Annotated in this window: 92 protein-coding genes, 1 tRNA gene, 2 rRNA genes and 3 pseudogenes (1 of these 98 only partly in view); 56 read left to right on the top strand and 42 right to left on the bottom strand. The window is 48.5% G+C overall.

Going from position 1 to position 115,343, the window contains the following annotated elements:
• Both O3276_RS05905 and rrf read left to right on the top strand, forming a co-directional pair.
• A 23S ribosomal RNA gene (locus O3276_RS05905) occupies positions 1-875 on the top strand (it extends 2,247 nt beyond the left edge of the window).
• 165 nt (positions 876-1,040) lie between these two features.
• Positions 1,041-1,156: ribosomal RNA gene (rrf, locus tag O3276_RS05900) — 5S ribosomal RNA — on the top strand.
• A gap of 95 nt (positions 1,157-1,251) precedes the next feature.
• On the opposite strand, the gene O3276_RS05895 is transcribed toward rrf, so the two are convergent.
• Complete coding sequence (locus O3276_RS05895) at positions 1,252-3,855, bottom strand: hypothetical protein (protein ID WP_269674805.1); 2,604 nt, start codon at positions 3,853-3,855, stop codon at positions 1,252-1,254.
• Positions 3,856-4,080: 225 nt separating this feature from the next.
• Here O3276_RS05895 and putP point away from each other — a divergent pair.
• Positions 4,081-5,603: pseudogene (gene putP / locus O3276_RS05890) on the top strand (sodium/proline symporter PutP).
• Here putP and O3276_RS05885 read toward each other — a convergent pair.
• Positions 5,604-6,152 carry a hypothetical protein gene (locus O3276_RS05885; RefSeq protein WP_269674804.1) on the bottom strand — a complete coding sequence of 183 codons (549 nt, stop codon included), beginning with the start codon at positions 6,150-6,152 and terminating at the stop codon, positions 5,604-5,606. It abuts the pseudogene before it with no gap.
• Between the two features lie 150 nt (positions 6,153-6,302).
• Here O3276_RS05885 and O3276_RS05880 point away from each other — a divergent pair, with 150 nt between their 5' ends.
• Positions 6,303-6,527 (top strand): hypothetical protein, encoded by a 225-nt coding sequence (locus O3276_RS05880; RefSeq protein WP_101749297.1) that lies wholly within the window; start codon positions 6,303-6,305, stop codon positions 6,525-6,527.
• Between the two features lie 53 nt (positions 6,528-6,580).
• Here the strand turns inward: O3276_RS05880 and O3276_RS05875 are convergent, their stop codons facing one another.
• Positions 6,581-6,925 (bottom strand): hypothetical protein, encoded by a 345-nt coding sequence (locus O3276_RS05875; RefSeq protein WP_269674803.1) that lies wholly within the window; start codon positions 6,923-6,925, stop codon positions 6,581-6,583.
• A gap of 255 nt (positions 6,926-7,180) precedes the next feature.
• On the opposite strand from O3276_RS05875, the gene O3276_RS05870 reads away from it, so the two are divergent.
• Entirely contained in the window at positions 7,181-8,632 is a 1,452-nt protein-coding gene (locus tag O3276_RS05870) for an isochorismate synthase (protein ID WP_269674802.1), read from the top strand.
• 72 nt (positions 8,633-8,704) lie between these two features.
• Here the strand turns inward: O3276_RS05870 and O3276_RS05865 are convergent, their stop codons facing one another.
• A complete protein-coding gene (locus O3276_RS05865; protein ID WP_269674801.1) occupies positions 8,705-9,940 on the bottom strand; it encodes a hypothetical protein in 1,236 nt (411 codons plus the stop codon).
• Positions 9,941-10,179: 239 nt separating this feature from the next.
• Between O3276_RS05865 and menD the strand changes: the two genes are divergently transcribed.
• The 8 genes from menD to O3276_RS05825 all read left to right on the top strand — a co-directional run bounded on the left by menD (position 10,180) and on the right by O3276_RS05825 (position 18,967).
• Positions 10,180-11,931 (top strand): 2-succinyl-5-enolpyruvyl-6-hydroxy-3-cyclohexene-1-carboxylic-acid synthase, encoded by a 1,752-nt coding sequence (menD, locus tag O3276_RS05860; RefSeq protein ID WP_269674800.1) that lies wholly within the window; start codon positions 10,180-10,182, stop codon positions 11,929-11,931.
• Entirely contained in the window at positions 11,928-12,749 is an 822-nt protein-coding gene (menH, locus tag O3276_RS05855; protein WP_269674799.1) for a 2-succinyl-6-hydroxy-2,4-cyclohexadiene-1-carboxylate synthase, read from the top strand. Before menD ends, menH begins: the two co-directional genes overlap by 4 nt.
• A 20-nt stretch (positions 12,750-12,769) precedes the next feature.
• Positions 12,770-13,609: a 1,4-dihydroxy-2-naphthoyl-CoA synthase gene (menB, locus tag O3276_RS05850; RefSeq protein WP_101747640.1), complete on the top strand. Its 840-nt coding sequence runs from the start codon at positions 12,770-12,772 to the stop codon at positions 13,607-13,609.
• A gap of 21 nt (positions 13,610-13,630) precedes the next feature.
• Entirely contained in the window at positions 13,631-14,638 is a 1,008-nt protein-coding gene (gene menC, locus O3276_RS05845) for an o-succinylbenzoate synthase (RefSeq protein ID WP_269674798.1), read from the top strand.
• Between the two features lie 25 nt (positions 14,639-14,663).
• On the top strand, positions 14,664-16,064 hold the full coding sequence (gene menE, locus O3276_RS05840; protein ID WP_269674797.1) for an o-succinylbenzoate--CoA ligase: 1,401 nt from the start codon (positions 14,664-14,666) through the stop codon (positions 16,062-16,064).
• A gap of 123 nt (positions 16,065-16,187) precedes the next feature.
• On the top strand, positions 16,188-16,829 hold the full coding sequence (gene thpR / locus O3276_RS05835) for an RNA 2',3'-cyclic phosphodiesterase (protein WP_269674796.1): 642 nt from the start codon (positions 16,188-16,190) through the stop codon (positions 16,827-16,829).
• A gap of 125 nt (positions 16,830-16,954) precedes the next feature.
• A complete protein-coding gene (ubiU, locus tag O3276_RS05830; RefSeq protein WP_269674795.1) occupies positions 16,955-17,962 on the top strand; it encodes a ubiquinone anaerobic biosynthesis protein UbiU in 1,008 nt (335 codons plus the stop codon).
• Between the two features lie 132 nt (positions 17,963-18,094).
• Positions 18,095-18,967: a U32 family peptidase gene (locus O3276_RS05825; RefSeq protein ID WP_269674794.1), complete on the top strand. Its 873-nt coding sequence runs from the start codon at positions 18,095-18,097 to the stop codon at positions 18,965-18,967.
• A 229-nt stretch (positions 18,968-19,196) separates the two neighbouring features.
• On the opposite strand, the gene O3276_RS05820 is transcribed toward O3276_RS05825, so the two are convergent.
• Together O3276_RS05820 and O3276_RS05815 are read right to left on the bottom strand one after the other, a co-directional pair.
• Positions 19,197-19,580: a type II toxin-antitoxin system VapC family toxin gene (locus tag O3276_RS05820; protein ID WP_269674793.1), complete on the bottom strand. Its 384-nt coding sequence runs from the start codon at positions 19,578-19,580 to the stop codon at positions 19,197-19,199.
• The gene (locus tag O3276_RS05815) at positions 19,567-19,848 is read right to left on the bottom strand and encodes a type II toxin-antitoxin system Phd/YefM family antitoxin (RefSeq protein ID WP_269674792.1); all 282 of its coding nucleotides are present in this window, start codon (positions 19,846-19,848) and stop codon (positions 19,567-19,569) included. Before O3276_RS05815 ends, O3276_RS05820 begins: the two co-directional genes overlap by 14 nt.
• A 245-nt stretch (positions 19,849-20,093) precedes the next feature.
• On the opposite strand from O3276_RS05815, the gene O3276_RS05810 reads away from it, so the two are divergent.
• A complete protein-coding gene (locus O3276_RS05810) occupies positions 20,094-20,384 on the top strand; it encodes a type II toxin-antitoxin system RelB family anti-toxin (protein WP_269674791.1) in 291 nt (96 codons plus the stop codon).
• 169 nt (positions 20,385-20,553) lie between these two features.
• On the opposite strand, the gene O3276_RS05805 is transcribed toward O3276_RS05810, so the two are convergent.
• On the bottom strand, positions 20,554-26,808 hold the full coding sequence (locus tag O3276_RS05805) for an autotransporter domain-containing protein (RefSeq protein WP_269674790.1): 6,255 nt from the start codon (positions 26,806-26,808) through the stop codon (positions 20,554-20,556).
• Positions 26,809-27,389: 581 nt separating this feature from the next.
• Positions 27,390-29,042, bottom strand: coding sequence for an IS1634 family transposase (locus tag O3276_RS05800; protein WP_269674593.1), 1,653 nt, complete (start codon positions 29,040-29,042; stop codon positions 27,390-27,392).
• Between the two features lie 176 nt (positions 29,043-29,218).
• Between O3276_RS05800 and O3276_RS05795 the strand changes: the two genes are divergently transcribed.
• Positions 29,219-29,644, top strand: coding sequence for a helix-turn-helix domain-containing protein (locus O3276_RS05795; protein ID WP_269674789.1), 426 nt, complete (start codon positions 29,219-29,221; stop codon positions 29,642-29,644).
• 484 nt (positions 29,645-30,128) lie between these two features.
• On the opposite strand, the gene ubiT is transcribed toward O3276_RS05795, so the two are convergent.
• A complete protein-coding gene (gene ubiT / locus O3276_RS05790) occupies positions 30,129-30,635 on the bottom strand; it encodes a ubiquinone anaerobic biosynthesis accessory factor UbiT (RefSeq protein WP_269674788.1) in 507 nt (168 codons plus the stop codon).
• On the bottom strand, positions 30,632-31,429 hold the full coding sequence (gene thiM, locus O3276_RS05785) for a hydroxyethylthiazole kinase (RefSeq protein ID WP_269674787.1): 798 nt from the start codon (positions 31,427-31,429) through the stop codon (positions 30,632-30,634). The genes ubiT and thiM overlap by 4 nt, the downstream gene beginning before the upstream one ends.
• A 473-nt stretch (positions 31,430-31,902) precedes the next feature.
• On the opposite strand from thiM, the gene alaE reads away from it, so the two are divergent.
• The 8 genes and pseudogenes from alaE to msrA all read left to right on the top strand — a co-directional run bounded on the left by alaE (position 31,903) and on the right by msrA (position 41,482).
• Positions 31,903-32,331 (top strand): L-alanine exporter AlaE, encoded by a 429-nt coding sequence (gene alaE, locus O3276_RS05780; protein WP_269674786.1) that lies wholly within the window; start codon positions 31,903-31,905, stop codon positions 32,329-32,331.
• A gap of 395 nt (positions 32,332-32,726) precedes the next feature.
• Positions 32,727-34,475, top strand: coding sequence for a dipeptide ABC transporter ATP-binding protein (locus tag O3276_RS05775; RefSeq protein WP_269674785.1), 1,749 nt, complete (start codon positions 32,727-32,729; stop codon positions 34,473-34,475).
• Positions 34,476-34,582: 107 nt separating this feature from the next.
• A pseudogene (locus tag O3276_RS05770) lies at positions 34,583-36,152 on the top strand (ABC transporter substrate-binding protein).
• A 132-nt stretch (positions 36,153-36,284) separates the two neighbouring features.
• Complete coding sequence (locus O3276_RS05765) at positions 36,285-37,265, top strand: ABC transporter permease (protein WP_269674784.1); 981 nt, start codon at positions 36,285-36,287, stop codon at positions 37,263-37,265.
• Positions 37,262-38,239, top strand: a complete 978-nt coding sequence (locus O3276_RS05760; protein WP_269674783.1) for an ABC transporter permease — start codon at positions 37,262-37,264, stop codon at positions 38,237-38,239. Before O3276_RS05765 ends, O3276_RS05760 begins: the two co-directional genes overlap by 4 nt.
• Before the next feature lie 187 nt (positions 38,240-38,426).
• Positions 38,427-39,218: a menaquinone-dependent protoporphyrinogen IX dehydrogenase gene (gene hemG, locus O3276_RS05755; protein ID WP_269674782.1), complete on the top strand. Its 792-nt coding sequence runs from the start codon at positions 38,427-38,429 to the stop codon at positions 39,216-39,218.
• A gap of 770 nt (positions 39,219-39,988) precedes the next feature.
• A complete protein-coding gene (locus tag O3276_RS05750; RefSeq protein WP_269674781.1) occupies positions 39,989-40,789 on the top strand; it encodes a M23 family metallopeptidase in 801 nt (266 codons plus the stop codon).
• A gap of 51 nt (positions 40,790-40,840) precedes the next feature.
• Positions 40,841-41,482 carry a peptide-methionine (S)-S-oxide reductase MsrA gene (gene msrA, locus O3276_RS05745; protein ID WP_269674780.1) on the top strand — a complete coding sequence of 214 codons (642 nt, stop codon included), beginning with the start codon at positions 40,841-40,843 and terminating at the stop codon, positions 41,480-41,482.
• 274 nt (positions 41,483-41,756) lie between these two features.
• On the opposite strand, the gene mnmC is transcribed toward msrA, so the two are convergent.
• Both mnmC and O3276_RS05735 read right to left on the bottom strand, forming a co-directional pair.
• The gene (gene mnmC / locus O3276_RS05740) at positions 41,757-43,769 is read right to left on the bottom strand and encodes a bifunctional tRNA (5-methylaminomethyl-2-thiouridine)(34)-methyltransferase MnmC2/FAD-dependent 5-carboxymethylaminomethyl-2-thiouridine(34) oxidoreductase MnmC1 (RefSeq protein WP_269674779.1); all 2,013 of its coding nucleotides are present in this window, start codon (positions 43,767-43,769) and stop codon (positions 41,757-41,759) included.
• A 347-nt stretch (positions 43,770-44,116) separates the two neighbouring features.
• Entirely contained in the window at positions 44,117-45,367 is a 1,251-nt protein-coding gene (locus O3276_RS05735) for a hypothetical protein (protein WP_269674778.1), read from the bottom strand.
• Positions 45,368-45,628: 261 nt separating this feature from the next.
• On the opposite strand from O3276_RS05735, the gene O3276_RS05730 reads away from it, so the two are divergent.
• The 5 genes and pseudogenes from O3276_RS05730 (at position 45,629) to O3276_RS05710 (ending at position 51,166) form a co-directional block, all read left to right on the top strand.
• A complete protein-coding gene (locus tag O3276_RS05730; protein ID WP_269674777.1) occupies positions 45,629-46,573 on the top strand; it encodes a tRNA-dihydrouridine synthase in 945 nt (314 codons plus the stop codon).
• Positions 46,574-46,899: 326 nt separating this feature from the next.
• Entirely contained in the window at positions 46,900-47,178 is a 279-nt protein-coding gene (locus O3276_RS05725) for an OadG family protein (protein WP_269674776.1), read from the top strand.
• A gap of 20 nt (positions 47,179-47,198) precedes the next feature.
• A pseudogene (gene oadA / locus O3276_RS05720) lies at positions 47,199-49,017 on the top strand (sodium-extruding oxaloacetate decarboxylase subunit alpha).
• A gap of 79 nt (positions 49,018-49,096) precedes the next feature.
• Complete coding sequence (locus O3276_RS05715) at positions 49,097-50,395, top strand: sodium ion-translocating decarboxylase subunit beta (RefSeq protein WP_269674775.1); 1,299 nt, start codon at positions 49,097-49,099, stop codon at positions 50,393-50,395.
• Positions 50,396-50,707: 312 nt separating this feature from the next.
• A complete protein-coding gene (locus tag O3276_RS05710; RefSeq protein WP_269674774.1) occupies positions 50,708-51,166 on the top strand; it encodes a methylglyoxal synthase in 459 nt (152 codons plus the stop codon).
• A 156-nt stretch (positions 51,167-51,322) separates the two neighbouring features.
• On the opposite strand, the gene O3276_RS05705 is transcribed toward O3276_RS05710, so the two are convergent.
• Entirely contained in the window at positions 51,323-51,781 is a 459-nt protein-coding gene (locus O3276_RS05705; RefSeq protein ID WP_269674773.1) for a hypothetical protein, read from the bottom strand.
• 663 nt (positions 51,782-52,444) lie between these two features.
• Here O3276_RS05705 and pflB point away from each other — a divergent pair.
• The 3 genes from pflB to O3276_RS05690 all read left to right on the top strand — a co-directional run bounded on the left by pflB (position 52,445) and on the right by O3276_RS05690 (position 56,216).
• On the top strand, positions 52,445-54,727 hold the full coding sequence (pflB, locus tag O3276_RS05700; protein ID WP_269674772.1) for a formate C-acetyltransferase: 2,283 nt from the start codon (positions 52,445-52,447) through the stop codon (positions 54,725-54,727).
• Positions 54,728-54,864: 137 nt separating this feature from the next.
• Positions 54,865-55,596: a pyruvate formate-lyase-activating protein gene (gene pflA / locus O3276_RS05695; RefSeq protein WP_269674771.1), complete on the top strand. Its 732-nt coding sequence runs from the start codon at positions 54,865-54,867 to the stop codon at positions 55,594-55,596.
• 77 nt (positions 55,597-55,673) lie between these two features.
• Complete coding sequence (locus O3276_RS05690; protein WP_269674770.1) at positions 55,674-56,216, top strand: hypothetical protein; 543 nt, start codon at positions 55,674-55,676, stop codon at positions 56,214-56,216.
• Positions 56,217-56,291: 75 nt separating this feature from the next.
• On the opposite strand, the gene O3276_RS25435 is transcribed toward O3276_RS05690, so the two are convergent.
• Positions 56,292-56,867 (bottom strand): IMP dehydrogenase, encoded by a 576-nt coding sequence (locus tag O3276_RS25435; protein WP_332328189.1) that lies wholly within the window; start codon positions 56,865-56,867, stop codon positions 56,292-56,294.
• Positions 56,800-57,330, bottom strand: coding sequence for an IMP dehydrogenase (locus O3276_RS25430; protein WP_332328188.1), 531 nt, complete (start codon positions 57,328-57,330; stop codon positions 56,800-56,802). Before O3276_RS25430 ends, O3276_RS25435 begins: the two co-directional genes overlap by 68 nt.
• Before the next feature lie 732 nt (positions 57,331-58,062).
• Between O3276_RS25430 and ltrA the strand changes: the two genes are divergently transcribed.
• Positions 58,063-59,448, top strand: coding sequence for a group II intron reverse transcriptase/maturase (ltrA, locus tag O3276_RS05680; RefSeq protein ID WP_269673230.1), 1,386 nt, complete (start codon positions 58,063-58,065; stop codon positions 59,446-59,448).
• Between the two features lie 140 nt (positions 59,449-59,588).
• Here the strand turns inward: ltrA and udk are convergent, their stop codons facing one another.
• Both udk and yciA read right to left on the bottom strand, forming a co-directional pair.
• Complete coding sequence (udk, locus tag O3276_RS05675; RefSeq protein WP_269674769.1) at positions 59,589-60,209, bottom strand: uridine kinase; 621 nt, start codon at positions 60,207-60,209, stop codon at positions 59,589-59,591.
• An 18-nt stretch (positions 60,210-60,227) separates the two neighbouring features.
• Positions 60,228-60,611, bottom strand: a complete 384-nt coding sequence (yciA, locus tag O3276_RS05670) for an acyl-CoA thioester hydrolase YciA (protein WP_269674768.1) — start codon at positions 60,609-60,611, stop codon at positions 60,228-60,230.
• Between the two features lie 168 nt (positions 60,612-60,779).
• Here yciA and O3276_RS05665 point away from each other — a divergent pair, with 168 nt between their 5' ends.
• Both O3276_RS05665 and O3276_RS05660 read left to right on the top strand, forming a co-directional pair.
• Positions 60,780-61,859, top strand: a complete 1,080-nt coding sequence (locus O3276_RS05665) for a methyltransferase (protein ID WP_269674767.1) — start codon at positions 60,780-60,782, stop codon at positions 61,857-61,859.
• Positions 61,860-61,979: 120 nt separating this feature from the next.
• Complete coding sequence (locus O3276_RS05660; RefSeq protein ID WP_269674766.1) at positions 61,980-62,198, top strand: hypothetical protein; 219 nt, start codon at positions 61,980-61,982, stop codon at positions 62,196-62,198.
• A gap of 142 nt (positions 62,199-62,340) precedes the next feature.
• Here the strand turns inward: O3276_RS05660 and O3276_RS05655 are convergent, their stop codons facing one another.
• The 3 genes from O3276_RS05655 to O3276_RS05645 form a co-directional block, all read right to left on the bottom strand.
• Positions 62,341-63,087 (bottom strand): tRNA1(Val) (adenine(37)-N6)-methyltransferase, encoded by a 747-nt coding sequence (locus tag O3276_RS05655; protein ID WP_269674765.1) that lies wholly within the window; start codon positions 63,085-63,087, stop codon positions 62,341-62,343.
• A 5-nt stretch (positions 63,088-63,092) separates the two neighbouring features.
• Positions 63,093-63,974: a DMT family transporter gene (locus tag O3276_RS05650; protein WP_269674764.1), complete on the bottom strand. Its 882-nt coding sequence runs from the start codon at positions 63,972-63,974 to the stop codon at positions 63,093-63,095.
• 221 nt (positions 63,975-64,195) lie between these two features.
• Entirely contained in the window at positions 64,196-65,125 is a 930-nt protein-coding gene (locus O3276_RS05645) for an OmpA family protein (RefSeq protein ID WP_269674763.1), read from the bottom strand.
• 296 nt (positions 65,126-65,421) lie between these two features.
• On the opposite strand from O3276_RS05645, the gene O3276_RS05640 reads away from it, so the two are divergent.
• The 14 genes from O3276_RS05640 (at position 65,422) to O3276_RS05575 (ending at position 80,989) form a co-directional block, all read left to right on the top strand.
• The gene (locus O3276_RS05640; RefSeq protein ID WP_269674762.1) at positions 65,422-66,141 is read left to right on the top strand and encodes an ATP-binding cassette domain-containing protein; all 720 of its coding nucleotides are present in this window, start codon (positions 65,422-65,424) and stop codon (positions 66,139-66,141) included.
• Positions 66,142-66,146: 5 nt separating this feature from the next.
• Positions 66,147-67,289, top strand: coding sequence for an ABC transporter permease (locus O3276_RS05635; protein ID WP_269674761.1), 1,143 nt, complete (start codon positions 66,147-66,149; stop codon positions 67,287-67,289).
• A 313-nt stretch (positions 67,290-67,602) separates the two neighbouring features.
• Positions 67,603-68,154 (top strand): prolipoprotein diacylglyceryl transferase, encoded by a 552-nt coding sequence (locus O3276_RS05630; RefSeq protein ID WP_269674760.1) that lies wholly within the window; start codon positions 67,603-67,605, stop codon positions 68,152-68,154.
• A gap of 438 nt (positions 68,155-68,592) precedes the next feature.
• Positions 68,593-68,805, top strand: coding sequence for a flagellar biosynthesis anti-sigma factor FlgM (locus tag O3276_RS05625; RefSeq protein WP_101747596.1), 213 nt, complete (start codon positions 68,593-68,595; stop codon positions 68,803-68,805).
• A 120-nt stretch (positions 68,806-68,925) separates the two neighbouring features.
• Positions 68,926-69,002, top strand: a tRNA-Arg gene (locus O3276_RS05620).
• A gap of 101 nt (positions 69,003-69,103) precedes the next feature.
• Complete coding sequence (locus O3276_RS05615; protein WP_269674759.1) at positions 69,104-69,835, top strand: hypothetical protein; 732 nt, start codon at positions 69,104-69,106, stop codon at positions 69,833-69,835.
• Positions 69,802-70,008 carry a hypothetical protein gene (locus O3276_RS05610; protein ID WP_269674758.1) on the top strand — a complete coding sequence of 69 codons (207 nt, stop codon included), beginning with the start codon at positions 69,802-69,804 and terminating at the stop codon, positions 70,006-70,008. The genes O3276_RS05615 and O3276_RS05610 overlap by 34 nt, the downstream gene beginning before the upstream one ends.
• A 364-nt stretch (positions 70,009-70,372) precedes the next feature.
• A complete protein-coding gene (locus tag O3276_RS05605; protein ID WP_269674757.1) occupies positions 70,373-72,616 on the top strand; it encodes a type I restriction-modification system subunit M in 2,244 nt (747 codons plus the stop codon).
• The gene (locus O3276_RS05600) at positions 72,613-73,671 is read left to right on the top strand and encodes a PDDEXK nuclease domain-containing protein (RefSeq protein ID WP_269674756.1); all 1,059 of its coding nucleotides are present in this window, start codon (positions 72,613-72,615) and stop codon (positions 73,669-73,671) included. Before O3276_RS05605 ends, O3276_RS05600 begins: the two co-directional genes overlap by 4 nt.
• Positions 73,668-75,017, top strand: a complete 1,350-nt coding sequence (locus O3276_RS05595; protein ID WP_269674755.1) for a restriction endonuclease subunit S — start codon at positions 73,668-73,670, stop codon at positions 75,015-75,017. Before O3276_RS05600 ends, O3276_RS05595 begins: the two co-directional genes overlap by 4 nt.
• Positions 75,001-76,047, top strand: coding sequence for a PDDEXK nuclease domain-containing protein (locus O3276_RS05590; protein WP_269674754.1), 1,047 nt, complete (start codon positions 75,001-75,003; stop codon positions 76,045-76,047). Before O3276_RS05595 ends, O3276_RS05590 begins: the two co-directional genes overlap by 17 nt.
• A 3-nt stretch (positions 76,048-76,050) precedes the next feature.
• The gene (locus O3276_RS05585; protein WP_269674753.1) at positions 76,051-77,463 is read left to right on the top strand and encodes a type I restriction endonuclease; all 1,413 of its coding nucleotides are present in this window, start codon (positions 76,051-76,053) and stop codon (positions 77,461-77,463) included.
• Between the two features lie 40 nt (positions 77,464-77,503).
• Positions 77,504-78,907, top strand: coding sequence for a hypothetical protein (locus O3276_RS05580; RefSeq protein WP_269674752.1), 1,404 nt, complete (start codon positions 77,504-77,506; stop codon positions 78,905-78,907).
• Between the two features lie 240 nt (positions 78,908-79,147).
• A complete protein-coding gene (locus tag O3276_RS05575) occupies positions 79,148-80,989 on the top strand; it encodes a type I restriction enzyme subunit R domain-containing protein (protein ID WP_269674751.1) in 1,842 nt (613 codons plus the stop codon).
• 194 nt (positions 80,990-81,183) lie between these two features.
• Here the strand turns inward: O3276_RS05575 and O3276_RS05570 are convergent, their stop codons facing one another.
• On the bottom strand, positions 81,184-81,900 hold the full coding sequence (locus O3276_RS05570; RefSeq protein WP_269674750.1) for a hypothetical protein: 717 nt from the start codon (positions 81,898-81,900) through the stop codon (positions 81,184-81,186).
• The gene (locus O3276_RS05565) at positions 81,887-82,894 is read right to left on the bottom strand and encodes a HipA domain-containing protein (protein ID WP_269674749.1); all 1,008 of its coding nucleotides are present in this window, start codon (positions 82,892-82,894) and stop codon (positions 81,887-81,889) included. Before O3276_RS05565 ends, O3276_RS05570 begins: the two co-directional genes overlap by 14 nt.
• 247 nt (positions 82,895-83,141) lie before the next feature.
• On the opposite strand from O3276_RS05565, the gene O3276_RS05560 reads away from it, so the two are divergent.
• The 3 genes from O3276_RS05560 (at position 83,142) to O3276_RS25650 (ending at position 85,368) form a co-directional block, all read left to right on the top strand.
• The gene (locus O3276_RS05560) at positions 83,142-83,525 is read left to right on the top strand and encodes a recombinase family protein (protein ID WP_269674748.1); all 384 of its coding nucleotides are present in this window, start codon (positions 83,142-83,144) and stop codon (positions 83,523-83,525) included.
• Between the two features lie 114 nt (positions 83,526-83,639).
• Positions 83,640-85,043, top strand: coding sequence for a hypothetical protein (locus tag O3276_RS05555; RefSeq protein ID WP_269673235.1), 1,404 nt, complete (start codon positions 83,640-83,642; stop codon positions 85,041-85,043).
• Between the two features lie 130 nt (positions 85,044-85,173).
• Entirely contained in the window at positions 85,174-85,368 is a 195-nt protein-coding gene (locus tag O3276_RS25650; protein ID WP_442876563.1) for a helix-turn-helix domain-containing protein, read from the top strand.
• 76 nt (positions 85,369-85,444) lie between these two features.
• Here the strand turns inward: O3276_RS25650 and O3276_RS05550 are convergent, their stop codons facing one another.
• The 3 genes from O3276_RS05550 to O3276_RS05540 form a co-directional block, all read right to left on the bottom strand.
• Positions 85,445-86,041: a hypothetical protein gene (locus O3276_RS05550; RefSeq protein ID WP_269674747.1), complete on the bottom strand. Its 597-nt coding sequence runs from the start codon at positions 86,039-86,041 to the stop codon at positions 85,445-85,447.
• 535 nt (positions 86,042-86,576) lie between these two features.
• Positions 86,577-87,428, bottom strand: coding sequence for an IS4 family transposase (locus O3276_RS05545; protein ID WP_269674746.1), 852 nt, complete (start codon positions 87,426-87,428; stop codon positions 86,577-86,579).
• Entirely contained in the window at positions 87,425-87,955 is a 531-nt protein-coding gene (locus O3276_RS05540; protein WP_269674745.1) for a hypothetical protein, read from the bottom strand. Before O3276_RS05540 ends, O3276_RS05545 begins: the two co-directional genes overlap by 4 nt.
• 119 nt (positions 87,956-88,074) lie before the next feature.
• On the opposite strand from O3276_RS05540, the gene O3276_RS05535 reads away from it, so the two are divergent.
• Positions 88,075-89,516 (top strand): ISNCY family transposase gene (locus O3276_RS05535; RefSeq protein ID WP_442876562.1). Its coding sequence is split into 2 segments (ribosomal slippage): positions 88,075-88,510 and positions 88,510-89,516, totalling 1,443 coding nucleotides; the frame shifts between segments, so codons are not numbered across the junction.
• Between the two features lie 256 nt (positions 89,517-89,772).
• Here O3276_RS05535 and O3276_RS05530 read toward each other — a convergent pair.
• From O3276_RS05530 to O3276_RS05480, 11 genes are all read right to left on the bottom strand, one after another.
• Entirely contained in the window at positions 89,773-90,033 is a 261-nt protein-coding gene (locus O3276_RS05530; protein WP_269674744.1) for a hypothetical protein, read from the bottom strand.
• Positions 90,030-91,631 carry an AICE element replication initiation protein gene (locus O3276_RS05525; protein ID WP_269674743.1) on the bottom strand — a complete coding sequence of 534 codons (1,602 nt, stop codon included), beginning with the start codon at positions 91,629-91,631 and terminating at the stop codon, positions 90,030-90,032. The genes O3276_RS05530 and O3276_RS05525 overlap by 4 nt, the downstream gene beginning before the upstream one ends.
• 3 nt (positions 91,632-91,634) lie before the next feature.
• The gene (locus O3276_RS05520; RefSeq protein ID WP_269674742.1) at positions 91,635-92,369 is read right to left on the bottom strand and encodes a toprim domain-containing protein; all 735 of its coding nucleotides are present in this window, start codon (positions 92,367-92,369) and stop codon (positions 91,635-91,637) included.
• The gene (locus O3276_RS05515; RefSeq protein WP_269674741.1) at positions 92,351-92,533 is read right to left on the bottom strand and encodes a hypothetical protein; all 183 of its coding nucleotides are present in this window, start codon (positions 92,531-92,533) and stop codon (positions 92,351-92,353) included. Before O3276_RS05515 ends, O3276_RS05520 begins: the two co-directional genes overlap by 19 nt.
• Positions 92,534-92,990: 457 nt before the next feature.
• A complete protein-coding gene (locus O3276_RS05510) occupies positions 92,991-93,437 on the bottom strand; it encodes a hypothetical protein (RefSeq protein WP_269674740.1) in 447 nt (148 codons plus the stop codon).
• Positions 93,438-93,577: 140 nt separating this feature from the next.
• Entirely contained in the window at positions 93,578-94,147 is a 570-nt protein-coding gene (locus tag O3276_RS05505) for a hypothetical protein (protein WP_269674739.1), read from the bottom strand.
• A 114-nt stretch (positions 94,148-94,261) separates the two neighbouring features.
• The gene (locus O3276_RS05500) at positions 94,262-95,038 is read right to left on the bottom strand and encodes an IS5 family transposase (RefSeq protein WP_269671653.1); all 777 of its coding nucleotides are present in this window, start codon (positions 95,036-95,038) and stop codon (positions 94,262-94,264) included.
• A 64-nt stretch (positions 95,039-95,102) separates the two neighbouring features.
• On the bottom strand, positions 95,103-95,822 hold the full coding sequence (locus O3276_RS05495) for a hypothetical protein (protein ID WP_269674738.1): 720 nt from the start codon (positions 95,820-95,822) through the stop codon (positions 95,103-95,105).
• 71 nt (positions 95,823-95,893) lie between these two features.
• Complete coding sequence (gene hsdR / locus O3276_RS05490; protein WP_269674737.1) at positions 95,894-97,678, bottom strand: type I restriction-modification system endonuclease; 1,785 nt, start codon at positions 97,676-97,678, stop codon at positions 95,894-95,896.
• The gene (locus tag O3276_RS05485) at positions 97,615-98,409 is read right to left on the bottom strand and encodes a hypothetical protein (protein WP_269674736.1); all 795 of its coding nucleotides are present in this window, start codon (positions 98,407-98,409) and stop codon (positions 97,615-97,617) included. The genes hsdR and O3276_RS05485 overlap by 64 nt, the downstream gene beginning before the upstream one ends.
• The gene (locus O3276_RS05480) at positions 98,342-98,584 is read right to left on the bottom strand and encodes a hypothetical protein (RefSeq protein WP_269674735.1); all 243 of its coding nucleotides are present in this window, start codon (positions 98,582-98,584) and stop codon (positions 98,342-98,344) included. The genes O3276_RS05485 and O3276_RS05480 overlap by 68 nt, the downstream gene beginning before the upstream one ends.
• A 396-nt stretch (positions 98,585-98,980) precedes the next feature.
• On the opposite strand from O3276_RS05480, the gene O3276_RS05475 reads away from it, so the two are divergent.
• From O3276_RS05475 to sstT, 4 genes are all read left to right on the top strand, one after another.
• A complete protein-coding gene (locus O3276_RS05475) occupies positions 98,981-99,532 on the top strand; it encodes a hypothetical protein (protein WP_269674734.1) in 552 nt (183 codons plus the stop codon).
• Between the two features lie 13 nt (positions 99,533-99,545).
• Positions 99,546-100,082: a hypothetical protein gene (locus tag O3276_RS05470; RefSeq protein ID WP_269674733.1), complete on the top strand. Its 537-nt coding sequence runs from the start codon at positions 99,546-99,548 to the stop codon at positions 100,080-100,082.
• Positions 100,083-100,217: 135 nt separating this feature from the next.
• The gene (locus tag O3276_RS05465) at positions 100,218-101,531 is read left to right on the top strand and encodes a protein kinase family protein (RefSeq protein ID WP_269674732.1); all 1,314 of its coding nucleotides are present in this window, start codon (positions 100,218-100,220) and stop codon (positions 101,529-101,531) included.
• 454 nt (positions 101,532-101,985) lie between these two features.
• A complete protein-coding gene (gene sstT / locus O3276_RS05460; protein ID WP_269674731.1) occupies positions 101,986-103,236 on the top strand; it encodes a serine/threonine transporter SstT in 1,251 nt (416 codons plus the stop codon).
• Between the two features lie 230 nt (positions 103,237-103,466).
• On the opposite strand, the gene O3276_RS05455 is transcribed toward sstT, so the two are convergent.
• The 6 genes from O3276_RS05455 to O3276_RS05430 form a co-directional block, all read right to left on the bottom strand.
• Positions 103,467-105,944: a hypothetical protein gene (locus O3276_RS05455; protein ID WP_269674730.1), complete on the bottom strand. Its 2,478-nt coding sequence runs from the start codon at positions 105,942-105,944 to the stop codon at positions 103,467-103,469.
• Between the two features lie 4 nt (positions 105,945-105,948).
• Positions 105,949-108,039 carry a hypothetical protein gene (locus O3276_RS05450; protein ID WP_269674729.1) on the bottom strand — a complete coding sequence of 697 codons (2,091 nt, stop codon included), beginning with the start codon at positions 108,037-108,039 and terminating at the stop codon, positions 105,949-105,951.
• Between the two features lie 63 nt (positions 108,040-108,102).
• The gene (gene tnpA, locus O3276_RS05445) at positions 108,103-108,342 is read right to left on the bottom strand and encodes an IS66 family insertion sequence element accessory protein TnpA (RefSeq protein ID WP_269674728.1); all 240 of its coding nucleotides are present in this window, start codon (positions 108,340-108,342) and stop codon (positions 108,103-108,105) included.
• Positions 108,343-108,607: 265 nt separating this feature from the next.
• Positions 108,608-112,093, bottom strand: a complete 3,486-nt coding sequence (locus O3276_RS05440) for an ankyrin repeat domain-containing protein (RefSeq protein ID WP_269674727.1) — start codon at positions 112,091-112,093, stop codon at positions 108,608-108,610.
• Between the two features lies 1 nt (position 112,094).
• On the bottom strand, positions 112,095-112,577 hold the full coding sequence (locus O3276_RS05435; RefSeq protein WP_269674726.1) for a hypothetical protein: 483 nt from the start codon (positions 112,575-112,577) through the stop codon (positions 112,095-112,097).
• A 186-nt stretch (positions 112,578-112,763) separates the two neighbouring features.
• Positions 112,764-114,941: an ankyrin repeat domain-containing protein gene (locus O3276_RS05430; RefSeq protein ID WP_269674725.1), complete on the bottom strand. Its 2,178-nt coding sequence runs from the start codon at positions 114,939-114,941 to the stop codon at positions 112,764-112,766.
• Between the last annotated feature and the right edge of the window lie 402 nt (positions 114,942-115,343).

The raw sequence follows: 115,343 nt of genomic DNA, 5'->3' as shown, positions 1-115,343 counted from the left end.
AAGATGCAGCGTATCCGCGGCTAGACGGAAAGACCCCGTGAACCTTTACTACAGCTTCACAGTGGATCTTGATGTTGCTTGTGTAGGATAGGTGGGAGGCTTTGAAGCGGTGACGCCAGTCATCGTGGAGCCATCCTTGAAATACCACCCTGGCAATATTGAGGTTCTAACCCGGGTCCCGAAACGGGATCGGGGACATTGTGTGGTGGGTAGTTTGACTGGGGCGGTCTCCTCCCAAAGAGTAACGGAGGAGCACGAAGGTGTGCTAAGTACGGTCGGACATCGTACGGTTAGTGTAAAGGCACAAGCACGCTTGACTGCGAGAGGTACATCTCGAGCAGGTACGAAAGTAGGTCTTAGTGATCCGGTGGTTCTGCATGGAAGGGCCATCGCTCAACGGATAAAAGGTACTCCGGGGATAACAGGCTGATACCGCCCAAGAGTTCACATCGACGGCGGTGTTTGGCACCTCGATGTCGGCTCATCACATCCTGGGGCTGAAGCCGGTCCCAAGGGTATGGCTGTTCGCCATTTAAAGTGGTACGCGAGCTGGGTTTAGAACGTCGTGAGACAGTTCGGTCCCTATCTGCCGTGGACGTTGGAAGTTTGAGAAGAGCTGCTCCTAGTACGAGAGGACCGGAGTGGACGGACCACTGGTGTTCGGGTTGTGTCGCCAGACGCATTGCCCGGTAGCTATGTTCGGACGGGATAACCGCTGAAAGCATCTAAGCGGGAAGCCCCCTTCAAGATGAGACTTCCCTGACTCCCAGAGAGTCCTGAAGAGCCGTTAAAGACTATGACGTTGATAGGTTGGGTGTGTAAGTGCTGTGAGGCATTGAGCTAACCAATACTAATGACTCGTGCGGCTTGACCATATAACGCCAAAGCGATTTAAAAGACAGTGGGCAGTCGGCAGTAACCAGTCGGCAGCCAACAGCCATACGCAAAGAGTGTTTAGCAAGAACAGCTTGATTAAAAACGGATTCCAGAGTGAGTAGAAGACACTGGCGACTGCCAACTGCCCACTCAAACCAGTTAAGCCTGGCGACCATAGAAGGTTAGAACCACCTGATCCCATCCCGAACTCAGCAGTGAAATGACCGATCGCCGATGGTAGTGTGGGGTCTCCCCATGTGAGAGTAGGTCATCGCCAGGCACCAAATAGAAAATCCCGGTTGACTAATCAACCGGGATTTTTTTATGAAGTCTTACATGAGAGCTACTTCTACGAATTTTGTAGGGTTCGTTGTATCACTCATCATCAGGCTTAAAGCGCTCTCTTCTTTTCTCTAAGGCTTCTGTCAAGAAGCCTTTATCTTTGAAGACTTTTTTCAAGGCACCAGTAATGTCGACTCCCTTGCTCTCTTCATCAGGTTGTGTAGAGCTTGCAGCGGAAATATTACCCTTTTCAAGTCCAGATGCTTTATCTTGATTGCGACCTTCAACATCATTGAATTTCACTGCTGATCTATCATTTTTTAGATTCTCTGGTAATTTCTTTAAATTTGCTCCAGAACGAATATCACTTAAAAGTGCATTTCTGCGCTCTTGAGCTTTAACGTCACTACTGCCTTTCTTGGTTTGGCCTCCTGCTGACGGCACCGGTGGTGCTGGAGGTGGTGGCGGCGGTGTTGCTGGTTTCTGTCCACCATCGGTTTGGTCTTTATTTTTGTTATAAGCTTTTGGTAGTGGCGGTTGTGGTGGTTTACTTCTACCCACTGGCGGCGGTGGCGGTGGTGTCGGTACTGATTTACTACCATCGGTTTGGCCTTTAGCTCCACCACTTGTTCTGTTTTCAGAAGATGGTGGTTTTGGTGCTGGCCAGGTTGGGCGATTTGATGTTGGTAGTTTTGGGCGTTCTGGTGGTGTTTGTTCTTCGGGTCGTGGAGGTATTGGTGGTAGTTTATTTCCATTGGGTTGTATTTTAGCGTCACTGTTCTCTGTAGTGCTGCCTTTACCGTTTATCGGTGGTAATACTTTTTTGGCTTGTAAGGTCTGTGGCTTTTCAGTAGCTGATTCTTGATGCAGGCCTGAGGTAATGTTTGCGTCAATACTGTCTTGAGGTACTTCAGCATCACTTACTGCTGGAGCTTTGTTACTTGAGTCAGCAGAACTGCTACTCAAAGAGTGATTATTGCTTTCATCCATTTCAGCGTCGGGCTTGGCATCAACACTGATGTGGTCAGTTTTATTGGTTACTGGCTTTGCATGCAACATTCTCAGTTGTTTTGCTGTGTCAAGCTGTTGCGAAGTAACAGTGCCTTGCACTATTTGGGCTTGTCGACGATACCTCTTGGCACTTTTTGTCTCATCCTTCGTGGCTTTTTGATATGCATTACTGGCCAGCTCGCAGGCGGTGTGCACAACAACCAATTGATCATAGGCTTCTTTCTGATCAGAATTTTCTGTTACTGATCCCTGAACATTATTTTTGAGTTTTTTTATTTCCTTTTCAGGTAACCAGCCCTGTTCCTCAGACATAAGTTCTTTAAAGTGACTATCAATGCAAGCATGATTAAAGGATTGTAAAGCCAAATTCGAATTGGTATCTGTTGGATCCAGGCTTTGTAGGCTTTCCCATGGTTTGGTTAATTCTACTCCTCTATAAGCAGTCAGGAATGCTTCAGGATGTGTGAGGGCTTCTGGTGTCAGATTCTGTTGGTCTTTAAAATATATTTCGACACTGGAATCAAATTGTTTCAGTCTGGAATTCAATGTTTCATACAGGCTTTTATATTCATTTTGTAGTCTTTTAAATTCATTAAATTTATTAACTTCTCTTTCTTCAATTTTTTGGATTGTAGATTTTGTTGGTTTTCTTTTACCATCTAATAAATTTTCATTAACTGCCGTTGCTTTCGCCTCATTTTTTATGATTTGAGAGGCAGTTGTTAGTTTTTGATTAAGCCTTGTAATTATTTTGGGTATTATTTCACGTTGTTCTTCTAAATCTTTTATTTGTATATCTGTGCTTTTTTTGACTTTATTAACATACTTGTTATATTTTGTATCAGCTTCTTCCAAGAATGGATATATTATTGAATTTCTTACTTCTATAATTTGATCTGATAAATATTTATTCTCTTTCAGGTTGTTTCTTGCCTTGCACAAAGTCGCTACTTTTTCAACATCTTCGGTAAATATGTCGACCATCATATCTCTTAGTGCTTTTCTATGCTTTTTACATAAGTCGTAATCAATCTTTTTGGCAGCCTTGTACAGACCTTTTACCACTTCACACTTTTGCTTGGTCAATTCAAGGGTGTGAGTATCTTCTATACCAGGGTCAATGCTTCTGAGGTGATTTGGCATTTCCTCAACAAGTATTGCCATTTGATCTTTAATTTTTTTAATTAGCGGATCTGTTATTTTGGGTGGCAGGCGATGGTGATCTCCGAGTCTCTGTACTTCCTCGTATAATTTAAGAAGCTTTTCTCCCGAGTTGCAGGATTTGATTTCGTAAGAGAGATATCTCTTAACATCTGATTGAACAAGCTTCTGGAATTTTTTCTGGCTGATAAATTCGCAGTCATTTGGAATTTCGTTAGGAAGCATCAAAATACTATCAATATGATCCGATGTATTTTGAACTTCTTGTGTTAAAAGTTTGACCCGTCTGCTGGTCATAGATTCTTGGAATTTATGCATTTTTTGACTGCGAGCATATTTTTCTGGATTAATTCGCTCTATTTTAAGGTAATTCTCAATCTTTCGTCCCCACTTGGAAACCAGCTTCCCATGACTATCCAATATTTTACTGTCCTTGCCTGATTCAATTCCAACGTACCTTGCTGGTTTTTGGTCAGGTAATTTTATCTGGTTATAGGAGGGGGGTGATATGCGTTGACTGTCCATGTCTGTATCCACAAATTACAAGTTCATTTGTGAATAATAGCGCACCTTAACTGGATCAATATAAGGGCAGCTTTAAATCAAAATAATTTATGATCGAAAGGCTAAGAGTCATATTTTTGGCAGACTTTGTTTGATAAATAACTAATTAAATCAGCAGGTATTTCAATTGAATTGAACAAATAAATGTGGGCTAACGTTGAAGATATATATACCAAGAGTTTAGCCATCATGGAAAACCAAATACAAATAACCATAACCTTCCTGATCTATTTTATTGCCATGCTGGGGGTTGGTTATATTGCCTGGCAGAGAACCCAAAACTCCTCTGACTATTTTCTTGGCGGACGCTCACTGGGGCCGTGGTCGGCGGCATTAAGCGCCGGTGCTTCTGATATGAGTGGGTGGCTATTATTGGGCCTGCCAGGGTATGCGTTTGCGGCTGGTTTTGAGGCGATCTGGCTGGGGCTGGGGCTACTGGGAGGCACCTGGTTGAACTGGCTTCTGGTGGCCCGTCGTTTAAGAATATACAGTGCGGTTGCGAATGACTCTTTGACGCTTCCCGAATTTTTTTCCAACCGTTTCTCCGATCTTAAGTATATCCTGCAACCGGTCAGTGCGGGTTTTATCCTGATTTTTTTTCTTTTTTACACCAGTTCAGGTTTGGTAGCCGGTGGCAAACTCTTTGAATCTGTTTTTGGCTTCGACTACCAGCTGGCAGTGATTCTTGGCATGTTGAGTGTGGTCTCTTACACCCTGTTTGGTGGTTTCCTGGCGGTCTGCTGGACCGACCTGGTGCAAGGCCTGCTGATGTCGGCAGCACTGCTGATCGTTCCGGTGACCGTGCTGGAAGTCACCGGAGGTGCCGGGCAGGTGATGACCGACATTAACCAACTGAACCCCCATCTGACCAGCATGTTCACTGATGTTCGGGGGAAGCGCTTTCTGTGATTACGGTTTTGTCATTATTGGGCTGGGGGCTGGGGTACTTTGGCCAGCCACACATTATGGCGCGTTTTAAAGCGGTGCAGTCCAGTCATCAGCTAACCTTGGCACGGCGTATTGCGGTTTCATGGACTGGAATCTGTATGCTGGGTGCTTTGCTGGTTGGTTTAACCGGAATCATATATACCCAGCGGCAGGGATTGGTATTAGACGACCCCGAAGCTATTTTTATGCTGATGGTGAATACCCTCTTTCACCCGGTCATAGCCGGTATTCTTCTGGCCGCGATTCTGGCCGCCATTATGAGTACCGCAGATTCTCAGTTGCTGGTTTGTTCTACTGCGGTAGCAGAGGATTTTTATCGCAATATGCTGCGTCCCAATGCTACTCAGGCTGAGATGCTGTTGGTTGGCCGTATTGCCGTTGTCGCTATTGCGGTGCTGGCCACGGTGCTGGCACTCAACCCGGACAGTTCGGTGCTGGAGATGGTGTCTTATGCCTGGGCAGGGTTCGGTGCCGCCTTTGGTCCTGCGCTGCTGTTTTCCCTTTACTGGAAGCGGATGAATGGGTTGGGAGCCCTTGCCGGTATTGTTGTGGGAGGCGTAACTGTGGTGGTATGGCGTTCGCTCAGTGGGGGAATTTTTGAAGTTTACGAGATTATTCCCGGTTTTATCGCGGCGTCAGTGGCAATAGTGGTGTTTAGCCTGTTGGGAAAAGCACCTTCTGATGCGGAGTCCGAAACCTTTCAGGAGGTGCAGGCGCTTGTGAAATCACCATCCCCTGACAATAGACAAGCCGGTTGTTGATTAATTATGGCGCGGATAACGCCAGAAGTTAGGGCTGAAAGGCAGTGTCAGGGTGGTATCCACACCGGCAAGAGAAGCTTCCGGATGATATTTGCTCAGATGGTAGCGCACCCGCTGCTCCTGTTGTCTGGATACATCTACCATAATCAGATGTTTGCCTTTTACCAGATCATCATGGAATCGGGCCGTTTTGTAATTCTCGCGGGTGATACCTGCCAATCCACCACTCCAGGCACCAAACATGGTAAAGACGCCAGCGACCACCAGAAGGGCGGGTAGCGGGATATCTATCCCGATTGGGTTCCACCACTCAATCACTGTGACCGCCAGCAGGCCGACAACACCGCCAATGAGGGCTCCCAGTTCTCCGGAGTGAATGACATCGTTTTCCTGCAGCATATTGGCACTGTGAACCTGCCTGTGATACAGGCCAGCTTCGTTTCGGCTTAAAACATGGAGATGCCAGTTGGTGATGCCATCCCGGTGCAGGTCTTCAGTAATTTTGGTGACGCTGTCCAGAGAGCCGGTCAGGTAGTAAAGACGTTTCATGGTAAACTCCTGCTTTACTGCGCGCAGAATCTAAGAATAGAGTATAGATTATCCGGGAGGCTGCCTGAGAAGAGATCACCTCGCTGCTATTCTTGCCGGGGTGTTATTCCAGGCCTGCCAGAGGCCCACGTTGTTTTAGGTGAGTTGACGATGAAGCAAATAAAAGTTGCAGTCAGAAAGAAAGGATCCCGAAGCGCTCAGGAATTCAGTGAAGCAGACAATGAGCTGAAGCAGACTCTGGAGCGACTGGCAAAAAAGGGACTGAACCCTATGCAGATGTGCCAGAAGCTGATTGAACACGAGGTGAAGCATCCCGGCGGCGGGGACTGGACCTACGACCGGGTCGTTGAGGAGTGTGAGCGGTTGAAAGTGTGATGCCCCGGCAGCCGGTTGGCGAGGTTGCCTGAGCGCAACCTCACCATTTGCCGTTATTTTTTTGTGTCCTTCAGCAGGTTCTGGAAGCGGCGCAGCTTCTCTTCCTGAGTCAGCTGAGGGACTGTTTCCGACGGCTCCTGAATAAGCGGGCTGTAATCCAGCGTTGAAGCTTCCGCTGCTGTTTCCGGAGGTGTTGCGCGTTCCTGAAGCCAGGCATCCATCACATCAAGGGCCTCCAGCAACCCCTGATGTTCATCCGATGCAGTCAGGTCCTCAGCATCCGCCAACTGATTTATTTTTTTTACCAGGTTACTGCGAATCTGGAGAATTCGTTCCTCCGAGATCTGCTCCCTGTTCTGTTCCAGCCATTGTCTGGCTGACTCTCCATTGGTGGCCATGGTGAATAGTTACCCGTGCTGATGAAACTGATCAAGGGTTCAGTTCTGCTGAAAGTCATGAATTTCAGCGTTGAAAAAAATGCAATGATAGAAAGTTACGTTGAAAAATTCATCTACTATTACCAACAGTCGGTTATACCCTTAGGGATGCTATGGCTTTTCTCGGTAAATACGATCCAGATACCGGTGGCCAATCTACGTACAATTTCGTTATCTTACGATGTCTTTTTTTAACGATCTTATTGGCAGGATGTCTTGACCAGTGTAATTCAGACTCAGTTGGCATTGATGGTGCAACAGTTGGAAAAGCTGTTATCTCAACCTGTGCCTGAAAAGCAGCTGGTCAGAATTGAGCTCCCTTTCCCGGCCATTCACCTGCAGGGCTTTCTGGCGGCACAGGATGGCTGTGAAAAAGCGTTCTGGAGAGACCGGGAAGGCGATCATGCTATCGCGGCGCTCGGTTACAGCTGGTCAGAAACATTATCCTGCCGACAGGACCTGGCTTGTGCATTTGCCAGTGCTCAGAAAATCCTGAGTCATTTGCCGACGCATAGGAGCAGTCACTGCCTCTGCTACCTCTCTTTTGCCGATGATGAAGCGTCAATCTGGCCTGCTTTTGGTTATGGCAGGGTCATCCTGCCACTGCTGGAACTGGTTCAGACTCGCAAGGGAACGGTGTTGGGTGTGAACCTCAGGTCTGACGATACTTCGGAATACCATGGCAGTATTCGCAAGGCTCTGGAGATTATCGCAGCACTCAACTATTGCCAGCAGTTACCCGAGGCTGACTTTACCTTTCAGCTCGCAGGTTATCAGCCTGATGCCAATGTCTGGAACCAACTGGTGGACAAGGCCCGGCAGGCGTTTGCATCGGGCGCGCTGGATAAGGTGGTGCTATCCCGGGAAACGTGTCTGAAACTTGAGGGGCATCTCTCTCCATTCTCATTACTTTACGCATGGCAGCAGGCGAACCCGCATTCCTATCAGTTTCTGTTTCAGGGGCAGGAGCAAACGTTTTTTGGCTGCTCTCCGGAGCGACTGGTGAAGCGACTGGAAAATATTATTTCTACCGAGGCCCTGGCAGGTACTATTGTCCGCGGTCAGAACCTGCTTGAAGATGCTCAGCTGGAAAGCCTGCTGATGAGCGATGGTAAAAATATCCATGAAAACCGTCTGGTTCTGGATGATATCTGCCATAGGCTGCAACCCCTCTGCCAGTCCCTGGAAGCGGATCGCAGCCACTCGATTGTTAAACTGCGCCATATTCAGCATTTGCGTTATCAGATTCGTGGCGTACTGAACCACGACGTGAGTGATCAACAGTTACTGGACGTACTTCATCCGACCCCCGCAGTGGGGGGCGCTCCAAGAGAGGACGCATTCTCCTTTATTGCCGCCAACGAACCCTACGCTCGTGGCTTGTATACCGGTGTGTGTGGGATTGTTGGTGTGCAAAAGAGTGATTTCAGTGTGGCTATTCGCAGCGCCCGTCTGGCTGATAATGCCCTGATGCTCTACTCCGGTGCGGGTATTGTGAAGGACTCGGTGGCCGATGAAGAGTGGTCCGAGCTGGGCAATAAAATTGCCACGGTACTGGATATTCTTGATCATCAACAGACCGGTGATATCGCTGTATTGTCGGGTCAGGCAGAGCAACGTGTAGACAGTAACCATGATTATGCAGTGCTCTCTTCACGTACCTGCTGACAACCCTGAAAAGTTCAGAAGCGATGAAAGCAGTGTAATACTTTCATTTGTTCTGGTTAGTCGGATACGATATTAGAGATTATCAACCCCCAATTTCATGATCCGATCAATTAATTCTTGTGTTAAACAACCTGATGCAATTAATCCTGTAATAATTTTGTTTAGTGGTATTCCTTTGGTACGACAAACTTCAAAACTAAGTCCCAGCAGATTGTCATCATCCAGAACGACTTCAGGGAAGTTCAACGATAAGCTGAGGATATCAGCATTTGATCGGAAGGCATTCTTAACTTTTTTTTGAGGACAGCTGTTTGCTAATAGATCTTCGATTTGTGAAATAATAAATTCACTATTGTTATCTTCCCTGGCAGCATAATAAGCTTGTTCAACGCTATCATCTCTCTTGTACAGAGCGGATCGCCAGGATTCCCACTCTTCTTTAATAAATGTTGTTGGGTTGTTGCTGGAAGTTTCAGAAGATTCGCAAAGTTCAGGGTTGGTTTCGTACAACCCTACCTCACACTGATAGTCAGTGTTTAACACAGAGATAAACTGACTCATAAGTTTGTTGTTGTTGTCAGCCCGGTTTTCGTGGGCTACAGATAATCTGGAGAACTCTGTTGCAAGCTGTGAGGCAGCCTGATTCTGGAGTGCATTAAAGGGATCATGGCGACTCGTTGGCCTGGTGGCGGATGCACTGCGTGAAGCTGATTTCCCAGTCTCAGGGATACCTTCGTTGTATATTCTATTGATAAGAGTTTCCTGCACAAGTCCTCTTTTGATCGCAGCCTCAATAAAGGACTTTGCTTTCACAAGACGGGTTTCAAGTATTGCTCTTAATTGAGAAGGGGTGTCATCTTTAAATACCATTGCAATGAGATGATCATTGAAATATTGTGGATCAATGGCTTGTAAAAAATCTGTCAAAAGTTCAGTTCTATGATCAAAAGGTATATCTTCAACGATATCTTCAATAGCATCATATTGTTGGCTATCAACTAAATTGTTTTGCCATTCATTCCAGTCCCAGCACTTTGGATCAGTAGGATTTGCCAGGTGATAAAGTCCGGGAGTTAACGTGAAGCGTGTTGACGATAACTCGTTCAACCGACTAATGGTTCTGGCAAATAATGATTTTCTGATATCACTGATATTAACGGTATTAGTTTGCCGTTGTTCATTGATTTCTGTAGATTTTTTAATAAAATTTTCGGCCAGTTTATTGATGTCATCAGTTTTCTTTAGTGAATTGCCCATTGATCCTTGATAAGTTAATGGTCTACCGGTAGCAGAAAAAGTTGTGTCCACAATAATACACCTCAAAAAATGTTTGACAGAACCTGCCTGTAGAGAATATAAGCAGCTGTTAAAGTAATGGTTTGACAAATAACCCTGTGGAATTAGAGTCTCAAATTGAGGAAAAGTTCATAACCACATCAACAGCCCATGACTACCGGGCTGGAATCATCTTCGGCAGTTCAGGCCTTTTCTGATGAAAGGTCTGGAAATTCCCACCATCACTGGCTGCTCATGCGGTGAGTTAGTTCATGACAGTTAAAACCAACGACACAAATATCAACGGCATCTGGTCTGCAGTGCTGATCGAAGAACTGTGGCGACTGGGTATCCGGCATTGCTGTATTGCCCCGGGATCCCGCTCAGCACCATTGACCTTTGCCGTAGCAGATCATCATGGTATGACCCGCCATATTCATTTCGATGAACGGGGGCTTGGTTTCTTCGCCCTGGGTCTGGCCAGGGCCACGGGAGAACCGGTGGCTTTGATCACTACTTCAGGCACTGCGGTTGCTAATCTCTACCCGGCGATTATCGAAGCTCACCAGTCGGGTATACCGCTGGTGGTTCTGACGGCTGATCGTCCTCCCGAGTTGATTGACTGCGGTGCCAATCAGGCCATTGATCAGCTGAATATCTTTGGTAACTACACCGGCGCGACGCTGGACTTGCCAACGCCGGACAGGTCCATCTCCCTCCGTTGGCTGCTGGGCAGTATTGATCAGGCGTATGCCCGATCATCAGCGCTGGGGCTGCCTCTGCATATCAACTGCATGTTTCGTGAGCCGCTCTACCCCCATCAGGTGGAAGCAACGGTTTCTATTGAAAATGACGTCTATCTTGCCAGTATCCAGCCATGGATGACCTCATTAATGCCTTATACTGAGTACTTTGTACCAGAGTTAACCCGGCTGCCTGATAGTGGTCGCTGGCAGCATTTTGCCGATGGTAAAGGCCTGATTGTGGTGGGACGGGTGATGCCTGAGACTGACGTTAATATCATTGTGCAGTTATCCGAACGCCTGGGCTGGCCATTAATTGCCGATGTTCAATCACAGCTGCACGGTCACCGGAAAACCATCAGGCACGCTGACCTGTTACTGGCCAGTTCTGCCAGCGAAAGCCTATTCAATAAGGTCGACCGTGTGCTACAGATTGGCGGTTATCTGACGTCGAAACGATTGGATCAGTTTATTGCCCGGCACCATTGGCAGGAATTCTGGATGCTTGACCCCGCTCCCAGAAGAGTCGATACAGGACAGCGGCAGAGTGTGCGCCTGGTGGGTGATATTGATTCAGTTTGTCGTCAACTGTTGCTCAACAGCGAAGCAATAAAGGCTGACAGGGAATGGAGCACACCATTTACAGCCCAGGCAGAAAAGCTTGGTGAATTGCTGAAAAGTCAACGACCAGAGGAGCTTAATGAGCAATGGCTCGGTGCTTCTCTGGGGGAACTGTTACCACCCGGAAGCCACTTATTTCTGGGGAACAGCCTGCCCATTCGCATGGTGGATATCTTCTCAGCACACCATTTGCCCGGGGTTTATGCCAGCCGTGGCGTCAGTGGCATTGATGGGCTGATTGCTACTGCGGCAGGATGTGCTGCCGGACATCAGGGGCCAATGGTGTTATTGATTGGGGACATCTCTTTCCTCCATGACCTTAACTCCCTGCAATTGGCTGCACGGAGCAAAACGCCTCTGGTTATTGTGCTGATCAATAACGACGGTGGTGGTATTTTCTATGTGACCACCAAAGGGTGTAGCAATGAGGTTGCCCATGTGACTAATGATTATTTTGTTACACCCCACGGTCTTACCGCAGAGCATGCGGCTGAGATGTTCAGAATTGATTACTCGGCACCGCACTCCATTGATGACTTTACCGCGAAGTTTCATAGAGCCTGCAGTCAGGCTGGCTGCTCCATTATTGAAGTCTTTACCGAATCCGGCCTTGGGGCAAAAAGTATTGAACAGGCCGTCGCTTTGGCGAAAACACTGTGAGCCTGTCTTACTACTGCGCTGGTGATGTTCATGCGCCAGTCCTGGTGTTACTGCATGGGTTTCTGGGCAGAGCAAACGACTGGGACTCCTTGCTGGCAGCGCTGAAAGACGACTATTGCCTTATTGCTGTTGACCTGCCGGGCCACGGCTCAAGTCAATGGCTGGAGGAAGATACGCAGGGCGCGGACTACTTCTGCTATCGCCTGGAGCAGACGGTTCAAACCATTGAACAGGTGGAAGGCATCAGCCTGAAACGGTTCAACCTGCTGGGCTATTCACTGGGAGGGCGTCTGGCCATGGCGTATACCACTGCTTTCCCCCAGCGAGTGGCGCAGCTGTTACTGGAAGGAGCGCATCCCGGGCTGGTCAGTGAGCAGGAAAGAAGCGAGCGTTATTGGTCAGATCTGCAATGGGCCAGACGCTTTACTGAAGAATCAGTGGCTGATGTGCTTTTGGACTGGTATAAACAGCCGGTTTTTTCTGACCTGGATGATAGCCAGATTGGCTCTTTGATTGCTGAGCGATCAAAAGGCAGTGGTTTGATTCTGGCTAATGCCTTGATGGCATTCAGTCTATCGAAGCAGCCAGACTATCGCCGGGCACTTTCCCGGCTCAAGGCTGATTGTCAGCTCAGCGCCGGTTCACCACTGTCCGTTCATTATTTTTATGGTGAAAATGATCACAAGTTCGGGCAGCTTGGACAGCATTTGCTGACAGAGCATGTGATACACAGTGTCCACCCGGTGACCGGGTGTGGACACAATGTTCATCGGGAGCAACCAGAGGTTATGGCCCGGTTGCTCAGAGAGCTCTTCTGAAGAGCTATAAGGAGTTGGATATGAGCAAGCAGCTGGATTCAGGTGTGATCTGGGAAAACCTCAGCGGTGATTATGAGGACATTCTCTATCACCGGGCAGAGGGGATGGCCAAAATTACCATTAACCGCCCGGAAAAGCGTAACGCCTTTCGCCCACAAACCATTGTAGAAATCCAGAAAGCCCTGGAGTCGGCACGTTTTGATGAGTCGGTGGGTGTGGTGATTCTGACCGGTGCCGGTGATCTGGCTTTCTGTTCCGGTGGTGACCAGAGCGTTCGTGGCGATTCGGGCTACAAGGATGATAAAGGAACTCATCATCTGAATGTTCTCGATCTGCAACGTCAGATCAGAACCTGTCCAAAGCCGGTGATTGCCATGGTGGCCGGTTATGCCATCGGTGGTGGTCATGTCCTGCACCTGGTTTGTGATCTGACGATTGCGGCGGATAATGCCCGCTTTGGTCAGACCGGCCCGAAAGTGGGGTCATTTGATGGTGGTTTTGGTGCCAGCTATCTGGCACGTATCGTTGGTCAGAAAAAAGCCCGGGAAATCTGGTTCCTCTGTCGTCAGTACGATGCCAGACAGGCGGAAGATATGGGGCTGGTCAATACCGTTGTACCTCTGGCAGAGCTGGAGCGGACAACCGTAGAATGGTGTCGTGAGATTTTGCAGCACTCTCCTCTGGCGCTTCGCTGTCTGAAATCCGCCATGAATGCCGACTGCGATGGTCAAACCGGTCTTCAGGAACTGGCGGGTAATGCGACCCTGCTGTTCTATATGAGCGCAGAGGCACAGGAAGGACGGGATGCTTTCCTGGAAAAACGTCAGCCGGATTTCAGTCGCTTTGGCCGTAATTCTTGAAGCCACTTTCTTAATAGATCCATGAAAGACTGTAAGGCCGATATCCTGAGGTATCGGCTGCCTTTAAAGCAGCCGTTATGGCTGAAGCACGCCTGCCTGAATAAGCGCGAAGGGCTGATTTTGCGTTTGCGTATCGGTGACCGGTGGGGTTATGGCGACATAGCGCCACTGCCCGGGTTTAGCCGTGAGAGTCTTGCAGACGCGGAAGAACAACTTCAGGCTTTCTGTTGGGCCGTTAATGGTGGCAGGCCGTTATCTCTCAACAGTGCTTTTCTCACTGATGTTCTGCATTTGCAGCCAGTACCGTCAGTGCTGTTTGGTATTGAATCGGCTCTGTGGTGGTTGCAACAGGACCATTGGTTTGACCCGCCAGCAACCGGACCACTTTTGCTGGGTAGCACCGAAGATATCCTTCGCCGACTTGCACTGTGGCAGGGAAACTGGCCGACAGAGTTCAAGTTGAAGATAGGCAGAGACTCAATAGAAGACGACTGTGTGAGAATTAACCAGGTTCTGCAGGCTTTGCCAACGTCCGTCAGCATCAAGCTGGATGCCAATCAGCAATGGACATTGGATCAAGCCCTCAGGGTCGCTGCCTCTATTGATGTCGAGCGAATTGCTTATGTTGAAGAGCCGACTGCTCATGTGGCCGAATTCTCACAAATCTACCAGCAGACCGGGCTTCGCTTTGCCCTGGATGAAACGGTCCAGCACCCGGAATACCTTCTACACCCCATGCAGGGTCTGGCGGCCGTTGTGATCAAACCGACGCTGGTGGGTGGTTTGGCCCATTGCCGACAGCTGGTGACAACCGGCAGAAGCGTTGGTGTCAGGACTGTTTTCAGCTCTTCTTATGAGTCGTCTATTGGATTGCACATACTGGAGCAGCTCAGCGCTCAGTGGACACCGGAAGAACGACCGGGTCTGGACACCTTATCGGCTTTTACCGACAGCCTGACCTCAGCAAGGATTATTGCCGGTCAGCCGGTTGCCATTAACCCCGCTTTTTTTTCAGTAATACAGAGCTGAACAGAAGCATAGCAGAACGCCGTTGATGAAAACGATCTTCCCCGAATTGCAACACTGTCCCTTGCATTATCGAGCCATTCATCAGTCCTCCTGTACAGCGATTCAGCTGGAGGAGGGCAGAGTTACGTTTCGCCAGCTGGATGCATGGGTGGATGAGTGTTGTCGTATATATCGGGATAAGGGCATGAGAGCGGGCCGCCGTCTTCTGTTTGTCACCCATAAACCATTGGACACTGTGGTGGTTGCCCTGGCCTGCCTTCGTTCCCAATGGGTTTTCTGCCCGGTAAACCCGGCGTTTCCGGAAGCGCAAATGTCGGGATATCGTGATCGTATTGGAGCTGCGCTGTTGGCAGACAGCGCGGGTATCGATTTTCATCAACGGATTGCTCATGCACGGCCACGGCCGGAGAGCAGACTTCAGCCCATTAAGATCGATGCTGAAGCCGTTTACGACCTGATCGCCACCTCTGGAACGACGGGCATCCCAAAGGCGGTAGCGCACAGTTATAAAAATCATTATTTTAGTGCCCTGGGCTCCATGCATACCTTGCCATTAACCTATGGTGATACCTGGCTGTTATCCTTGCCGCTGTTTCATGTGGGCGGATTGGCCATTGTTATGCGTTGCCTGCTGGCTGGTATCACAATGGTGCTGTTTGAGCGTCGGTTGTCGTTGGATGACATGCTGATCAGACAGCGGTTGACCCATCTTTCCCTGGTGAATACCCAATTGTTCAGGCTGCTGCAGTCTGGGTTATCACTCTATGATTTGGGCGTACGTTATATTCTGCTGGGTGGCGGCGTTGCTTCCCCGAGGCTGGTGGAGGCGGTAAAAGCACAGGGGATCACTGTTCTGACCACCTATGGTCTGACCGAGATGGCCTCCCAGGTGTGTACCGGAGAGCCTCTGTTTACCGGTAGTGGTGTTACTTCCGGAGCGGTATTGCCATGGCGTGAGGTTCGTTTAACAGAGGAAGGCGAGATTCAGGTGCGTGGCGACACACTGGCCAAAGGGTATTTTCAACAGGGCGAGGTGACGCCATTTGCGGGTACCCGTGGCTGGTTTAATACCGGTGACCAAGGACGTTGGCACGGTGACCAGTTACAGGTCTGTGGTCGTATGGATAATATGTTGATCTCAGGGGGGGAGAATATTCATCCTGAAGAGATTGAGCAGGCTTTGCTGACCTTCCCGGAGATTGTCCAGGCGGTGGTCGTTGCCATGACGGATCCTGAATATGGTCAGCGCCCTGTGGCTTATGTTCAGACGGTGGACGGTACCCTGAATGAACCATTTACAAAAGAGAGGCTGGCAGGCAAGATAGCTAAATTCAAAGTGCCGGTACATATTCGTTTATTTCCTGAGCAGGTAGCGGAATCAGGGATCAAGATTAATCGCCGCTTTTTTCAGGCACTTTTGGAATAATACGACGATACAGGCAGATTTCTGCCAACAATGTACTAGACTAGGTTCAACAAACTTAGCCAAACCAAATTGCAGGGTGCAATTGGTTTGAATTTAGCAGTCAGACGTTGAAGTTAGAATAATATGAAAAATAACCCCGTTAGCTACAACGCTTCCAGCGCCCCGACCTCTTTTGAAGAGGCGCTGTCCCACAATTCCCCGGTCAGGGCTTTTCTTGCCGTAAAAATTCCTCTTGAACTTGCTGCAACGCTGCATAAGAAAGCCATCCATCGAGCCGGTGAAGGACATGTTCACGACTTGCGTTGGGTAGCTCCCCAGCAGCAGCACATTACCCTTAAATTTCTGGGCAATAGCTCCCCCCAACAGTTACAGCAGTTAATTAACAACCTTGAAAATGATCTGGCGGACTACCATACCTTTGACAGTATGACCGGTTGTTTTCGTTTCTTTCCAAATGGGCGAAACCCCCGGGTGCTGGCCCTGGAGATGCATTCAGGGCAGGAGTTAAAACGGCTTGCCGATATCTGTGAGCGGGCAGCTGTGCAGTCGGGTTTCAGTGCTGAAACCCGGAATTTTCGCCCCCACGTAACCCTGGGGCGGTTTAAACGACCAAGGTATGTCACTCATAGTCAGTATTTTAACCTTCCCAGTTTCCGGATGACGGTGGGTGAGGTGGTATTACTGGAAAGTGAGAGCACTGCAATGGGAACGCGATATAAATCTATCCATGCTTTTCCGTTGTTGCCTCTTGCTATTAGCGCATGAAAACACTGATGAGTAGATGGTTGTCTAGGTGTTGATACTTATTTTTCCGGCTATTTCTTGATAAGTATCAAGTCGGTTTTTTGTTCAGCGTGCTATGCTGCACAAAAACTACTGGATAATTCTCTATGGAACTGGTGTGTCCTGCCGGTAACCTTCCTTCCCTGAAAGCCGCTGTCGATAATGGTGCTGATGCCGTATACATCGGCTTTCGTGATGAAACCAATGCCCGCCATTTTGCCGGTCTTAACTTTTCTGATCAGAGGGCCATAAAGGCACTGGATTACGTTCATAAAAATCCCCGTGGAAAAAAGGTGCGGCTTTTTGTTGCGGTAAACACCTATGCCCAGGCGACCAACTGGCAGCGCTGGAAAAAAGCAGTGGATATGTGCGCCGACTTCGGTGTCGATGCCCTGATTGCTGCCGATATCAGCGTGCTGGACTATGCCAGCAAGCGATACCCCGATCTTAATCTTCATCTTTCCGTTCAGGCCTCTGCCACTAACCAGGCCAGCCTGTCTTTTTATCATGATCATTTTGGTATCAAACGCGCAGTACTGCCCAGGGTGCTGTCGTTAAAACAGGTTGAGCGACTGGCTCAGAAAAGCCCGGTGGAACTGGAAGTATTTGCCTTTGGCAGTCTTTGTATTATGGCTGAAGGGCGCTGCATTCTCTCTTCTTATGTGACAGGGGAATCGCCCAATACCGCCGGTGCCTGTTCTCCGGCATCCGCTGTGCGCTGGCAGACGACGGCCAATGGGATGGAAACCCGACTGGGAGGTTTGTTGATCGACCGTTTTGATCACCACGAGCAGGCCGGTTATCCAACCCTCTGCAAGGGGCGCTTTACGGTGAATGATCAGGTCAGTCATGCCATTGAGGAGCCTACCAGCCTCAATACATTGGATCTGATCCCTCAGCTTTATCAGTCTGGTATCAGTGCGGTGAAAATTGAGGGCCGCCAGCGAAGCCCGGCCTATGTTGCCGAAGTGGTGAGAATCTGGCGGGAAGCGCTGGACCATTACCGGGCGAATCCAGATCGTTTTACCACTAATGAACGCTGGATGGCTGGCCTTTCCCGTTTGTCTGAAGGTAGCCAGACTACACTGGGTGCCTATAACCGACCCTGGCAGTGATGTTGGCTGTTTGACACTCTCTTTTGATTTAAACCACAAAGACATGAGCCATAAAGGTTTACATGCCTTACTTTCTTTGTGGCTGGCAGATCGCGTTTTCGGGTAATGCCCGGCGCAGACAGGGAATAAACTATGCAAATTACCCTTGGCCCACTACTGTTCTTCTGGCCTAAACAAGACGTTATGGCGTTTTACGAGAAAGTCGCCGAGTCCGCCTTTGAACGAGTCTACCTGGGAGAAGTCGTCTGCTCGAAAAGACGCGAGCTGAAGCTGGATGACTGGTTAGCCATTGCCAGGTTATTGCAGTCTAAAGGCAAAGAAGTCGTTCTATCGACACTGACGCTGATTGAAGCTGAGTCTGAGCTGGCTCAGGTGAGCAAGGTCTGTGAGAACGAAGACTTTACTGTAGAAGCCAATGATATGGCTGCTGTCCACTATCTATCAAAAGCGGGCATCCCTTTTATTACCGGTCCTTCGGTGAACCTGTACAGTGCTGAAGCATTGCAGGTTCTGCATGGTACCGGTTTAAAACGCTGGGTTTTGCCGGTTGAACTCTCTTATGAGCACCTTAAGTTGATTATGGGGCGTTTGCCAGAGCTGGGCATTGATGATCTGGAAACCGAGGTATTCAGCTATGGCTATCTACCACTGGCCTACTCGGCCCGCTGTTTTACCGCCCGAACCCATGAGCTGAGCAAAGACAGCTGCGAGTTCAGCTGTATTAAGTCATCAGCAGGTATTCCCCTGGCGACCCAGGAAGGTGATGCGCTGTTTACCATCAACGGTATTCAGACACTGTCTGGTAGTTGTCATAATATTCTGGATCAGTGGCAGGTGATGGCCAGTGCCGGAGTGAAGGCCATGCGTCTTTCCGGGCATTCAGAGGATATTTTAAAAGTGGCTGATGAACTGGCGCAGGCAATGCCGTTGGGGAGTAAGGTCATTACTTCTGACATTCAACATTGTAATGGCTATTGGTCAGGGAAGCCTGGCATAACCCATTGAGTAACAGGGAGCAATTATAGAATCATGTTTTTGTGGCAGTACTTGTATGTGAACCTGTAAATTAAAGTGTTCTCTTAAAATCCGCCTGTTCCCGATAAATTGGCTTACGGTTTTCCTCATAACATCACATGGTACAGCCAGTCTGTACCAGTGCTGTTACCGGCAGAGCATGGTATGGGAACGCACCCTCGAAACTTGCCGACCATGCAAAATACCCATCAAAATCTACTCAACAGCGGGCACTGAACGCCTGCGGCAAATGGTCAATGATACGCTGATCACGGGTAATCAACGGGCAATCGCAAAAAATGGCATCAGCGGCAATCAGCCGGTCAAAAACGTCCCGAGTCCAGTGAATTCCGAGAGCCGATTGCACCAGTCCTGCGGTGGGCGTTTTTGAACAAACCATGCCCACATCACCATACAAGTCCGCCACTATCTCGGCAGGGGTATAGGCAATCCGGCCAATCTCATGCAAATACTGAAGCTCCAGCCTGGCCAGTTCCGGCAAAACAATATCATGATGTTCAAGCTGCTCCTGAGCCTGCGGGGAAACCTTGCCCAAATCACCACTGTGCAGAAAGACCGCAATATGCGTATCAATCAAAACCATTATCTGGCTCCCACTGGTGGGTGATTGCTTCCTCAAGACTATCTGCCGTATCAGGACCAGCAGGCAGCAAGGTGTTGCGGACCTTAAGATTTCCAAGTTTTGATGAAGCTCTGGTGACAACATCCAGTTTTAACAGAGTTCCCCCCCGTTCAATGGTTAATGGCTTACCACTGGCGATCACTTCATCGACAAGCTGATAGATATTCTTGCGAAGCTGAGTCAGGGTTACGCTCTGGCTAGTCTGTTCTGGTTCCTGCTGCGTAGACATAACACAAAATCCTGAAGGTGTGTACGCTAATAAATATAGGACGTACATCTCATAACCGCAAGATGACAGTTTTTTGGGCTTGCCTGAGCTGCATAGGGCATTTTCGGGCGGCCTCCCGGAACCATCCCGACATCACCGCATTGATAAAAGTTAACAATATTGCTAACTTGTGTTTATGAAACAAACGACTAAGACTCCAAAAAGAGAGTTAGAGCTTGGCTACCAGCGAATGAGGGAGGTACAGCATGGCAAACTCAAGTTATAAAGCGTTTCGGGATAACATGCTTGAACGTGATGATGTCCAAACCGCCATGGCCGAAAAGGCAGAGTTCTTCGCGCTTCGTCGCGAACTGATCCGCATGCGGCAGGAGGCAGGGATGACCCAGGAAGAAATTGCCCAGATAATAGGCACCCAGAAAACCAGCATCTGCCGTCTCGAAAGTGCCAACAGTAAAACCTTGCCCAGCCTGGGCATGTTGAAAAAATACGCTGAAGCGACCGGGCACAAACTGAACATCACCTTCTCACCCGCCTGAAACTATAGCCGACAGAATAAATGACCGGCAGGTGTCAAGAATCAGGGCTTGACTCCGGTTTTCTCGGTTTTCTCTCAAAAAAAAGCCTCCCGAAAAGGGAGGCAACTCTGTACACACTCTATAAGCACTAAGCACACATAACCGTTAGCCTGAAATATTACTCCTCCTGCTAAAAGTCATACCGCAGGCGGGCGATAAACCCATCGGACTTGAAGTTATCCATCCAGTCATGGCTGTAGTTAAAAGACAGCGTCATATTATCGTGCAGATCCATATCCACAGAGGCAGCAAACTGGTAGCGGGTGGTGTCACGTTTGGCACCGTGCACCACAAAGCTGTCGCCACCGGCGGCATAGTGAGCGGTCATGGTGACCGGGTCGTCTTTAAAGTCGTGCAATACCATCAGTTTGAAGGCCGGGCGGAAGGCCAGTTCATCCATCTGTATATCGCCCATCAGTCGCACACCGGCACCCAGTTCCATAATGGTGTAATTGTCGTTTTTCACCTGATCAAAGGCGAGATGGCTCAACGGGGCAGACTCGCGGTAGTCGTCGGTGGTGATGCGGTAGTAATTAAAGGCCACCAGGGGTTGCCAGCTCCACTCTTCACTGGTGGGTAGGGTCATGCCGCCACTCAGGCCGATACCCCAGCTCTTGCTGTCGTAGCTGGATTGTACCCGGTTGCCGCTGACGTTACGGTGGCCTTTGTTATCCCCGGAGGCATAGCTGATCATGCCGTCCATAAACATATCATCCTGGTCATAAGAGCCGTACAGGGTGAAGATATGGTTTTTGCTGTCCATGGTGCTGCCGGAACCGACACCTTCACCGCTGATATCCGACTTGGCGTAGGTGTAGGCCACCCCGGCATCAAACATCGGGTCCAGCTCCCAGTCTGCCCCCAGGGTAAAGCCATTGGTTTTGTCCTTGTAGCCAGACACGCCGTCTTTCTCATCCTGTTTGGCGTTGTTGTAGGCGTATTGAATCCAGACACCACCGGACTCCATCATATCGCCAGTGTTCATGCCGGTGCGCCGATTGGTATTGCGGGTATCAATGGCTTTACTGGACATCTGTTGTGCATCGCGGCTGGCGGTAATGTTGCTGCCGGTATTGTTGGGTGTGAGTTGTTTGGCCAGTTTGGCGGCACTGGTTGGGTTGTTTGACCGTTGGACCACAAACGCATTGAGCGGATCTTTAACTGTGGCGCGGGACTGGGCGGCGGCAGCATCTGATTCTTTTTTTGGTTTAACGGCAACGTCCACCGCCCGGACCGCAGAAGCAGGGGCACCACCGGCAGACGCCATATCGCAAACGAAGGCTTGCATAGGCTGGGTGGCAAGTACCATCAGTCGCTTATTGCTGGATTTCTTATCGCTGGAAGTCAGCATGGCATAATAGTGATCGTATTGCTCGTTGGTAGCCGCGACTTTAACGGGTTGGTTGATGTCACTCTTAGCTTTCATTAATACATACTGACCCGCACTGTCTTTTGAAGGGTCAAAAACAACCTGTTCCCTACTGACTTTTGAACTGTCAAAAACAACCTTGGCATCAGGCCCGATGGTAATGGAGCTAACATCGACAGATGGCAAAACAACACTCTGTCTGGCGCTGGCATCAAGGACTGGCTCTAAATCAATTTCACCATTTTGCTGATAACCTGCTTTAAAAGAAATAGGACTATTAATAATCAGCGTACCCCCAGAGGCAATATCCAGAGCAGGATGAGGGGTTTCACCAAAAGCCGCTCTGCTGGCAGGAGCCGACCTGCTGACAGTCAATGATGCCTCATCACTGGCTGACTGCATGGCATTTAACTTGCCGGTTACCTTAACAGAGTCAGCTTCAATGGTTCCGTTAAATTTACTGTCACCACTGAAGACAACGTTGTTGACCCCTTTAATATCACCCTTCAAGGAGCCGCCAGCCTCTTCTAAATTGACGGTTGTTCCTTTTGGAAGGCCACTGAAATTAAGGTCGCCCATGATGCTACCACTGGTGGTAACAGCCAGAGTTTGGGTTGCAGCACCTGTTGGGGGTGTGATGGTCAGGTCCAAAGGTTGAGGACCTGTTGTGGCATTTGCGCTGGTCTGTGCTTTGGAGACTGTAATCCCTTTAACTACAACATCTGCCCCAATATTAACGGTGGCCGTATCTTTGTCATCCGGCGTCATGGGAATCGTACCAGCGGACCAGTCACTACCGGTAATGACCAGATTATTCACGCCACCGCTGGTTGCCCCAAGTTTCGCCCCACTGCCCAATGTCAGCGTGCCGATACCATTGGTGGTCAGGTTTACGGCTTTTTTGGGCGTATTCAGAACCAGGTTTTGACCGCTGGTTGAGCCGGTTTTTGCGCCAGCCGGTAAGCCACTGCCCACCTGCACCTGCTCAAAAGCCAGACTGCTGGCAGTGACCGTTCCAGCGTTGGTGATCGGCCCCAGGGTGGTGGCCACACCATTAATATTCACCGTTGAGGCATTGGTAATTGCTCCCAGGCTGGCACCGTCGGCAATAGTCACTTTTTGTGCCCCAACAACGTCGCCCAGGGTGGTGCCTTTATCGGCTTTGAGTTCTTCCAGAGTGCCGCCTTCGACAACTTTAATGGCTCCCAGTGTGGACTCTGTGGCAGTAAGTCTTGAGAGTGTGCCGCCGTCGGCAATGGTAATGTCTCCCAGAGTGGCCCCTTTGGCAATGAGTGTTGGGAGTTCGCCGCCGCTGGCAACCTTAATGGCACCGAAGCTGGATCCTGGCTCGGCATTCAGCTCTGAGAGTACTCCGCCAACATCAATCGCGCCCAGGCTGGTGCCTTTTCTGGCAATGATGGTTCCGAGTGTGCCGCCAACGTCAATCGCTCCAAGGTTGGCCCCATCACTGGCATGAAGCTCATCGAGTTTGCCGCCGCTGGCAATGGTAACGGGCAGTTGCTGGGCGCTGGTGGTCAGGACGTTCAGAGTTGCGCCCGAAGGTTTAGATAATGGTTGACCGGCAACATTCAGAGCTGCCACCACACCTTTTGATGTGATATCAAGGCTGTTCAGATTGCTGAAAGTGCCTGGTGCATTCCAGCCAGAACCATTGATACTCAGGGTGCTCATGCTGTCTATATCAACGTTTGGTAAATCACCACCCGTGATAATCAGCTGGTCATTCAAAGCAGCGACGTTCTTAAGTTCAGTGACCTTACCATCGGCAATTTCAAAAGTGGTTGTGGGGCGATTAGCAGGGCTGAAGTCAATTGAGTAAGATCCTGTTCCAGCGGTTTTCAGATAGAAAGCGCTGGGCATTCCGGATGTGGTGAAGGGGATTGATATTGTTGGTTTACTGTTATTTCCATTTTCACCATTTTCGCTTGGTGAGACAACAAGATCAGCAACAGGTTCTGTTGTGATGATAGTGTCATTGACAATCCCACCCAATCCCAGTCGTTTTAAATTGCGGTCGATTTTGGCAGGAGGCGACGGATATTCAATACCTGTGAAGCCCTTTGGAAGCCCGGTTGTAGTCACGTTGCCAGTCAACACAAGGGTATCTGCTTTGGCCAGGTTACCTTCTATGTTGCCAATATTGTCTTGAGTGATGCTAGTTGAGGGTGTGTACATCAGACTTGGTCGGTTGACTACGGTGGAGAAATCAATATCACTGATAGTGCCATCGCCGCCAATGTTAAGATAACCGTTCACATCAGCCAGTTGATCGAATGCCACATTCAAAGTTTCTTTGGGGGTAGCTACTGTAGTTCCACTGGGTACACTGTTAATAGCGTCAACCGTTAAACCTGTAGCAACATCAATGGTTTCTGGATTTGTAACTAATTCCTCAAACTCCCAACCACTGCCGGTGATGTTAATAGTTTTCGCGTTGGTGATAGAGTCAACAAATGCATTACTACCTACATTCACCGTTGCTATCAAACCGGGCTCTGTGGCGGTGATTTTAATAGGGTTTTTGCTCCCAGATGGCGAGTTGATGTTTAGCGAGCCATCAGGGCTTGGTGCCACTGCACCAGAACCTGTCACGGTAATGGCTTTTATCACAGGCTCTGTACTGGCTGGTGTTGGGTTTTTGGCATTGACACTGTTAACACCGTTTAATGGTGCAGCCAGTTGCCAGCATTCATTTTCTGAGCATGAGCTATTGACCGTAATATTGTTTACTGTAATCCCTGATCCCGATAGCTGCGGATTACCCGATATATTCAGGTTTTCGATTACACCCTTGTCCGGACTAGTTGTAACTACCAGAGTCTGTGAGTTTACATTCAAGGCACTACCTTCGGCTTTCGGTAGATCTGATAATTCTGCTGCGCTGTTGACGTAGACATTTTTGATTGGCGAAGAGGTCGTCAATGCGGTCACCCCGGTTACCCAATTATTAAGAGCCAAACTTGAGTTACTATTGACCTCAATCTTTCCTACGGTAATAGGGGCTGCTGCTGTCAGTTTTGGCGTACCCGTGATATTCAGGTTAGTGATAGAACCTGCTGCACCATTGTCGTTATCCTTGATAGTTGTAACTGCCAGAGTCGGGGAGACTACATTTAAGGCGTTGGCCATAGCGTTGCCTGACGCTGGCTTAAACGATGCTATGTTGTTGACATTAAGACTGGTGATTGCCGACGATGTCGTCATTGATTCCACACCGGTTGCCCAATTATTAAGAGCAAAACTTGAGGCGCTATTAACCACAATATTTTCTACGGTAATGGGGGCTGCTGCTGTCAGCGTTTGCGTATCTGATATATTCAGGTTTTTAATAGCACCCGTTGCACCTTCTGCCGTAATAGTTGTCACTGCCAGGGAATTAGAATCTGGTACTACATACAAGGTGTCTGGCTGAACGATGGGAACCTTTGGCGGAGTTGGTGATTGGCTGTTGACGTAAAGATTGTTGATTGCCGACGAGGTCGTCAAATTGTTCACTTTGGATGCCAAACCCTTGACTCTCCAGCCAGTAGTGCCGCCAACAGTGATTGTGTCAACCGTGGCTGGGCCAGGCTGGTTTTCACCGTCGCTTAAATTAATCTGAGTAGCATCAAGTATATGCAGGTGGTTGATTTTCCCGGTTTCGCCAGGGGTGACAACCTCCAGTTCGCTAGTCCTTACCTTCAGCGTTCCTTTCTCCTGACTATTTTCAATATTACTTGGTGCATAGTTCTGGCCATAAACATAAAGGTTGTTAACGGTACCGACAGTGGTGAGTGTGTTTACTCCGCTGGCAAAGCCGTCAACTTGCCAGCCAGGGGCAGCGATGTTGTAAACAGAAATCGAGTCAACTGAGGCAAAGCCGGGCTTATAATCTTTTTCGTCGTCGCTTAATGTGAGCTTTGTTTTATCGCCGTATATATGCAGGTTACTGATTTTACCGCTTTTATTGGTGGCGATGGTCAGATTTTCATCTTCCTTGGAATTAACCCACAAATCACCAGGATTGCTCGATATGAGCTTATTACCGTTGATATAGAGATTGTTAATGGTGCCAGTGGTGTTGACTACGCTTACATCTTCACCGACACCATCGGCTGACCAGCGGGTACCTTCAATATCAATGATTTCAAAGCCACTGATATCCTTGATCATGACTTCCGATGTGGCAGTAATGTTTATTGTGTCACTTTCGCTATTACCACCTTTTATTTCACCAGTAAATGTACCACCCTGAATGTCTACAGTGACGGGTACATTTGCAGCTGATGCATCCAGTGCTGGTGCCGGGGAGGTACCTAAGCCGGTGATAGCAGAATTACCTTGAAAATTGAGGATAATATTTCCAGTTGCTGCAGCGGGTACTTCAATGGCAGCTTTGGAACCTGCGATTGCACTGCCATTTATTGTTAGTGTTCCCCCGGTAACAGATACTCCAGTTGTATTGCTCACATCTTTTGTTGCATCGCTTGTATCTTTAGCTGCCGTGATAGATCCCGCTCCACTAATGGTTAATGATTGACCAACAACCTTCACACCGGTAGCGCCAGCCGCAACTTCAACGCTTGCTTGCTTATCAGTCAAAGTCAGGGTATTAGCACCAGACTGACCGACGATGCTTGCGCCATCGACTGTCCCGGTTACTTTGATGGTAACATCTGTCGGAATTGTCAGTTTGCCGTTTTCTAATAAAATGTTTTTTTCTGGTGTTTTTATTTCAATGCCGGGAATGGCTTCCGCAGGCCCATTTCCTGCTGTAATGGTTGCTTTTGCTTGCTCCGGCCAGCTTTCAAGCTTTGACCAATCGGGCGGTGCATCATTATCATTACCTGCACTATTGTCAAGCGATACAACAGGAGCTTCTTGCTTGTCCTGATTAGCTGGTGTGGAACTGTCCTCTTCAGCACATAAGCCATCACTCGCAGCCCACCCGCCCAGCACAGAACTGATACCCAGAACCAGAGCTTTCTTTCTCAATATAACTACTGAACGACTCATTAAATATACCTTAAACGACGCTAAGCGCCTGAAGATGGTTGTAGATGCCTTGAAGGGTGTTGAATCAAACCAGAAATAAACGTCAGATAAGTTTTAAAAAAAACGGTGTACGTCTAATAACAGAGAACAGAATAACTGAACTTTAAGTTAGTCCAGTAATTACCAAATTTAAATATTGTTTATTATTTAAAAAAACTTTATTAAGAAAATTTATTTATAATATGCCCCAATGGGAATGCAGGTCATCCACCGCCAGCGGTCGAGTTACCCGAAGGAATCATCCACTGTGGCAAGAAAAGCCAGAGCTACTGAATAGCTTCCTCTTTTGCCACGGAGGAAAAGATTTGTTCTGTTTTCCGTGGCAAAATCGAAGCCTTCCATGGGGTTATCAAACGGATCATCTATAAAGCGTGCGGTTACAATGACCTTGATTACTTATAATCTGACACTAAGGCAACGATGTCAGAGGCGGTATTATTCGCCTGGCCAACCCTGTGTTGTGACTTGAAAAGTGGTGGATTATTGATATTGGTGGTAATAACCTGCGACTCATTGCCTTTATCCGCCTTTCACCACCCCAATCAGGAATATACCGACTCATATAAAATGCCTAAAACTTGAATGATCGTCCATTGTCTTTCCTTCAAACCGACCACACGTTGTTCCTGATTATTGACCGTTAATACACTAACCCCTTGAAAACAGAAAAACACCCATCTCGCCGTTGGATTCTGGCAGGGCTTTTTTTTCTGGTTTAAGAATACACGGCTCTGCTTCTTCAATTCATACCTTATTCTGTGTTGGATAGCAGCATAGACCATCAGACACAGTGTCATCACCATTAACAGGGCCTCAATTCGTTCCGCTTTCTTCAGGTAGAGTGAGGAAACCAGAAAGTCCGGGCTCTTCAGGAATCGAAAGCCACCTTCAACCTTCTGTTGTGACTTGTAGGTAGACAACAGCTCAGCGGCATTTATGCCCTTGTGGGTATTCAAACCCTTTTGGTCCAAATCATTGGTGCCCAAGATAAAGCAACCCAGTGAGGCCAGCGAATTCTCTCTTTTCTCGCAGGAAACAAAGCATGTGCTCTGTACAAAATATTCGAAGTGATCAGGCTTACTATCTGACGATGGACGCCCTTTGCCCGGATAGCAGGGTTTACAGATAACCTCAGGTTCCGTTTCACTTTGACAGAGTTTCGATTGTTTCTGCCACAAGGCAAAAGCCTCCAATGCATCGTCCCGGCACAGAAAAGCCTTTTTACCCAACTTTTCCAGATCGCGGGCTTCTTTCAGTGACTGTTTCTGCATCTTTCTGGTTAGCGTTTTCTGTTCACTGAGCCTTCGCTTTTTATTGAGAAACAAGAACCATCGTTGTCGAACATCACCATAACAGGCAGGTACTTCAGTAAAAGAATAATCCTCATAGCCTTCAACAGGCTCCAGTGCCATCGCAGGCGCTTTGCCGACCAGCTCCTTGGCATCCTTGATATTCAGCGGCACCCGGGAGATAAACAGCTGTTTTTGCTTATCAAGCAACTGGAGGGTTTCAGCAACGTACATGGCTGCATCTGCGACCAGATAACGGTTATTCAAAGCTGCCTTAAAACACGACAAATGATTTTTGATAATTTCCTGAAAGCAAGTTTTGTCGTTTACATTACCACTCGCAGGTGCCATAAACACAGGGATACCCGCCTCATTTTCGGTGATTAACTGCAAGACAACCTGATTCAGGTCAGGCCGGTGATCACGGCTATAGCCGCGGCAGATATGGATGCAGTTCAAGTCATCAGGGTTTTCATTACTGTTATAGACACCGTCTGTATGAAGGCTGGTGCCGTCCAGGTTTAATGCCTTGCAGGGCAGCTTTAGATGGTTGACGACCTTAATGGCAAGATTCAGGTATAAGTCACTGACGCCAACTTCATAAAGACTGTCGAGAGCCCGGCCAAGTATTTTGTCGTTTAAGTGTTCTGCCTGGATGCCTTCCCCAATGAGGCGATCAATCGGCTTGTCCTCAAAAAACTCAGGGACCAGATAGAGGGTCTGCCCTGTAAAGCCCAGCCCATTGATGATCATTGCGACCACAGCCTGTCCAATGGTGACATTGCGTGCATCAGAGTCATTGGTTATGCGTGCATCGAAATATTCGGCTATCTTTAGCTCCCGGCACATGGCGGCAACCAGGCCAAGGTGATTAAGGTTCTTAGACTGGTATTGAACTGGCGGCATATCGGTGCTCCTGAAGATCTGATCAGTCCTTTGACATCAGGTTTCAGGAAAATATCAATCGGGGTGGTGAAAGGCAGCTTTATCGAATTTAGAGATAACCGAATGTACGTGAAACATATTGTCCCTCATTCAGAGTACGACAAGTTATGCAAAAAGTACCTAAAGGAGGCCGGTTCATGAGATACGCCAATTTAAAAGAAAAGGCAGTGAACTTTTTTGCAGAGGCTCGTTTCATCAGTCGCATCCACAATGAGTCTGAGTATGAGCAAGCTCTGGAATTAATGGATGAACTGGTTGAAGATTATGACCGATACCTGCCATTGATTGAGGTGCTTTCTATCGCTATTGAAAAATGGGAAAAAGAATCCGCAGAGTTTTCTGAGTTTAACCGACACATCGAAGCACTTGATGATGGTGTCGCTATTCTTCGGACTTTGATGGATCAGTACCACTTAAAGGCAGATGATCTTAAAACCGAATTAGGCAGTAAAAGCCTGGTATCGATGATCTTAAACGGCTCAAGAAACCTGACCAGAGATCATATTCAGGCTCTGTCCGAGCGATTCAAGATTTCACCGTCTGTGTTCTTTCACAAAACCTGAGCGGTTTCCACAAGGCGTTGCATCAAAGTACGTCTTAAATTGTTTCTGGCTCCGAGTGCTGTAATATCATTTTTGCCTCCTTCTCGCGATCTTTGAGGACAAGATTGCTCAAATAAATGGATTGAGCACTTAAGCCCCTCCATATCTACTATAAAAACGCACCAAGATATACTACGTAGACACTTCGACAAGGCAGAGGCTCCCCGGCAAACACTAACATTGCCGGAAAGCAAAGCTTTTATTGTGCTTTTTGGACAGTGGATTTTAATAGACGCTCTTAGGGTAGACATTAAGCGTCTACTCCCCTCTTCGGGAAGTTAAAGATGGAACCACGAAGGACACAAAGAGCACAAAGAAGAGATTTTCTTTTCCTTTGTGCTCTTTGTGTCCTTCGTGGTTCCATTCAAAAGCAATTGAAAATGGAGGGGTAAGCTTAATGTCCACCCTAAGAATAGACGCTGCCAACTGCCAACTGCGTCAGACTTTATTTTCTCTGCAACCGCTGCCCCACCCGCGCCAATCGCTGCACAGGAATCGGCAACTGTTCCAGCTCCAGGCTATCCAGCAGGTTTTTTACTCCAAGCCCCAGCTCAGTGTCACCCTCAATCATCAGGCTGCGTTGAAAGAACAGGGTATCCGGGTCTTCCTGTCGGCCGGCCAGTTTCAGGAAAGATTTGCTGTCTCCCCGGAATTCAACATCAAAGTGTCGTGGGCCGGTAGCGGTCAGCTGACTGCCATCGAAACTGATAAAGAAGCTGATGTCGAGATCGGTCATATGGATTTTCAGGCAGCGATTTTCCAGAAAATCAAAATCGCCTTCTTCTATTGGCGTATGGAAGATGTGGTTGATGGCTTTGGTCAGCGGCTTGTTCACCATGGCTGATGGCAACAGCCTGACCGGCAGGCCCAGTAACTCAATACCTGGTTTTTTGAATCTCTCCCGCAGGTTAATACCGGGCAGAGGAGGTCTAATAGATGACAGCAGACTCAATGACAGCTCCTTCTCATATTGCTCACTTTTTCAAATTTCTCAATGGTGGCCCGGTCCAGCAAGTACAGCTCATCCAGTATGCGCAGTTGCAGGGAGCCAGGGCCGGGGCAATCCATACTGGCCAGTTCGCCGGCAATGCCAAGACAGGTAAGGCCGGATACGGCAGCAATCAGTGGTGTATCGCAGACCGCAAGAAATGCGCCGATGATGGCAGTTGCCGTACAACCGGTGCCGGTTACTCTGGCCATCATCGGGTGGCCATTATTGATTTTGTAGACGTCGTAGCCATCGGTCACATAATCGGTAGCACCGGTTACCGCGATAATCAGGTGATGTTCACGGGCCTTTTCCTGAATAAATTCCAGGGTAGACTCACTGCTACTGCTGCTGTCGACGCCTTTGCCCTCATTGGCACCGGTAAACAGGGCTTTGATCTCGGAGGCGTTGCCCCGTACGACGGATGGCTTGTTGGCCAGCAACTGTTTATTGCCTGTCAGCCGGAAGGGTGTTGCCCCGACACCGACCGGGTCGAGAATCCAGGGCTTTTCAAGTTGTAATGCCGTTTCTGTGGCCAGAAGCATACTTTGCAGACTGGAGCCGGTCAGCGTTCCAGTATTGATCAGCAGGCTGCCGGTAATGCTCACCATATCAGCGACTTCTTCAATGGCATGGGCCATGATCGGCGATGCACCAATGGCCAGCAGGGCATTGGCTGTGGTGTTGGTGACCACATCGTTGGTGATGTTGTGAACCAGCGGCTGCTTTTCTCTCACTTCTTTGAGTGAATGAATCATTTGTTCTTGCATAGGAAAGGCCTTTTTATCCATGTTCAATAATAATGATGTCTGGCGGACAGTGAATTGACACGTGTCACGGTCTTGTCTCCTGACAAATGATTTCAAGAGTAGATCATTTGTTATCAGGCTGGTTGTTGTTAGCAATAATTCCTGTTTAAAATAATTATCTTGAAATTATATTCTGCAAATTATCTAAATATGGATTTATTAGCTATTGTTTTTTGTCGTATCTAGCTATATTTTTCACCGCCTGAATACTGCTGTTTCAGTCCAGTTTTCTGCTTTTCAGTTATCCCGTCAGATCTCAGTTTTTACCTATGGAAGGGGCTTCAGAACCTTCTCCTGAACAGACTGGCGGATTCTATGTACTTTCAAAAGAATTGACCGGTTCTTCCTTTACAGAATCGGTGCAGGGATTTTTTTGCGCTTTTTTTGCCCGATCAGGGCTTTTTGTTTCAGGAGCGAGGGAGATGGTTTTTAATCGGGATATGTTGGCGGATACTTTTGCCATGATTACCTTTGGTATTGTGGTTGGCATGAGTGTTGAACTGCTGGCAGGGCTGAGTTTTGAACAGTCACTGCAATCCCGTCTGATGAGTATTCCCGTTAACCTGTTAACGGCAAGAGCTTATGGACTGTACCGTGACTGGCTGATTCGTCGTGGCCGGTTTATCGGCAATGGCTTTATGCAAATGACGTTGCTGGATGCCCTGGCGTTTCTGTCGTTTCAGATTCCGCTGTATGCCTTGCTGTTATTGTCGACGGGGGTCAATCTGGAGCAGTTGCTGGTTGCCTGTGCAGGGCAGATAGGAGCGATGCTGATTATGGGGCGGCCATACGGAATCTATTTGCAGCTCTGTCGCAACTGGTTCAAGCCTGTCACAATTCCTGTCGTATAAAAATTCTTCAGTTTTGCATGAATAAAGCCCTGATTCGTAAGCGATTTTCGAATCAGGGCTTTTTCTTTTCCTGTCCTGCCGGTATAGTTACTTTCCGAAATGAGTCGACATGGTTTTATGTATTTGTCGACGCACTCTGGCATTAATAACATAACCTCCATGCACTCATGTCACCCATGAGTCCGGCCTGAACTTCTATTCAATTTGTGACGGCTGTTAGGGGGATAAGCTGTATCACGTATCGTCTGTATCTGTCGTAAGCCAAACTGCGCTGCCCTCTGTGGGGGGACCATTGTTATCCTATATACGGCAGCGTATTTGCATCATGGCTTGCGAGTTTCAGAAGCTGAGGTTCACCTTCTGACGTTCGGGACTGAGCATTACAAGGGGGAAGCATGTCCTTACTGGAAGTAGAAGGGCTGCGCATTGAGTTTCCATCTCGTTATGGCACTGCTGTAGCTGTTAAAGGGGTTTCATTTACCCTCGAAAAGGGGGAGATACTGGGCCTGGTCGGTGAGTCCGGTGCCGGTAAATCCACCGTTGGCAATGCGGTCATTGACTTGCTGAGCCCTCCCGGTGTGGTGGCTGGTGGTAATATCAAGCTGGATGGCCAGGCCATCAGTGGTCTCAGTGGCGAAGCCATTCGTCGGATCCGTGGTCGTCGTATCGGGTTTATTTTTCAGGACCCAATGACGTCTCTTAACCCGCTTCTGACCATCGAAACCCAGATGGTGGAAACCATCATGGTCAACCTGGGGCTTGATAAAGCTGCGGCCTATAAAAAGTCAATTGAACTGCTGGCCTCGGTGGGCATTGCAGAGCCAGAAGTCCGTATCAGGCAGTACCCTCACCAGTTTTCCGGCGGTATGCGACAGCGTGTTGTTATTGCCATTGCCCTGTCCGGCGACCCTGAGTTGATTATTGCCGATGAACCCACCACGGCGCTCGATGTCTCGATTCAGAATCAGATTCTCGAATTGATCCGCAAACTCTGCAAAGAGCGGGACGTTGGCTGCCTGCTGGTCACCCACGATATGGGGGTTATTGCCAATGTGACGGACCGTGTCGCTGTTATGTATATGGGTGACCTGGTGGAACTCGGTTCTACCGAACAGATTCTATGTCGCCCGGAACACCCTTATACCCAAAGCCTGATCAGTGCCGTGCCCAGAACCGACATTAAACTGCACCGCTTTCCCAGGGTTGAGTACATCGAAAAAGAGCAGGGTCGTCATATTGATGTGAAGAATCACTGGCTGGGGCAGAAAGAGCAACTTTCTGAATTGCATGCAGAGATGAGCGACCATGCCCTGCTGACCGTGAAAGACGTTAACCTTCGTTTTGAAACCCAGTCTGCGTTCCTGAAAAAAAATCGCCGTTATGTTCAGGCATCCAACCAGGTGTTCTTTGAGGTGCGCTCCGGTGAAACCTTTGGTCTGGTGGGGGAGTCCGGTTCCGGTAAGTCAACGATTGCCCGGATTATTGCCGGTCTTTATCCACCAGACTCGGGATTGATTGAGTTTGCCGGTCAGGATATTACCCGGCTGACTGAAAAGCAGCGTAAGCCATTTCGTCGTCAGATCCAGATGGTGTTTCAAAACCCCTATTCCAGCATGAATGCCCGAATGACGGTGCAGGACATCATTGCCGAGCCCATTCATTTTCATCAACTGGCCGAATCTGAACGTCAGATCAATAGTATTGTGGCGGATCTGCTGGATCACGTTGGCCTTGGTCGTGGGGCCGGGGTCAAGTACCCCCATGAATTTTCCGGCGGCCAGCGTCAGCGCATCTCCATTGCCCGGGCATTGGCAACCCGCCCCAGATTCCTGATCTGTGACGAGCCGACCTCGGCGTTGGATGTCTCGGTACAGGCTCAGATTCTCAACCTGTTAAAAGACCTTCAGGAAGAGCTTGGCCTGACCATGCTCTTTATCAGCCACGATCTGCCGGTTATTCTGCAGATGTGTGACCGCATCGGTGTGATGAAGATGGGAACACTGGTTGAAGTGGGGGACACCGACCGGATTTTCAGTGATCCTCACCATGAATACACCCGACATCTGATCAATATGATGCCAAGGGTTGAGAATTTGTCTCGCAGTGGATTGGATATTGAAGCCAGTGTTGCTGCGCATTCTTAAGAGCATGGACTGTTATTGACATGGAGTGTGCGTCGCCTGTCTGTCTGCAAGGTGACAATAATTTTAAACAGTGAAACACCTGTAATGGGGGAACGATGAAAAAAAACATGAAGCTCTCTATAAAGAGACCTATAAAGAAACTGGCCGGAGCAATTCTGGCAGCATCATTGGCGGTAGGGGCCCAGGCCGCTACTTTAAAAATGGCCTACGATTCCGATCCGGTATCTCTGGACCCGCATGAGCAGCTGTCCGGTGCCACGCTGCAGTTGTCGCATCTGGTATTTGATCCACTGGTTCGCTGGGATGACAACCTTCAGTTTGAGCCTCGTCTGGCGGAAAAGTGGCAGCGTATTGATGACAGGACCATGCGCTTTACCCTTCGTAAAGGCGTTAAATTCCACAGCGGTAATGCACTGACGTCTGCCGACGTTCAATGGACTTTTCAGCGACTGGCCAGCAGTCCGGACTTCAAAGCGGTGTTCGAAGCCTTTTGCCGCCGTGAAGGTCATTGACGACCATACCTTTGACCTGGTGACCAAAGAGGCGTTCCCCCTGGTACTGAACTCTGCCACCTATATCTTCCCGATGGACAGCAAGTTCTATGCAGGTCTGGATAGCACAGGTCAGGAGAAGTCGCTGTTGAAAAAGCACAGCGATACCTATGCCTCTAAAAATGCTTCTGGTACCGGGCCGTTTATTGTGACCGAGCGTGAGCAGGGCGTGCGTGTCGATTTCCAACGGTTTGCTGGTTACTGGGATAAGCAATCGCCGGGTAACGTGGATGAAATTGTGCTTACTCCCATTAAAGAAGGTCCAACCCGTGTAGCCGCTCTGCTGTCCGGTGATGTGGACTTTATCTTCCCGGTGCCGCCTAACGATCATGAGCGTATCAAGCGGTCGGGCAATACGGATCTGGTGACCCTTGGTGGCACCCGTATCATCAGTTTCCAGTTGAATCAGGAGCGGGTTCCTGCGTTCAAAGACCAGCGTGTTCGTCAGGCCATTAACTATGCCATCAACAATGACGGCATCGTTAAGAAAATCATGAAAGGCTTTGCGACACCTGCCGGTCAGCAGGGGCCAAAAGGCTACGCCGGGTATGTTGATGATCTGCAGCCACGCTATGACCTGAAAAAGGCCAGGCAGCTGATGAAAGACGCCGGTTATGAAGATGGTTTCGCCATCACCATGATGGCTCCCAATAACCGTTATGTGAACGATGCCCGGATCGCTCAGGCGGTGGCTTCCATGCTGTCAAAAATCAACATTAAAGTGGATCTGAAAACCCTGCCAAAAGCGCAGTACTGGCCAGAGTTCGATGAGCGTTCTGCGGATATGATGATGATTGGCTGGCACTCCGATACGGAAGATTCCGCCAACTTTACCGAGTACCTCACAGCCTGTGCCGATTCGGTTTCCGGCTGGGGACAGTACAACTCCGGCAATTACTGCAATGAGGCAGTAGACGCGCTGGTTAAGAAGGCAGGTTCTGAAACCGATCCAACCGTACGGGCACAGATTCTGCAGGACGTTGAGCGTACCCTCTATGAGGAAGCAGCCTTTGTTCCCCTGCACTGGCAGAACCTTGCCTGGGGTGCCAGCAAGAATGTGGCCGCCAAAGACGTTGTTAACGTGATGAACTTCCCTTACCTGGGCGACCTGGTGATTAAGGAGTAATCACCTTGATCACCTTTATCTGAAGGACGACAGCAGTCATTTTACTTCCTGTGAAGTGACTGCGGTCAGCACCGGTTATTAGTTATCCGGTGCATCGACTATTGGCATCGCAGGCTATGGGCATCGATATTTATGCTGTTATTTTTAATGCGTAGGCTTATGCAGGGGCTGATAGTGATGTTTGTCATCAGTATTATCAGCTTTTCCATACAGGACAATCTTGGGGATCCACTCCGGGAGCTGGTAGGGCAATCGGTGTCAGAAGCCGAACGTGAAAAGTTGCGTGACGAGATGGGGCTAAACGACCCGTTTCTCACTCAATACACAAGATTTATGGGCAACGCGTTACAGGGCGACCTGGGGGATTCTTATTTTTTTAAAGCACCAGCGCTGGACGTTATCCTGGCCAAAATGCCCGCCACCCTTGAGCTGGTGTTTGCCGCGAGTTTGATCATTATTCTGGTGTCTATTCCCGCTGGTGTGTATTGCGCCATCCGACCCAACAGCTGGGTTACCCGGTTAATTCTCGGGTTCAGTATTCTCGGTATTTCTGTTCCTGTTTTTCTGACCGCTATTTTCAGTATTTACCTGTTCTCTATTGAGCTGGGCTGGCTGCCATCTTATGGCCGTGGTGAGCTGGTGCCGGTTATCGGTGGCTGGGAGAGTGGCCTGTTTACTCAAGATGGCCTGTTGCATCTGATTCTGCCTGCCATCTCGCTGGCCAGCATTATGCTGCCACTGTTTATCCGGCTGATTCGCTCTGAAATGTCAGAAGTGTTGCATACCGAGTACGTCAAGTTTGCCAGAGCGAAAGGGTTGAAAAAGGCGCGTATCTACTTCCTCCACGCCCTGAAGAACACCATGCTGCCGGTGATTACCGTTGGTGGTGTGCAGATAGGAACCATGGTCGCTTATACCATTCTTACGGAGACTGTCTTCCAGTGGCCGGGCATGGGCTTTCTGTTTCTGGAAGCGGTCAACCGGGTGGATACGCCGCTGATTGTTGCTTACCTGATCGTTGTGGGTGCCATTTTTGTGGTGGTGAATACGCTGGTGGATCTGCTGTACGGCCTGATTAACCCCACCGTCAGACTGGCGAGGAGTGCCCAATGAGTGAATTGATATCGAACACGCCGGTTGATCAGGAATCTGCTGCGGCTAATCTGGCACCAGGGCGCTGGGAGCGTTTCAGGAACTCTACCTTCTGGTACAGCTTCACCCGTGACAAGGTGGCCATGGTCTGTGCCCTGATTTTTGCGCTGTTGGTCGGGGCTGCGCTGTTGGCTCCGATTCTGGCACCCACCAATCCCTACGATCTTTCCACCATTGATATTATGGATTCGGAAATTCCTCCGGTGTGGGCAGCAGAGGGGGATGAACGTTTTCTGCTGGGCACCGACGACCAGGGTCGTGATCTGTTCAGTACCATTCTTTATGGTATGCGCATCTCATTGGCCATCGGTCTGTTTGCTGTTTTGTTGCAGGCTTTTCTGGGGATCGTTCTGGGCCTGACCGCCGGTTACTTTGGTGGTCGAATCGATAGTTTTCTGATGCGGGTTGCGGATATTCAGCTGTCGTTCTCTACCATGATGGTGGCGATTATCGTGCTGGCGGTTTTCCAGGCCTCTTTTGGTTCGGAGCTCTACAGTAAGCTGGCCATGTTCATGCTGATACTGGTGATTGGTATTGCTGAATGGCCTCAATATGCCCGTACGGTTCGGGCATCGGTATTGGCAGAAAAGAAGAAGGAGTATGTAGAGGCGGCCAGGGTTATGGGTTTTGGTGCCGGACGCATTATGTTTCGACATATCCTGCCAAACTCACTGTCGCCTATTCTGGTGATCTCGACGGTGCAGATTGCCAACGCGATTATCAGTGAGGCTGCGTTGTCGTTCCTGGGGCTTGGTATGCCGGTATCCCAGCCCTCTCTGGGGTCTCTGATCTCCAGTGGTTTTGAGTATATCTTCTCTGGCAGCTGGTGGATTACGGTTATTCCCGGGATTGTGCTGGTGGTGCTGGTGTTGGTGCTCAACCTTCTGGGTGACTGGCTCAGGGATGTATTGAATCCAAAACTGTATAAGGGTTAAGACACGGCTTCAATTTATTGGTTCCTTCTATCAATGACTCCCAAACTCCGTTCGTCCTGGACGGAGTTGCAGGGCGACCATCTGAACAACTATTCGCCGCTTTGTTGATCTGAGTTAACACTACCGACTTATAAGTTGGTTATTATCTACGCAAATATTGGTTTTATAATTACTCACGTATTTAGATATGTCCCGTATAGCGTTGTTGCACCAGGGGTGTGAAGGCCAGACCCGAAAAATTACCGAAAGAATCGGCTACTGCCTGGCCCAGGCTGGTCATGAGACGTTTGTCAGCTCTATTACTGATCTGAACGACGGCTTCTCACTTCAGTCTTATGATGGTGTTATTCTTGGTTGTTCGATTCGTTATGGCAAACACCATAAAGCGTGTTACCAGTTTATCAGGCAATACAGTGACCAGCTGGCAACCATTCCGGGTTACTTTTTTTCCGTCAATCTGACCGCCCGCAAGCCTGAACGACGGGATCCTCATAACAACCGTTACCTGCAGAAATTCCTGAAACAGATTTCATGGACTCCGGACCGGGTGGAAGTGTTCGCCGGTGCTTTGCTGTATACCCGATATCGCTGGATTGATCAGCAGATGATCCGCTTGATTATGAAACTGACCGGGGGGCCTGTTGATGTGACCAGGAATACCGAGTTTACCGATTGGATGCGGGTTAAGGCATTTGCCGAACAGTTAAACCGGGACTTTCAGAAAATAAGCCGCCCAATGGCGGCTGAAGCTTATGAAAGTAGCGTGATTGAAGAACCTTCAGTTCCCGGAATGATTAAATCCAAAATGATGTTCCTGAGGCTTTTATTCATTAAATTTGGACAATTCCTGACTGAGTTGCTGTGTGAGCCATGGCTTCTCCGGCAGTGGTGCATCCAGGCGGGGTGCATCCAGGGTTGCCGCATGATAGATGTCCCTGGGCAGATGAACCACGCTGAGAGCAAGAGCTATGGCAGCTGATGCCAGAGTGGCAACTGCGCCAATGCCCAGCCCGAGAACGGCACCGGTACGGATGCCCGCCTCTTTGCCAACATAGGCACCAGCGGCAACAATATAGGGGTTAAAAGAAAAAGTCAGCAAGTCTAATATCTGAGGAATCAGAGCCACAGTAAATCCTGCCGTAGCACCGACTGCCGCACCGGCACCCATGCCCGCAAACATGCCTGCGGAGCCACTGAACATCATGGCCGTTAAGATTCGGTTTCTGACCGCCTTGAATGGATAAACCAGCCGGTCTTTTAAACTTGGCTTTGCCCAAAAGTCAGTGCCCGACATACTTTTCTGGGTAACTAAAGTAGTTGATGGCTTTGTGGTCTTCCTGTGCCCGAAGCGCCCTCCGTCGATCATGTCAGTTTGGAATTTAGTCAGAAAAGGGATCTTATGTTCATTGCCAGTAGTAGCGGCAGTAGCAGTAGTAGTTCTAAACATAGATGCTCTCCATTATCCGTTGCTTCTTCAATACAATCCGATGTATTGGGCGGTTCAAGTTATGGGAGTAATGTACAACGAGCTGAGCCAAAAGTTCATAACACTGTGTTTAGTATTACTGACAATACTGCTGATTCTTATTTTTGCAATGGTAGATGTCATATAACTTGTTGATATTAATGCCTTATTTCTCTAAAAATAAGTTATTGCCATTTAAGGCTGTTTTGTTATGAGCCAATTTTGTTAAACATCATAATGTCGATAATGATTATCAGGCAGGATGATAAAAGGAGAACGTTTAAATGCATCTCGCTACAGGTTTTTTTCTTCTGGTGTTTTCTCTGATGGTCAGTGCAGACGGTCTGCAGAGCCAGTTGACACCCGGAGGTATTTTGGTCGGTCAGGCAGCACCGGGGAGTCGGATTGTTTATGACCATCAGGAGGTCAGAGTAGCGAAAGATGGGCGCTTTATTCTTGGCTTTGGTCGTGATGCAGAACTGAAGCAGTCCTATACAGAGCATTTTGCCAGTGGCGAACTGAAGACGTTTAATTTAATCCTTAAGCCACGGAAATATGATATTCAGCGGTTGACCGGAATTGCCAGAAAATATGTATCACCGGATGAGCGGGTGCTATCCCGCATCCGCAGAGAAGCTCAACAGGTGCGTGCAGCCAGAGTACCTGATACCGATCAGGCGGATTTTTTTAACGGCTTTGACTGGCCGGTAAAAGGTCGCATCAGTGGCGTCTATGGCAGCCAGCGCGTGTATAACGGTCAACCGGGGCGGCCACACTACGGCCTGGATATCGCCGTACCCACAGGCACACCGGTAGTGGCACCGGCTGATGGGGTTGTGCGGCTGGTGGACCCGGACCTCTACTATTCCGGCGGCACCATCATTATTGATCATGGCCACGGTATTTTTTCCAGCTTTCTCCATCTCAGCAAAGTCTCTGTGAAAAGTGGGGCGGCGATCAAACGAGGGCAGACTATCGGTGAAGTGGGTGCCACTGGCCGGGTTACCGGTGCCCATCTTGACTGGCGCTATAACTGGTTTGATAAGCGACTTGACCCTGCTTTGTTGACCGTTGGGGATCAGTAAATCCAACAGACCCTGCGGTATGTTATGATCCCTGCCAGGGAGGACATAATCATGACATTCTTTGGCAAAGACCCTGATAAACAGCAACTTCCAACTGAAGAAAAAGCCCTGCCGGGCAGGGAAGACGTGATGCCGGTCCCGGCCCGGCATTATGTCAATGGACAGCCATTGAGGCCGCCATTTCCCGATGGCTTGCAGACCATCTACCTGGGGCTTGGCTGTTTCTGGGGAGCAGAGCGATTGTTCTGGCAACTGCCCGGTGTTTATACAACGGCGGTTGGCTATGCAGGTGGTTACACACCCAATCCTACTTATGAAGAAGTCTGCACTGGGGCAACCGGGCATACAGAAATGGTGATGGTGGTTTACGATCCTGAAAAGATAACGACACAGGCTTTATTAGCATGTTTCTGGGAATCCCATGACCCAACCCAGGGAATGAGGCAGGGTAACGACGTGGGAACTCAGTATCGTTCAGCCATTTATACCACCACGGATGAACAGGCCGGATTGGCTGAAAGCTCAAGGAGTGAATTCTCAACGTCTTTGCAACAGCAGGGCTATCCGGAGATTACCACAGAAATCCGTGAGGCTCCGCCGTTTTACTACGCAGAAGAATACCATCAGCAATATCTGGCCAAGAATCCCGGCGGTTACTGTGGTCTGAAAGGTACGGGTGTTTGTCTTGGTTAACTACTTAAGTAGCCACTAAAGATTTTCACCCAGACAAAAAAACGGGCAACCAAGAGAAAGATCAGGTTGCCCGGACGCAGTTTGCTGAATGGATTGAAACAGGAGCTTCATGAACAGGTAACCATGTGTTACCTAATCCATGCCTAATAAGATAGACAGCCGTTGTTGATTCCTCTCTGCGTATTGCTACCTGTTTTTTTGCGATTTTTACCTAGATTATTGGTCGAGGAAAGACGGCAGTCTTGCTTCTATTGTAACTCCCGGCATAAGCCTCCTATATTTTATTTCTGATCAGATCCCTGATCAGGAAGCGGGAGGGGTGAATGGCTTCCAGCAGTTTTGCAGGCATTGATAGGCCGACAGTACTATCGGGCTCACCGGTGATCATAGTGGCCAGAATTTCACCGGCAACAGGGCAGGAGATTATTCCCCTGGAACCGTGTCCGGCGGTTACGTAAAGGCCTTTCAGATATTCAGGACAGACGTCAATGGTCAACTTGCTGTTTTTTCTGAGGGGAGCATAAGCGGCAACAAAGTGCTTAAGGTCAACGATGGGACCCACCACGGGCAGGTAATCCGGTGTTGTGCAGCGGAACCCTGTGCGTCCCCCGGTCACTTGTGCATCAGTTCCACCGAGTGCCTGATACATGGCAGGGAAATACCCGGCCTGCATGGCCAGGTTTTCCAGGTGGTCGGCTTCTCGAACTTCTGTACCTTTGTCGTTAAAACTGAACGTTGCGCCCAGGGTGTGATAGCCATCAACAGCGGGTGCTATATAGCCTTCTCCGCAGACACAGGAGGCCAGCTTGTCACTTTCGGTGGTTGCCCTGGCCTGAGTAATCTGGCCACGAATGGCTTTAAGAGGCAGGTAGTTAAACTGTGACAACTGATGACTGGCCGCTCCCCGGGCAATGATCACGGTTTTACTGTGCAACCTGTCGCCATCGGTTTTCACCAGCCAGCCCTGCTCAACGGGTTCGATCGTATTCACCGCCGTGCTGGTCACCACCCGAATGTTTGGGTGATCGGCCAAAGCCTGACAGAGTGCGGGTGGGTGCACCCAGCCTGCCTGTGGAAAGTAGAGGCCGGGGTAGTGAATACTCAATCCGGCGATATCGCTCAGTTGCGCTTCCGTCAGGTATTGCAGCAGAGCATTCGGATGTTGTTTATCCAGGGCCTGGTATCGTTGATCCGTTTTGGCATCAATGGCTAACTGGATAACACCGCACTGCTGCCACTGTTCAACCTCCAGTGCTTTTAGCGTATCCAGGGTGAATTGATAACCTTTAAGGATGAACTGGCTGAGCGGCGTGTTGTCGGCAGAAAGTTTGGCATAGAGAACACCCTGCGGATTACCCGATGCTTCGCTGGCCAGGGCCTGGTGTTGTTCCAGAATGGTGACCTGCCATCCCCGACGGGCCAGCGCCCATGCAGCGCTGCAGCCCGCCAGACCGCCACCGACGACGATGGCTGTTTTTTCCGGGTTGCTGTGGCCAGCGGGCGCAAACCAGGGTTTGCTCACAGGCAGACCCGGGGGGACAAAGCGGCCGGCAATCATATCCCGCTTGCGGCCAAAGCCCGGTTGTTTGGTCACTGAGAAGCCTGCCTCCGTCAGCCCGTCCCGAACCAGTCTGGCCGCAGTGAAGGTGGCGTAGGTTGATTGCTCATGGCTTTTGGCTTTCAGGGTCTGGAACAGTTTGGGTTGCCACATATCCGGATTTTTGGCCGGGGCAAAGCCATCGAGAAACCAGGCGTCAACCTTCTCGTTGATATGAGGCAATGTGTCCAGCACATCACCAATCAAAATATGAAGACGGATGTGTTTGCCTGATGCGCGGTCGGAAAATTGCAGGTCGATATTTTCCTCACTCAATTGATAGGCGCTGATCATTCTGTTGGCCAGAGGTGTCAGCTCCTCAAACACATTGAGTGCTTTTTGCAGGTCATCCTGCTGGAGTGGATATTTCTCCGTGCTGATAAAGACCAGAGACGTGTTATCAGGGGCTTTTTCCAGAAAGAGCTGCCAGGCACAGAGGAAGTTCAGACCAGTGCCAAAGCCTGTTTCGCCAATGGTGAACGTGGTACCGGGTACCAGTTGACGAAACCGCCCGGGGAGATGATTATGTTCCAGGAACACATGGCGTGTTTCGGCAATACCCGAGGCCCGGGAAAAGTAGACATCATTAAACCGGGTGGAGATTGGCAGGCCATTTTCCCACTGGATATCAGCAGTGATGGTGTGATTCGGATGGTTTGGTGGATGATTGGACACGGCTTTCTGTTTCAATATTCAATATCAGGCGAAAAGCTGCAAGCATAGTCAGTGCCGACTATCGGGTAAAGAACCATGAGCAAGGAGGCTGACCGAGAATAGCGCCCGTAGCGAGGATGGCAGAAAATTGAGGATAAAAATTCGGTTTTGTGAGGTGAATAGCGGGGCTATTTGCCGAACAAAAGCGGATTTTTAGACCAATTTGCTGCCACCGCAGTAGGGCAGTCTATTCTCGGTCAGCCTCCAAGGAGACTGCCCGAGAACAGTCTCGCAGTGCAAGAACGTACTGCGCATCATCGCTTCAATAATAGTATTGGCAGTGGTGCTCAAGGTTCTTTCTGACCATGTGAAATATAATGGCGTCACGTTTTTTCAAAAAACTTGTTTAGACTTTGTTTTATCGCCGTATTATTACCACAGCAGTCTTTCAGGAATGTGCTGAGGCTATCTTTCATGGTCTTGCTGCCCTGCCCATTGCCGTGCTCCCCGGCAACCTGGTCTCGAAAGCAGTCTATTAATTTCAGCAGAGTTCGCGCATTCCGATCCCTGAAGGGCTCCAGCTTGTTATTAAAGAAATTTTTCGGTTCAAGCTCTGATTTGCCTGTTTTGCCGAAAACTATCTTCATGGCCTGCTCCAGAGGGTCCCTGATAAAAGCGGGCCTGTTTCGGCTTCGTGTTTGACCTAATGCCTCTATTAAACCGCGCAGATCGATAGAGAAATCACGAGAATAGTCACTAAGTCTGCGATGATAACGTTTCGCGATAGTAGTACCGGGAATATCGTCGTAACGCAGTCCGGAAAACTTCAGATGGCCAGTGGCAGGCTGCTGAAGAACCATATCGTTCTTTAAGCCTGACTGGTTTTCGGTGATAAATTGTTTAATTTTTTTTCCAGCGTCTGCCCTGCCGGATTTCTCGATACCAGATAATAACTTTTCGAAAAAGGTCTTTCTGACCCATGCAGGCAATAAATGTTGACAGTCTGTTGAAGCGTTATCCGACCTGGAGATATCGACATAGCTTTGCTGGATTGACTCCGGAGGTTCGAGAATGAACTTTTGCTCGAGGAAGTGCAGGCACAGCACGACGGTCAGTTCACTGATTCTGGGATATGAGTTATTAGCAACAAGAACACGGTATTCATCAAGGTATAGCTGGCGTATTTTTTGACCCAGTTCCCGGAGTTTTTGATTACTGTTGCTTTCCAGTGACGACATGTCGATAACTTCGTGGAATATTTTCCAGCATGGGGCCTTTGGAGGCGACATTGGTACGAAATAGCTTAATGTATCAGCCAGTTCAGAAAAGTTGGTATCGTAGGCCTGGTTCAGGCTGATCAAGCAACGCTCAAAGGTTGCAGGGAGGTCATCGCCTGAATCCAAGCCTGTCCCCGGGTTATTGGCAATTGAAGTACAAACGGGAGGAAGGCGTGAGTCATCGGGGCCAACCGGGTCGATCAACGAATGAGTGGGCTGCGGTGATGAGGAACCGACACCGGCGTAGACACTACGCCCTGAGAATCCTGTGACGACAGGAGGTTTCTGGGTTTCTGGCTGTTGTCGGCGTGGCTCAACGTTTTGGCGACCTGATAGGTGTTTGATAGTGGTATCCATAACTAACTCTGATTTGTATTTATTTTAAGCTGCTGGCATCGATAAGCAGCGGTGCATAATGCGAATCATTGCGGCTTGTTTGACCACAGCAAAATATATTGGTTCCCACAGTACCTGACTCCGGCATACGCCATAACGATAATTCCATTGGCCAACGACTTATCTTGCCAGGTGAAGTCAGCGTTATCTGTGAGTGCTCCTTATTTTATTATCAGGCCTGCTGACGGTAGAATTGGCGCTTTTTCACTCAAGAGGCATGCCATGCGGTTGATACTGGCGCCGATGGAAGGCGTTATGGATCACGATATGCGGGATCTGCTCACCGGCATCAATACCTTCGATCTCTGTGTTACCGAGTTTGTCCGGGTAACAGATACGCTGTTACCGAGCCGGGTCTTTTATCGTACTTGTCCGGAGTTGTTGCAGGGGGCAAAAACTTCGAATGGTACACCTGTTCGTTTACAGCTGCTGGGCAGTCACCCGGAATATATGGCACTGAATGCCCAGCGTGCAGTGAAACTTGGCTCGCCCGGAGTGGACATTAACTTCGGCTGTCCGTCAAAAACGGTCAATAAAAACCGGGGTGGGGCAATTTTGCTGCGGGAGCCTGATCAGCTGTTCAATATTGTCAAGGCCGTTCGGGAAGCTGTACCGGCAGAGCTGCCGGTGACGGCCAAAATTCGCCTGGGTTATGAAGACAAGTCATTATTTCTGGAAAACGCCCGTGCTATTGAACAGGCAGGCGCCTCGGAACTGGCGGTGCATGCCCGGACAAAGGCGGAGGGCTATCGGCCTCCGGCTCACTGGGAATACATTGGCAAAATTCGGGAAAACCTGGGGATTCCGGTGATTGCCAATGGCGAGATCTGGAATCATGAAGATGCCAGACGCTGTATGGACGCTTCCGGCTGCACTGACCTGATGGTCGGGCGGCCTTCGCTGGTAACGCCGAATATCACTACCATGATTCGCGAATCCGTCAAGCCCATGAGCTGGTCTTCAGTGTTGCAGCTGATTCTGCAATTAAGCGACAGAGATCGTCAAAATGGCAAATGGCAATACCATCCTTCCCGTCTGAAGCAGTGGCTCAATTATCTGCGTAAAGCGTATCCGCAAGCCCAGAATCTGTTTGAGCGCATCCGCTCCCTCCGTGACGCTGATGCTATTGTGGAAATCCTCTGCTCTGACCTGGCAAGAGCGGCATAATAACCGACGGCCAATTTTATCGGTTGGCCAGCTTTTATTGATTTACGTCGGTGAATTTTTTTCCGGACTGAGGCAACCTTCCTTTTGCACGATGCTGTCGAAGGTGGTCCGGAGCTTTTGCTTATATAAACAACATAGTCCGGATGACTGATTGCTTATTACACACTGTTCAGTAGTATACTGACGCAGCCAGGTAAAGGCGTAAGACAGCCATAAGCCATGAACCTGTTCATGGAAATAATAATCAACAATGGTTCCGGCAGGGCAGAACTGCCCGAGGGGATTGACCGGACCTGCAAGTCTGAAAAAAACAAAGGACTTACTTGATGAATCCATCGGACCTTATTTCAGAAGGTTCCAGCCTGATGCTCTTTGGAATGGGTTTTGTGTTCCTGTTTCTGACGCTATTGGTGCTGGTAACCAGCCTGATGTCAACAATCATCGACCGGTATTTTCAGGAACCGGTGCCATCTGCTGTAGCCAATCCCATTTTAGTGAATAGCCAGTCATCGTCATCCGATGATCAGGGTGAACTGATTGCTGTTATCAGTGCAGCCATTCAAATGCACAGAACAAAAAAAGCTCAAGCAGAAAAACGCCAATAACCGGGGGATAAAGAAGGGTTATGTCTGACGTACAAAAGCCATTAGCCAATAAAAAGCCGCTGGGTATTACCGATGTGGTGTTGAGGGATGCCCATCAGTCACTGTTTGCTACCCGTCTTCGCATTGAAGATATGTTGCCGATCGCAGAACAGCTGGATCAGATCGGCTACTGGTCTCTGGAAACCTGGGGTGGTGCCACCTTTGATGCCTGTATCCGCTTCCTGGGAGAAGACCCCTGGGAGCGGTTGCGCGAGCTGAAAAAAGCCATGCCCGGGACCCCTCAGCAGATGCTGTTAAGGGGGCAGAATCTGCTGGGATACCGTCACTATGCTGATGATGTCGTGGATAAATTTGTTGAGCGTGCTGTTGCCAATGGTATGGATGTGTTCCGGGTATTTGATGCCATGAACGATCCCCGTAACCTGATGCAGGCAATCAAAGCGGTGAAGAAGCAGGGTGCTCATGCCCAGGGGACGATCTCTTACACCACCAGTCCTGTTCATACCATGGATAGCTGGGTCTCTCTGGCCAAAGAGATCGAGGATCTGGGTGCGGATTCTCTGTGCATTAAGGACATGTCCGGCATTATTACGCCGACTGACGTGTATGAGCTGGTGTCCAGATTAAAGCGAGAAACGGACCTGGAAATTCAGCTGCACTGCCATGCCACCTCCGGCCTTTCTTCCATGTCCCTGCTCAAGGCCGTTGAAGCCGGTGTTGATCGTGTTGATACGGCCATCTCTTCCATGTCGATGACCTATGGACATTCGCCAACTGAGGCAATCGTTGCGGCATTGCAGGGGACTGAGCGTGATACCGGGCTTGATCTGCACAAGTTGGAAGAAGTAGCCGCTTACTTCCGGGTGGTCCGAAAAAAATACGCGAAGTTTGAAGGTCAACTCCGTGGCGTTGACTCCAGAATCCTTATTGCCCAGGTACCCGGTGGCATGCTGACCAATATGGAAAGTCAGCTGAAAGAGCAGGGGGCCAGTGATAAGTTTGATGAAGTGCTGCAGGAGATTCCAAGAGTTCGTGAAGACCTGGGGATGATTCCACTGGTCACGCCCACTTCCCAGATTGTTGGCACCCAGGCGGTTCTCAATGTACTGACCGGTGAGCGGTATAAAACCATCTCCAAAGAGACCCGGGGGATTTTGAAAGGTGAGTACGGTGCTGCACCGGCACCGTTTAATCAAAGTCTTCAGGACAGAAGTGTTGGAGGGTAAGATAGCGATTACCTGTCGTCCGGCAGATCTGCTTGATGCTGAATTTGAGGAACTGACAGCTGAACTCCATGGTCTGGCCAAAGAGAAAGATATCAAACTGGCGGATCAGACCGTGGATGATGTGCTGACCTACGCCCTGTTCCCGCAGGTTGGTCTGAAGTTCCTGCAGAATCGCGGTAACTCTGATGCTTTCGAACCTGCTCCCGGGACCGAACCGGAAGTGAAGCCTGCTGCCCAGGCAACTTCCGTGGCCCCTCCAACGGAGGATTCTGTTTATACCGTTCGCGTTAATGGCAATGCCTATACCGTTCAGGTTTCAGAGGGTGGTGATGTTTCCATGCTGGCTCCGGTTTCAGCGCCGACTGCCCAACCTGAAACGACAACCACATCAGCCTCTGAAGGTGAGCCAATGCCCGCACCACTGGCCGGTAATATCTGGAAGGTGAATGTCATACCGGGGCAGCATATTCAGGAAGGTGATGTGTTACTTATTCTCGAAGCCATGAAAATGGAAACGGAAGTTCGTGCCCCGCGTTCCGGACAGGTGACGTCGGTTGATGTGCGTGAAGGTGACAGTGTAGCGGTGGGTGATACCCTGCTTGCCCTGGCTTAATAAAAAGCGTTGGGGAGGCCTCTTACTGAGGTCTCCTTCAAGAGCTCTTATAAAGAAATGTCTGGTCGAGAAATATGCCATGGAAAAGCTATTAACGCTCTGGGAGGGCTCCGGGTTATACAACCTTACCGCCGGAGAGTTCGTTATGATTCTGGTGGGCTTTGGGTTGCTGTATCTGGCCATCCGCAAGCAATTTGAGCCTCTGCTGCTGGTACCTATTGGTTTTGGTGGCATTCTGGCCAATATTCCCCAGGCCGGTCTGGCGTTTTCCGCCATTGAACAGGCGCTTCATATAGCTAACCCTGCACTGATGCAGGCGGTTGCCGAAGCGCTGGGCAGTGCGTCGGCTGCCCCGGATCAACTTTATGCTTTATACCATGAGGCGAATTCGGCAACCCGGACTGTAGTGAGTCACATTATTGCTGATGCAGGGTACACGAACGGTGTCCTTTATCAGTTTTACAGTGTGGCTATTGGCAGCGGTGTTGCTCCTTTGGTGATCTTTATGGGGGTGGGGGCCATGACGGATTTTGGCCCGTTGCTGGCTAACCCGAAAACCCTGTTTCTGGGGGCTGCCGCTCAGTTTGGTATTTTTGCCACAGTGTTTGGCGCTATTGTATTGAGCTCTATGGGGCTGATGAATTTCAGCCTGGCGGATGCCGCTGCTATCGGGATTATTGGTGGTGCGGATGGTCCTACTGCGATCTATGTATCCAGCGTACTTGCTCCCCACCTGCTGGGTGCCATTGCGGTGGCTGCTTACTCTTATATGGCTCTGGTTCCGCTGATTCAGCCGCCGATTATGAAAGCGCTGACCACGGCAGAGGAACGCAGGATTGTCATGACACAGCTGCGGTCAGTGAGCAAGACAGAAAAAATCGTTTTCCCGATCTTACTGCTGGTGCTGGTGGCCCTGTTATTACCCGATGCGGCTCCACTGCTGGGGATGTTCTGTTTTGGTAACCTGATGAAAGAGTGTGGTGTGGTTGAGCGCCTGTCGGATACAGCGCAAAATGCGCTGATCAATATCACCACCATTTTCCTCGGGCTGTCGGTTGGTTCAAAACTGAGTGCTGACAAGTTTCTGCAAATGGAAACCCTGGGGATTCTGGCGTTGGGGATTGTGGCATTCTGTATCGGTACCGCCAGCGGTGTCCTGATGGCAAAACTGATGAATCGGGTGTCGTCTACCAAGGTGAACCCGTTGATTGGTTCAGCCGGGGTGTCAGCGGTACCCATGGCGGCCAGGGTCTCCAACAAAATGGGGCTTGAGGCCAATCCCCAGAACTTCCTGCTGATGCATGCCATGGGCCCCAACGTAGCCGGTGTTATTGGCTCAGCAGTAGCAGCGGGGGTGATGATTAAGTACCTGTCATGAATTTTTTCTGAAGATTATTACATGGTTTCAATGAGTTTGACGGGTTGTCGTGTCTCCGTACTGCGTTCGTCCTGAGCCTGTCGAAGGACCCATAGGGCCTAAAGGCGGAAGCTCCGGACTCTGATAGATCGTGCCAAGCACCCTTCGACTCCGCTCAGGGTGAACGGAGATTGTACACGTCAAACTCATTGAAACCATGTACTAGAACAATGCGATGATTTCGAGAGAAGTCATCGCATTTTTTTTTATTCAGTGAGAATATAGCGCTTTCCATTTTTATATTTTTTCGCAGAAAAAATAGAGAATTACTTTATGATTTATAAAGAATACAGCGTCTCATCCAAGAAGCGCATTGCCCTGGTCGCTCATGATAATAAGAAAGGGGAATTGGTGCAGTGGAGTCTGCGCCATAAGGAAAAGCTGCAGGGTCATGATCTTTTTGCCACGGGTACCACAGGAAGTCTGCTGGAAAAAGAACTGTCTATGCCGGTCACAAAATTTATCAGTGGTCCGCTGGGTGGAGACCAGCAGATTGGCGCATTGATTTCTGAATGCAAACTGGACCTGCTGGTATTTTTCTGGGACCCGTTTGAGCCAATGCCCCATGATCCGGATGTTAAGGCATTGTTACGGATTGCAGCGGTGTGGAATATCCCGGTTGCCTGTAACCAGAGCTCGGCGGATTACATATTCTCGTCAGACTTGCTTGGACAATCTCATAACCGGCATATTCCGGATTATGACAGCTATCTACAGCAAAGAACGCTTTGATTTTATGGGTTCAAAAAAAGCACAAAGGCCTTGAAATAAGGGCCTTTGGCGAAAATAATCCGGGAAAGTAATGACTGGGTTCCGCTAGACAAGCTCCGCTGAATAAGCCTGGCTGGTAGTGTCAGTATTCAAAAACAATCAATATAAAACGGGTATTCAATACTCAGAGTTGTCGTTGCCGTCTCTGCTCATTGAGCCAATACCGAAGCCTGAAGGCCCGTACTGGCGGCGCTTTTTGTAGGTTACCTTGGGCTCGGCGCTGCTATGGCGGTCTTCAGGCGCAGCAGGTCTGCAGCTCATAGTGCCGCTGATGGCGCTGTTGTTACCAACGCTGTTACCACTGCGATAGCTTTGACCACCGGACGAAAACCTGCGGACAGGCTGCTTGGTAACCGATGGCTGAAAAACGGAAACAGGCGTCTGTTCATACAGGTCTCTTTCTGAGTCCCGCTCAGACAGCAGTTCACTGTTCTGGACAGAACCTTCCTGCATATTCAGGCGCATACGATATGGGTGACCGTAACCTCTACGGCGACGTGGCTTGTGGTCTTTTGGCTCAGGTGGCTTCAGGCCGGTGAACTGTTCGTAAATGGTTGTGTAAATATATTTGCTCATAACTACCTCCTGTTCATCCTCTCCCAGAAACGGATAAAATGTCTTTATTTGGTTGACGATGTTAGACAAACCCATTTTCGGTATGAATAGGTAACACTACTTAAAACTCTCTGAATAAACGGCAACAAACGTTAACAGTATAATGTTAGTGTCGTTAATTATTTTGAAAAACGAAACGAAATAGAATTAACAGAAACAAAGACTAGCATTCATAAAAATGGATCGTTGCTTGATTTCATAATTTTTTTGAATTTTGGACTATTGGTAATAACTAATTTTTGCTAATCAAGGGATAGTTAATAAAATATAAGAGGATATCCTTTTTTGTTAATTCCTGTGGAAATCTGTTTATGTATTTTTATAACCAGTAGGTATTAACACTGATGGCGGAGTTGTCGTATATACGTTAATTTGACTGAAATTATTTCTTATTCACCGGGTTGGCCGGCTTTACACCTGCGGTATGACCACATAAATGTGATGATTTTTGTGATGATGTGTTATCGCAATATCTGCGTCCCCGCAAGACAGGCAAACGATACGCCGACAATGATTTACTTTCATTGATGCAGATCAAGTTGGTGTCACCGCCAATCGATGCAGTCTGACTGACCCGGAACAGCATTCCCAAAGAATTCTCCAACCTATCAGGAGCCTCTTAGTATGACTGTAACCACCAGCGAACTGCCAGCAGCATGGGAAGGATTCACTTCCGGCGACTGGTCCGAAAGCATCAACGTTCGTGACTTTATCCAGAAAAACTACACCCCTTACGAGGGTGACAGTTCCTTCCTGGCCGGTTCCACTGAAGCAACAGACAAACTGTGGGCTGATGTTATGGAAGGCATCAGGGAAGAGAACCGCACTCACGCCCCCCTGGATTTCGATACCGATCTGCCATCCACTATTACTTCTCACGACGCTGGCTACATCAATAAAGATCTGGAAACCATTGTTGGTCTGCAGACTGATAAGCCGCTGAAGCGTGGCATCATCGCCAACGGTGGCATCCGTATGGTTGAAACTTCCTGTGAAGTTTATGGCCGTAAACTGGATGACATGGTTAACAAGATCTTCACTGAATATCGTAAGACGCACAATTCCGGTGTTTTCGATGTTTATACTGCTGACATTCGCAACTGTCGTAAGTCAGGTGTGATCACCGGTCTGCCGGATTCCTACGGCCGTGGACGTATTATCGGTGACTACCGTCGAATCGCTCTGTACGGTATTGACCGACTGATTGTTGATAAGAAGGCCCAGCACAAGTCTCTGGATGCAGCGCTGACTGCCGGTGAAAATCTTGAGCGTACTATCCAGCTGCGTGAAGAGATCATGGAGCAGATCAAGGCGCTGATGCAGATCAAGGAGATGGGGGCCAAATACGGTTGCGATCTCGGTAACCCTGCTGCCTCTGCCCGTGAAGCGGTTCAGTGGACGTACTTTGGTTACCTGGCTGCGGTTAAGTCCCAGAATGGTGCGGCCATGTCTCTGGGACGTACGGCTACTTTCCTGGATATCTATATCCAGCGTGACCTGGAAGCAGGCAAAATCACTGAAACGGACGCCCAGGAACTGATCGATCACTACGTAATGAAGTTGCGTATGGTTCGCTTCCTGCGTACCCCTGAATACGATCAGCTGTTCTCTGGCGACCCGATCTGGGCCACTGAGGCTATCGGCGGTATGGGCCTTGATGGTCGTACACTGGTTACCAAAAACTCTTTCCGTCTCTTGAACACCATGTACACCATGGGACCATCACCAGAGCCAAATATTACGGTGTTGTGGTCTGAGCAGCTGCCGGTGTCTTTCAAAGAGTATTGCGCCAAAGTATCCATCGATACCAGCTCTATCCAGTACGAAAATGATGATCTGATGCGTACTGATATGAACAGCGATGATTACGCCATCGCCTGCTGTGTGTCGCCAATGGTTGTTGGCAAGCAGATGCAGTTCTTCGGTGCCCGCGCCAACCTGGGTAAAACGCTGCTGTACGCCATCAATGGCGGTGTGGACGAGAAGCTGAAAATTCAGATTGGTCCGAAAACTGACAAGATCACGTCGGAATACCTGGATTACGACGATGTCTATGCACGTTTTGATACGCTCATGGATTGGCTGGCCAGTCAGTATGTGGCTGCCCTGAACTGTATTCATTACATGCACGACAAGTACTCTTACGAGGCTTCTCTGATGGCCCTGCATGACCGTGATGTTATTCGCACCATGGCCTGTGGTATTGCCGGATTGTCCGTTGCTGCTGACTCTCTGTCGGCCATTAAATACGCCAAAGTCAAGCCGGTGCGTGATGAAGACGGCATTGCTATCGACTTCGAAATTGAAGGTGATTTTCCGAAGTTTGGTAATAACGAAGAGCGTGTCGATACGATTGCCTGTGAACTGGTTGAAACGTTCATGAAGAAAGTCGCTTCTCACACGATGTATCGCGATGCGATTCCAACCCAGTCCGTTCTGACCATTACCTCTAACGTGGTATACGGTAAGAAGACCGGTACTACGCCAGACGGACGTCGTGCAGGCCAGCCATTTGGTCCGGGTGCCAACCCAATGCATGGTCGTGATACCAGCGGTGCAGTTGCTTCCCTGAGCTCTGTTGCCAAGCTGCCATTTGCCTATGCGAAGGATGGTATTTCTTACACCTTCTCTATCGTGCCAAAGGCGCTGGGCAAGGACGAAGCAAGCCAAAGCAGGAATCTGGTGGGTCTGATGGATGGCTACTTCCATCACGAGGAAAATCGCGAGGGCGGTCAGCACCTTAACGTCAACGTCATGAACCGTGAAATGCTGGAAGATGCCATGGAGAACCCTGAGAAGTATCCTTCTCTGACCATTCGTGTCTCCGGTTATGCGGTACGTTTCAACTCGCTGACACCAGAGCAGCAGCGTGACGTTATCACCCGTACCTTTACTAGCTCGCTGTAACAGTAAACGCTAGAATTTAACTTTTAAAAAGGCCAGCTCTGCTGGCCTTTTTTGCTTATGGTATTCAGGGTTTTTGTAAAAGAAAGACAGTGGTCTTTTTTTTTACAGAGACTCGTTGGGTAAATAGGAGAGTCGCCATGTCCCTCGGACGTGTCCATTCCATGGACTCATTTGGCACGGTAGACGGACCGGGTATCCGTTTCATTGTGTTTATGCAGGGCTGTCACATGCGCTGCCGGTACTGTCACAACCGGGATACCTGGGATCTGCGCGATGGCGGTGAGGTGCTCAGTCATGAGGAAGTTCTGGACAAAATCCTCAAGGTAAAGGGCTTTCTGACCGGTGGTGTTACGGTCACTGGTGGCGAGCCGCTGCTGCAGGCTGAATTTGTTGCCGACCTGTTCAAGGCGCTTAAAGCGCACGGTATTCATACTTGCCTGGATACCAATGGGTTTGCCAAACAAATCACGCCGGATATTGAACGTCTGCTGTCCTACACCGACCTGGTGCTTCTGGATATCAAGCACATGGATGAAGAGATGCATCAAAAGCTGACCTATGTCACCGGCCGATACACCCGTAATTTTGCCATGTATTTACAGGAGCTGAGAAAGCCAACCTGGATCCGCTACGTGGTGGTGGAAGGGTTTACCGTTGATCCGCTGTATGCCGCCATGCTGGCAGATATGGTGGAAAAAATGGATTGTGTTGAGAAGGTGGAAATCCTGCCTTATCACAGCCTCGGCGTGCATAAGTGGGATGCCTTCAGTGAAAGCTACGAGCTGGAAACGGTGCGCCCGCCATCCACTGAACAGCTGGATGCGATCAAGGCGGAGTTTGATCAGCGGGGAATTGCTGCGGCTTATTGATGAACTTTTTGTTGGTTTGGTTGGTCCAACGATCATGCATTTTGATTTTCGTATTTTGCCGATGAAGGTGTGTTGATATGTTGCAGCCGTTAGATGCCAGCCCTCCCAGGTTAGTCTCTTATCCTGTTGGTGGGGCACTTAATGCTGAGTCATTAGCTGATGAGCCTCCTTTGACCCCGGTTTTGAGCAACTGGGGTAGGAAGGTTGAGAATCAAAGTGACAAATCTCTGCCTAATATTCTTTCTCCAGCCTGTGACGAGGCTATGAAGAAGCCAGCTTTGCCTTTATCGAGGAGGTTGCATAACTTCCCTGACCTTAACTGTAGTGGCAGTCATGCACATACCTATGGAGGAGAGGTTTGTGACCAGGCTGTTAATTTTAATATGGAGCGGCGGGAGCAGAGTCCTGAAATCATTGTTGATAATAAATCCTTGGAAGATAGTTCCACCTGTCATTGTTGTCATTGGGGCGGGTTTAATTGTTTTCCTGCACCAATGACAATGAATCGAGAGCCAGAAGCGCAATCACCAGGTAATTCTTCTGATGACTGTTGCGGAGATTGTGGAGATTGCGGAGATTGCGGAGATTGTGGAGATTGCGGTGGTTGCGTGATTATGTGATTGATTCGACCCCAAAGAGCACGGAGTTCACAAAGTATGAGGAAATCTTCTGTGCTCTCCGTGGTTGATCGGGGATTAGTTAAAAATACGGTTTTCCTGTTCCTGAACCCGGATAAACGTGGTTCGCTTGGACAGTTCTTTCAGTTGAGCGGCACCTACGTAGGTGCAGGTTGAGCGTACGCCTCCGAGGATGTCCTGAACGGTTTCAAGGATCGGACCACGGTAAGGTACTTTTACGGTTTTGCCTTCCGAGGCGCGGTAGTTGGCAACGCCGCCAGCGTGCTGATCCATGGCGGTGGTGGAACTCATGCCGTAGAACAGGCGGAATTGCCGACCATCTTCTTCTACCATTTCGCCGCCGGACTCATCGTGACCGGCAAACATACCGCCGATCATGACAAAATCAGCGCCGCCACCAAATGCCTTGGACACGTCACCGGCACAGGTGCAGCCACCGTCGGAAATCACCTGACCACCAACGCCATGGGCCGCATCGGCACATTCAATAACAGCGGACAGCTGTGGATAGCCGACACCGGTTTTAACGCGGGTGGTACAGACGGAGCCCGGTCCGATACCCACTTTAACGATGTCGGCACCTTTCAGGATCAGCTTCTTCCACCATTTCTCCGGTAACCACGTTACCGGCAATAATCACCTTGTTGGGGTGACGCTGGCGAACACGGGCAACGAACTGGACAAAATGCTCTGAGTAACCGTTGGCTACATCGATACAGATAAAGCGGAGTTTGTCGTTCAGGGACAGGATTTCAGACATTTTGTCGAAATCGTTTTCGGAGGTGCCGCTGCTGACCATGATATGGTTTTCAATGCCTTCAGGGGCTTTGTCGAGGAAGGTCTGCCACTCTTCGACGGTGTAATGCTTGTGAACCGCCGTCAGCATTTTGTGTTCAGCCAGGGCGAGAGCCATGGCGAAAGTGCCGACGGTGTCCATGTTGGCAGCAATGACGGGTACGCCGGTCCATTCCTGGTCAGTGTGAACAAATCGGAAGGTGCGCTCCAGGCTTACCTGTGAACGGCTTTTCAGGGTGGAACGCTTTGGGCGGAACAAAACGTCTTTGAAACCCAGCTTGATATCAGCTTCTACACGCATAGTAACTTTTAATCGCCATCTTGCAGTGCCCTGGCATGCTGATCCGGGGATCATGCAGCAGCACTGGCAACTACGTTGGTTTGGGGAAGTTGGATGTACAAGCGGCCGGACAGCCTGGATAATCAGGGGAGACCCATCTTCGGATAAGCGAAGAGTGCGCCGGACCCAACATCTTTTTTAAGGACGAAAAAAATGGGCGTGTTTGACGCTTATACGGCTGAAGTATACCTAGGCGGTTATTGAAATGGAAGCAAGGTGGTGTTTTTGACATGCTTAGTGTGCCGAGATAAATCGGCAAGATGTTAAGGGTGAAAGTCCCTGTGGGGTAAGACTGGCGGGTCGCCCCAGCCTCGAGTCATGCGCCGTATATCGTAAGGTATCCGGTGAAGCGTTGACAGGGGAGCCTGTAGGCTAAGTATTGAGCTGCGAAATCCAATAATCCGAGGTGCTGATGTTGTTAAGCGATGCAGAAAGCAATATTGCAGGTTGCACTACACCGCAAGTGACCTGTGGGCCTCGCGCAGTCGGAGACCTTGTGCATGCAGGTACGCATCTTGTGCGGAACTCGGGAGATCCTGCTGGTTTCTCCTGTTTAGCCATAGGAGACGCAGTAGGGAAGGTTAATAGCCATACGCCTATTGTCGTCGGCAGGAAGTCGGACAAGCCCATAGTACCTGAGAAGCGCCGAACAAAGCAGAGAGATCTGTGGCGGAGGTTGTGGAGGAAAGGGGTTTGACCAAGAGGAATATCCAACAGGATGTCCGTGACCCGACTCAGCGCGGGAATAGCACTATGTCCAATCTGTTGGGTATACGTCAGGCTGCGGCAAAGGATCGTCGTTTACAGTTCACGGCCTTGTTTCACCATATTACACCTTATCTGTTGAAAGACTGTTTCTTTCAATTGAAACGGAGGTCGGCAGCGGGGGTAGATGGTGTTACATGGCAAACCTATCAGCGGGATTTGGATAACCGGCTGGCATCCTTGCACGAACGATTACATAAAGGAAGCTATCGCCCCCGAGCGGCCAGAAGGATAATGATTCCGAAGGCTGACGGTGGTGAGCGTCCGATCAGTGTATTCTGTCTGGAAGATAAGATAGTCCAGCAGGCAGTAGTCAAGGTATTGGAGGGGATTTACGAGAATGATTTCCGTGGTTTTTCTTACGGTTACCGACCTTTGAAAAGCCAACATGATGCATTGGATGCTCTGACGGTGGGAATCAAACGTAATCCGGTGAACTGGGTGCTGGATCTGGATATTCGGAAATTCTTCGAACAGGTCGAACATGAGTGGCTGATCATGTTTTTAGAGCATCGGGTGAGGGACAAGCGCATTATCCGCTTGATAAGACAGTGGATACAAGTAGGGCACTACGACGGGGATGGTCGTCGTGTTCGAAGCGTAAGAGGGATGCCACAGGGATCGGTGATATCGCCGCTATTATCAAATATTTATTTGCACTACGTGTTTGACCTTTGGGTTGACCAATGGCGAAAGCGGGAAGCCTCTGGACGAATGATTGTGGTTCGCTTTGCGGATGACAGTGTGCTGGGCTTTCAGCGTGAGCATGATGCAAAGGTCTTCCTGAGTGAGCTTGGTAAAAGACTTGGGCAGTTTGGTTTGTCCTTGCATGAGGATAAAACCCGATTGATACGCTTTGGTCGCTTTGCCAAAGTTGACTTGAAGAAAAGGGAGCAGGGAAAGCCGGAGACGTTTACGTTTCTTGGATTTACTCATATCTGCGGTATTAGTCGAAGCAGTGGAAACTTCAACATTGTCAGACGAACCAGCAAAGAGCGAATGCGAGCGACATTGAGCAAGATCAAAGACTATCTCCTGAAACACAGGCATGACCCCGTGCCGGAGCAGTTGAAGTGGTTGAGACGTGTACTGCAAGGTCACATGAACTACTTTTCGGTGCCTGGCAATGGACTGAGAATCAATGCCTTCAGGACAGCAGTGCAAAAGATTTGGTACAAAGCCTTGAAGCGGCGCAGCCAGAGAAGCAGACTGAACTGGAAGAAGTTTGGTGCCTTCATCAACACTGTGTTGCCCAAAGTAAAAGTTCTTCATCCATGGCCGGAGCAACGGTTTGACGTTAAATACTCGAGGTAGGAGCCGTATGCGCTAGCAGTGCAAGTACGGATCTGCGCAGGGGGTGGCGGGTGACCGCCATTCCTACTGTGACCCGCTACCCGAACAAGCACAAACCGTGTCGGCTTCTTCGGGCAGCGGATACCGGGGCAACGTCGCTTTTAATCAATCAGGTTACGGATCTGGGTTTTGATCAGATCGATGGCAATTCTGTTTTTTCCGCCATGGGGAATGATCAGGTCAGCATGCTGGCGTGCAGGTTCAATAAACTGCATATACATGGGGCGAACCGTTTCCAGGTACTGCTTGATAACGGAATCCACATCCCGGCCCCGACTGAGAATATCCCGCTTCATACGACGGATCAGGCACATATCCAGTGGCGTATCCATAAAGAAGCGCAGGTCAAAGGCTTCCCGGATTTCCGGGTTGGTGAACAGGAGGATGCCTTCATAGATAACCACGCGGGCAGGGTTGACCTTGCGGGTATCTGTCCGGCGATTGTGCTGACTGTAGTCGTAGAGTGGGACCTCGATTTCCTGACCATTTTTCAGCTTGATCATCTGCTCCAGCATCAGGTCATGATCCATGGACTCCGGGTGGTCATAGTTGGTACGAACCCGCTCCTCCATGCTCAAATGTGTCTGGTCTTTATAGTAGGAATCTTCTGAAATAACACACAGGTGCTCTGACTGGAGCTCTTCCACCAGTGTTTCTGCCAGCAGGCTTTTGCCGGATGCGGAGGCGCCGGCAATGCCGACGAGAATGGTTTTCTGTTTCATGGGGGGGGAGTCCGGTTGTTAGCGTCTGTCTACGGGAATAGGGTGTCCGTTGTCGTCTATGGCGACATAGGTGAAAAAACCTTCAGTCACCTTGTGGCGTGCTTCTGATTTATACGGGTGGGACATTACCCACACTTCAAGCTTAATACGCATGGAGGTGTTACCGACGCGAATGATATCAGCATAACAGCAAACCACGTCACCAACCTTCACCGGATGGATAAAGCTCATGGATTCAACGGCAACGGTAGAAATCCGGCTGTTGCAACGGTTTTTCGATGCCAGGCCACCGGCAATGTCCATCTGGGACATGATCCAGCCCCCGAAAATATCACCATTCGGGTTGGTGTCGGCAGGCATTGCCAGTGTGCGCAGAACCAGATCACCCTGTGGTTCACTCATCAGAAAACTCCATACGGGTCGTAACTGGCGGCGAATGCTATGCCGGTGGAACAGCCTTGTAAATCCGTATTTCCATGAACGTTTGATGGAAAGTATTGGCATGGAAAACCGTGGACTATTCCTGTATAAGTTCCGGCTTTGTGAACTGTGCAACCGGCGTTGATACCTATGACATCCCCACTATCCTCACATTTAACCAATCAGGGCCAGTTAATTGTTCGTAACCAGGCGCTTTTCGAGCTTGAGCATCTGGTGATGATTGGCTTGCCAGCGGATGATCTGGCAACTCATTTGTTGAACGATGGGGTTGGCTATATCACGGCACTCACTGGTGATTTCAGTGCTTATCGGCGTCTGTTGCCTGTGCAGGCCCGGCTGGAAGACCGCTTCTCCCTGAGTTTTGCGCCGATCCTGACGATGGACTTTGCCCGGCCTGTTGATGGTGTTTTGCTGTTTCTCCAGAAAAGCAAACCATTAATGGACTTCTGGCTGGCGATGGTATTGAGCTTTTTGCCGGAAGGTGTCCCCATTTGGCTGGTGGGAGAGAACGATGAAGGGATCAAGTCCTGGAAAAAGCGGCTCAAGAACAGCTTTGACTATGTTAAAAGTGTCGATAATGCCCGTCACTGTGTATTGCTGGAAGCTTCAGAGCCGTTGCAAAAGCCGGAGAATTTTACCCTTGAACCGTGGTTTGAGACGTTTTCTGTCACTGCTGGTCCGGTCAATATGGACATTACCTCATTACCTGGAGTGTTCAGCCATGGTCGCCTTGATAAGGGAACCCAGGTTCTGTTGGCAACGCTGGATAAAATACCTTCAGGCAAGGTGCTGGATTTTGGTTGTGGCGCTGGGGTGATCTCCGCTTATATTAATACTCTGCCCGGTGAGTATGATATTACCCTGGTGGATTGTGATGCCTTGGCATTGGCCAGCAGTACCAAAACCATGAGCGCCACAGGGCGAAACTCTTTTACGGTACTGCCCAGCGATGGCCTGTCAGAAGTGACAGGGCAGTTTGATCTGATTATCTCCAACCCACCGTTTCACCAAGGCGTAAAAACCCACTATGAGGTGACAGAGCAGTTTCTTGCCCAGTCAGGTCAGATGCTTCGCCCGGGTGGCGAGCTTCGTATTGTTGCCAATAGTTTTCTGCGTTATCCGCCCATTATTCAGAAGGCTTTTGGCCACTGTGAGACATTGCTCACTCGGGATGGATTCTCGGTTTATCGGGCGGTGAACAGATACTGATATTGCTTGCTTCCAGATGCCTGAAAGATATTTACGACATTGTTCAACTATAAGCTATTCATGAATCACCTGACCGTATTAAGATAGGCCAAGGGCTTACCTTAAGAGTGAGGCGCGACCATGCTTAATAAAATTAAACCAGCGTGGGTATTTTGCGGCGTGTTTCTGGTCACGTTGCTATGGGCAATGGAGTTTGATAACCGGCCACGAGCCCGACTGGCCATTCCCTACTCCTCCGACCATCTTAATGCATCAGCCAGTGAACAGGTCACGCAAAGTGAACGGAACATTGGCCTGAAGTCTGACGAATTTACATCGAATATCATTGCGGACCACTAGGAGGCTGTCCGAGAATAGACTGCCCTACTGCGGTGGCAGCAAACTGGTCTAAAAATTCCGTTTTGTTCGGCAAATAGCCCCGCTATTCACCTCACAAAACGAAATTTTTATCCTCAATTTTCTGCCATCCTCGCTACGGGCGCTATTCTCGGTCAGCCTCCTGGAGAGCCAAATAATAAGGTGACATCAACTGCCTGGTTTCTTCCGTGTAGTGAGGAGGCTGGGTATATATAGTGACCGTCTCCTCGTGTGTTTCCAGAGGTTTATCCCGGTTTAACACCAGGATATAGCGGTGGTTCCCATGACGGCTGGAAGAACGCAGCCCAATCTGCTTTATCAGACCCAGTCCTTCCGTGGCAGCCGCTGTCAAAAAATGCTGTGTGGATTCCACGGGTAGTAAAATCCAGGCTTCGCCAGTGATTGCCAAATGTCGGGAAATCACCCTGGCAAGATCGGTAAAACTCAGGCTATCGGTATGACGGGCCATGTTGCGTCGCTGGTCGTCCCCCTTGAAGGATTGTTGAAAAAAAGGCGGGTTCGAAATGATACAGTCAAAGCGTTGCTGACTGGTGGCAGAGAATATCTGGATAGCGCTATTGACCAGTTGCAGCTGACCGGCCCAGGGACTGGCGGCAAAGTTACGGACCGCTTGTTGTGACGCTTCTTCATCCAGCTCCACGGCCGTGATTTTTCCATTGCAGTTCTGAGCAGCCATCAGGCTGAGCAACCCGGTGCCTGCACCAATATCCAGAATGGACTGGCTATGTCGTAAGCCGGATGATTCAGCAATAAGCGCACCAAAGATGCAGGCATCCGTGGTGACTTTCATGGCGCATTCACCCTGGTCAATTCTGAACTGCTTAAAAGCAAAGTAGCTGTTTCTGGCCATGACGTTTATTTTCTACTCAAGTGCTGTTGAGCCAAAACGGCAACAATAATCATAATCAAGCCAGCATAGGTGGCCGGATAGATAGACTCACCAAGAATATTGGCGATGAAAATCAGTGATAGAAACGGACTGAGGTAACTGATATTGCTGACCATGGCAGTATTGTCCGCCAGTTTAAGGGCTTTCAGCCACAGGATATAAGCAAAGCCCATTTCAATCAGACCAACATAGGCCGCTGCTGCCAGACCTTCAGAGGCAATGGGCCAGAAATCGGAGAAGAGGGCGGTGGCAGCAATAATCCAGGGCAGTCCACAGAGGAAGCAGATCAGCAGGCCAACCACAGGATCCCCTTCGCGCCGGGTATTCAATAGCCAGTAAAGCGCCCAGATAATGGTGCTTGACAGTGCCAGAATAACACCGATGGGACTGGCGAAATTAAGACTTTCAAACTCCCCACGGGTACAGATAAGCAATACACCCCCGTAGGCCAGCAGGCAGCAGAGCAGGCTGGTAAGCGACAGTTTTTTACACAGCAAAGGAACGGCAAGCAGGGTCAGCGCCATTGGCCAGCTGTAGTTTAATGCCTGCGCCTGTTGCGCCGGAAGCAGGTCGTAAGCGCCGAACAGGGCAACGTGATAGAGAAAAGGGTTTAACAGCCCCAGGGCCAGGAATAATCCCGATGATTGTTTGAATTGGGAGACGACTAAACCAGCCTTTCCCTGAATCATGACAATGATGGTAAGCAGGGTGGTGGAGGTTGCCACGGACCAGAATACCAGCCGCCATGGGTCAAGATATTTAAGGGCTATTTTAAAGGCGGTGGCAATGGTCGACCACAATAAGGCCGTGGCCAGGGCGTAGAAACAGGCTTTGCTATTGTCTGTCATGGATACTGCTTGGAGACGTTGGGTGAGTAGGTTTGAGTATTGACCAATACTATCTCACAGGCTCCAAAAGAAACAGTTAAGGAATTGTCGCGAAATAAGTTCCGCCGTTGGCAGAGACTTGCTCGCTTCCCGAAAAAGCACAAGTGGCCTGTCTTTTTCGGGCAGCGGGTAGCGCTTATTGAAATGTCGAAGTTATTCAGTTCATGAATAGTTAATGAAGGTTACCCTTCAATGGTGATGGTCACGTGACGGTTGTTTCTCCGGCCTTCTCTGGTTTGATCTCCGCTTTCCAGTACACCACCGGCCACGGCTTTGATGCGATTGCCACTGACGCCACGCTCTTCCAGGTATTGTTTGACACTTTCAGCCCTGCGCAGTGCCAGTTTTCGGTTGTGTTCCAGCGGGCCGGTTGAGTCGGTGTAACCAACAGTTGTCAGATGAATGTCAGACTGTTGTTTGGCAACATCAGCGATTTTGTCCAGCGCCTGACGGCCCGGCAGGTCAATGTCTGCTTTATCAAAGCCAAAGTAAACCATTCCCAGCTCCCTCTGTAGTGGGCAGCCATCCGCATCGACGGGAATGCCTTCGGGGGTATCCGGGCACTTATCAATGTCATCGGGAACACCATCCCCATCACTGTCGATCAGACAGCCATATTGGTTAACCGCCACATCGACGGGGGTATTGGGGCAACGATCCATATTGTCTGGTACGCCATCACCGTCGGAATCGGGGCAACCGTGAGCATCCACTGTGACGGCGTAAGGGGTATTGGCGCACTTATCCAGATAGTCAGGAACCCCGTCATTATCGGAGTCTACCGGGCAGCCACTGTGATCGACGGTTACGCCTTTGGGGGTGTTTGCACAGCGGTCTTTGCTATCAGGAACACCATCGTGATCACTGTCACTGCCAGTCAGCGCACAGATAGCGGTACCGACCAGGGCACCACCTATAGCACCGTAAGTGGCCGATTTACCTCTATCGGATGAACTCGTACTGTTGGCTGCAGCGCCAACAAGACCGCCGGTACCCGCCCCGATCAGTGCGCATTGGCTCCACCGGTTCAGATGGCCATCACTGGCGCAGCCAGTAAGAACAAGGGTGATGATGAACAGTGTTAGTGTTTTAAGGGGAGTGATGAAGGGCATGGATCAAACTCCGGGTGTGTCAAGTTAGGGAAGTGTTGACGCCTAATCTGGAAGGGATTTCTCGTGCAGATAAAGCACACAGGTTATTGGATGACTGGCAGCTTCGAGTATAGGCCAAAACATTCACTGCCAGAGTCTCTTTCCATATGAAATGAGCCTGTTGTTTTCCATGATCAGATTATGAAGCCCATTACAGGCGCTTATCTTTATTGGCAGACGACCGATAATCATGACCATGAAAACCAGGATCGTTGTTTATCCTGGCTGCAGGTCTTTATCAGGGCGGAAATATTAAGATGACAAATGTCCAGGCCGTTGCCATTCATGACCTTGAGCAGAGTATTGGTGAAACTGAAGTTTTGCGAATTCCGGAGCTGGTTATTGATGCTGGTGAAATGGTGTGCCTTCAGGGCGGGAATGGCTCTGGCAAAACCACCCTGTTAAGAGCCCTGATGGGGCTTGTTCGCTATAACAGCGGGGATGTGAAGGTTTTGGGCAATGATATGAGAAAAATTGGCACCTCTTCTCTGGAAAGACTACGTGCCGACTCTATCGGATTTATTTTTCAGCATTATCGGCTGGTGCCCTATCTAAGCGCATTCGATAACATTCTGTTGCCCTGCTATTTCTCAGCGAAAAGACGCTATGAAGCAGAAAAGAAATCTGAAACGGCAGCCAAGGATGCCATTCGTCTGATTCGCAAGCTCAGCTTAACAGACCCGTCACGGCTATCAAAAAATGCTGCGCAATACAGCGCCGGTCAACAGCAACGCTTTGCCATTGCCCGTGCGCTGATCGGCAAGCCTGAAATGGTGTTGGCGGATGAACCGACATCGGCTATGGATTGCAAGGGGAAGAAAGCCGTTTACCAGCTGTTACTGGATGAATGTCGTGCAAGTGGAGCCACACTGATCTGTACCACCCATGATGAAAACGGTATTGAAGGTTTTGACCGGTATGTGAACATGGATACCTTGAACCAGGCAAGGGAGCGCGAAAACCGATGGTCATTATGAAGATTATGCGCAGAAGCCTTGGTCAGAGAGCCGGACGCACAACCATTTCGATTCTGGCTCTTGCTTTCAGCATTGCGCTTCTTCTGGTGATTAGCCATATTCATGAAGCCGTACGATCCTATGCACGACAGGTGTCTTCAGGTGCAGACCTGATTGTCGGAGCACCTTCGCAGCCGGCACATCTGGTCCTTTACAGCCTTTTTCGCATTGGCCCTCCTCCTCCGGTAATATCCTGGGATCTCTATGAAACCATTGCTGAACTGAAGGATGTGGAGTGGGCTGCGCCGGTGTCTACCAACGAAAGCCATCTTGGATATACAGTGACTGGCAGTACTGCACGTTATATGGAAACGTTGCAACTGAAAGCCCTTAATTTTATTGGCAATGGATCGGGCACGGAGTTCAGAAATGATCGTTCGGCATTTATTGGGGCCAGACTGGCGGCAAACTATCAGCCCGGAGAAACCCTGAAGATAGCCAATGGCTTTGCGCCCTCATCAAAAGATGAGTATCAAACGCCAGTTATTATTCAGGGGGTTTTAATGGAAACCGGAACCTCACTGGACAGTAATATTTTAATTCCTATCGAAGGGCTGCGAAAAATCCGAAAAGCCCATGGCATAAAAACTGATCAACTTAATTTCATTTTGATAAAATTGCGTCATCGTCACTCCCTCTTTAAGGTGCAGAAAGAACTGAAGTCAACCTTCAATACACCACTTGAAGTAGTGATTCCTGCGTTGGAGCTGGAAAAGCTTGGGCACTATCAGCGAATGCTCAATAATGTGTTTATGGCCATGGGTTTTATCATCGGATTGCTCTCTTTGGTGATGATGTATTTTAATCTTTCTGCCGGTTTTGCCGAGCGAAAACAGGAAGTCGAACTGCTAAGAATGGTAGGGGTAAGACCCTGGCAGCTGGCAGCCCTGACATTGGCAGAACCGATGCTGCAAATCCTGTTTGCTCTTTGTTCTGGTGTTGTTCTCTATAAAGTATCGACTCTGTTCCTGGGGAGCTGGATTCCTGTTGTGAGCAGCATCGCACTGCCTTTTGAACAACTGCTCTGGTTGTTGTCGTTGTTTTTACTGGGTTTTCTGGTGGCCTGCCTGCCGGCATGGCGAATCTATGGTTTTTCCCGAAGAACTTAGATTGAATGGTTTAAGGCGGCATCCATGGATGGGGCTGCCACCATAAAGGTTGAGAATCCTGTTATCTGTCACTGGCGTATACCTTCATCTTTTATACAACAACCTGCCAATAAATTTCATCAAGTTCGCAGAATTCAAACGTCAATCGATCTATATCTATTGATGATGGCGTGCAAGCTACATACCCTGTTAAAAATCATAGCAATAATGTCTGACAAATTATGAGAAAAATACTCTAAAAAACATTGAAACCAATTAGAGGTAGCCAAAGTCTATGGTAGGTGTCTACTAAAGAAAAAAGAGGTTTTTATTTATGGACAGCTTGTCATCTTTACCAGCCACCACCCAGCCATTGACAACCTCTGCAAATCCGCCGGGTTCAAATGGTGCGGCAATAACCGTTTCTTCCAATATCGCTGGAACGGATACCGTAACAGTGGCCTCAGGGGATACGAAGAATGAAATGCCAGACAAAGCACCAGGAAAAGAAGGAGGGGCTGTAGGTGATTCAATAAGCGATAAAACCGTTAAGGAAACCAAAGCCGACGCTCAAATGAGCGACAAGGGGGCAGGTGATGTAGAAGAAACGGGCTCTGAAGCGGGCTCTGAAGAGAGTGCGGCAGATGCAGGAGTAACTCCGAGAGAGTCTGATGAAAAGGAACAGCTTAAATCAATGGCATACAAGCTCCAGTCTGCTCAAATAGATGATGGCTCAGAGACTCCGGAAGCTGCTGCAGAGCAACCCGAACTGGAGAAAAATGATTCTCCAGAGACTGAAGGTGAGACTCAGGGCGCAGATGAAGGTGCGGAACCTGAAGAAGTCATCGAAAACACGCAAGAAGAAGGAAAAAAGGAGGAAAGTTGATGGTGTCTGGCTCTTGCGATGTGCTGAAAGCGATGGATTGTTAATCGGCTGTTTCAGCAAGAGACGCTTTAAAACTGAGTTTCAGAAGAGCCTTGTTGTCAAGCAAGGTATCTTCTGCTGGAAATGGTCGTGTATATTATTGTCAGGCTTTTGCTTTGCTCTCTCATTGATCAATTCGCTATTGCTGCACAATAGCGGTGCAGTCTATCCGCCAACAAGCTTATAGTATTCCATTGGTGATTCCTGCGTTCCCATTGATAACCTCGCTATCAGTTCACTGTTGTGTTTAACGAGGTGCCCGGAGTTATTACACACCTCAATTGGTATGAAATTTGTATACTAAAATAATAGGCATCATGGGTAGACAGCCTGAACTGGAGGTGACAGTATGTCCGACTTGCCAGTGAAAAATATTTTCTCAACGTTCAAGGAGTGAACATGGATAAAGAGCATCGAGAGTCAAGTACGAATTTGGAAGGCTCCGAGAAGAAACTAAGTTTTGTTATCAATGCTACTGAAGATCGTGTCAGCCGCCTGCGCCAGGCATACCTTGATGGGACGTTGATCGTTGACAGTGAGCGTCTGGCAGAAAAAATGCTTGCCTTTGAGCAACAGCTTGAAATCGTATTTCCCGAAAAAGACAGCCCCTGAGTCAATTTACGCCAGTTAGAAATCCTTTATTCTGCCAAGGCTTGATCATCCACTGTGAATGAAGTACGCTTCAATCGCGGTCACAAAGGTGTATGCCTTGGTATCTGTCCGATTACGCATGCTCCCATGGCACAGCTGGATAGCGCAGCCCCCTCCTAAGGGGCAGGTCGGAGGTTCGAATCCTCCTGGGAGCGCCATATAAATCAAAGACTTATAGTAGTGTAGGTCTTTTTTTTGGTAACCATTCGCTAAATCCATTATTCAAGCATCAATAGCCCTGTTCAGCTATCCTTGATAGATGTTTGAAATCACTTCGCCTGAATGCACTTCAGAACAATCCTGTACTCCTTTCAGCCTTGTTCAAGTCACTTTGACCAAGCAGGAGTTCATTGACCTCAAATGGCAGGTCAACCACTACCGGGATCTGTGGAAACGGACCCGGGTTCGTGAGCAGGAATTACTGGGCACCATTGCCTTGATGAAAAAAGATAATAAGGCTGAAGTCGATCAACTCAAGGCGACCATCAAAGAACGCGATTCTCAGCTGAGTCATATGAAACACATGGTCTTTGGCCGTTCTACTGAAAGGAAAAATCGCTCAAAACCCAGTCAGGAAAAGCAAAGCAAAAATACCACACGACAACCGACGACTCGTAAACGTGGCCAGCAACCTGGTTCCCCGAGCCATGGTCGGAGAAAACATGAGAACCTGCCGGTGGTTGATCAGGGCGTTGACCTACCCAATAACGAGAAGTGTTGTGCCATCTGTCGCTTGCCCTTCGAACCGTTTCCTGGCTGTGATCATTGTGATGTTATAGAAATTGAGGTCAGGCCACACAAGAGGCGTTACCATCGCAAGCGATATCGCAAGACTTGTCAATGCCCGGAAACACCCGCAATTATCACCGCCCCACCTCCAGCACGTTTGATGAACAGACGTTGCGGGGCCCCGTGGTTGGCCGGAAAAACTACTACGGCAGTGGGAGCGACTGGAGTATGGAGCTGGCGGCCTGGTTCTTTACGGTGCTGACAAGCCTGAAGATCTGGAAGATCAATCAGAAGCTGTGGTTGAAGGGCTATCTTGAGGCTTGCATTGCTAATGACCGGAAGCCACCAGAAGATTTAAGTCAGTGGCTACCTTGGCAGATGGATGAAACTCGTCTCAAAGAATTGCGAATCCATGACCCACCTAGCTCTAGCTGAAAAAAGCTCATCCAAGTCCGTAGCCATTATAAGGCGGGTATTCCTTACCAGCTTGGTGGGCTGGTTTGGCTGGGTTCACAGAATAGTTACTTTTTTTGATCTAATAAAAATTAATTTCTATCACTGATGATGTATTAGTCATTAATCACCACTTTTATTTATATACGCCAGCCTGTATATCCATTGCATTGGTATTTAGTGGTGCCGGTCGTGAATACGACTACTGCCAGCCGGTGAATAGCGGTACACTTTTGCACGGAATATGACAGCAGATTGCCGGAGCCAAGGTGCCATTGATGACAGTGGTGGTTGGTACTCAGATGTAATTGCTTGTCTCAACGATTTTTCTTCCCAAGAAGTGACAATGCCTAACACCCAAGCCTCCAACAACCTTGCCGCCTTTATCTGGTCCGTTGCTGATCTGCTGCGGGGCGACTTTAAACAGTCCCAGTACGGGCGCATCATTCTGCCGTTTACCCTGCTCCGCCGTCTGGAATGCGTGTTGGAGCCTACCAAAGAAGCGGTGCTGGCCCAGTATGAAAAAGTGAAGGTGATGAACCTGCCGGAAGAGGGGCGGGAGAAGCTGTTGTTGCGGGCGGCCGGGTTGTCCTTCTTTAATACATCACCGATGGATCTCTCCAAACTTGGACAGATCGGTATTAAAGACAATCTGGAAAGCTATGTGCTTGCCTTCTCACGGGATGCCAGGGAGATTTTTGAACATTTCAAGTTCGATGAATTTGTTGGCGGCCTGCAGGAGGCCAACCTGTTGTATAAGGTGGTGCAGAAGTTTGGCAGCATCGACCTGAGCCCGGATGTCATCTCCAATCACGATATGGGGCTGGTGTTTGAGGAACTGATCCGCAAATTTGCCGAAAGCTCCAACGAAACCGCCGGGGAGCACTTTACCCCACGGGATATTGTCCAGCTCACCACCTCCCTGGTGTTTATGGAAGACGACGATGCCTTAACAAAAGAAGGCATTATCCGCACCATTTACGATCCCACTGCCGGTACTGGTGGCTTTCTTTCTTCCGGTATGGAATATGTGCATGAACATAACGCCAATGCGGTGATGCGCGCCTTTGGTCAGGAGCTGAACCCGGAGTCCTACGCCATCTGTAAAGCCGATATGCTGATCAAGGGGCAGGATGTCAGCCGTATCAAGCTGGGCAATACCCTGTCCAATGACCAGCTTGCCAGTCAGCAGTTTGATTATATGCTTTCCAATCCACCGTTCGGAGTGGACTGGAAGAAGATCGAAAGTACGGTCAAAACGGAACATGACGTGAAAGGCTTTGATGGTCGCTTTGGCCCGGGTCTGCCACGGGTATCGGATGGTTCCCTGTTGTTCCTGATGCACCTGATCAGCAAATTTCGGGCTATCACGCCCGATAATCAAAACCCCAGCCGGATCGGCATTATCCTGAACGGTTCGCCGTTGTTTACCGGCGGCGCGGACAGTGGTGAAAGTGAGATTCGACGCTATATTCTGGAAGCCGATCTGCTGGAAGCCATTGTCGCCCTGCCTACCGATATGTTCTACAACACTGGCATTGCGACCTATATCTGGGTGCTGTCCAACAAAAAATCGGTGGAGCGTAAGGGCAAGGTCCAGCTTATCAATGGTGCGAAGCTGTTTGGCAAGATGCGCAAGTCCCTGGGTTCCAAGCGCAATATGATGAGCCCGGAAGACCGTGCCATGGTGACTCGCTGTTTTGGCAAGTTTGAGGCGGAAGCTACTGACTCCAATGGCATAGCAATCAGTAAACTATTTGAGACATACCAGTTCGGTTATCGTCGCATAACGGTAGAACGCCCCCTGCGCCTCTCCGTCCGATTTACCGATGAAGCCGTTGCCAGCCTGCGTTATGCGCCCAAACCGTTTAACAATGTAATGCGCTGGCTATTCGAACAGTTTGGCGATGCCTGCTACTCGACACTGGCAGAGCAGGAAGAAGCCATTCGCAACAAGATCAAAAAAGACTTTACCGAGCTGAAAGAGAAGCAGATCAAAGAAGTACTGGATACCAAACTGTGGTTGTTCCAGCGCAAGCTGATGGAAAAGGCGCAACAGCTTCAGTCTGAGGTCGGTATTGAGAACAGCGATGATTTCAATCGCTTTGATGAATTATTGAAGGCAGCTATTAAAAAGCGGGCGATCAAGCTAGATGCCAAAGAGAAAAAACAGCTTCTGGATGCCATTACCCATAAGAACCCGGAGGCCGAGCCCGTTGTCAAAAAGGTATTAAAAGAAGAGTCGCAGCCCCTCTATGGAGCCTTTGAATACCGTGGCAACGTCGTCGAGTTTGAAACCGATGGCGACCTGCGGGATAACGAGAATATCCCCCTTGATCCATCGGTGACCACCTCAACGCTGATCGAAACCTACTTTCAGCGGGAAGTGACGCCCCATGTACCGGATGCCTGGATCAATGCCAGCAAGCGGGATGAGCAGGACGATGAGATCGGTATTGTCGGCTATGAGATTCCCTTTAACCGCCACTTCTATGTGTACCAGCCGCCCCGTGCCCTGGAAGCTATTGATGCTGATCTGGATGTGGTAAGTGGCCGGATTATGGGCCTGCTGGCGGAGGTGCATTCATGAGCAAGGCGAACAACAGCACCAGTCTTGGCCTTAATCACAACAGTGACTACAAGCGGTGGTTAAAAGATCTCAAACAAAAGGTACAGCAAACCCAAATCAAGGCCACCGTTCAGGTAAACACCACCCTGCTGACTTTCTACTGGGAACTGGGGGCCGATATTGTTCAGCGCCAGTCTACGGCTAACTGGGGCGATGGTTTTTTAAAACAGCTCAGCAAAGACCTGATGAAAGAATTTCCCGACATTAAAGGCTTTTCTGAACGAAACCTTAAATACATTCGGCAGTGGTTCCTTTTTTACTCACAGGGTCAGGCAATTGGGCAACAGGCTGTTGCCCAATTAGCTCAAGTGCCCTGGGGACACAATTTACAGATCATCAGTAAATGCCAATCGGTGGATGAGGCGCAGTATTACATTCGTAGCACCATCGAACATGGTTGGAGCCGTAATGTACTGATTCACCAGATTGACAGTGGCCTGTGGCAGCGGGAAGGAGACGCGCTCAGTAATTTTAGCGCCACTCTGCCAGCGGTACAGTCCGATCTGGCACAGCAAACCCTGAAAGACCCTTACGTATTTGATTTCCTCACCCTGACCAAAAGCTACAACGAGAAAGAGCTGGAACAGGGGCTGATAGAGCATATCACCCAGTTTCTGCTGGAGCTGGGTGCCGGTTTTGCGTACATGGGAAAGCAGGTCAAACTGCAAGTAGGTACACGGGATTTTTACATTGATCTGCTGTTTTACCATGCCCGTCTGCATTGTTATGTGGTGATTGAGTTGAAAGCAGGCGACTTTGAACCGGAGCATGCGGGCAAGCTGAATTTCTATATCAAGGCGGTGGACGAGCAACTGCGTAAAGAAGGAGATGCGCCCACCATTGGTATTTTGCTGTGCAAAAACAAAGACAAGATGGTGGCGGAGTACGCCCTTAGCGACATCCAAAAGCCTATTGGCGTATCAGAGTATCAACTGACGCAATCGTTGCCGGAAAACCTGCAATCGCAACTGCCCAGTGTGGAAGAAATTGAGCAGGAACTGGGAGGTGAGTTGTGACAGTTGGCAGTGAGCAGTCGGCAGTGGCCAGTAAGTACAGGGCTTATCCGGAGTATAAGGACTCTGGGGTTGAGTGGTTGGGATTGGTTCCGCTTCATTGGGAAATTAAACGCCTCAAGCATATGGCACAAATTCAAAATGGTCAGGACTATAAAGCGGTTGAAGCAGTCAGTGGATACCCTGTACTTGGCTCTGGTGGGCAGTTTACTTTTGCTACTGAGTTTCTTTACGACAAAGAATCTGTGTTGCTTGGAAGAAAGGGGACTATTGATAAGCCTCTCTATATAAAAGAGCCATTTTGGACTGTTGATACAATGTACTATACAAAGATCAACAGTGATGTACCTGCTAAATACCTGCATTATCTGGCGCTTACAATTCAGTTTGACCGTTATTCAACCAATACTGCTTTACCGAGTATGACCCAGGAACACTTGGGTAATTACGCTTTTGGTGTGCCGCCCGAAGAAGTTGAACGGAGTCAGATCGCCAACTTCCTCAACCACGAAACCGCCAGAATCGACACCCTGATCGAGGAGCAGAAAACCCTGATCCGGCTGCTGCAAGAGAAGCGTCAGGCGGTGATCAGCCATGCCGTGACCAAAGGCCTTAACCCTGATGCACCGATGAAAGACTCCGGTGTGGAGTGGCTGGGTGAAGTGCCGGAGCACTGGAGCGTATGCCGCTTGAAAAATACGGTCGAAATCGCAGGACGCATTGGATTTCGAGGTTATAACGCAGAAGATATAGTGGATGAAGGAGAAGGGGCTGTCGTTCTAGGCCCATCTAACATAAATGGCAGGGGATTTTCTCTAGAAAAACAAGCTTTCTTAAGTTGGGAAAAGTACTACGAATCACCCGAAATCATGGTAGAAGATGGTGATATCCTGTTAGCTAAAACAAGCTGGTCTTTCGGTAAAGTGGCGGTGATACCAAAAGCTGATACTCCGATGACTATCAACCCTCAGATGGTACTTCTAAAGCGTGCAAAGATTGATTCAAGATATTTGTCGTACTTCTTAGGAACCGACGCTCTTCAGGCCTGTATCTTCAATTACAATACAGGTAGTTACATGCCAACGATGACACAAGAAAATATTAGTAACCTACCTATTTTTGCACCGCCTAAGAATGAAGTGTCTGCAATCGTTCAATATTTAGAAGAACAAGTTCAAGTAATTGATGCTCTTATTGATGAGCAGCATATTTTTTCTAAATACCTCCAAGAACGCCGCGCAGCCTTGATCTCCGCCACAGTTACCGGAAAGATCGATGTCCGCAACTGGACACCCACTGCCCACCCACAACAAAAACACCCCGAGGCCCCCCATGAGCAAACCGCCTGAAGCGCCGGAGCACCCAGACACCCTGTTCAGCGAAATCAAAGGCCTGATCCAGTCCGCCCGTCAGCGGGCTGCGGTGGCGGTGAATACCGAACTGACCCTGCTTTACTGGCAGGTGGGGGAGCGTATCAATGCCGAGGTGCTTAAAGGTGAGCGGGCAGACTATGGCAAGCAGGTGGTGATTAACCTGTCGAAGCAACTCACCGCCGCCATGGGCAAAGGCTGGAGCCCCCAGCAACTGCGCCATTGCACCCGGCTGGCGGAGGTATGCAGGGCGGATGAGATTGTCTCTACAGTGTGGAGACAATTGAGCTGGTCCCATATCAAGCAGTTGATTTACATTAATGACCCGCTGAAACGGGAGTTTTACCTGACCATGGCGGCCCAGGAACGGTGGTCTGTCCGCACCTTCAGCGAACGCCTGGATTCCATGCTGTATGAACGGACGGCACTCTCCCGCAAGCCGGAGGCGACCATTGCCAGTGATCTTAAAAAGCTGCGGGAGCAGGGGCTGGCGAATCAGGACCTGGTATTGAAAGACCCGTATATTCTGAACTTTCTTGAATTGAACGACACCTACCTGGAAAAAGGGCTGGAAGATGCCATTCTGCAGGAGATGGAGCAGTTCCTGCTGGAACTGGGGATGGGCTTCACCTTTGTGGCCCGTCAGCACCGGGTTCAGATTGATGAGGATGACTTTTATATTGATCTGCTGTTTTACAACCGCAAGCTGCAACGGCTGGTGGCTGTCGAGCTAAAGACCGGCAAGTTCAAGGCAGAGTATAAGGGGCAGATGGAGCTCTACCTGCGCTGGCTGGATAAGTACGACCGACAGCCCGGGGAAGAATCACCCATTGGTATTATTCTCTGTGCAGGTAAAAAGCAGGAACAGATCGAACTGCTGGAGCTGGATAAAAGCGGCATCCATGTGGCGGATTACCTGACCAACCTGCCGCCCAAGGCGGTGCTGGAAGAACGCTTCCAGCGGGCCATCCACAATGCCCGCCAGCGTATTGAGAACAAAAGTGAGTAGTGTATGAGCAGGGACGCCACCGTTGAGGCCGTTTTCCAGAACGAAATAATCGCCCAGATGCAGGCCAATGGCTGGCTATTGGGTTCCGGCGACCAGTACCACCGGGAAACGGCGCTGTACACCAGCGATGTGCTTGGTTTTGTCAAACAGACTCAGCCGAAGGAGTGGGAGAAGTTCTGTAAGGTATTCCCCTCGGATTCGGAACAGCACTTTATCAGCCACCTGCTGACCCAGCTTAATAAGGCTGACCCCAATGCCATTGATAAAGAGCTACGCAGTTACGGCACCCTTGGGGTGTTGCGCCATGGGCTGAAGATTCGCAATGCCCGGTTTTGCCTGTGCCAGTTTATGCCGGAGCATGATCTGAACCCGGATACGCTGGCCCGTTATAAAGAGAACCGTTGTCGCCTTGTGCCGGAGCTGGTGTATTCGCCCTATGCTACCGATGAGCACCTTGTTGAAACCGGTAAAAAGGCCAGGTCGTGGCGCATTGATCTGGTGCTGTTTATCAATGGTCTGCCGGTAGCGACGCTGGAGCTGAAATCCGAGTTCAAGCAGTCGGTGGATAACGCCATTCGGCAGTATAAAACCACTCGCCAGCCCAAAGACCCGGAAACCGGTAAGCCGGAACCGCTGCTCACCTTCAAGCGGGGTGCGCTGGTGCATTTTGCTGTCAGCCAGTATCAGGTTTATATGGCAACCCGGTTGGCCGGTGCTGATACCTTCTTCCTGCCGTTTAATAAGGGGACAAAAGAAGGCGGCGCTGGTAATGATATTCCCGACGATGAGAACCGCTATGCCACCGATTACCTGTGGAATGAGGTGCTGCTGCCGGACAACCTGCTGAATATTCTTGCCCGTTACATTCACCTTGAGATTAAGGAGTCCGAAGACTGGGAAGGCCGCAAAACCAAAAAGGAGACGCTGATTTTCCCTCGGTATCACCAATGGGATGTGGTGCGTAAACTGATTGGCGCTGCCCGTACCGAAGGTTCCGGCCATCGTTACCTGGTGCAACACAGTGCCGGTTCCGGCAAGTCCAATTCAATTGCCTGGACTGCCCATCAGCTATCCACCCTTTATAAAGACGACGGTGATAAACAGTTCCATTCAGTGATCGTGATTACCGACCGGACGGTGCTGGACGACCAGCTTCAGGATACCATTTACCAGTTTGAACACGCCGATGGTGTGGTGGAGCGCATTAATAATAAGGAGGGGCAGGGCTCAAAATCAGAGAAGCTGGCCAGTGCCCTGGAAAATGCCCAGCCGATTATTATCGTGACCATCCAAACTTTTCCGTTTGTACTGGCAGCTATTGAGAGCAGTACCAATCCAGTAATTCCCACAACGACTGAAAGCCCGCTGTTCCCAAGGTCTGGAAGCTTACAGGACAATTTCAGCTACGCAGTCTAAAATAGATGATGCTTTTGGCAAAATAGCAACACAGTATCCTATGCCTACCTCTTATAATCATTCGGTTACTACTGACCTCATTGATCTTGTCTTTGAACAAGTTCAAGAGATTCCCGATCCTCGCTCACAAAAAGGGCGCTCATCAAATTTTTCCATTTCCGATTTGTTTATGTATGCCCTTGCTGTTTTTCATAACAAAAATCCATCGTTACTGGCCTGCGATGACAAACGTGAACAGCCCACTATCAAGGAAAACGCCAAGAGTTTATATCATGTTCAAAATATACCCTGTGATACCTATCTGAGATCAATAATTGATCACGTTAAGACAAAGCATATTCGACCACTGTTTCTCGCCCTTTTTGCTTATTGTCAGCGTCGTGGGAAATTGAAACATTTTCAATATTTTAAAGAGGGCTACCTGGCTCCCATTGATGGCACACAAACTTTTACGTCAAAGAGTATCAATTGTAAAAACTGTTGCACAAAAAACGCCGACAATCCTAAAAAAACAACTGTTTTCTATCATCAGTTATCCGCGATCTGTCTTGTAAAGCCAGGATTGAAAACAGTTCTGCCGTTAATGCCAGAACCTATTACTCAACAAAAAGATGCTTCCAAAAATGACTGTGAAGTGCGTGCCCTTGAACGCATTCTGGAAGATCTCTCCAGGGAACACTACCACCTGAAATTGGTACTGGGTTTAGATGGTCTCTATTCCAAGGGGCCAACCCTTAAACTCATCCGGTCTTATGGTCACAATTTTATCACTGTTGCCAAGGACAGTGATCATGAGGCTTTGCTGGAAGCCGTTGATGATCTGGACCGGGAAGGCAAAGTCCGTCGGTTCACTTATACCGACAAACGGGGTCACCGGCATTCGTTTCGCTACGTAAACGATGTTCCACTCAATAAGTCACATCCTGATTTTATGGTCAATTATGTCGACTATGTGGAAACGGATTCGGATGGAAAAATAAAGTACTGCAATAGCTGGGTAACCAGCCTGCCCATTCACAACCATATGTGTTGCATGAAAATCATGCGAGGAGGACGCGCACGGTGGTTAATTGAAAATGAAACGTTCAATACACTGAAGAATTTGGGTTACAGTCTTGAGCATAACTATGGTCATGGTGAAGAGAATCTGGCAAGCAACTTTGCCTGTCTGATGTTTCTTGCCTTTCTGATTGATCAAATTGTTGAGCTTTCCTGCCCATTATTTAATGAAGCGCTGAAGGCTAACAAGCGGAAAAAGATTTTTTGGGAAAAGCAGAGGAATTTTTTTGAGATTTTTGTGGTTAGTTCCTGGGTGTTATTCATGAAGGGGCTGATCTTGCAGGGTACACCTGAACCAAAACCGAAAGGCAAGCGAGTGAAACCAAGTGAACAGCCAAAACGGAAAATGATCAGCATCCGGAGTTTATTCCCTGATACGGCATAGTTACCAAATAATAACCCATTTTCTTCAGTGAATTTAAGTTAACCTATGGATCAGATTTTGTGCTGAGTTTTTTGTTTGTGTCCAAAAAAGTAATGAGACAATTAAGGGAAAATCTTTATTTTTTCCCTTTTTGCGGGAATTGCTGGTACCAATCTGCAGAAACGTCGTTATGCCATTATTGCTGATGAGGCACACTCTTCCCAGACGGGCGATACTGCCAAGAAGCTGAAAGAGGTGCTGATGGTGGATGGTGAAGCAAAGGAAGCGGAGCCTTCAGCTAATAAAGGGCTGTCGGCAGAAGACAAGTTGAATGCATCTGTTGCCGCACGACGGAAGAGCGGCAATCTCAGTTATTTTGCTTTTACAGCTACGCCAAAGGCAAAGACGCTGGAAACCTTTGGTCGGCTGGCTAATCCGGATGAACCACCTTCAAAGAAGAACCTGCCCCAGGCATTCCATGTGTACTCCATGCGACAGGCCATTGAAGAAGGCTTTATCCTGGATGTGCTGAAGAACTACACCAATTACAAAGTCGCCTACAAGCTGGCCCAGAAGATTGCCGCTACCGATGACGAAGTGGACAGCAAGCGTGCCAAGGTGAAGGTGGGGCGCTGGGTACGCCTCCATGAGCACAATATCAGCCAGAAGGTAAAGGTGATCGTCCAGCACTTTCAGGAACATGTGATGGGACTGCTGGGTGGTCAGGCCAAGGCGATGGTGGTGACCAGCTCCCGCAAGGAAGCGGTACGCTATAAGCTGGCCTTTGAGAAGTACCTGTCTGAACACAAGAGTTCCATTGCCGTGATGGTAGCTTTTTCCGGTGAGGTGCAGTTCGACCAGAATGATCCGGACAGTGCCGCCATTCTTGATGAGAAATTTACGGAAAAAAATATGAACCCCGGCCTCAAAGGACGGGATATGCGTAAGGCGTTCGATACCGACGATTACCAGATTATGCTGGTGGCCAATAAGTTCCAGACCGGCTTTGACCAGCCCAAGCTCTGCGCCATGTATGTGGATAAACCGTTGGGTGGTGTGGAGTGTGTGCAGACCCTTTCCCGGCTTAATCGTACCTATCCCGGCAAGGCGGAGAGCGGCACCTTTGTGCTGGACTTTGTTAATGAGCCGGACGATATTCTGGCCGCCTTCCAGCCTTACTACCAGACAGCAGAGCTGGCGGATGTGTCTGACCCGGACAAAATCTTTGAGCTGCATGAAAAGCTGCGGGCCAGTGGCATTTTTACCTGGAATGAAGTGGAGCGGTTCTGCGAAGCTTTCCTGACCCGAAAGAAAAGCAATGCTGCTGTCAGTAATATCTGCAAGCCTGCGGTGGAACGGTGGCAGCAGCGTTACAGCTCTGCGGTGGCGGCTTATGAGCAGGCCAGGGATATGCTGGACCGGATGAAAAAGTCCGGCGATGCGGTGCTGATCGCCAACGGTGAAAACAGCCTGAAGGAGTGCAAGCAGGAAAAAGACCGGCTGGAGATTTTCAAGAAAGACCTGGGCAGCTATACCCGTTACTACGAGTTTATGTCCCAGATTGTCGATTATGATGATATTGAACTGGAACAGCTCAGCCTGTTTGCCCGTTACCTGCGGCCGCTGCTGCGTGAACAGGTTCTGGCAGAAGACGACATTGATCTGGATAACGTGGTGATGAGCCACTATCGTCTATCTAAAATCCGCCAGCAGGACATTCAGCTTAAGGAAGACAGTCCCGAGTACAAACTGGAACCGGGCAGCGATATGGGTACTGCCAAACCCAAGGATAAGAAAGAGGAGTTTCTGTCGCAGATTCTGGCCCGATTGAATGAGCTGTTTATTACCGACAACCTGTCGGATGCGGACCTGATCAATTATGCCTATACCGTTCGGGACAAGCTGGCGGAAAACGACACGGTGATGAAACAGATTGCCAATAACACCGCTGAACAGGCCTTGCTGGGGGATTTCCCGAAGGCCATTGATGATGCGGTGATGGACAGCAACGAAGCTCACCAGGAGATGATGTTGCAGTACCTGTCCAACCCGGAGCTGGCCAGAGGGTTTGCGCGGGTGGTGTTTGATATGTTGAAGGGGTGATATGCTCCTTCAGTTTTCCTTTTGATGAGTTTCAACAACTCAACCTTGTTATACCGAGAACAATCATTTTTGTAGGAGCTATCCCGAAAATACCTGATTATCCCTACAGGGTGCCAGACGAAGAGGCTGCGGTTGTTCCTTTTTGGTAGTGGGGAGAGACCTAAGCAGCATGATTGGCTGCTCAGGTATTTTTCTCAATGGGTGACGGGCACAACCCGCGTATAGATATAAAGCAGTGGCCGAGCAGGAGTTCCATTTTTACGGGTCACTTCTCCGGTTAGGCGGTGGCCTGCCTGCAAATGCCGGTGGAACAGATCGAGTCGTCCGCGGTCTACATAGCCGAGTTTCTGGCCATTCAGTTCTATCCGGATAGCCCTGTCATCAAAGGTGTTTGATGGCTCAGGTATAAAGCTGACGTTGGCCTCCAGGGGGATATCGTCAACGGCTACCTCAGACTCATGTCGAAAACCGGCCACTTCAACGATAAACTCGAATGCCCCGTCAGTATTGTCAAACGGATGGATCAGCTCGAAGCCATCATCAGGTAGCCGGGCTCCTGAATACCCCAGTAAGGCAAAGTCACTGATTTGAACCTCCGGTTTTAAGCCTCTAAGCTCCAGGTAACGGGAGAAATCACTACGGGTTCGAGGCGGCAGTCGACGGATAAAGGCATCAAGCACCTGGTTATCATACTGACTGACTCCCTCCTGAACCTGAAAGGCAGGGTAGCCGGTAAAACCGTTTGCTACTGCCTGCTGAAAATCTTTACTGTCGGAAAAATACCGGAGAGTCACCTTTTCACCCTTGCGTACCAGTTCGCCCACCACAAAGCGAGACCGGTTTTTGCTTGCCAGTGCCTGCCATGAGAGAAGAATTCGATCAGGTTCGACCAAGTGTTCAATATGCCTCATTTCCAATCATCTCCAGTGCTTCTAACAGCAACCGCTTTCTGTAACAGGTTAGCTTGTGTATAAACGCTGCCCTTTCTGCTGTCAGCGGGGATTGTATATGAAAGGTGGTCAGTTCACTAAGTATCTTAAGCAAAGCATCGTCTTCCCATTGCAGCCTGTCAATCAAGAGTGGCACTACCTCAGGGTATTTTCGGCAGTATCGGCTGACACCTTCAATCAGCGGCAACCTTCCTTCATCATCCTTATGCCACTTCATTTGATGTCGCCCCCGGTTGATATAAGCGAGCAGCATATTATTATCACGCACGCATTGATTGAACTTTTTCGGGAAGAGCTCATGGCCAAGACTGGTGCCATTATCAAAGAAGGGTGAAAGCCGGGCAGTGCCTTCGTTGCCATTCCAGATGACTTTCCAGTTTTCCTGGTGTCGGTCGGTGTTGCCGATCAGCGCATCAAAGCAGAGGCATAGCCCCCAGTATTCTTTCCAGCTATGGGTCAGTTGCTTGCTGATAGTCATTGCCCTGGAAAAGGTAATGATCGACGTTAGGTTATGCTGCCTGCCTTTATCACGATCGTAGCCCGTAATCATTTTCTGCATATACTCACCACCCGGTGTCGATCGTTCTTCTATACCAGGGGAGTAACCGATAAACCACTCACATAGGCTGCCTGGTTCACCAGTTGCGGAATTTACTGAGACGAAAACTGGTGGAGCCTGAAGTTGCATTAATCGGCCAATCTGGAAGGCGATTACTTCACACCAGTATTGATCTGGATGCCGGGGCTTACTTGGGTCTTTTGCACTCTTGATAGCTTCCTTAAACAGGTAACGGTGGCCGGGAATGCAAAAATCGTAGGGCGTGTTATCAGGGCAGACCCGTAGCGTTTTGACCCGGGCACCTTCGGGATAGACCTCATACTCTTCATGGACAGGCCAGTGGGCTATATCAACTACCTGGTCATTGGGTTGGATAATGTTATCTCGGTCAATCACTGCAGGTTCCGGCTAATGGATAAGGGCTGAACCAGTTTACTGGGTGCAGGCTGAAAAATCTTGGGGGGTTTACTGCTGTTGGCCTTTTTGAGTGTAAAAATGAGTACAATTTATGGACACGGTTTTCAGGCCCGATAAGTCACTGATCTGACGTGTCCAGTAAAGTTGTTTCTGATCAATTGGGCATAGTGTAAATCAGAGTCTGGTTTTTCCTTTACTCAAACAAGATGTTAAAGGAAGCAGTAGCGTGAAAGGCCAGAATGTCGGATACATCCGGGTCAGCAGTATTGACCAGAACACCTCCCGCCAGCTTGATGGTATTGAGCTGGATACCACCTTTGAAGAACATTGCAGCGGTAGAGACATCAATCGGCCTCAATTAAAAGCCTGTCTTCCGCATTTGCGACAAGGTGACAGATTACATGTCCACTCTATAGATCGTCTTGCTCGCAGTCTGAAAGGTCTTCAGTCGCTGGTAGAAGACCTTACCGAACATGGCATCAGCATCCAGTTCCACAAAGAAAACCTGGTTTTTACCGGCGACAGCAACCCGATGCATAAGCTGATGTTTCAGATGATGGGCGCTTTTGCCGAGTTCGAGCGAAGTATGATCCGGGAGCGACAGCAGTAATTCCCACAACGACTGAAAGCCCGCTGTTCCCAAGGTCTGGAAGCTTACAGGACAATTTCAGCTACGCAGTCTAAAATAGATGATGCTTTTGGCAAAATAGCAACACAGTATCCTATGCCTACCTCTCATAATCATTCGGTTACTACTGACCTCATTGATCTTGTCTTTGAACAAGTTCAAGAGATTCCCGATCCTCGCTCACAAAAAGGGCGCTCATCAAATTTTTCCATTTCCGATTTGTTTATGTATGCCCTTGCTGTTTTTCATAACAAAAATCCATCGTTACTGGCCTGCGATGACAAACGTGAACAGCCCACTATCAAGGAAAACGCCAAGAGTTTATATCATGTTCAAAATATACCCTGTGATACCTATCTGAGATCAATAATTGATCACGTTAAGACAAAGCATATTCGACCACTGTTTCTCGCCCTTTTTGCTTATTGTCAGCGTCGTGGGAAATTGAAACATTTTCAATATTTTAAAGAGGGCTACCTGGCTCCCATTGATGGCACACAAACTTTTACGTCAAAGAGTATCAATTGTAAAAACTGTTGCACAAAAAACGCCGACAATCCTAAAAAAACAACTGTTTTCTATCATCAGTTATCCGCGATCTGTCTTGTAAAGCCAGGATTGAAAACAGTTCTGCCGTTAATGCCAGAACCTATTACTCAACAAAAAGATGCTTCCAAAAATGACTGTGAAGTGCGTGCCCTTGAACGCATTCTGGAAGATCTCTCCAGGGAACACTACCACCTGAAATTGGTACTGGGTTTAGATGGTCTCTATTCCAAGGGGCCAACCCTTAAACTCATCCGGTCTTATGGTCACAATTTTATCACTGTTGCCAAGGACAGTGATCATGAGGCTTTGCTGGAAGCCGTTGATGATCTGGACCGGGAAGGCAAAGTCCGTCGGTTCACTTATACCGACAAACGGGGTCACCGGCATTCGTTTCGCTACGTAAACGATGTTCCACTCAATAAGTCACATCCTGATTTTATGGTCAATTATGTCGACTATGTGGAAACGGATTCGGATGGAAAAATAAAGTACTGCAATAGCTGGGTAACCAGCCTGCCCATTCACAACCATATGTGTTGCATGAAAATCATGCGAGGAGGACGCGCACGGTGGTTAATTGAAAATGAAACGTTCAATACACTGAAGAATTTGGGTTACAGTCTTGAGCATAACTATGGTCATGGTGAAGAGAATCTGGCAAGCAACTTTGCCTGTCTGATGTTTCTTGCCTTTCTGATTGATCAAATTGTTGAGCTTTCCTGCCCATTATTTAATGAAGCGCTGAAGGCTAACAAGCGGAAAAAGATTTTTTGGGAAAAGCAGAGGAATTTTTTTGAGATTTTTGTGGTTAGTTCCTGGGTGTTATTCATGAAGGGGCTGATCTTGCAGGGTACACCTGAACCAAAACCGAAAGGCAAGCGAGTGAAACCAAGTGAACAGCCAAAACGGAAAATGATCAGCATCCGGAGTTTATTCCCTGATACGGCATAGTTACCAAATAATAACCCATTTTCTTCAGTGAATTTAAGTTAACCTATGGATCAGATTTTGTGCTGAGTTTTTTGTTTGTGTCCAAAAAAGTAATGAGACAATTAAGGGAAAATCTTTATTTTTTCCCTTTTTGCGGGAATTGCTGGAGCGACAGCGGGAGGGAATTGCTGCGGCCAGGAAGCAGGGCAAACGGATTGGGGCAAAACCCAGGCTCACATCTGAACAGGTAAAAGAGCTGTTTCGGCGTGTGGCTGACGGTGAACAGAAAAAGGCACTGGCTCAGGAGTTCCGCATTAGCAGACAAACACTCTATAACCTTTTGTGAAGAACCCTAAACCTGAATCTACATTTACTCTACCAGTTCAGAACTACCAGAGGGACAATGTTGTGATTCTCTGAGCCTAAAGACACCACATCCCCATTCGAGCAACAGCAGGCAGGGCTAATCTTCTGTGCTTTTTAAGGTACTTTTGGTAAGTGCTCTTATGCATCCTTTTAGGCTTATGAGGTGGACTAGTGGCAAAATCACTGCCAGCATTGCCAAGCTTGTCTTTGATTGCCTGGCAAGACTTAAGTGATCGATCAAAATGCCCAAGCGTCTGGCTATGATAAAGCGGCCCATACCAGCGCCGATGGGCAAAGCCATTCCTCCCCATCAACAGCTTGCCAGCACGAATTTCCAACATAGGGCAATAGAAGTAGGGTCTGCGGGTTTTGCCTTTCAGGGTACTGACCCATTCAAATCCGATGACCTGCTCCCTGGTCTCAATTTTTCCGGCATCATTCCAGACAGGGTACTCAACATGCAGACACTGCTCCCAGCCCCAGAACCGGGTTTTGCATTTCATCCTGATGGCGAACGACTTGCCAAACCGGATAACTGTTTTTCTTCCAGGCTCCAGTATTCCATTCCGGTAAAGCCAGCAAATGTCCAGAGTATAGAAATCCTCAACATTTTTTTCGCAGCTGGCCTTTTTGCCACTGTTGTAACCTCCCATGGTCACCTCCCTGTAGAACCTAAATTCCTACGCAAAATCTCATTAAACAGCTCACCAAATAATAACAGAAGGGCTTAACGCCACAGCACCAGATGTAACCACTACCATCAACAATCCATTTAACATCCTCCTATAGCAGGCGTTAAGGTATCGCAGTACAGCTTGGCGGGTTGGGGTAGACTGCCAGTAGTTCTACAGCAAATGCCCCCTAAACAGTCAGTTGCCCTTGCTGGGTGGCTCTGACTATAGACGGTAAGTTTACCGGGAATTAAGGCAGAACCTCCTTTTCTTGCCTTCCCGTCAAACTGTTTGTAATGACCTGAAGTGAGCCGACCATTTTTATAGTTGATCAAACATCAGCGTTTATTTCTTTGGCGGATCAGCAGTCATAGGCTCCAGTGAATCAACGTTGTATTGTCGAAACCGTCGTCTGACGTCCAGTATTACCTGCTCAATAGGTTCTTTGGAAGGAGTGATCATAGTCATTGGGATGCCGTCAAGAACCAGTCTATAAGCCAATGGCACTGACTTAAGCTCACTTCCCTTGGTATTTCTTGAGTCTGCGTGCCTGCGACCTGGAATGCTGGAGCCTTTTATGCGGTTTTGGCCGTTTCTTAACGGCCCTTGGCTCCGACCGACCGGGTCGATTTCCAACAATATGCTGTCCTATGATGTCCAACATATTAATGATTTTCTGTTCCAGCCAGTCACCCGATGCTCCCAGCAACGTCTGAAGGAATGACACCAGCGTTTCCTGAGCCGTTTTAAAACTCAATTCCCGTGGAGTCTTGTCAATGTGCTTTGCTGTTTTCCCCATCAGTGCCCGTATCAGGTTGTATACCAGAAAGTTGATGCTTATTTCTTTTCTCACCATTTCCGGACTTTTACAACGCAGCATATCCATTTTCATGGTCGTTTTGATGACATCAAAATCAATCTCGACGTGCCAGCGTTTCAGATACAGCGCAATGATCTCTGTCCGGGGATACTCCTCAGCATCCAATAAAGTGGTGATGATGGTGCGACGTTTGTTCTTGACAGCACGGATTACCAGCTCTGCAGGCATCTGATCATAAAGCTCCTGACTCATCCACTCAGGTCGGACTGGTCTTGTTAATTTGAATAATCCATCCTTGCTACCCAGCTTTTGATCGCATTTCCGGAAATCAATATGGCGGGCACCATTTTTCTCGAAAACCACGTCAGCCTTGGCTTGTAACAGCAAAGCCAACAGAAAGTAGTTCTCAAAATTCGCATCACCTAACAGGATGCCGCCATCCTGCAGATGGGAGAACAATTTCCTGAGCAAAGCTTGTTCTCCGGTTTCTTTCCCTTCGTAGGCAGCCACAGCAAAATCAAGCAATGCGCCACTGCCAAGACATATCAAAACAAGAATTCTGAGAATCGGGAAACCAAGCCCTTTTTTTGAGTGCCAGGTTGAGGATATTCTTTCTGATTTTTCTCGGTGTCAGGCATCAACAATGTTGAACCATCAGTAAGCAGTACACGACGTTGATGCCATAGCCATGATTCTGGTGAGGCGTGATCAAGGCTATTGCCAGATATGCGCAGCAAACCTCTTACGGATGCTTCACTCAACCGTTGCCTCGCTTTGCAATATGCGCTGGTGTCAGTGTTGGGCACTTTCTTCTTGTTGCCCCTGACGACCTGGTCTCTCGCTTCATCAATGAGGGCGTGGCGACATGACTTGGTGTCACTGGCCACCTGTCGCATGAACAAGGTTAATGTTTTGATGGGTGGAAAGTCCCTTACCCTGTAGCCGGGGTAACAATTCTGAAAAGAGTTAAGGTCATCAGAGGTAAGGATTGATGAAAATTCATCACTTTCAGTCTGTGCAAATTGGTGAAGGCATTCATCTGCGAGGGACAGAAACTCTTGGCTACACTTGTTCATGGTTTGCTCGGAAGGGAAATATTTAGTGCTTGTCCGAAAACCCATCAGCCCTTGAAAACAGCAGTCTGTGACCTAACTTAATCATTGAAGATTTCCACTGACAGGCTGTTTTCTCACTCATGCGCCAAACCATCAAGCCACAAATGCAGTTAGGCGAGGTCGATATCTCTGCCATCACCTTCAACCCCAAATCCAGGGACGACATACCCCGCCTCTTGCGGGCTTTTCAGCATATCTGGGTCACCCCAGAGCTGAGAGAGCAGGTTTTTCAAGCCCTTGAGCGAATGATACCCGCCAGCCGTGACAATGGCCGCCCAGGTATGGATCTCTGGAAAATACTGATTTTTGGCACCCTGCGTCTGACCATCAACTGCGACTACGACCGCCTTCAGGAGCTGGCCAATGAACACGGTACGTTGCGGCAAATGCTCGGACACGGACCATACTGTACCCACTCTTATCACATCCAGACTTTGCAGGATAATATCGCCCTGTTCACCCCGGAAATACTGGACGAGATCAACCAGATTGTGGTCAATGCCGGTCACCAGCTGGTAAAAAAAAAGAAGAGCGGATATGCGCCCGCGCTGACTCGTTTGTCGTAAAAACCAATGCCCACTTTCCAACGGATATTAACCTGCTCCGGGATGCCGTTCGCAAGATGATCGAGTGGGCAGCCTGCCTGTCGTCAGAGCAGCAGGAAAGCCTGTGGCGACAGAGCAACTACTTGCAGGATCAGCACAAAAAGCGTTTTCACAAAGCCCGTAACCTGAAACGTTCAACGTCGTCTAATGAGTCGCTTCGTGAAGCACGACAGCATGATATCGAAATCGTCCATGCTGAGTATGTAGCCTACAGCCAGAAGCTTATCCGCAAGGCTGAAATAACCTTGAATCTCTTGAAGACACGGATACCCGGAGACTTGCGACTGAAAGAGCTGGAGCACTGGATAAAAGATGCAGACTACCAGTGCCAACTGATTATCCGTCGTGTACTGAACCACGAAACCATTCCGCACAGTGAGAAGGTTTTTTCGTTATTCGAACGCCATACGGAATGGATCAGTAAAGGAAAAGCTGGCGTTCCTGTAGAACTCGGCCTCAGGGTGTGCGTGATTCAAGATCAGTTTGGTTTCACGCTTCACCATTTGGTCATGGAAAAACAGACTGATGACCAGGTGACTGTAGCCATTGCTAAAGGCGCAAAACAGCGGTTTCCTGAAGTATCGCAGGTCAGTTATGACCGGGGATTCTGGTCAAAAGAGAACCTTGAAAAGCTGGAAACATTTCTTGACCGAGCCGTCTTACCCAAAAAGGGGCGATGGTCTGAACAAGACCGGAAGCGTGAACGACACCCTGATTTTGTCAGGGCAATGAAGAAGCATTCCGCGGTAGAGTCCGACATTAATGCACTTGAGCAGCACGGGCTGGACCGATGTCCGGACTCAGGGATTGACGGTTATCGTCGGTATGTTGGCCTGGCGGTTTTAGGAACCAATCTGCACCGCTTGGGCTCTATACTGCAAAAGCAATCCAGTCAGGCTGTCAAAAAAGCAGCCTGAACGGGAGAAGCGTGCCAGAAAACAAACGATCATCGTTGGGTGAAGATTACGGACACCCGAAAAACGGGAAAATGATTAAGTTTTGATCAAAAAAGGAGGCGACTGGTATGAGCGACCTGTTTTGTTTTCAAAAAAATTTTGTAAGTGCCTGTTGAGTCGGATTATTCATGGGTTTTCTGACAGGCACTATTTAGGTTTGTGACTTTTTATAGTCGCTTCTTTCCGAGTAAGCCTTGAATTATCAAGGGCTGAGGCCTTAAGTCAGTGCCATTGGTCTATAAGCGGTCATCTTGGGAGGATTGGCAACTGATGCATTATTGTCAGTTACATCATGCAATGCTTCCCGCTGATTATTGCTTAAATAAGAAATCAACCCTGCTTTATGTATGCGGATGGCTTCCACAATACGAGTTGTCATTTTTGACCTTGGGCCGACCAGCTTTAGCTGGTCAGACCCCAAAACACATAGGTTCAAACCAGACTGCCTTAATTCGTTATTAAACTGTGCAATGTTCATATGACCATCTCCGTGAGGTCGTCATTGTCGCTTACAGCTGTTGATTCAAGTTCACGAGGTTCACTATGTTCACTGTCGGTAGAGATTTGTTGTGTATGATGTGTACTTAGTGAATCAGGTTGCGTTATCTGTTTTGTTACAGTGACTGGGATTCCACTATTTCCACGTTTATGAAAAGTGAAAGAAATACCTATCATTGCCAGAGCAGCGGATTGTCGTTTAATGGCATTACTAAACCCCTTCGGTGACTTAGGCCAGCCTTCAAAGTCATTGCCCTTATAGGACTCAACGGTATTGAATAGCTGCCCAACCGTACCGGTGAACACTATCGTATTAGTTGACTGGTTACAGAGTGCAATCAAAGCCATTGCTGCCGGGCAGCTATCCAGTGCATTAAGTGCCAGCTCTTTTTGGTTTTCAAAAAACAGATCGTTAAATACGCCAGGGGTTCCCATTACCCTCCCGACAGCTTCACCCAGAATGCCGAAATCTGCTAAACGTGGAAGCTGTTCAAGCTGAATCTCAGACAATATGTCAAGTGATTTAGCCAGGATTTCCAGCAAGGCTCCAAACAGTTCTGGGTATGCTTTCTTAAAGTCAGCTTTTATACCTTTATCATTTTGACGCTGGTCTCGGGGGATCAGAGGTAACGTAATACTGACGGTTCTATCTGCCATATCCTGCCTGGTGGCAAGTGGCGTAATACCATTTACGATTTGTGGGCGCTTTACTTCAAAAGTTACTTCATTGCCATCAGAGTACAGCTCGCGTTTGGCGTAGCCAGTGCCTGTACTGATTTGGCACATGGCATCTTGATAACGTTCAGGCAAGTGGCTAACGTTTTCACTGGTTAGCACCCAGTTAGCCGCAGCAGTAACATACAAATCATCGATTGACTTGGGCAGTGCCCGGAGCAGGGCTTTATTGGGGTCAATTAAAGATCGGATAATGGATGATGTATGACTTTTTCCGGTTCCGTGCGAGCCAAGTATTTCCAGAATTGGCTTTTGTGTTTCAGGCCGAAGTGCTTCGACCATCCAGGCCAGAACCAGTAAGCGGTCTTTTTCTGGGACGTTCACAAAGGACCAGAGGTTATTGATGTCACCACCCGTCGTGGGTACCGGCAGTGAACGCATGGCATCTGTACGAATAAACTTGACTGGACTTATATCCAGCACTATCCATCCAGTAGCATCGACCTTTATGACTTGCCATTGATCATTACTTAAATCGACATAAATAGCCCCTTCATGATGAGCTACTCTGGTGTATACAGGCTGTGTTGTACCGGCATATCTGGCGGTAGACGCCAGAGCTTCCAGTGCATCTTTCAGGTGCTCCTGCTTAGCTGTCTTTTTGGTTGCCTGGTAATACCAGAAACCGAGGGTTAACTTGAATGTTTTGCTGTAGATGGCATAAGTTTGCTGTTCACCACTGTTACCGTGAAAAGAGGCAAAAGGCTTTCCATCGAGATCAGTAAATAGCTCACAGCTTGCAGTGGCGAGTTCGACTATTTGCTCAGAAATGGTTGCGCTGCGTCCAGCAGAGGTGTCCGTCAACTGTTCTTTAAGTAGTTTTGTTTGTGCCGAGTTATCCATTCATTAAGTCCTTTCAAGAAGCGCTAGATCATTGAAGTCGGTACCTGCTTGGCCTTTGGGAAATACTGGATACACAAGGCTTGCCCCCGTCGAATTAGCGGCTTCTCTTCCTTTTGATATACCAGGGTTTCCAGGAGTAAATCGATCATTGTCAGCAGCAATGATGATATGCAGGTTTGGGTATTGTTTTCTGATAGCAATGGCAACAGGTTTCAGATTGTCGGCAAAGAATGCCACGGCGACAGGCAGACCGGTTTCCTGATGAATTGTTGCTCCAGTTGCATACCCTTCGCAGATATATAAGATGTCAGCAATTACTCCGATGAGATGAAAGCATCCTGAAACGCGTCCTCCCCGTTGAAACCATTTAGAGCCGTTTGGGCTAATGAATTGTAGACTCGTGATATTGCCATCAATATCACGTATCGGAACAACAATAAGCTGATTTGACCGCCCTAGACCGTAACCATTGACCTCTTTCCGGACCATATAGGGCATGTGCTGAACATCATGTGGTAATTGCAGAAAAAATGCAGTGGACTCATCTGCTACACATTGCTGTTCCTGGTGGCGCTTTTCCTTTTGCTGTTGTCTGACAGATTCCAGCAGATATTGATATTCACCTTGCTCTGCTTCTGTCAGTTGATTTTTTTGTACAGCGTACCAATTGAATTTTTCATTAGTCTTCCAGCTCCCATAGACTGCGGCAGGAATGGGGGCTAAAAAAGAACGTACCACCCATTGAGGGTACCTTTCTTATCTCCCTTGACATGGAATCGATGTATTTCACCATCGTAAATAGGCATGCCCTTAAGAGGGTAGCCATTGCTTTCCATGGCATGAGATGACTGCTGGGCAATCTCACATGGCATGAATGCATTGGTTGTAACTTTTCGAGTCATTTCATAATCCATTGCAAGTAATTTTTTCACGGCCGATTACTTAAGCGACGTGCGTCTTTGTTCTAAGATCAATGAATTCCAAAATATCCCCGTAGCGGTATCGTACCCAGCGGCCTACTTTTACGAATTTTAGTGGGTATCTTCCTGTTGATCGCCAGACTGACAAGGTGCCAGTGGTTACGTGGAGGATTTGAGCTGTTTGTGTTGGAAGTAGCAGATCATCTAGGTGGAATGATTTGATTTCATTCTCCGATTGGTTGGCTACAGCTTTACTAGGGTAAGTGGTAGGTAGATCAGCATCCATGTTGTTCTCCAATAAGCAGGGTGGTCTTTGGTTTAACTTGCTTAATGGATATGACGTTAAAGGGTATTTTTATTCTGAGGAAGGTCACTTCTAGGCGTCTGCATAATTTGGATGCAAACGTCCTGCGTCTGCTTATGCAGACGCGATATCAGCTTATTGTGCGAGGCATGTTGGGCAATTTTTTATATGCGAATTTAGCCAGCCTGCAATTGTTCGTTTGTCGCGGGATGGTGATAAATAACCAATATCTTCCTTTTTTTTGCAAAAATCACGAAGTGGTTCTGCTAATACTTTCGCAGCTTCGGCAACTGATTGGTACGAGCTTTTATGGTACTGATCAACAATGAATTTCCTCATTGGCGCATATCTTTTGGCATCTCTTATGTTAGCTGCATTGCATGCTATTTCGCCCTTATCTGGTGATGGTACATGCTCAGGCCCGAAGGTTGTAAGTTGTGAAGCCACGTTTACCAAATATTGAAATGTCCCCTCTTTGTTTAGCTCAAGTCTTGTTCTTGATAAAAAATCCATAGCTCGTAAGCCGTGAGTTACTGCATCCACTAAAGCAGTGTGTTTTTCTCGGTCCGTTGCGGCAGCCACTCCCGACGATTACACGACAATATCTATAGCAGGTGCATAGACTGACTCATAATATTCACAAAAAAAGATAATCTTCAGCGACTTTAGCTGGAGAAAAACCTCTATTTCTAACCCTGAAAAACCCTGGCTATCTTCTGATGTTATGAAGTATCAAATTCTAGTTTCTGGGCTTTGGATCCATGGGCAATTGCTTTAAACAAAGCATCCCAACTATCAATCATCAAGGTAAGAAATAAGCTGGTTATTTTTTTCCATAGTCGTTTTCGTGTTGGCTTCGCTGGTTTATTTAATGCTTTTTGAAATCGTGGACAAGCCAATTCCTGGATTTGATCCACAAGAAAAGCCAGGAATGAAAGGTAGGCGAAATTCGTAGCCAGGTGAGATTCGCCATGACCATAGCTGTGCTCAAGTTGATAGCCTTGGTTTTTCAGGGTGTTAAATGTTTGGTTCTCAATATGCCATCTACAACGACCTCCTCTCATGACAGATTCAACTGTCTTTTTGGTTAATTCAATATCCGTTACCCAGCACCAAACATGCGAATTACCTGCTTTATCAATTTCAATATAATCCAGGACATTAACCTGCTCTGCATCATCCTGAAGATTCAGGGTCACATTGTTTGCATAGCGAAATCGATGAGTTGTATTTTTCTCTTTATCAACGATGGTATGGTGCTCAACTTCGCCCTGATCATAAAGCTCATTCATGACCTCAATAAGCGACTCATGGTTACCATCTTTTGCGACGATAATATAGTGCCAGCCATACTTCTTGATCAGAGCAATGGTGGGGTTATCAGCGTATAAGAGGCTGTTTTAAAACTACTTAAACCTTCGTAGCATTATGCGAATCATGCATATATAAACGAAGGCTTCTGAACTCCTTGGCAGCTGTTCATAGTCTTTAGATAAACGTCTGGATCCTTCAAACCAGCCAAAGGTTCTCTCCACAACCCAGCGCCTGGCTTGAACGACAAACTTTCCCCGTGGGCGTTTTGTGATTTCAAGTTCCCTTTTGGGTTTGAAGCGATAAAACCACTCTTCAAGGTAACCCCGGTAGCCACAATCAGCCCAGACTTTCCGGATGTTTTTAAAGTATTTCTTAAGGTGAGCCAGTATGAATTGACCTGCAAAACTATCACTAAATGCGGCTGCGTGTACCCATACCACCAGAATCAGGCCAAGAGTATCAACAGCTATATGACGTTTTCTGCCTTTTATTTTCTTCCCGCCATCATAGCCTCGATCCCCCCCTTTTACCGAGGTTTTCACGGATTGGGAGTCAATGCTTGCTGCTGTTGGTTGTGGCTCTTTGCCCGCCTGAATTCGCACCTGGTCACGAAGAGCATCATGCACCTTCTTCCATGTGCCATCTTGTTTCCAGATTCGAAAATAGGTGTAGACAGTACTCCATGGTGGAAAGTCAGAAGGCAGCATTCGCCACTGACAGCCTGTTTTAGTGAGATAGAATATGGCATTCAATATCAGACGATAACTCCAGTCGCGTGGTCGCCCATTTTTTGGAGTATCATAGCCAGGGTCAGGGAATAGAGGCTTGAGGATTGCCCACTCGTCATTGGTCAGGTCGGATGGATACATAATTATCCTCCTTAAACTAATCAGATACTGTAGTTATAGACGACGTTGAGTTTTTTATCCTGAGTTAATGGTCAGTAACTTTTACAACAGTCTCTAAGCCGTCAAGTAGAATGACCAGCTTTATTTGCGGATGGTCGTGTTTTACCTGGGCCAGAAAACGTCGGATAGCAGCTTTTTCACAATCATTTTTTTTCGTGCCATCTTGTTTGCAAATGGCTTCTGGTGCTAAAGGAAGCACAGTTTTCTGCTTTGGGTGGACAATACATCCACCCAAAATATTGTGATAATAAGCTTCATTCTTTTTACCTTCATTCATGATGCAACAGTCATCACAACGACAGGTTCCTGAATAAAAAAGACCGGTGCCATCAACAGGAAGGAGATAATGGTCTTTTAGCTTGCCGCATTTAAATTCGAAACCTTTCAGGGCGCCATTACGCTGAACAATATTGAGCAGTTTCTTGAAGGGTGTCTTATGCTCGGCAGGATCTAAAGGGTCAACAACTTCTCTCATTCTTGTATCAGAAGGTACAATGCCATCTTTAATATGATAAAGTTTTTCGAGATTATGGCAGCATACTTCGTCGAGTCTTTCCTCATCGAATGCTAACAGCGAATCACACTTTTGATGCATCATGGCAAAAGCAGATTTCGGAAAATTGGCAAATGGAATGATGCACTTATTGGGACGGTGATCAGGTATTTTTTCAAAGCATTCAGAAACGGTTTTTATAAGATAAGTAGCACTGAATTGCCTGACTTTTTTCTGTATGGCAGTACCCATAATTGATCCGACGAAGATGATTTAGTAAAGACCAATTTTAGTCGATAAATTGTGCGGGAGAGATTTTATCGTCACCTCTGTACGTCATGCGGCAGTAGGGCTTCAGGATTCATCGGGAATTGCTGCTGCTCAAGGGTGATATTGGGGTCTTTGACCAGCGGCTTCATGCTGTTGGCATTTTTATTCTCCCGATCAAAGGCGGCGAAGATATCTACGGGATCATAAATGCGGAATACTGTTTTACCGATCTCATCGCAGCGCCGGGTAGCGCGGCCAATCATCTGTTCAAACAGAATGCGGGACTTCACCCGGCGCATAAATACCAGGTTACAGATTTCTGGTACATCGATGCCGGTGGTCAGCAGGTCTACAGTGATGGCGATATTGGGGTAGCGTTCGTTTTTGAACTGTTTGATCAGCTCTAACGGATTGGTACTTTCGCCAGTGATTTTGGTCACTGCCGCTTCGTTGTAGGTGGTGCCCAGTTCTCTTGCAAAGGCCTCGTCAAGCAGCCGCTTAACCATATCGGCGTGTTTGTCGGTGGCGCAGAAGATCATGGTCTTCTCTTCACCGAGAGGGTCCAGCTCTGTTACCAGTTCATCGCAGATTACCCGGTTAAAGCTCTCGTTGATGACTCGCCGGTTAAAGGCTTCGATTTCGAAATTCAGCTCATCCTTCAGGTCTTCCTGTGCAACTTCACCCGTTTGGGTATTGATGACAGAGACCGTTTCTCCCTCATTAAAGCGGATACCTTCCTGAGCCAGTTTGGTGATGTAACGAATGGGCGGCTCGTAATCAATCAGCCAGTCGTCGGCGACCGCTTCCCGGTAGGAGTAGGTGTACACGGGCGGACCGAAAATATCCTTGGTATGGGCTGCCGGGGTGGCCGTCAGACCGATTTTGACCGCGTCAAAATAGTCCAGTACCCGGCGGTAACTGGAAAGATACTGGGCGGCATCTCTGGTGGTCATCTCTCCTTCGGTCATTTCCTGGTCGAGGGTATAACCCCGGTGTGCTTCATCAATAATGATGCAATCGTACTGGTCGATTGGCGGCGGATTATCGGAGGCAAAGATGCGCTGCACCATGGCCTGTACGGTGGCGGTCTGGACGCGGGTTTCGTCTTCAACCTGAATGTCCTTCATCTCCAGCACTTTGTAGATCTGGGTGAGCGACTGGTTCTGCTCCAGCCTGGCTTCCATAAAGGTATCGTTGGCCTGCTTGCCAAGGGCGGTTCTGTCTACCAGAAAGAGAATGCGCTTGAAACGCTCCGATTTGAGGAAACGGTACATAAGGCCAAGAACCGTGCGGGTTTTACCCGTGCCGGTGGCCATGGCCAGCATTGCGGTGCGAATCTCTTTGGACAAGGTATTTTCAACCGCTGCAATGGCCTTTTGCTGGTAATCCCGCAGGTTCAGGTAATGGTAGCTTTCACTTTGCAGCACTTTTTCTGCATCTTCACGGCTTCGATCCAGAAGATCCTTCAACCCTTTTGGCGTGTGGAACTGAGGCAGTGCACGCTTGATATTGCCTGGCATACGAACATCACGGAACCAGATGCCGGACTGTTCTTTTATCTGGGGAACGTAGGGGCGACCATTGCAGGAGTAGACGAATGGCACCATGTAGTGCCCGCCCATACCATCGGACCAGGGTTCACTTCGACCCGCGAGTTCAAAGGCTGCTTTCAGGGGCGGCTCGATCTGAAAACCACGACTGTAGCCTTCTGCCTGAGGAATTTTACCGGAGACATTGACGTTCTCACGTTTCGCTTCAACCACGGCAATGGGCGTTAAACCATGGAATAAAACGTAATCAGCCCAGCCTCTTTGCCACTCTCTTTGACCGTTGGCCATTCAGCGATGGCTTTGTATTTGTTTCGTTCAGGTCGTGCGCCTTTCTTCCAGGTGAGTTCCTGGGTATCAGTCGCCCAACCCGCTTCGGTGAGCATGTTGTCGATGAGGATTCGGGTCATCTCTTCATCAAGAGTGACCTGCTGACCAGCGGTGGTTGTCTGGTAGGCAATACTCTGCCGTTCGCTGGTTCGTTCCTTTTCTGTTAAGGCTTTGACCCTGGCATCCGCCTCGGCCAGTTTTGCTTCGTAGGATTTACGCAGATCTTCCAGAGCCTGGTCGTGTTGTTTGATCTGCTCCTGAAGTTGCCGGGCTTCCTGGTCCATCTCAAAGGCCAGTGCCTGGTATTCCGCCTTCTCTTTCTGCTCCAGCTCTTGGTATTGCTGGCTGGACTCCAGCTCAATATTTGCCGTGCTGAGATCGGCTTTCAGCTTTTCAATCTGTTCGTGCAGCTCACGCAGTTGCTTACTGGGATCGGGCGGCGGCAGGAAAGGGCCAGGATTAAAGTTGGCGTTTTTAGTCAGGGAGCGATGAAACCAGACTGTCAGCTCACGGGCTACCCGCAAGCCACTGATCGCTTCCCGGTGGCTGGTGTGGAACTGATGCGTGGCCTTGTTGCCTTCCTTGCGGAGAATATGAAACATCTCCCGTACTTTCAGGTCGAGGTTAAGCTCCCGGTTGAGGCGATAGAGCAGATCGTTCTGGCTCAGGGGCTCCTTCTGACTTGATGCCACAAAGCGAAGCAATATGCTGGGCCAGTGCTTCGCCCAGCTGGCGCAGTTTGATCAACGTGGTGTTGGGGTCGCTTGAGAAAGAGCGCTCGGCTGCCGCTGCCAGCTCCAGAAAAAGGGAGTCATGCTCTGCCAGAAACTGGAAGTTTGAAGGTTGGGCACTGGGTTTTGCTGCCATGTCGCGGTCTTCCTGATTGCTTGCAGCCCATTGAGGCCAAATGGTCTTTTGTCGCTACTGGTAGGGAAGGATGATTTGAACGTTTTATCTTACGACATTGGCACTGTAGATAAAATTATCTGAATAAAAATAGGTATGTGGTTGTTGTTGTTGATCGTATTGAACGACATTATGTTTATAAAATATTCGGGCTATATTTCACAGCGGGCGTTGACAGATTAGGCAGCCTCATCTACATAAATATATTACTTATTTTCTCCTTCAGTAATCTGCACGTTTGTTTCTTATTTGCTCTTCAGGTTCATTATGAAAGCGTGTATTCCCCTGACCGTTACCTTACTTTTGTGTTTCACTCTTCCCTCTGCATTTGCCGAAGAATGCTCGGGTATTGCAGCCATGAGTTTTGAAAAAAAGGAACAAGCCTTCATGGAGTTGAAAAAGAGCTTTATCGAAACCCTGAAGCCGTCGGAGCACCTGGATCAGATTCGCAAACTGGCCACTAATCCCTCGCAGTTAGATGAAGTGGGTGATCTTACCCTGCGGAGCCTGCCTGGAACCGTTCGAGAACATTATCCAGAAATACCTGAAACCGTTCTGGATGACTTTACCGAGCAAATTGAAGAGCTGGAGAGAGTCGCGGACTGTTTTCACTTTGGTAAACGAAGCAAAGGCTCTCTAATGAAGCTTCGTTATCGCAAAGTCAAAGAAACCGACAGCCCCTACATTGGCTTCCTGTTACCAAAGGAGCAGGGTCAGCCCCGCAAAGTGGAAATTGCCAGTTCTTCATCCTGCCAGGATAAACACTGCGATTTCACTGTGAAGAACGTCGATGATCTGGACAAAGATATCATCCTGCTGGTTCATCGCCCTGCCCGACTCAGTACTCCAGTTATTCATACAAAACCCATCGTTGACCCCAAGACCGATACTACGAAAACGCCTGCCTGAGCGTGCCTTTCTCTTGGAACTGGACCTGAAAAAAGTCGTCAAGCATTTTTTCAGCACGCCTGAAATCTATATGCACCTCACTTACTACAATAGCGACCAACCGATTCGTGAAGATACGATTGAAATTCCCTGGGCGAAAAAAAAAGGTGTTAATGAGGGCAATACTGAGCTGATCATCTGGTTGGATGCAGACTCTGTTCAACTGACTCTGATGGAAAATGACTCAGAAATACCCTTTAGACTTATTGGCAAAATCCTCAGCAGGATTGTAAAGATTGGATTGCAACTCGCCGGTGCCTTCCATCCTGAAATAGGCCATATCCAGAATGCACTTGGTATTCTCAGTAACCGCTCTTCAACCGAAAGTGCCGATTTTTATCATGCCCTGGACAGGATGAATGCAGACGACATGCTGGATACCGTTCGCCTCCAGAGAAATAATTTAAATACTTTTGTACCCATGAAATCAGGGGTCGCCAAAATGGTATTAAAGCCTGTCTACACCTCCAAAACAGGTATGAGTGATGAACTTCATAACTCATTTAATTGATGAGGTTTCCTTGTCGGTCTAAAGCCATGAGGCAATTCTGATCACCACAGCTTCTTAACCATGACATCACTGTTTATATCAGATTGAGCTATCTTTAACTGCCTGACAATAAAAATGCCATAAAGGAGTTTATTGATGTCCCTGCCAGTTGTTGAGAATGCTTCTGCGCTGCAATTTCCTGCGGTCGTGTTGGATGAAAAGGGTGAAGTTGGCAGTGCATTCAAATATCGTATTGTCCACCGTGTCGATAATTTGATTATCAAACTGCTTGAACAGAGACCTGAGTGGGAAACCTACGGGGTTTTCAGGAAAGCGAGCAGGAATGATATGGATTCCGACGAGCGCTGGCAGGTTACGCTGCTGAACTCCCTGAATATCAGCAGTTTTGGCAGGGCCATCACCATGGAGCCACAACGATATTCCTGGTTTGCCCGGGCGGGGCAGGTATCGGTCAAGGGGGCGGATGGCGAAGGCCAGCCAGTGGGGACGTTAATGCTGCTCAATGACCAGAACGTTAAACTGCTTAATGACGCTGGCAAGCCCCATCGGCGGAGCCTTTCTTTTCCGTCTGCCCCGGAGGCAGAAAGGCTGGATGAGTTAATCCATCAATTGCTGGAGATGGTCTCCACCACCGCCCGGCAACATCATATTTATGGATGGGGAATAAAGGGGTTGCCCAGGCTGGCTGACGCCGGGATTGCTTCCTCGGTAACCGGGCCGTGGCCACTGCTGGAAAGTCTGGCAGAGTCCTACATTGAGCAATGTTTGTCGAAAGGCGCTGTTCTCGGTGATGTTATCCATGGTCTGAGCCAGGTAGTGGATACCCTGGCAAACCTGCACGAACGGGGAGTGGCCCACGGTGATATCCGTCTGGAAGGGCTTCGGGAGTTTTCAGGCTGGCTGGGTCCGGGCCTGCCGGAGCGTTTCAGTCGGGTGGATGTGGCACCGGGGCCGGACACGCTGGGCAGAAAACGGTTTATTTTTTACAACAATGCCTGGCAACCGCCAGAGCTGCGCTTTCCCGGCGTTTTTGCCAACCCTGAGCAACCGTTTGCCCCCTGGCAATATACCTCCGCTACCCGGGAGGGCGATATCTGGTCTTTTGGTGTAATGCTGGCGGTTATCGTTTATGCCACTGTTGGCGAAGGGGAGTGGTTTAAAGCGGATGAAGGTTTGCAGCTATCACTATTTGACTATATGAAAACCACTGAGTTGTACGATTGTACAAAATTGGAGCAGGCTGTGGACCGGACTACGGGCTTCCTGGCCAATAACAAGAGCCTGTTGGCACTGAATATGCCGTCCGTTCCGATAAGTATTTCGTTGACTGAAGACGATCGGAATATGCTGGCACCGCTGATTCGTCTGATAGGCCAGTGCACCCGGGCAGACCCGCAAACGCGCCCGACGGCAGAGAATGTTAAAGAGCAGCTGAGTCAGCTGGTTTAAGCCATGGGGCAGGACGTGTTGTTTTTCAGAGGGATTTTAGTGTCGAGGGATTACAGGAACAGCGCACTATCAATATTTGCCGCGAAATAGCGGAGTCAGGAGCTCCGCTGGTGGTATCACCACGACGTTTCTTATGTCCCAGACGACTTTTGGTTTCTCTTCCAGTTTGCTTTTTCCGTGACAGTCCTTGACGGGTTGCAGCTCAAAGATGGTTTTCGGGACTAGAATCTGTCTCATTTCCGTGCTCTGGTGTCTGTTTCGGTAGGCAACAGGATAGATGCGATTGATATAATTGATGCAAAAAATTAAATCTGAAGTTTATCCTCAGTACTGTGATACTATTTTTACGTAATTCCCGCAGGCCGGTAATACTCTTACTGCGCGGGAATTTCGTGAGGCAGATGTTATAAATTGTTGACTGATAAAAACTTGAACGTAGTACAGCGGGTAAATCATGAGTCAAGCGCAATCATTATATGACCGAATGGCTAACACCAGCCTGGTTCTCAGGATTATTATCGGTATTGCCCTGGGTGCTGGTCTGGCGGTTGTTTCGCCGGAAACTGCGGTGGCCATCTCTTTTCTGGGCTCCCTGTTTGTCGGGGCCTTGAAAGCGGTAGCCCCTGTGCTGGTATTTGTACTGGTGGCTTCTTCCATTGCCAACCAGAAACAGGGGCAGCACACGAACATGCGGCCGATTGTTTTTCTTTATATTCTTGGTACCTTGGCAGCTTCTTTTGTTGCGGTATCCATGAGTTTTCTTTTCCCGGTGACCTTGACGCTAGTGACCAATAGCGGGGGAGCCCTGCCTCCGGAAGGGATTATGGAGGTTCTCCATACACTGCTGTTTCAGGTTGTGCAGAACCCTGTTGAAGCTCTGCTGACAGGCAACTTCATTGGTATTCTTGCCTGGGCCATCGGTTTGGGCCTGGCATTGCGTCATGGCAGTGAGTCTACGCGGGTTATGGTGCATGACCTGTCCATGGCGGTTTCTGCCATTGTACGCTTTGTCATCCAGCTGGCTCCCATCGGTATTTTCGGGTTGGTTGCCAATACCATTGCCCAGACCGGTTTTGGGGTGCTGGCCGGTTACAGCAAGTTACTGGTGGTTCTGATCAGCAGCATGTTGATGATCGGGTTTATCGTTAACCCATTGATCGTTTACCTGAAGATTCGTCAGAACCCTTTCCCCCTGGTGCTGCGCTGTATCCGGGAAAGCGGTGTGACGGCCTTCTTTACCCGCAGCTCGGCAGCCAATATTCCGGTGAATATGCAGCTGTGTAAAAGCCTGGATCTCCACGAAGATACCTACTCAGTGTCCATCCCCCTCGGGGCTACCATCAATATGGCAGGTGCCGCCATTACCATCACCGTAATGACGCTGGCAGCGGTTCATACACTGGGTATTTCCATTGACCTGCCAACCGCTTTGATGCTCAGTGTTGTTGCTGCTGTTTCTGCCTGTGGTGCTTCCGGTGTGGCCGGTGGTTCCTTATTGCTGATCCCGCTGGCCTGTAGCCTGTTTGGTATCTCTAATGATATTGCCATGCAGGTTGTTGCTGTCGGTTTTATTATTGGCGTGATTCAGGATTCTCTGGAAACGGCGTTGAACAGTTCTACTGATGTCGTCTTTACGGCGGCAGCATGCATAGCGGCTGAACGCAAGGCGGCTGCCCAGGCAGAGCCTCCGTCTGTGAGCGTTTAGGAACTGTCCTGAAATAACTTCCACATCCGATGTTGTCCAGTAAAGAAAAAAACTTGCCACGGAGTCACTGAGGCACGAAGAAAAGAAAAAATCTTTTCCTCAATGACTCCGTGTCTCCGTGGCGAAAAAGAGGAAGTTATTCAGGGACAATTCCTTAATCATCGCAACATAGTCAACCAGATTGCCCGATACAAAGAACGGCCTGTTTGAATCAGCGGGTATCGGACAGCTTATGAGGTCAGGAGGTCTTTGCCTGCTTCCAGGGCTTTATAAGTGCATCCTGCAGGCGGTGAGTCGCTGGTTCGAGCCGATGGCAGTGTATAGTCAATTGACCAGGGCAGGCTGGCTTTTTCCAGTTCTCTGATTTGCAGCTCAAGATGAGTTTTGAATAATGGGTCTTGGCTCAAGTCGGGGATGCTGCTGGCTGAATAGTTTGTTTCGCCTTTAAGGCAGTCATGTAACGCCCGCCGGGTGACCATTTTCATTCTTGCTTCCCGGATCTGTTCCTCCTTTTTTAACTGTTGCTGTTCACACTTTTGCCGGGATTTTGCCATTATGACTGTTGTTGTCAGCTGATCTGGCAAGTGCGCCATGGTTGTTTCGCTGCAGTGGTGCGGCTTCTGATGAAATGGTTGATCGTCAGCCTTGTCTGCCCCCAGTGATAAAGACTTAAGTTGTCGCATATGCAACAGTTTAAACAGGTACTCTCCTTTGTGAAGATCAATATGATAGTTTTCAACGGTATCCATAATTGCCTTGATATTTTCTCCGGGGCAGTCAGTCCCGCAGGAATGCTCTAAAAATGCATTGATTTCCTGTTCAAGGTTTATTAGCTGGTAGGGAAACAGTGCTGCATCCAGTGGTGGGAAATACAGACGGGCTAACTGTTGGTTGAAATCAGCAAGGTGATCCGGATTGGCTGATATATCATCCGGGTCCCTGAGCGCATTTTCCACCAGTGCTTTTGCCCGGACAAAATGGAGGATGTGTTGTGCGTCTCTTGCAACATCGGACTGACACTTTTCCCGAACCGTTGACTTGATACGTTGCAGCATCTCTTCTTTATAATGCAGCTGGTGCCAATACTTGCTTAATTCTATTAGAAGCTGGTTTTGTTGCCAGTCCTGCCATCCACTCAGTACCTGTTCTCTGACTTCTGACATTTTGGTCAGGGTATCTTTACTGATCTGGTGGGCTTGCTGTCTTGCCTCAATGGCCCTTGGGCTGTCTTTGGCAAAGGTTCGTTTCATCTGTTCTGAAATGGTTTCAGACAGTGATGTCCAGACTTCATCCAACCCGTTATAGCGTCGGGCGACAAAGCAGCTGCTGCCAAAAAAGGTAATGATCCCGATACAGGCTGTTGTTAGCCACGGGCTACTCAACAGAAGAACAATGTTAAAGACATTAACCAACAAAATGGCGGCAGTGGTAACCACTGACGACACGCCGAGAATGCCTGCCACCTTTTTCCGCTCTGCTGCTAACTCACTGCGAGCTGCAATACTGGCTGGGTTGGCTTTGGCGTTGTTGATTTTCTCCTGGTATTTATCAAAGCGCATAACCAGCGGATCCAGCACAAAACCCAAAACATTACCAACGACACTGGTGCGTCGGCCAATATGATGGGCCAGTCTGACGGTTGTCTCCGGAGCCATGGCGGCAAGGCAGTCAGAGGTCAGCCCCAGGGTCAGGCTGGGCATTAAATCCCGGGCACAGCGCAGGTTATTCAGCAAGCGGAAAATCGCCGGCTTCATCTGGCTGAGACAGTGTCTGGCAAGATAGGTGGATAATACATTCTGTGCGACTTTTTTAGCTTTATTGATCAGGGTATCCAGACTATTGCTTAAAAATATTTCGATCACTGGCAGTCCGGTATGAAACGCGGTAATCATGTCCCGGAGCAGCTGGAACCGTTTAATCACCGTAGCCATTTGCGGATTTTCCAGCGGGTTAACATCCAGTGGCTGTGGTTTATCGCCGGAAAACAGTGAAGCCAGGGCATGACCGCGCATGCAGATCTCAATGCTTTCAAGCAGGCCTGTTACCGATGTGTCCTGCCCAAGCAGGCTTTTCAGCTGAGGCATCAGGAGTGCAAAATCACCCCACATTACCCGAAAAAACTTTGGGTTTTGTTGGGCTACTTTCAACATTGTACCCAGAGTGTCGGTTATTAAGGAGTGGATTGGATTGTCGGCAGAGAACAGTGACGATATCAGCCCTTTGCCTTCTTTATAAAGAAAGCCCAGTGCATTGGGCAGCCCTGATGCGTTTAATCCCTTCATCAGTTCGCCGGCTTTCTGGCAGATGGTCCTGCTGGCTTGTGACCCCCAGTTAAATACATCGCCAAAGAGCGTTTTAAATTCTTGATAAGGGTCATAATTCAGTAATTTTAAATACCGCTTGCGATACAACTCGGCAATGCTGTCTTCAATGCTTTCTTCTTCCTTGCGGATAAAATTCAGGTAGCTGAGATAGTATGCATAGGAGTCCGGGTTCAGTGGCCGCAGGCCAATGCTTTTTCTGGATTTTGCCAATTGCCAGAGCACATCAATATTCTGCTCGAAATGTTCACAGGGCAGTATGCCGTCAGGCTCATCCTGGTCGATCAGGTGAATCAGAAGCTGCTGTTGAGCATAGGTCATATCGTAGTAGCACTGCATCCAGTGCAGGCAACTGTCGTAGTTGTCATCCTGTTCAGAGCGGTTCATTGCATCAATGAATTGTAATGTGGCCAGGTAAAAAGACTGCTCGGGGGTATTGCTGTTTTGTGCCAGTACGGAGCGTATACGATCCGCAGCGGGGGGCTTGAGAAAAAAACACTGTGGAAACAGGCCCGGTTGGTTTGGGTGTGATTGGGTGCTCAGAAAATGGTGAATTAACCGGGCAGAAACCTGTTGTTCGATATTGGCAAGGCGGGCTGTTTTTTTTTTTTTCGGGGGGCGACTGGTTTTTTGCAGGGGTCAGTAATCGAAGAATAAGGATATGTTGTCGTTGATCCATCAAGCTTGGCAGACTGGCTTCAGCTGAAGGTGATTTAAGCTCATGCTCAAGGCGTTTGGCATGGAGCCAGCCGATCTCGTTGTCCAGTTGCATTGCTATTTCTGGCATAAGATCCTGCCTGGTCAGGCGACTGAATAAAGCCTGAACACTCTCTGCTGTGCACCCTTGCTGATCAGTCGCCAGGGCCAGTTTAGCCGCCTTTATATGCCTTATGCCGCGATACCGTTTTACGTTCAGGCAAACCAGATAAGTCAACACTTTTAGTATGGTTTCAGGTTGTTTCCGGATGTAGTGATTAACTGTTCTCCTTTTGCAGGTGTCTGTTCCGGAAACGGGTACTTTGACTGGTGGGAGCTGTATAAGCTCGTTAAGAACGGTTTGAGCGGATTTTTCCAGATGATAGTTTGCCAGACTCCACATAGCCCCCCTTAAGATGATTTCACGCTCTTTGCACTGGTAGCCCAGCGGTCTCAGCCAGGTAGTGGGCTTAAGGGGTTTTGGGTCTTTAAGTTGATTACCTTCGACGTTGTCAATGGCGGTGGCTAACTGCTTTGACGACAGCCTTCCTTTTTGTACCAGGAAGTCGGCATCCATTTTTGCTTCCAGGCAGTACACATTGTATTGACGCTCAAATGTTCTCAGATTCTTCAACATCGCGAGCTGGCACCTGACATTGTGCCGATCACGTTCAAGGTCGTTGAGATTTTCTCTCAGGATTGCCAGGTTGGTTGCCAGGGTGTCCCTGAATCCAGTACGGTTTTGCATCCGGGATTTTTGGAGTTGTTCGAAGGTCTCTATTGAGGTGCTGCCCAGCTTCGCAAGCCGACTTTTCAGAATCTCAAGGGCAGTTTCAGGGAATAAAATAAGCAGGGCCTGTAAGATGCCGTGTGGATAGAGAGCAATCATCAGTTCAGGCTGGTCATCTTCCCCATCAATGGCAATGTTGCTGGGATTGCCATAGGTGTGTGGTGAGAGTTTTACGACGGGCAGTGACTGTTGGTAGATTTCCTGCAGTTCTGCTGATCTGTGATGTGTCTTATGGACGACGCTATCTTTTTTGTGGGAAGTGTCTGCCGTTTTACTGTCGCTTTCTTCCGACTCATAGGGTGTGCTGGAACACTCTTTTTCGGGTTGAACACTATTGGCTTGCGCTTTGCTAACGGGTTGCCCCCTGCTGTTCAGATCACTGTCGATGGCATCGACATCTATGGGCAACTCAATGTCTTGATCCTCCTCATATTCTTCACTGAAGCATGGCATATCAAGATTGATATGATCCAGGGCCTCTGAAGGTGTCAGCAGGACGGCATTGGCGAGTTTTTTTATGCCCGACAGAATATACTGCGCCGTGGAATGCCAGTAAGAGTTTTCTGCTTCTATTGGTGCCTTGACGCTGTCTTGTTCACCCACAGCCAGGCCAGCTTGTGCAATTGATGCATCCGCCGTGTTTTCTTTGACTGGCCTGTTCCGGGGTCTGATGGTTTCAGCCTCAGACTCGCAGCTATTCAGTGTGCAGGTGCTGTCGCCAGAGCGGGTGTCTCTATCTGTTGTTGCCGGTTTTCCTGACTTCTTCCTGTTTAACGACGGTGTTTCTCTGTCTGAAGACTCCAGGCTGTTCCGGGATGAGTCGGAGCAATAGCTGATCTGATCGAGCTGAACCGGTCGTGTTTGACGGTGGTGAATAGGGGTATTGTTGAAGTCCGGACATTCACTGATATCTGCTGTTTTAAGAAGCTGCCGGGGTGAGTCTGTATTAACGGGAGTGTTTAGGGGGAAATACGACGATGCAAGTACCGACTGCATTATTTAGCCTGAACGTTGAAAAACTTTAACCAACTGTTCAGACCCGATGGGGAGATGATGGTTTCATCTGCTTATTGTAAATGTTTTGGCTGTTTTAAATTCGAACCAGTCAGAGTCTGGTTGCGCTGGTTGATCAGGCCTTTCGGTTGCCTGCCTTAGTTTGCGCTTCCACAATGTGAAGGTGGACAGGCAGATATTGCGCGAATGGCAAAAAGCTTTCTGGCTGACGCCGCTTTCCCGCTGTTGATCGATGAGGCCTTGCCACTGTTCAGAAGTGCGGCGGTTAGGTTGTTTTTGATTCACGGCTCGCTCCTGTTTTTGAAACAGGGGCAAGCGTGGCAGACAGATGATGGGTTTTGAAGACGTCCTTAAATAAGTGCTTACGCAGGGAACACAGAGGATAGACAGGGTAGCATCAAGTCTCTGCCGTTCATCCCTGCGGACGCAGGGAACACTTCATGGTTGGGTGTCCTTTTTTGCCTTCATATGTACATCTCATGCTATCGCCCTGACCAAAGAACCGGTTTTTATTTTATTACAGACTAACCGTTTCATAAAAACTCTAAAGTTAAATTTCAAAAATAATCTTCAATGCTGCAGATAGATCTTTGAACTCTACACGGCTGCCAGTTGAGTTGATCTGTAAACGGTCGGGGCTGTCTGATGACTCAAACCGGTCAAATTCAATTTGAATTTTCTGATCACTCTTGATGTTATGCAGTAAATTGATGGGGCCACTGCAAACCTTAAAATTCTTTTCTAACAACAATGTGTCAATATCATCAGTTTCGTTGAGCCTTTTTAATTCATTGCGAATTTTGTTGATGACGCTATCGAATTTTTCGGATGCTATTTTTTCAGGTTGTTCTTCTGCTGCGCTACTAATATTTTCCTGTATTTTTTCTGCGGTGTTAACAACTTCCTTCTGAAGTTCCTTCTGAAGTACCTTCTGAAGTTCCTTCTGAAGTTCCTCCTGAAGTATTTTCTTAGTAGTGTTAACAGCATCAGAAATTTCCTTAAGCAAGCCTTGTAAATCCGCATGTTCAATAATTGCCCCAATATCAATAAAGTCTAGTGGTATTCCAAAAGTCTCTATACTGATAGCATCTATAATTGCAGCTACGAAAAATTTGCGCACCATTTTTACCAGATCACAATCATCCAGACGTAACTTTATATTCACACTGACTCTGGCTTGTGATTGCTCTTTTTTGTCAATACTTTTTGCCGTAAAATGCAATCTTTCATATTTATTCAAGAATTCAATAATTTTATCTTTGGTGCCTTCAATATGGAAAGGATAGCCATCCAGTGGTAAATTATTATTAAGTTCAAATCCAGGCTTAAATTGTATGGGAGTGTAGATTTGTTTCCAGTCTTCAGGATTTGTGGAATTGGGGTTTCCTCTAATTCCGGAATAGCCGAAAATTGCATCTTCATGGCTGCCTTTAATAATTTTACCAAAAAAATCCTTTGCTAAAACAACATAGGAGTTAACTTCAGGGCAAGGGATAAAGATGGAATTCAATTCTGGATGCTTTTCTTTAATAATTTTACCAAGGTCTACAAGGTCTATATCTACTTGATCATTTTTAAATACTTTTTCTTGATAGCGAATAGAACCATCTGATAAGTCAACTGGATTACTTTGACTGTGAGTATTTTCATTTTGGTCGTTGGTCTGACAGGCTTGTCCTTCATATTTGTTGAGATAATACTTGACTTTATCTTTGCGTTCGCAGTCGTTGAGATTATTCCAGTCCTCCTGCAGGGCCTCTTGGCAAACAGGATGTTTAGCCAAATCCAGGGGTTTATTGTTTTGCTTATCCTCAGCATTGATATTAACTCTGTTGTTTGGATGGCCTAGCAACCTTAACAGGCAATAAATATTGTCTGCCTCGGCAGCCAAATGTAATGGTGTCTTGCCTTCGTTATCTGGGAGATTAACCTTTACATTATCGAAGGTGAGTATGCTATTAAGACAATCTATATATTCTTTAACCTGCTGAGGCTGAGAACTATTGTCGTTCCGACATTTATAGTTATAGTGGTTCCAACATTTATCTATAACGACATAGTGCAAAGAGGCCATACCACTACTCTGAACTCTTTGATTGATCTTTATTCTGCTGTTGTAACCCTCATCAGCAAGCCATTGCAGGACATCGTTTTTGCCATAAGCTGCAGCATACAGAAATAAACTCGAAAGCTGTTCATTTTTTTGCTCATTTTTTTGCTCATTTTCTAGCTCATTTTTTAGTCCTATAAATTTGATCAGTTCTTTCAGGCAATCGTTATTATTGTCATTATGAATGGCGAGAAGCAGTGGTGAAACCCCATGTTTATTTTTAATAAGGATATTTTCATCTTTAATTAATTTTTTTTTGGGGATCTTTTTCAGAAATCTTAAATTACCGTGAAAAGCTGCATAGTGCAGTGGAGTATTATCGTCCTTGTCAGGTTCCTTAATATCTCCATAATAATTGTAATCGTTCAGCCAATTAACTCTCTTCTCTGATATGGCTATACGATGCAGTAGCATTATACTTTTGTGATTTTTCACATGGACATCAGCATTTTTCTTTATCAGCTCTCTTACGCATGCATCAGAATTTGTTTGAGAAGCCAGGAGCAGTGGCGTGTCGCCATTTTCATCTTTAGCATTGATGCATGTTAATTTTTTGTCTTTCTTCAGTAGTAACTGAAGACAATCACTGTGCCCATTCTGGGCTGCATAGTGCAGGGGTACCCTATTTTTATGATCTTCAAGATCGATGGAGTTTGCCAAGATCCCTTCCTTTTTCGCTTTCTCCAGAAATTTTTCCAAGTATTTTTTGTTGCCTTTTTCTGCAGCGTAGTGCAGGAGTGTTTTACCGTCTTTTTCGTCCTGCTCCCCCAAGCTTATGTTTTTGACCAGTTCCTGTGTACTTGTGCTGTCATAATTTTTATCGATGGCTAATCGCAGTGCATGATTGCGATTTGCAGGCGTGATATCCTGAAGTTTCTTGAGTAATTCAACCAAGCATTTCTCATCTTTGTTTAAAATTGCATTTAAAATTGCATAATGTAGCGCTGTTTTTTCACTGTTGTCAGTTTGGTTGATATTCCCTTTAGAGCTTAGATGTTCCAAACATTGTGAGTGGCCCTGTTCAGCTGCATAATGCAGTGCTGTTTTCCCACTGTTGTCAGAGTGGTTGATACCCGCTCCTTTATCGATTAGATATTTCAGACATAGTTCATGGCCCTGTTTAGCTGCATAATGCAGTGCTGTTTTCCCACTGTTGTCGGAGTGGTTGATACCCGCTCCTTTATCGATTAGATATTCCAGACATGGTTTATGGCCCTTCTCAGCAGCATAATGCAGTGCTGTTTTCTCACTGTTGTCAGAGTGGTTGATACCCGCTCCTATATCGATTAGATATTTCAGAATTGGTACATTGCCCTCCTCAGCAGCATAATGCAGCGCTGTTTTCCCACTCTCATCAACGTCTTTGATCTTTACATTCCCAGGGATCAGATATTTCAGCAGGCATTCCGTGCTGTCTTTCTCAGCAGCATTAGCAGCCAGAGCATCTCTGTTTTCGCTAAGGGTAGAGGAAGTACAGAATTTACCATTAACAACCGGTGATGCGCCTTCATTCAATGGCTTTTTACGAGAGTCAACCGCAGTTTCACTGTCAGTCGGGACAGGGTCGTTAGTAACAACAGAGCCAGCCTGAGCTGTTTTATCAGCTTTATCAGTATCGTCGAGCTTTATGTTGGTTGTGGGCGTACTGTTGCCTTTTTCATGATCGGCCAGGGAAGCAGTAAACTCTTTAAATACATTGACGGTCTTTGTGTAGCCTTTATCAGTAGCTATTTGGAGAGCCGTCTTGTTATCTTTATTCCTGATTTTGTCAAGGGCCGGGGCAATGGTCAGCAATACCTTGACGGTCTCGCTGCTGATAGATTCGACAGCTTTGTGAAGAGCCGACGTGCCATCTTTCCAGGCCAGGGTTTCATCTTTTTTCATAAAGACTTCGACGATCTTTGCCTGGTTACGACGAACAGCCATGTCAAAAGCGGTTTCGCCCCCGATTATTCTTCATCTTCACAAGATTGAGAGATGAGGTGTCCCTCAGTATTTCCTCGACTTTCTCTTTACTGCCCCGAAGAACAGCTTCGTGGAGAGTCGTATTGCCTTGCTTATCCATTTTGCCCAGTGAGGGATCATTCTTGGCTCTGCCTGTATTATCTTTGAAAACAGGAGTGTCGAGAGACTTGCAATAAGATGAATATTTGCCAGGGACAGTGTCCCCGCTCATAAGAATAAATGGCTCAGCCTGTTGGTTGCATTCACTGCATTTGCGTTGCCCAAGACTTTTTGCGGCTTGCTGTTCACTGTCAAACCATTTGGTGATGCATTTCCAGTGGAAAACGTGTGAGTCCGGACAAGAGGCTTTGACCAGTCGCTTATCATGTTGCCCGATAGGCGGGTCGCCAGTATCACAGAGGGGGCAAAAGTGTAAACCCGTCGCATTTCCCCTGACACTATGCATCGCTTTACCTTAGTTTAATGACTCAATACCTTGGGTAAGGCAAAAATTAGCAGAGAAAATCTCATAAACAAATAGAATTTTTACAAGATGATTGTCGTTAAATCTCTGAGCCAGGCACGAACCCTACACGCCTTGCACTAAGCAGGTAACGTTTGTTCGCTGCAGTTCCCCGCTCAATTGTATTGTTCACAGTAGAAGACAGGCCTGGGCTCTATTTTGAAGGAGTTTTATTGCACCTGTTTGATTCATCCTGATAGCGAAGTCGAGAGCCTTATTGCCATTTATATCCCTTTCTTTCGCAAGAGTGGGGTTAAAGGCCAGCAATGCGTTGAGAACATCTGTGTGGCCACCGAGGGCAGCACGGTGGATGGGCATCACGCCATTAGGGCCAACCCTGATTTTGGCCAAAAATTCGGCCAAGGGGCGGTCAATATCCAGTAATGCATTGACGGCATCTTTCTGGCCACCACAGGCGGCAATGTGGAGAGCCGTCATGTTATCGCCAATCTTGTGAAAGGCCAGGGTTTGGTCAATGTTCAGCAATTGCCTGATAATCTGTGTATGGCCTTTTTTTGCCGCATAGTAGAGAGGCCTATTGCCATTTTCATCCTCCCTGTAGACCTGGTTGCGGTCAATCCCCAGCAATCGCTCGACGACCGCTGTGACGCCATGCAAGGCAGCAAGGTGAAGCGGTGTTTGATTCTTATTATTCTCTTGTTGAGCCAGGTCTCTATCTATGTTCAGCATTGTTTCGGCAATATGCGTATTTTTCCGTATTATTGCTATGTCTAAAGCCGAATGGCCATTGCCATCCCTAACTTTCGCCAGGGAGATATCAAAGCGCAGCAATACATCGACGGTACGCCTGCTGTTATTAGCGGTAGCCAAGTGAAGAGCCATTTGTTGCCTGGCCAGGGAGGGATTAATACGCAGAAAAACATCAACAACCTCTGCTAAGTTACCAGCAATAGCCGATCTGAAAACTGTGGGCTCGAGGGAGGGGTTAATGCTCAAGAATGTCTTGACGGTGTCTTCATGGCCATTGAAGGCAGCATATTCGATAGCTTTGGATATACTGTCATTATCTTTGGCCAAGGAGGGGTTAATGGCCAGCATTGCCTTGACGGCCTCTGTGTGACCATTACGGGCAGCTAAGTGGAGAGCCGTGCAGCTATCGTTGACTGAGGTTTGATATTTTTTCAGCAGCTCCCGGGCGGACTCTGAGTGGCCGTTCTGAGCGGCCATAGGCAAGGGCGTAGCACCATCTATACGTGTTTTGACATTGACATCTACTTCCATCAAAGGTGTGATACCGTCGTTTTCACGGGCATTAAAGTCCACTCCTCTGTTATCCATATCAGTCAGCTCACGCAGACACCCAATGTCGTTTTCTTGTTCGATGGTCTTGCGGTTAATAAGGGTTGAGGAAGTACAGAATTTACCATTAACAACCGCTGATGCGCCTTCATTCAATGGCTTTTTGCGAGAGTCAACCGCAGTATCAGTCGGGACAGGGTCGCTGGTGACAACAGAGCCAGCCTGAGCTGTTTTATCAGCTTTATCAGTACCATCGAGCTCCATGTTGGTTGTGAGCGTACTGCTGCCTTTTTCATGATCGGCCAGGGAAACAGTAAATTCCTTAAATACATTGAGGGTCTTTGTGTAGCCTTTATCAGTAGCTATTTGGAGAGCCGTCTTGTTATCTTTATTCCTGATTTTGTCAAGGGCCGGGGCCATGGTCAGCAATACCTTGACGGTCTCGCTGCTGTTAAATTCGGCAGCTTTGTGAAGAGCCGACGTGCCATCTTTCCAGGCCAGGGTTTCATCTTTTTTCATAAAGACTTCGACGATCTTTGCCTGGTTACGACGAACAGCCATGTCAAAAGCGGTTTCGCCCTTATTATTCTTCATCTTCACGAGATTGAGAGATGAGGTGTCCCTCAGTATTTCCTCGACTTTCTCTTTACTGCCCCGAAGAACAGCTTCGTGGAGAGTCGTATTGCCTTGCTTATCCATTTTGCCCAGTGAGGGATCATTCTTGGCTCTGCCTGTATTATCTTTGAAAACAGGAGTGTCGAGAGACTTGCAATAAGATGAATATTTGCCAGGGACAGTGTCCCCGCTCATAAGAATAAATGGCTCAGCCTGTTGGTTGCATTGACTGCATTTGCGTTGCCCAAGACTATTTGCGGCCTGCTGTTCACTGTCAAACCATTTGGTGATGCATTTCCAGTGGAAAACGTGTGAGTCCGGGCAAGAGGCTTTGACCAGTCGCTTATCATGTTGTCCGATAGGCAGGTCGCCACTATCACAGAGAGGGCAATTAAAGGATAAACCCGTCGCATTTCCCCTGACACTATTCATTGCTTTACCTTAGTTTAATGACGTAATGCCTTCGGTCAGACAAAAATCAGCAGAGAAAATTCCATAAAAAATAGAATTTTTAACAAGACGATTGCCATTTAAGTAGTTGGCCAAATGGAATCGTATATTTCTGGCTAAGTGGGCAGTTGCTATGCAAGGCGCAACGTAGGGAGCATAGCCGTAGCTATGTGACCGGAGTTGCAACGCCGCAGAGTGACTGACAACTTAGTCAGAAATATATGATTTCATTTGGTTAACTACTTATATCCCTTATCTTCCGCAAGAGTGGATTAAAGGCCCACAATGCGTTGAGAACATCTGTGTATGGGCTTTTGTTGCTGCATGGTAGAGAGGCCTAAAGCCATCTGTATCCTCCCTGTAGTCAATCCTCAGCGACCGCTC

The organism is Endozoicomonas sp. GU-1 (assembly GCF_027366395.1).
Classification (GTDB): Bacteria; Pseudomonadota; Gammaproteobacteria; order Pseudomonadales; family Endozoicomonadaceae; genus Endozoicomonas.
This window is presented reverse-complemented; position numbering and strand designations above follow the sequence as displayed.

What these genes read in the sequence shown, in the direction of transcription:
- O3276_RS05895 (WP_269674805.1), bottom strand. Translation starts at nt 3,855, where the DNA reads ATGGACAGTCAACGCATATCACCCCCCTCCTATAACCAGATAAAATTA.
- O3276_RS05885 (WP_269674804.1), bottom strand. Translation starts at nt 6,152, where the DNA reads ATGAAACGTCTTTACTACCTGACCGGCTCTCTGGACAGCGTCACCAAA.
- O3276_RS05880 (WP_101749297.1), top strand. Translation starts at nt 6,303, where the DNA reads ATGAAGCAAATAAAAGTTGCAGTCAGAAAGAAAGGATCCCGAAGCGCT.
- O3276_RS05875 (WP_269674803.1), bottom strand. Translation starts at nt 6,925, where the DNA reads ATGGCCACCAATGGAGAGTCAGCCAGACAATGGCTGGAACAGAACAGG.
- menD (WP_269674800.1), top strand. Translation starts at nt 10,180, where the DNA reads ATGACAGTTAAAACCAACGACACAAATATCAACGGCATCTGGTCTGCA.
- menB (WP_101747640.1), top strand. Translation starts at nt 12,770, where the DNA reads ATGAGCAAGCAGCTGGATTCAGGTGTGATCTGGGAAAACCTCAGCGGT.
- menC (WP_269674798.1), top strand. Translation starts at nt 13,631, where the DNA reads ATGAAAGACTGTAAGGCCGATATCCTGAGGTATCGGCTGCCTTTAAAG.
- menE (WP_269674797.1), top strand. Translation starts at nt 14,664, where the DNA reads ATGAAAACGATCTTCCCCGAATTGCAACACTGTCCCTTGCATTATCGA.
- thpR (WP_269674796.1), top strand. Translation starts at nt 16,188, where the DNA reads ATGAAAAATAACCCCGTTAGCTACAACGCTTCCAGCGCCCCGACCTCT.
- ubiU (WP_269674795.1), top strand. Translation starts at nt 16,955, where the DNA reads ATGGAACTGGTGTGTCCTGCCGGTAACCTTCCTTCCCTGAAAGCCGCT.
- O3276_RS05825 (WP_269674794.1), top strand. Translation starts at nt 18,095, where the DNA reads ATGCAAATTACCCTTGGCCCACTACTGTTCTTCTGGCCTAAACAAGAC.
- O3276_RS05820 (WP_269674793.1), bottom strand. Translation starts at nt 19,580, where the DNA reads ATGGTTTTGATTGATACGCATATTGCGGTCTTTCTGCACAGTGGTGAT.
- O3276_RS05815 (WP_269674792.1), bottom strand. Translation starts at nt 19,848, where the DNA reads ATGTCTACGCAGCAGGAACCAGAACAGACTAGCCAGAGCGTAACCCTG.
- O3276_RS05810 (WP_269674791.1), top strand. Translation starts at nt 20,094, where the DNA reads ATGGCAAACTCAAGTTATAAAGCGTTTCGGGATAACATGCTTGAACGT.
- O3276_RS05805 (WP_269674790.1), bottom strand. Translation starts at nt 26,808, where the DNA reads ATGAGTCGTTCAGTAGTTATATTGAGAAAGAAAGCTCTGGTTCTGGGT.
- O3276_RS05800 (WP_269674593.1), bottom strand. Translation starts at nt 29,042, where the DNA reads ATGCCGCCAGTTCAATACCAGTCTAAGAACCTTAATCACCTTGGCCTG.
- O3276_RS05795 (WP_269674789.1), top strand. Translation starts at nt 29,219, where the DNA reads ATGAGATACGCCAATTTAAAAGAAAAGGCAGTGAACTTTTTTGCAGAG.
- thiM (WP_269674787.1), bottom strand. Translation starts at nt 31,429, where the DNA reads ATGATTCATTCACTCAAAGAAGTGAGAGAAAAGCAGCCGCTGGTTCAC.
- alaE (WP_269674786.1), top strand. Translation starts at nt 31,903, where the DNA reads ATGGTTTTTAATCGGGATATGTTGGCGGATACTTTTGCCATGATTACC.
- O3276_RS05775 (WP_269674785.1), top strand. Translation starts at nt 32,727, where the DNA reads ATGTCCTTACTGGAAGTAGAAGGGCTGCGCATTGAGTTTCCATCTCGT.
- O3276_RS05765 (WP_269674784.1), top strand. Translation starts at nt 36,285, where the DNA reads ATGCTGTTATTTTTAATGCGTAGGCTTATGCAGGGGCTGATAGTGATG.
- O3276_RS05760 (WP_269674783.1), top strand. Translation starts at nt 37,262, where the DNA reads ATGAGTGAATTGATATCGAACACGCCGGTTGATCAGGAATCTGCTGCG.
- hemG (WP_269674782.1), top strand. Translation starts at nt 38,427, where the DNA reads ATGTCCCGTATAGCGTTGTTGCACCAGGGGTGTGAAGGCCAGACCCGA.
- O3276_RS05750 (WP_269674781.1), top strand. Translation starts at nt 39,989, where the DNA reads ATGCATCTCGCTACAGGTTTTTTTCTTCTGGTGTTTTCTCTGATGGTC.
- msrA (WP_269674780.1), top strand. Translation starts at nt 40,841, where the DNA reads ATGACATTCTTTGGCAAAGACCCTGATAAACAGCAACTTCCAACTGAA.
- O3276_RS05735 (WP_269674778.1), bottom strand. Translation starts at nt 45,367, where the DNA reads ATGGATACCACTATCAAACACCTATCAGGTCGCCAAAACGTTGAGCCA.
- O3276_RS05730 (WP_269674777.1), top strand. Translation starts at nt 45,629, where the DNA reads ATGCGGTTGATACTGGCGCCGATGGAAGGCGTTATGGATCACGATATG.
- O3276_RS05725 (WP_269674776.1), top strand. Translation starts at nt 46,900, where the DNA reads ATGAATCCATCGGACCTTATTTCAGAAGGTTCCAGCCTGATGCTCTTT.
- O3276_RS05715 (WP_269674775.1), top strand. Translation starts at nt 49,097, where the DNA reads ATGGAAAAGCTATTAACGCTCTGGGAGGGCTCCGGGTTATACAACCTT.
- O3276_RS05710 (WP_269674774.1), top strand. Translation starts at nt 50,708, where the DNA reads ATGATTTATAAAGAATACAGCGTCTCATCCAAGAAGCGCATTGCCCTG.
- O3276_RS05705 (WP_269674773.1), bottom strand. Translation starts at nt 51,781, where the DNA reads ATGAGCAAATATATTTACACAACCATTTACGAACAGTTCACCGGCCTG.
- pflB (WP_269674772.1), top strand. Translation starts at nt 52,445, where the DNA reads ATGACTGTAACCACCAGCGAACTGCCAGCAGCATGGGAAGGATTCACT.
- pflA (WP_269674771.1), top strand. Translation starts at nt 54,865, where the DNA reads ATGTCCCTCGGACGTGTCCATTCCATGGACTCATTTGGCACGGTAGAC.
- O3276_RS05690 (WP_269674770.1), top strand. Translation starts at nt 55,674, where the DNA reads ATGTTGCAGCCGTTAGATGCCAGCCCTCCCAGGTTAGTCTCTTATCCT.
- O3276_RS25430 (WP_332328188.1), bottom strand. Translation starts at nt 57,330, where the DNA reads ATGCGTGTAGAAGCTGATATCAAGCTGGGTTTCAAAGACGTTTTGTTC.
- udk (WP_269674769.1), bottom strand. Translation starts at nt 60,209, where the DNA reads ATGAAACAGAAAACCATTCTCGTCGGCATTGCCGGCGCCTCCGCATCC.
- yciA (WP_269674768.1), bottom strand. Translation starts at nt 60,611, where the DNA reads ATGAGTGAACCACAGGGTGATCTGGTTCTGCGCACACTGGCAATGCCT.
- O3276_RS05665 (WP_269674767.1), top strand. Translation starts at nt 60,780, where the DNA reads ATGACATCCCCACTATCCTCACATTTAACCAATCAGGGCCAGTTAATT.
- O3276_RS05660 (WP_269674766.1), top strand. Translation starts at nt 61,980, where the DNA reads ATGCTTAATAAAATTAAACCAGCGTGGGTATTTTGCGGCGTGTTTCTG.
- O3276_RS05655 (WP_269674765.1), bottom strand. Translation starts at nt 63,087, where the DNA reads ATGGCCAGAAACAGCTACTTTGCTTTTAAGCAGTTCAGAATTGACCAG.
- O3276_RS05650 (WP_269674764.1), bottom strand. Translation starts at nt 63,974, where the DNA reads ATGACAGACAATAGCAAAGCCTGTTTCTACGCCCTGGCCACGGCCTTA.
- O3276_RS05645 (WP_269674763.1), bottom strand. Translation starts at nt 65,125, where the DNA reads ATGCCCTTCATCACTCCCCTTAAAACACTAACACTGTTCATCATCACC.
- O3276_RS05640 (WP_269674762.1), top strand. Translation starts at nt 65,422, where the DNA reads ATGACAAATGTCCAGGCCGTTGCCATTCATGACCTTGAGCAGAGTATT.
- O3276_RS05635 (WP_269674761.1), top strand. Translation starts at nt 66,147, where the DNA reads ATGCGCAGAAGCCTTGGTCAGAGAGCCGGACGCACAACCATTTCGATT.
- O3276_RS05630 (WP_269674760.1), top strand. Translation starts at nt 67,603, where the DNA reads ATGGACAGCTTGTCATCTTTACCAGCCACCACCCAGCCATTGACAACC.
- O3276_RS05625 (WP_101747596.1), top strand. Translation starts at nt 68,593, where the DNA reads ATGGATAAAGAGCATCGAGAGTCAAGTACGAATTTGGAAGGCTCCGAG.
- O3276_RS05615 (WP_269674759.1), top strand. Translation starts at nt 69,104, where the DNA reads ATGTTTGAAATCACTTCGCCTGAATGCACTTCAGAACAATCCTGTACT.
- O3276_RS05610 (WP_269674758.1), top strand. Translation starts at nt 69,802, where the DNA reads ATGGAGCTGGCGGCCTGGTTCTTTACGGTGCTGACAAGCCTGAAGATC.
- O3276_RS05605 (WP_269674757.1), top strand. Translation starts at nt 70,373, where the DNA reads ATGCCTAACACCCAAGCCTCCAACAACCTTGCCGCCTTTATCTGGTCC.
- O3276_RS05600 (WP_269674756.1), top strand. Translation starts at nt 72,613, where the DNA reads ATGAGCAAGGCGAACAACAGCACCAGTCTTGGCCTTAATCACAACAGT.
- O3276_RS05590 (WP_269674754.1), top strand. Translation starts at nt 75,001, where the DNA reads ATGAGCAAACCGCCTGAAGCGCCGGAGCACCCAGACACCCTGTTCAGC.
- O3276_RS05585 (WP_269674753.1), top strand. Translation starts at nt 76,051, where the DNA reads ATGAGCAGGGACGCCACCGTTGAGGCCGTTTTCCAGAACGAAATAATC.
- O3276_RS05580 (WP_269674752.1), top strand. Translation starts at nt 77,504, where the DNA reads ATGCCTACCTCTTATAATCATTCGGTTACTACTGACCTCATTGATCTT.
- O3276_RS05575 (WP_269674751.1), top strand. Translation starts at nt 79,148, where the DNA reads ATGGTGGATGGTGAAGCAAAGGAAGCGGAGCCTTCAGCTAATAAAGGG.
- O3276_RS05570 (WP_269674750.1), bottom strand. Translation starts at nt 81,900, where the DNA reads ATGAGGCATATTGAACACTTGGTCGAACCTGATCGAATTCTTCTCTCA.
- O3276_RS05555 (WP_269673235.1), top strand. Translation starts at nt 83,640, where the DNA reads ATGCCTACCTCTCATAATCATTCGGTTACTACTGACCTCATTGATCTT.
- O3276_RS05550 (WP_269674747.1), bottom strand. Translation starts at nt 86,041, where the DNA reads ATGGGAGGTTACAACAGTGGCAAAAAGGCCAGCTGCGAAAAAAATGTT.
- O3276_RS05540 (WP_269674745.1), bottom strand. Translation starts at nt 87,955, where the DNA reads ATGAACAAGTGTAGCCAAGAGTTTCTGTCCCTCGCAGATGAATGCCTT.
- O3276_RS05530 (WP_269674744.1), bottom strand. Translation starts at nt 90,033, where the DNA reads ATGAACATTGCACAGTTTAATAACGAATTAAGGCAGTCTGGTTTGAAC.
- O3276_RS05525 (WP_269674743.1), bottom strand. Translation starts at nt 91,631, where the DNA reads ATGGATAACTCGGCACAAACAAAACTACTTAAAGAACAGTTGACGGAC.
- O3276_RS05515 (WP_269674741.1), bottom strand. Translation starts at nt 92,533, where the DNA reads ATGACTCGAAAAGTTACAACCAATGCATTCATGCCATGTGAGATTGCC.
- O3276_RS05505 (WP_269674739.1), bottom strand. Translation starts at nt 94,147, where the DNA reads ATGAATGAGCTTTATGATCAGGGCGAAGTTGAGCACCATACCATCGTT.
- O3276_RS05500 (WP_269671653.1), bottom strand. Translation starts at nt 95,038, where the DNA reads ATGTATCCATCCGACCTGACCAATGACGAGTGGGCAATCCTCAAGCCT.
- O3276_RS05495 (WP_269674738.1), bottom strand. Translation starts at nt 95,822, where the DNA reads ATGGGTACTGCCATACAGAAAAAAGTCAGGCAATTCAGTGCTACTTAT.
- hsdR (WP_269674737.1), bottom strand. Translation starts at nt 97,678, where the DNA reads ATGGCCAACGGTCAAAGAGAGTGGCAAAGAGGCTGGGCTGATTACGTT.
- O3276_RS05480 (WP_269674735.1), bottom strand. Translation starts at nt 98,584, where the DNA reads ATGGCAGCAAAACCCAGTGCCCAACCTTCAAACTTCCAGTTTCTGGCA.
- O3276_RS05475 (WP_269674734.1), top strand. Translation starts at nt 98,981, where the DNA reads ATGAGTTTTGAAAAAAAGGAACAAGCCTTCATGGAGTTGAAAAAGAGC.
- O3276_RS05465 (WP_269674732.1), top strand. Translation starts at nt 100,218, where the DNA reads ATGTCCCTGCCAGTTGTTGAGAATGCTTCTGCGCTGCAATTTCCTGCG.
- sstT (WP_269674731.1), top strand. Translation starts at nt 101,986, where the DNA reads ATGAGTCAAGCGCAATCATTATATGACCGAATGGCTAACACCAGCCTG.
- O3276_RS05455 (WP_269674730.1), bottom strand. Translation starts at nt 105,944, where the DNA reads ATGAACCGCTCTGAACAGGATGACAACTACGACAGTTGCCTGCACTGG.
- O3276_RS05450 (WP_269674729.1), bottom strand. Translation starts at nt 108,039, where the DNA reads ATGCAGTCGGTACTTGCATCGTCGTATTTCCCCCTAAACACTCCCGTT.
- O3276_RS05440 (WP_269674727.1), bottom strand. Translation starts at nt 112,093, where the DNA reads ATGGCTGTTCGTCGTAACCAGGCAAAGATCGTCGAAGTCTTTATGAAA.
- O3276_RS05435 (WP_269674726.1), bottom strand. Translation starts at nt 112,577, where the DNA reads ATGCATAGTGTCAGGGGAAATGCGACGGGTTTACACTTTTGCCCCCTC.
- O3276_RS05430 (WP_269674725.1), bottom strand. Translation starts at nt 114,941, where the DNA reads ATGAATAGTGTCAGGGGAAATGCGACGGGTTTATCCTTTAATTGCCCT.